Genomic DNA, 115,343 nt, shown 5'->3' with positions numbered 1-115,343 from the left:
AAACAAGGGCAACCGCGTTGCCCTCATTCGCTGTGATGATGTGTTCTTTGGGGCTGCTATGGTCATCGATGTAGGCGCACAGGTTGGCAAGCAGCGAGTCGGGTACACCCGCGAACAGGCCGATGCCTCCCTGCTTCAGGGCTTCGAAAAAATGATCAGGTGCCAGCATGGAGTCTCCTTAACGAGTGCCCGGAATCAGTTCAAGAATGTCCTTGATGGGCAGCATATCCGCATCGCATTCGGCAGAACGGTGGTGCTCCAGAATAGACTTGGCAGTTTTCATCATAGCGGGATAGGCACTTCGCAAGAGCTGATTGGCGTAGATAACCACGTTTACGCCGTGCTCCTGGAGCTCTTCCTCGGTTACGGTGTTATAGCTGGAGGGCACGGCCACCAAGGGTTTGCGATCATCCAGGGTGTTATAAAGCCGGCAGAATTCGAAGATTTCCGCCGGGTCCTTCTGGCGGCTATGGATCATGATGCCATCAGCGCCGGCCTCCAGGTAGGCTTTGGCGCGGGTGAAGGCGTCGTCGACCCCTTTCTCCAGGATGAGACTCTCGATTCTGGCAATGATCATGAAATCATCGGTGGTCTGGGCCTTCTTGCCCTCCCGAATCTTGTGGCAGAAGCCTTCAATGGTGTCCTGGGTCTGCGCCACATCGTTACCAAACAGCGAGTTCTTCTTGAGGCCGGTTTTGTCTTCAATGATGGCGGCAGAAACGCCATGCCTTTCCAGGGTCTTCACAGTGAACTTGAAGTGCTCGGTCTGCCCCCCGGTGTCGGCATCGTAGATAATGGGCTTGGTGGTGACTTCCAGTACTTCATTCAGTGTCGTCATGCGGGCGGAGACATCGACGGCTTCGATATCCGGTTTGCCCTTGGCGGTGGAGTCGGTCAGGCTGCTGCCCCACATACCATCGAACTCCCGCTTGCCGTCGGGGGTATCAATGGTGGTGTTCTCGATGATCAGTCCACTCAGGGCATTGTGAATATCGAGGAAACGCAGCAGTGGTTTGACTTTGAGCATCCTGCGCAGTGATTTGAGCCGCAGCTCCGGAGTGGTGCCGATTTCCTTCAGAGCCTTGTTCAGCTGGGTGGATGAAATGCCTTTGGTATAGGGCACCTCCACCAGTTCGCCACCCCACTGGGCGAGGGTATCGATGACGCGCTGGCGGGTTTGCCTCTGCACGCCGTTTTTCCAGTCATCGCCGTGTACCACATAGTCAGGCTTCATGGCTTCCAGGTTGGGCACGTAGTCCAGTGTGGTTTGAGGAATGACCTTTGAAACACCCTTGATGTTCTCGATCACCTGCTGGCGTTGCTCGAATTCCATAAACGGTACGCGCTTGTAGCTGGCAATCGCCTCGTCGGTAAGCAGACCTACTGTGACTTCTCCCAGTTCCTGGGCTTTCATGAGCACATTAAGATGGCCCGGGTGAACGAGATCTGCGCTCATGCCTACGTATACTGTTTTCATATCTGACCTTTTTGAATGCATGTGTCGGGGCTGACCTTTAATCCAGTTGTTTTCTGAGTTCAGCCATTCGCTGAATTTTTTCCCGATAGGGCGATAGCATAGATTGTATGTGACCGGTTTGTCCGATACCGACGTTCTTGCAAGATTGCTCTGGATGAAAATACGGTCCGGAGTCCGGGGTTTTCTGAAGGCCGGCAAATTCACACACACGATCTTCGGCCGACTGATGATCAGTGACGAAGGTTTCGAACGGCAGTGTCAGTATGTCGCTTGCCGGCAGGGAGTTTTTCAGTAAAACGAGGCTCTCCAGCTTGCGGGTAATGCCATCCAGTACAAATGCGACAGGGTCGGATCTGTCTCCTGAGAATGCCGGGTCGGACTTCGCTTTGCCCAGTTTGCCCTGACGTTCTACTTCCGCAAATTGGTCTTCCGGGTCCCGATGCACAACAATCAGTTTGCAGGGTTTGAAGATATCGAGAGCAATCTGCTCATGGCTGCCGACCCATAGGGGCTGATTCCACACTACAGCGTGCCTGTCCGGAGCATAGACATCGCCCATTTCCCTGATCCACTGGCACCAGGGGGTCGTGTCTGCATGATCACCACCGTTGCGGATATGGTTGCGGCAGCGCTGGAGTGCCTTCAGTTTGAGCTGGATGTGGCGCCACTGCTTCTTCAGTGGCAGGTCTTCCTGCTTTTTGCCTGCCAGCCGCTGAGCGAAAGCGGGTGGGAGTTTACCAATCACGGTTTCCAGCCACATCAGCCGAATAAAATGCCGGGCCCTGGCAGCAGACGTGGCGGTTACGGCGCTGATAACCCGTCCTTCACGCTTTATATCGGTAAATTCGCCACTGGGCGTGAAGCACTGGGGATGGCCTTTGAGGTAATCCACGACCGCCCCGGACCCCGACCAGTAAATGCCGACTACGAGAATATTGGTTTTGGGGGAGGGGGTGTTCACTCGCGGCTCTCCTTGTTTGCGGTTTTCAGAAAGGCATCAACCACGACCTCGTTTCTGAAAGGTTCCAGCCACTCCGGTTTCACAGTCACCGGTAAGCGCTTGACCACAGAGGCCAGAGCTTCAGCCAACCCATCTACCGTGCGAGGTGTCAGGAAGCCTTCCAGCTCTCCCCGGAACACATCCCGCACACCGCCGCGGCTGTCCACGGACAGAATCGGAGTATCACATGCCAGCGCTTCCGTCAGCACAATGCCGAGCCCTTCATACTCTGAAGCCAGAACAAACAGGTCTGCCTGTTTCATCCATGGGTAGGGGTTCTTGCGCTTGCCAGCAAAGAACACACGGTCGGCAATGCCTAGGGTTTTTGCTTTTTCTTCCAGCTTGTTCCTCAGCGGGCCTTCGCCAACGATCACGAGCTTATGGCCGACTCCGGATTTCCGGTAAGCCTCCAGAAGTAGTTCGTGCCCTTTCTGAGGAACCAGGCGGGCGACATTGAGGATGTAAGGTTCATCAGGTATTTCAGGGTCATACTTCTTAGCCAGGGCACTGATCTGTTCCACCGGGCATGGGTTGGTAATCACCCTCAGACTCTTCGGTTCAATCTCACCTTTGGTGAATGCTTCTTTCGCAGACTCCAGAACACCGGATGAGACGCAGGCCAGATGCCGGTTGTGAAACACCAGTTTCCATTCCAGCTTTTTTTGCCACAGCGGACGGTCGTAATGGATAACGTTTTCAAGAACGTACACATTGCGGTCATCCCGGAATGACCAGAAATACTTGAACGTGCCGAGCCCGCGAAACACGATGCGATCAAAATGGCCGTACTGCCGTTCCAGTTTCTGGATATGACGTTCAAGTAGCCAGCCACTGAGCCAGCCCACCCACATGAAGTGGGATTTGGGCAACAAAACGCCCAGCAACAGGCGGGAGAACAAGAATACGGGAATGCCTATAACCGACTTCATCAGCGCCTGAAACTGGTCGAAATGATGCAAGTGCACAGCCGGGTTGGCGGGGCTGAGGTCGTTGGGATGATTACGGCAGGCCAGCAGGTGGCTTTCATGGCCCTCATCGGCAAAGGCATCGGCCAGATTAACGGCAACACGCTCCATGCCACCCATCTTGAGGCTATGAATGACGACGAGGGTTCTCATGGGGCTGGATTCTTCTCAATGCCGTTCACTGCCCAGAACGTTCGGTCGTCCTTTACCGCCTTGCGGATAGCCCGGTTCTTCGCCCAGATTTCTGGCTTGGAGTAACCGCGGGCATGGTCGAGGTGCAGACACACGGTGCTGTAGCGGATCTGTTTTGACTTGTGGCCGTAGTTCCACAGGCGCTCACCCAGCTCCCTGTCCAGGCCACCGTACTGCATGTCCTCATTAAAGCCGTTGACTGCAATAAGGTCTTTGGTCCAGGTGGAACTGTTCATGCCATTCCAGCTGGAGGCAGCCGGGGTGATGGCGTTCAACAGTTTCTTTTTCAGCGACGAACGGGACAGTTTCCAGAGCTTGTGGTTCTTCGGCTGGCCCTTGCTGACCAACCACTGCGGATCGAAAATAACGCCGCTGCGGATATCCTCGTCTGAAATGGCCTCAGACACGGGCATGGTGAGCTTGATGTAGCCCCCTGACAGGAAGTGCCCCGGTTCGGCCAGCCGTTGATGGGTTTCGATAAAGGTCGGTTCCGGGATGCAGTCACCATCGGTAAAGATCAGGTAGTCGCAGTCGGTTTCGCTGATCGCCTTGTTGAGGATCTGGCATTTGCGAAAGCCGTCGTCTTCGTGCCAGACATGGTCGATCTGCAGGATGCCATGCTCGCGGAACCGGTCAATCAGGGCCCGGGTTTCGTCGGTGGAGCCATCGTCTGCGATGATAACCCGGAAGTCTTTCCGGGTCTGGTTTTCATAGCCCGTCAGCACCTTGCTCAGCCATAAGGGGGAATTGTAGGTGGTGATGACAACACCAATGCGTTCTGGGGACATGACTCCGGCTCGGCCTTTCTAAGGGAAAACAGACAGTCGTCAGACTGATTCGGTACGCGGATTATACAGTTTTAGGCCGCGGCGGGCACCGGCTGTAACCGCGGGATTTACTTACACACCCGGCCGGGTTTGTAAGGGTGGGGCATGCCCGTGGGACGATGGCGGAAACGTTTGTATTCCCACTGGTATTGTTCCGGCACCTCCCGCACTACCTTTTCGATGGATTTGTTCAGGGCGGCGGTGGCGATGATCGGATCGGGGTCGTCGATACCCGGTTCGCATTCGCGAATCACCAGGCGGAAACCCTGTCCATCTTTCAGTCGCTCAGAATAAGTCATCAGTGGCTTGGCGCCGGATTTTTGCAGGAGCTTCGATACCAGGGTCATGGTGCGCACGTCCATGCCGAAGAAAGGCGCGTAGGCGTTGCCTTTGCCCCGTGGACTCTGGTCCGGGAGTATGCCGGCAACCTCGCCTTCCCGCAGCAGAGTGATCAGCCTTGCCAGCCCGCGGCGGTCGCCCCGAACCAGCTCCGAGCCCATGCGGCCGCGAACGCGGATCATGTAATCTTCAAACTCCCTGATGTGCGGCGGGCTGTATAGGGCAGCCATGCGGTAACGGGATGAAAAATACAGGCCAGTGAGTTCCCAGTTGCCAAGGTGCGGCGCCAACAGCAGCAGGCCACGGCCGTCTTTCTTTGCCTCGGCGAGCAGTTCCTCACCCTCGATCTCCCGGATCAGTTCCAGACAGCGCTCTACCGGCCATTCCCACATCAGCGGGATCTCCATTATGGTCTGGCCGGTATGACGCAGGCTGGAGCGGATCATGCGATGATGCTGCTCTTCCGTCAGTTCCGGGAAGCAGATTTTCAGGTTGATGTCAGTGGTTTTGCGCGACTGGGTTTTGAACATCCAACTGATCATGCCCAGAAAGCGGCCAATAAGCTGTGCGCCTCTCAGAGGCAGTTTGCCGGCAAGCCGGAGAGCAGTGATCAGAAACGTTGCTTTGGAAAGGGCCATAATCCGTAGGACAATCAACAGGAAAAAGGATGAGCGGAAGCTATCACCATCCGGCGTGTGCGGCAAGGTTGGTGAATGCCTGGCAGTGCGATCATAGCTTCTGGGAGGCTTCCCAGCTGTCATTGCGGTCGCCGATTTCCCAGTTGATCCGCAGGTAAAACCGCCTGACCCGGCGCTCAATATAGCGCCGACGCCAGGCCGGCAGGACCGCCAGCGTGTCGGGTATGGCGGGTGCGCCAAGCCCGTCCACCAGGAACAGCTCCGGCTGCCCGTTCCTGACCGCAATCACCAGGTTATGGGGCAAAAGGTTGCGGGTGAGGATGCCGGTTTCGCTAAGCCAGTGGCCGAACCGATCCACGGCTTCCTGCATGGACTGGTCGAATCCCCGGCGTTGCAAATAGTGTTCGAGTGTTTCTGCCGGCAGGCCTTCGCTTCCGCTAATAAATTCGCTGACGTTCGCAGTACCCAGGGAGGTGTCAGCGCTGCCGTGGAATCGGGGCAGGTGTGCCCAGACCAACGAGCTCTGACCCTCAGCGAGCAGCTTCCTGATGGCCTGCTGCTGGTGTGCCCTGAGTTCCTGGCGGTTGTCATCGATGCGGGCCTTGCCGAGGACCTTTTTGGGCCAGGCCTGGCGCTGATAACGGGCCTCAATGTTTTCAGGGCGGAGGACTTTGAGACACAATGTGGGCTCATCCGGGTGCTGATAGCAGTGCCGGTTGTAGCCAGAGGCGAAGGGATCGAGGTCTGACAGGTCAATCATTGATGGGGCGCCACACATTATGAACGGTTGTATTGCCTACGGTGATTGCAATACCGAAGGGGTAAAAGGTTACCACGAACAGGTCTGGCCAGAGATGGTAGCAGAACATCTGGGCCTGGCTCTCACCAACTGCGGCCACACCATGAGCACAACCCGGGAGCTGTTGCACTACGCGGAAGCCTTTTCGCCTCGTGGCTACCAGCTGGCGTTTGTGCAGTATGGGCTGGTAGATTCCTGGCTCACCTTTCGCGGTGCACCCTATGTTCTGTATTACCCTGACAATCCTCGCAGGAAGCTGGCCAGGAAACTGGTGAAGAAGCTCAAGAAATGGGCGCGCCACTTTCAGCTTCAGGAACGCTGGGGGGCGGTGGAGCAGGTGTCGCTGGACGAATATCTGGGCAATATTGGAAAGGTGGTACGTTCTGCCCCTGACACGCTTTTTGTGCTGGTGGCCACCCCGCCAAATCTTGATGAGCCAAGAAACCCGCGCATCGAACGTTACAATCAAGGCTTACAACAATTGGCCGAGCAAAAGCCCAACGCAGTACTGGCGGATGCCTATGATCCGTTATGGCAGCATAGGGCGAATACGCTGATGGACGACGGCACACACCTTACCGCTGAAGGGCATCGGCTTGTGGCGGACGCGGTGCTCAGCGCCTTGCCGGCAGGCTGGCAAGCAGGTCCCGATAAAAAGCCTCAGTCTTCGACACCATTGTCTCAAGGCTGAGTTGCTCACGGGCCTGTTCGAAGCTTTTGCTTTGGATCTCCGTCAGCACACCAGGCTCAGCAAGGTTGGTGCTGATCAGTGTGGTGATATCCTCAAGGCTATCCGAGGCCGAGATGCAGCTTTGAGGCAGGAAGTCTCCCACGCCACTGACCGGTGTGGACAGAACCGGACATTGGGCCATCAGCGCCTCCACCATGATATAGGGAAAACCTTCCCGGCTGGAGCTGATGATGCAGGCCGTGGCCGCCTTCAACCAGGGCTGAATCCGGGTTTTATGGCCCGGAAGCAGGACGTTGTCTTCGGCGCCGAGTTCCCGGATTATTGTGTTGAGCCGCGCCCGTTGGCTGCCATCGCCCAGAATCACCAGCTTGCCGTCACAGTTGGCCTGAGCCCACGCCCGGATCAGCCTGTCGAATTGTTTGACCGGTTCCAGCCGACCTGCCGCCAGCAGCAGCGGGCGCTCACCGGGAACGGGCATCTCCGGCCCATAAAGGTCATCAGGATCGGTGTTCTCCACTGGCCGCAGGCCGTTGAAAATCAGCCGGGCATGGGGATGTGCGACGGAACACGTTATTTCACGGCTGACGCCGATAACGCCATCCAGCTTTTTGAAGGCTTTGTGAGAGCTTTTGGTACCGTGCAGCGTACCGACAGTCACCGGCCCATCATGACGAATAATACTGACGAGGCTGGCGGCCTTATTGCCCTGAGCGTGGACAATGTCCGGCTGGATGGAGCGAAGTGTTCGTCGCAGGCGGTGTCGTAGCCAAAGATTGCGTCGGCCGAGCTGGAAGGGCAGCGGGTGGAAAAGGACAGGCTTGGCAAAGCGTTCGCTATAGGCGGAATGGGCCAACACGTGAATGGCATGGCCCCGTGCTGCAAGGGCTCCCGCTAGGTCTGCTGTGTGTTTTTCCATCCCGCCCCACCCGGTGCCGGGTGTGGCAATCACCAACGCAATGGTTAGCGGACCCGGGGCATTCACTGTTGCGCCTGTTTCCTGGCCAGCAGGGTTTCGTAGACCTCAAGCGTTGATTCGGTCTGTGCCTCCAGCCGGAACCGCCAGGGGATTTCAATCTCAGGTCTGGCATTGTCGATCAGGGACAGAGTTGTTTGTGCAAATGCCTTAATGTCATCTGGTTTTACCAATCCCTCGGGGAAACAGGCGCGCAGAGTCTCGGCGGCACCACCGCGGTCGAAAGCGGCGACAGGTGTGCCGGAGGCCAGCGCTTCGGTAACAGTGCGCCCGAAAGGCTCTGGTTTGGTGGACATGTGGCATACCACATTCGCCAGCAGATACAGGGTGGTCATGTCATTGCGCTGGCCGAGGAAGCTCACCTTGTCGGTAAGGTTCAGGCGGGCGCGTTCCTTTTCCAGCTCTTCCAGGAATTGCTCCTTGCCGGGTTCGGCGCCGCCGACGATGATGCCGTGACAATCCGGCCGTTCTTGAACCAGCTGAGCCATCATGGCCAGGAAATCCAGCTGGCCTTTCCAGCGTGAAATGCGCCCGGGCATCATAATGATTTTCTGGTTGGCCAGTTGCGGGTACTGGCGGAACCAGCGGTCCAGCCATTGTGAGCTGAGCTCCCGCTGACGGAAGGCATCCACATCCACGCCACGCTGGATGACCGTCAGTTTTTCTTCCGGCACCCGGTAGTTGGTGAGGACATAATCCCTGACACACCCGGACACGGCGATTATATGATCGGCCCTGGTCATGATGGCGCTGTAGGGAGTGACGGAATACATACCGTGAAAGGTGGAGACAACGGCCGGCCGCTGATTTGCCGGCATGCTTTTCAGGGCCAGAAAAATGATCCAGGCGGGCATGCGGGAGCGGACATGCACGATGTCCGGTTTCAGCTCCAGCAGCAGTTTCCGCATTGGCAGAATCTGCCCGAAAGACGCTGGGGTCTTCCGGTGGATGGGCATGAAAATGTGTTCCGAGCCCTGCCCGCGAAGTTGCTCGGCCATGGGCCCGCCCTTTGATACCACAAAGGATTCGTGCCCGCGCTTGACCAGGTCGGCGGCGAATTCCACGGTGCCCCGCTCAACACCGCCGCTGTATAGTGCGGGTAACGCCTGGAGAATCCTCAACGCTCGCCTTCCTTCAGAAAATGGTTGATCAGCCACCGTGCGGCCCGGTCAGCCTCCCACAGGCTGGGTGATCCTGGCAGTTTGCCTGCCATCACCGAGGCATGGTCGCTCCAGCGCGCAACGTATCCTTTTTCCACCAGGCTGGCCATACCTCGGGCGACTCGGCTGTTGTGTCTGGGCGCCATTTCAAACAGGCCGGTTGGAACGCCGGAGGTAGCAGCTTCGCAGACCATGGACGTGCTGTCCGGTGTTACCCAGACCGCCCGTGAGGCAGACAGTTGATGGGGGACCCAGCCTGCGTGGGTTCGCTCATGATCCACAACCGTGACCTTGGGGCCTGCCAGTTCCTGCAGATTTTGCAGCAGGGGTTCCGGTGTACGACGGGAGCCACTGATGGTCCAGCGCCATTCGGGGTAGCGCCCCATAAGCTGTGACACTTGCCCCAGAACCACATCGTCGTCCCAGTCGAAATGGGGGGATGGGCCACCGATGAGGATCAGGCCTTCGGGTTTGTCAGTAATGCGCGCCAGCGGCGTGATGGCGTTGATCACGCCTTCGGTGATCAGGATGTTTCTGGCAGGGTCAATGTCGTCATGCTCGGGAATAATGGCCGCATCGACCCAGCCAATGGGAAACCCCGGTTTCATCAGGACCACGGTTTTTGCCTTTCGGCGCCGCCGCAGGGACAGCAGCAGGCGGTGGGTGCGGCTGCCGGCTGCGATAATCAGGTCCGGCGCGCGCAGGGTTTCATCCATAGCGGGAGCCATGCCCAGCAGAGCACGCCACAGGGGAACCGGAACCTCCGTAGCGTCAATCTCGGCCACACTGGCGCCGGACAGCACTCGTAAACGGTTGCCAAGTCCTTTCAACTGGTTTCGGTGGCCAGGTTTGTTGTCGGTGAGCAGCCAGACAACAGGTGCTGATAATCCCATTCAGTTCGCTTCCTTGCGGTAAAGGTCCGGGTTCTCCCGGGACGGGCGGGTCTTGAACCGCCGGTGCATCCAAAGGTATTGATCTGGATGTTTGCGGATCTCGTTTTCAATGGTTTTGTTTACCAGGGTTGCATCCGCCATGTCGTCTCCGGAGGGGAAATTATCCAGCGGAGGGTGGAAGTAAACGTCGTACCCTGGCTCGTGCTCGCGGCGGAAATGGCTGAACGGTACCACCGCACACCCGCTGCGATCCGCAATCCGCGAGGTGGCGGTGATGGAACCCGCCGGCACGCCGAAGAATGGCGCAAATACGATGCCCTTGCGCCCGTAATCCTGATCCGTCGCGTACCAGACAATGCGGTTGTTTTTAAGTTGTTTAAGCAGGCCTCTCAGGTTCCTGCTGTCCAGTACCGTGCCATAGCGGCGCTCTCTGGCACGGGTCATCACTGCGTTCATCAGCGGATTGTTGTGGTCACGCTGCATAACGTCGGCTTCAATGAATTCTGTTACCAGGCTGCCCCCCAGATCCAGGGTGCTGTAGTGGCCGCCCAATAGCAGAATGCCTTTGCCTTGGGCCAGGGCACTATCAACGTGCTCGAGCCCGTGCACTCTGGTGATGGGCATAAACGAGGTGGGGTTGCGAAACCAGGCCAGCCCGATTTCCATCACCCCGATACCATTGGCCTGGAAGGATTTTTTAACCAGGGCCTGTTGTTCCCGCTCGGACAGCTCGGGAAAGCACAGATGAATGTTCACTTCAGTAATATGGCGCCGACGGGCTGCAAAGCGATAGGCCAGATCCCCAATTCGCCTGCCCAGCCACCATTGGATCTTCAGGGGCAGCCGGGCTCCCAGCCACATCAAGCCGATGCCCATCCAGGTGGGCCACCAGCGAGGATGGAGGTAACTGGAGTAACGGGTATCGCGGGTTGTCTGTTTGCTTTTCTTCACTCGATTCACAGCCTGATGGGGTTCCGGTATCAAGAACCGGAGTTTAGCAGCACGGCTCTCATCTGCTAAAGCAGCAATCTCTGCAACTTGCGGAAAAGGATGACTTCTGTGCCGGAGACTCCGGCAACGGCTTTATGTAGAATGACCGCCGCACCGACCCGGCCCGGAGTTAGTATGCTTCACTTTTTTTACTCCCTGTTCTTTCGCATCGCGCTGCCATTTGTGCTGCTGCGCCTGTGGTGGATCGGGCGTACCAACCCGGATGCGTTTGTGCGCTGGCAGGAGCGCCTGGGTTACGTGGAGGCATCTGATGAGCCGGTAATCTGGGTTCACGCGGTGTCCGTTGGTGAAACGATTGCAGCTGCACCTCTTGTGAAGGCTCTGTTGCGTCGCAATCCGGACATTCCGGTGTTAATGACCGCTATGACGCCTACTGGCTCTGCCCGGGCAAAGGCGCTGTTTGGTGATCAGGTACGCTATGCCTTTTCACCCTATGATACACCGGGTGCGGTGCGTCGCTTTGTGGATCGGGTCCGCCCCCGCGCGTTGGTGATCATGGAAACGGAACTCTGGCCCAACATGATTGCTTTGAGCGAACAGCGCGATGTTCCCGTTTTTCTGATCAATGCACGGCTTTCAGCCCGGTCCGCCCGGGGTTATGAGCGGGTAGCGTCGCTGGTGAGGCCACTGCTTCGCAACATCAGCTGGATAGCCGCCCAGGCGGACGAGGATGCCGGGCGCTTCCTGCGCATTGGTGCGCGGCCGGAATCTGTCTCCGTTACCGGTAGCATCAAGTTCGACGTGGAGATATCGGACGAGATCCGCTCTGCATCATCCGGGTTGCGCCAGCAGCTCGGAGCAGGCCGCCCCGTCTGGATCGCGGCCAGTACCCACGAAGGCGAAGACCGCCAGATTCTGGAAGCCCACCAGCAAATAATGCTCAAGCACCCCGGCGCGTTACTGGTGATTGTGCCCCGGCATCCGGAGCGGTTTGATGATGTGGCAGAAATGGCCCGCTCAATGGGGCTGGTTGTGCAGCGTCGTTCAGTCCTCGCTGAGGACAGCGAAAGCCGTTGTCAGGTGTACCTCGGAGACACCATGGGTGAACTGCTGATGCTTTACGGGGCATGCGACATTGCGTTCGTTGGCGGTTCATTGATCGAGCGGGGTGGACACAACCCGCTGGAACCGGCGGCCTGGGGAATGCCGGTGCTCTCCGGCCCTCATATCTTCAACTTTGAAACCATCTATAGCCGGCTTGATGCGGGAGAGGGGCTTTACATAACCCCGTCCTCCGAAGCATTGGCCGCGTGCGTGACGCAGCTGATTGCGGACAAGGGTAGGGCTGAGATGGCCGGGCGCAATGCGTTGGCCGTGGTAAACGCCAACCGGGGTGCGCTTGAGAAGGTGGTCGACGGGATTGTTGAGCGGGTTTAGGGCAGGCCCGGGAGCCCGCCTATCTTGCCTGTCACTTATTGCATGGGGTCCTCAATGGTTACTTCCTCTTCCGCCAGGGCTTCAATGCCGAGAGCTGAGGCGCTAAGCCAATTGTTCAGAATTATCAGGTCCTGAGGGCTCAGGGTGCCAGCCGCCTGCTTCAGTCTCAGAGTGTTGATCACATAGTCGTAGCGGGCGTTGGCGAAGTCACGCAGGGCCACGTAGTAGTTACGTTCCGCATCCAGCACTTCCACGATATTGCGGGTGCCAACCTCATACCCGGCGCGCGTTGCGTCCAGGGCGCTGCGGCGGGAGATAATGGTTTGCTCCAGGGCAGAGGCGGATTCGATGTTGGTGTTTACCGTGCGGAACAGGCTGCGGGTATTCACCCTCACGTCGCGGCGAACGGTTTCCAGTGATTGCTCCGCTACCTCCACCAGTGACCGTCGTTGGCGAACGCCAGCCTGGGTGCCACCACCCAAGTAGAGCGGAACATTCAATCTGAGCCCAATCCGGCCTTCCGTTGTCGTGCCGTCGCGCTGGCTTTGTGCAAAAGACGGATCCTCCAGGCCCTCGATATCGGTTTTGCCGTAGGAGGCGTTCAAGTCCAGTGTCGGCAGATGCCCGGATTTGGCGCTTTTCAGATTGGCTTCACTGGTATTCAGATCGTAAATCGCAGACTGAATCTGCCAGTTCTGGTCCAGGGCTGTATTCTCCCAGGCTGACGGATCCATGGGTTCCGGACGGCCGAGTGGGAAGTTTCTGCGCAGGTTGTCGAGCTCTTCCGTGTATTCACCGGTCAGTCGCGCCAGTTGCTCGCGGGCGATGTCCAGCTCGCTTTCCGCGGCAATCCGCTGGCTCTTGCTGTCGTCGTAGCTGGCACGGGCCTCGTAGACCTCAGTGATGGCGATCAGCCCCACATCGAAGCGCTCCTGGGCCTGCTCATACTGTCGCTGGATAGCCGCTTCGGTTGCCCTGGCTGTGGTGAGGGTGTCGGCGGCACGCAAAACATTGAAGTAGGCCGTCGCGACATCAAGAATCAGCTGTTGCTGGGCGAGGTTGTATTCGGCCCGGGCAGATTCTGTCTGGAATTTGCTGGCGTCGTAGTTGAACCAGGCTTCGGCCCGGAACAGCGGTTGGGTCAGCTCCACACCGAAGGCGTAGGTTTCATACGCGCCATCCTGGTTGGGGCCATCAACATCGGTATGACTGACATCACCAAAGGCGCCAACCTGGGGCAGCAGGTTGCTGCGGGTGACGTCGCTGGCGGCCTGCTGTGCCTCGAAGCTGGCGCGGGCGGAAGCAATGCCGGAATCATAGGAGATTGCTTTCTCGTACGTCTCAACCAGATCCATGGAAAGTGCAGGCTGGGCAGCGAGCAGCCCGATCAGCCCGGAAAGCAGTCGTTTGTTCATGTTGTCTCCTGTAAATGAGTCACCCGGCGTGGTGGCATTATGGACAATAATCCGCCTGAGCTCTACACTTGCAATCGGCACACGTTTTAAGTGCCAATTACATTGAATTCGCGTCTTGACGGGGTGCTGGCGTCAGATCATCTGACCGCCGGCTGAGATTGCCATGCAGAACCCGCAACCTGATCCGGATAATACCGGCGTAGGGATTTAAGACAATATGCAGCAAAGACACAGGCACATTTCTGTAGTCACTGCTCCGTCATACGCGACCCGTTTACCTAATGAACCCGGGGACGCAAATGACAACATTACCTTCCTATCTCAGCGATTCAGCCAAAGTCGATTCCGCAGCCATCAAGCCGCTGCCCCAGTCCCGAAAAATTTACGTACAGGGTAGCCGACCCGATCTGCGGGTGCCCATGCGGGAAATTACGGTGGGAGACACACCAACGGACATGGGGGGCGAAAAAAACGCACCTGTTGCTGTCTATGACACCTCCGGCCCCTACAGTGATCCGGAAGCGACCATTGACCTCCGGAAGGGCCTCAAGCCTATTCGCCTGGCCTGGATCGAGGAGCGTGGAGACGTGGAGCAGCTGGCGGACTACACCTCCGAATTTACCCGCCGCCGCATGAAAGATCCGTTGCTGGACCCACTCCGATTTATGGACGAGCGTAAACCGCTGCGGGCCAAACCCGGCAAGAACGTCAGCCAGATGCACTACGCCCGCCAGGGCATCATTACTCCGGAGATGGAATTCATTGCCATCCGCGAGAACATGAAACTGCAGGAAGCGCGGGAGCAAGGACTTCTTAACGATCAGCATCCGGGACAGTCCTTTGGCGCCTCCCTTCCTCAGGAGATCACACCGGAATTTGTCAGGGACGAAGTCGCCCGTGGCCGCGCCATCATTCCGGCCAACATTAATCACCCGGAAACCGAACCGATGATCATCGGCCGCAACTTCCTGGTGAAGATCAACGGTAATATCGGTAACTCGGCGGTCAGCTCTTCGATCGAAGAAGAAGTGGAAAAGCTGACCTGGGGTACCCGCTGGGGCTCCGATACCATCATGGACCTGTCCACCGGCAAGAACATCCACGAAACCCGCGAATGGATCATCCGTAACTCACCGGTTCCTATTGGTACCGTCCCCATCTACCAGGCGTTGGAAAAAGTCGGCGGTGTGGCAGAGGACCTGACCTGGGAAATCTTCCGCGATACACTGATTGAGCAGGCAGAGCAGGGCGTGGATTACTTCACCATCCATGCCGGCGTGCGCCTGCACCATGTGCCCATGACGGCCAAACGCACCACCGGCATCGTGTCACGCGGTGGCTCCATCATGGCCAAGTGGTGTCTGGCCCACCACCAGGAAAGCTTCCTGTACGAGCACTTCGAAGACATCTGCGAAATCATGAAAGCCTACGACGTGTCCTTCAGCCTCGGCGACGGTCTGCGCCCGGGGTCCATTGCCGATGCCAACGACGAAGCCCAGTTCGGCGAGCTGGAAACCCTGGGTGAGCTCACCAAGATTGCCTGGAAGCATGATGTACAGGTGATGATCGAAGGCCCGGGCCACGTGCCGATGCAGCTGATCAAGGAAAATATGGACAAGCAGCTGGAATGCTGTGACGAAGCACCGTTCTACACTCTAGGGCCACTGACCACCGACATTGCCCCAGGCTATGACCACATCACTTCGGGAATCGGCGCGGCGATGATTGGCTGGTTTGGCTGTGCCATGCTCTGCTATGTCACCCCAAAGGAGCACTTGGGCCTGCCCAACAAGGACGATGTCAAAACCGGCATCATCACCTACAAAATTGCGGCACACGCTGCGGACCTGGCCAAGGGGCACCCGGGCGCCCAGATCCGCGACAATGCGCTGTCCAAGGCGCGCTTCGAGTTCCGCTGGGAAGACCAGTTCAACCTCGGCCTGGACCCGGACACCGCCCGTGCCTATCACGACGAAACCCTGCCGAAAGACTCGGCCAAAGTGGCACACTTCTGCTCCATGTGCGGCCCCAAGTTCTGTTCCATGCAGATTTCCCAGGAAGTACGGGAGTATGCAAAGGAACACGGTCTTGATGAGGTTTCTGCAGTCGATGTCGGCATGAAAGAGAAATCCCGGGAGTTTGTGGAGGCTGGGTCCAAGCTTTATGACAAGGTCTGAGCTGGGTTACTAGCCTGAGACGGCTGGAGTGTGAGCCAGGGTGGCGGCCCCGTTCAGAAAACGACTCGAGACGTCCCTGTGCGTCTCGGGCTCCGCCATCCCTGGCTCCGCACGTTTCTGAACGGGGCCACCACCCCGGCTCAATCAGGCTTTGGCACAATCGCTCGGTTCGGGCGTAGGTCGGATTAGGCGAAGCCGTAATCCGACAAATGGCATCGATCGCTCACACAGTGTCGGATTACGCTTTGCTAATCCGGCCTACCACGTTGCGGCCCGCATTTATTTTCGGGGCAGTCATTGGGACCTTCCTCCCAAAACTGTGCGGAGCCAGGATGGCGGAGCCCAAGCGCCCCATGGACGGGCTTGAGCGTGTTTTGGGAGGAAGGTCCCAGTGACTGTCCTGCACCAAGGCCCGATTGCCGAGAAGTAGAAACACAAGGCTTGCACCCAAACTGAAACACCGGCTATCGTTCAGAATCGTTCTCAAAAACGGATCTGAAATCTGATATGACTGAGCCGTTCCAGTTCAAAGACAGCGACGTAAAAGTCGAAAAACGCGAAACCGTCTTCCAGGGCTTCTTCCGTATGGACAAGCTCTGGCTGACCCACCCGCGCTTTGACGGCAGGGAAATGCCCACCTTCACCCGCGAACTCTTCATCCGCGGCGATGCCACCTGCGTATTACCCTACGACCCTGACCGGGACGAAGTCGTTCTTCTGGAACAATTCCGCCTTGGCGCCCTTGGCCGTGATCAGTCTCCCTGGTTGCTTGAGCTCGTCGCCGGTATGAACGAAGACGGCGAGTCGCCAGAAGAAGTGGCCCAGCGGGAAGGCCAGGAAGAGGCCGGACTGACGTTCAAACCGCTGGAGAAAATCTGCGACTACCTGGTCTCGCCCGGCGGAAGCACGGAACTGATTCATCTGTACTGTGGTCGTATCAGCACCGAATCCGCCGGTGGCCTGTTTGGCATGGAGCATGAACACGAAGATATCCGTGCCCACGTATTCAGCGCCGACGAAGCCATCGCAATGATTTATGATGGACGTATCAATAACGCCGCAGCGATTATCGCGCTGCAGTGGTTGCAGTTGAATCGCCCGCGATTGCGGGAAGGTTGGAGCTGATATGACAGAATGGGTGATGAAACCCCGGCGCTATGTACCGGATTTACGACGTTTCGGCGCGCTGTGTGATGGTAACTACATGCGGCTTCACCGATTGCGGAAGCTGGAGGCCAAAGGCCAGCCGGTTTGCGAATTCGAGCTTCACCGTGAGGACCAGTACCTGGGCCGGGTGCGCATCGAAGTGCTGCAAACTACAAAGTTTACCGAAACCCTGCTGCTGGAGCAGGTGCACAACTCCGGGCGCTGGCTGAACAATCCCCAGCTGACCGTGCGGGTTTATCACGATGCCAACATGGCAGAGGTGATCAGCTGTTACCGCGACCGGCACATCGCTCCGGTGAATGACTACCCCAACCGGTTTATGCACCACCCGGACGAGAAGGTGCAGGTCAACAGCTTCTTGGCCGACTGGCTGGACTACTGCCTGCGATTTGGTCACCTGCCCATGGAACACGCCGCCTGGTCCGCCGGGGAAGGCGTGGACTAAGGTTGTATGTCTGCCTCGCAGTTATTGGCATAGAGTGCGCCGTAGAGTGTGCGAGAGTTGTCAAAACAGGCAATTGTGTCCAAAAGCCTGAACAGAATGTGATGAATATTCCGGATGCAGTCGTAGAAACTGAATAGTCTGCCAATATGCCTGCATCACCAGTGAGTGTTGCGAAAACGCAAGAAACACGAGCGCCATGACAGAGAATGACAACCAGCGTGCCCTTCGGGTGCTACAACTGACCGACCCGCACCTGATGTCCGATCCGGGCGGCGAACTGCTGGGCGTCAATACCAGAGACAGTCTGGATGCTGTCATCGAGCAGGTGCTTCACGATCATGGCCAGCCGGATCTTATTCTTGCCACCGGAGACATCGCCCAGGACGCTACCGAAGAAGCCTACCGGCTTTTTGGTGACAAGCTGAAGGTGTTTCGTTGCCCCTCTGCCTGGATGGCAGGTAACCATGATGACTCTCCATTGCTGGCCCGGATTGCCTCCGAAAGTCAGGCGGACCGGCGCCATATTATTCAGGGCGGTTGGCAGTTTATCTTGCTGGATACCTCGGTTCCCGGAAAGGTGTTTGGCGAGCTGGCGGAATCGGAACTGGCCTTCCTCGAAGAGGCTCTCAGCCAGAACCCCGGCACCCCGGCGTTGGTTGCCCTTCATCATCATCCCATAGACATTGATACCGAATGGATGTCGCCGATCGGACTGCGCAATCGCGATGCCTTCTGGCAAGTTATTGACCGCTTTTCGCAAGTAAAAATCGTACTCTGGGGGCATATTCACCAGGAGCTGGAGCAAACCCGCAAAGGAGTTCATCTGCTGGCCACACCGTCCACCTGCATACAGTTCACGGCCGGTTCGGTGGAGTTTTCAGTGGAAGACAAAGCGCCGGGTTACCGCTGGTTTGAGTTGCTGCCTTCGGGCGAGTTTTCCACCGAAGTGAGCAGGGCGACGGATTTCGTATTCGATCTGGACAGCAACAGTACCGGCTATTAGCGGTTTTTTTGAAACCCTGATCAACCTGTTAATGCCGGCCATTTTGCGTATATAATTCCGGCTTCGCTCAGGATGAGCGGAAGTCATTCACATCTTCAGGGATCGAAGACATGCCCCAGGCAACCGGACTGCAGTTCACGGCCACCCTTGGCCAACTCCCCAAAGACCTGTTCGCGGTCGTCCGTTTTGAACTGACCGAAACCGTTTCGACGCTATGCCACTGCAAGCTGGAACTGGCCAGTACCTCGCCGACTATTGCACCCGAAGAAGTGCTGGAGCAGCCCGTGGAGCTGGTGGTCTGGCAGGATGGCGTGCCTCTGCGGCGCTTCCACGGTGTGGTCAACGAATTCGCCCGGGGCGACTCCGGCCACCGCCGTACCCGCTACGAAGTCATCGTCCAGCCTCCGCTGTGGCGCCTGGGCCTGATGCACAACAGCCGCATCTTCCAGACCCAGAGCACCGACGCCATCGTGCGCACCCTGCTCGAAGAGCGGGGCATCATCGATACCGTGTTTGACCTGAAACGCACCCCCGAAGAACGGGAATACTGCGTCCAGCACCAGGAAAGCGACCTGGCCTTTATCGAACGACTGTCTGCCGAAGAGGGCTGGCACTACCGGTATAACCATGGCGATGTAGAAGGCAATGACCAACCCGCCCTGATCATCGCAGACCACCACGGCGACGCCCCCAGGCTCGACCCGGTGGAATACAACGGCAAGGCCGGCGGCAGCAGCCGCCAGAGCGCCGTCTTCCAGTTCAGCTATCGGGAACGCATCAAAGCCGCCTCTGTGGCCATGAAGGACTACACCTTTAAGAACCCGGCTTACGCGTTAATGCACGAACAGCAGGCCGATAAGCTGGACGCCCAGCGCGAAGACTACCAGCACTACGACTACCCCGGCCGCTTCAAGGCCGACGCCAGTGGCCAGCCGTTCACCGAAAGCCGCCTGGACGCCCTGAGAAACGACGCCGCCACCGCCAACGGCCAGAGCAACCGCCCGGACTTCACCGTGGGCGCCAAAGTCGAGCTCACCGAACACGACAACCAGGCCCTGAACCGGGAATGGCTGTTCACCAGCATCACCCACACCGGCAACCAGCCCCAGGCTCTGGAAGAAGAAAGTGGCGGTAGTGGCACCACCTACCACAACGCCTTCAACGCCATTCCCGCGGACCGCACCTGGCGCCCTCAAGTGGAACACCGCCCATTGATGGACGGCCCCCAGATTGCCATCGTCACCGGCCCCGACGGGGAAGAGATTCACTGCGATGAACACGGCAGGGTAAAAGTAAGATTCCCCTGGGATCGCTACTCAAGGAATGATGAACATTCCAGCGCCTGGCTACGAGTCAGCCAGGGCTGGGCTGGCGGCCAGTACGGCTTCATGGCACTCCCGAGAATCGGCCACGAGGTCATCGTCTCCTTCCTCGATGGCGACCCGGACCAGCCGATTATTACTGGCCGCACCTACCACGCCACCAACACACCGCCCTATGCGCTGCCGGAACACAAGACACGCACCACGCTGAAAACCCAGACCCACAAGGGTGAGGGCAGCAACGAACTGAGGTTTGAAGACGAAGCGGGCCAAGAACAGATCTATATCCACGCCCAGAAAGACCTGGACCTGCTGACGGGAAACAACCGCACCGAGGTCATCAAAAATGACAGCCACCGAACGGTGGAGAGCAACCAGTTCAGTCACATCAAGGGTAATGACCACGCTACCGTGGCTGGTGAAAAGCGCGAATCCATCAACGGCGATGCCAGCCTCACCGTCAACGGCAGCCACCACAGCAAACAGGGCAAGAACCAACTCATTGAAGCCGGCAGCGAGATCCACCACAAGGCCGGCATGAAAATCGTCATCGAAGCGGGTGCCGAAGTGACGCTGAAGGCCGGCGGCAGTTTTGTGAAGGTTGATCCCAGTGGTGTGACTGTTTCAGGGCCGATGGTGAAGATGAATTCGGGTGGTGGGCCGGGGAGTGGGAGTGGGGTCTCGGCGCAGATGCCGGATTTGCCAGAAGTTGCGTTGGCGGATTCAAAGACGCCGTTTAGCCCCGCCACTCTTGCTAGGGACTCGAGGCGACCGGTCTCGGATTTTCGTCCGAGTCCGATTTCGAAGTTGGTCAGCGTGGCACGCAAAGATGCAACTTTAAGCAGACAATGTGGTCGCCAACCCGACGGTTCTTGTGCTGCCGCGAGGTGCGCATGCGAGGAGAGTGTCTGAAATGGAAGCTTCAGGTATTGAAATGCTTGATTCCGGGCAATCCTATTTGTTGTTGGATGGCGCGCTGCTGGATGCCCTGAAGATCGCCTACAGGTATGACGATAGCCCCTCAGTGGACATGCTTTACAGGGGCACTCGTCACCAATCGGCTCTAGAAGTAAGTCCTTGCTTGATAAAGCCGTCTGAATACACGCGGCTTTGGGATAACCAAGAGTTCTGGCGATCGAATGGAATCGTTGTGGAGGCTGATTGCGGGCCGGAAAAACTAGCCGATCATTTCCGAAGCCTTCTGAGCGTGCGCATACCTGATGGAACCGTCGCGTACCTTCGATTTTACGTGCCTGGTCAGATCCGGATGCTACTTTCAGTTTTTACCCCTCAAGAAATAGCCGCGTTTAGTGGGCCGGTTGGAAGCTGGCGCTACTTTGATCAGGAAAAAGGATGGATGTCAGCCAATCTATCTGAGGTGAGTGATGCAAAAGTGGCTGAGGACGAAGGATGGTTTCATTTACAGCAAAACCATCTGGATGCTTTGGGCCAGGAGAAGCACCGAGCGTTCCTGAGGCGTCTCGCAAGATCGCTTGGTCTTTCAGATAGTGAGGGGCAGTCTGAACAGCTCGCCGGCCTCGTTGAGAAAGCACAAGGCTTCGCTTTCGCGTCAGAAGCCAATATAGCAGGCTATGTAGAGCTCTTTGTGCGATTTAAAGATCGCATGGAGCTGCCGGTTGTCAAAGAAATTCTTGGTGATACCCATCGCTCTGCCACTGACCGATTGGCGGAGCTGGACAGAATGCTGACACAGGGAGGTGTCTGATGCCTGAGGCCTATGAAGTCCACTCCGGCGATACATTGAGCGCTATCGCCCAACGCCACCGCGCCAGCCTGGCGCGTGTGCTGAATTTGAACCCGGAAATTCAGGATCCGAATCGAATTTTTCCTGGCCAGACTATAAATGTGCCCGCCGCCAATGAATTGATTACTTCCAGCTGTGAACCTGCCCAAGTGGTGGAAGATGCTCCATGCGGCGACAAAATTGCAGAAGTTGTTCACGTCACTGGCAGCGATGAACTTATCCTTTTGACTGAGGACGAATTGACAGAACTGGAGGCCGAGGAAGAGTTTGTCTGCGGCCCGCTAAACGAGTATTACCGCGATCTGGACACTCTTGCTGAAGAAAATCAGGGTAGTAAGGAACGGCCTTCTGATGCGGAGGGAAAGGTGCTTTCCCCTGTCCAGGAGCGCAAGGATATCCTGGTTTGGGAGCTTGTCAGTCGAGAGGTCATTCCACAAGGGGTGCAGAGCACCCCACCGCTTACAGAAATCAAACGGCTTGCGGGAGGGAATCACTACACATACGTCAGGTCCGAAAAAATCGCGAATCACGTTCGACGCTACCCCATGGGAGCCCGCGACAGGAAGCGGAGTAAAGGTTGGCTGAGTCGTGAGGGCGTGGACCCAGAAAAACTCCGTGAGGCTATTGAGAGCGAACTGAACATCAAGTTCAACATGTCCTGGAGTCCGGATGCCGATAACCCAGTCGTTCTCGCTTTGAATCAATATTATGATGAGGTTAGCTGGTCGATTTGGGGTGATGAGCAGGCGCAGCAGGAAAACCGCGACCGTACCGGTTTCGATGCATCTGCTGAAGCCCAATTCATGCGCTTTGCCGCAGGCTCAAGCGCTTCGGGTGAATTTAACCCCCGTAGCGGCAAGGTCCATTTCCAGGGTAAAGCAGAAGCCCAGTTTAGCCTGCTGGAAGGCAAAGCCTCGATTGAACAGGCGTTCCCTACTAACAACTGCTCTGAAATTCGCATCTATTACAGAGTTGGTGGTTGGGACGGGGAGCGGACGTACACCTCCTTGGGCCATTTCCAGGCTCGAATGGCTATCAGTGCTACCGGATTCGCCGGTGCCTCTGCTTTACTCGCTGCGAATGTCCATGTTGACAGCACGCAGGGGCTTCCGACGCTAAAAGGGATTGCTGCCCGCGAGCACGGCCAGGGTGCAAACCTGGAAGCTAATGTATTTGCGGGAGTGAGAGGAGGTTGCGAGGTCGCTGGATCCTTATTGTGGGTTGATACCCTTGCTACTCATTCGGACTGGAAACCCTTGTGTCAGATCGGAAAAAAGGTAGAGGCTGCCGCAGGTGTCGGGGTTGAGGGCGAACTAAGGCTTGAATATAACCAAGCAACAGGGAAGTTTTACTTCAATCTCCACGCTGGCCTTGTACTTGGAGTTGGTCCGTCGGGCAATTTTTTGTTGGAAGTGGATGTCCAGAATACTCTGGAAATGATTCACTTTGTTTACAAAGCACTTGGAGATTCAGATTATAGATATCTTGAGCTTTTCGATCAGGACACTGACGCGTTTGGTTGGTACAAGAAAGTGTCAGTGTTTGCGTTGGCACAGGGCATAAGCCATGCAGTTGCTATTGGCCAGGCTGCGGAGACTGCATCTGTGGTTATTAATCATTTTTGGCAAGACTTCATCGACTCCGAAAACGGTTTTTTCGGGAATCAGGTAGAGGCTTTTCTGAAGGAGCGCCGAGGGCTGGCACTTGCAAAAAACGTTCTTGCGGACATGGAAAAACTAAGCGAAAGCGTGTTCTATCACTCTCCTCCTGAGGTGAAAGGCGCCATCCTGCATGCGCTGATGGCTGACTTCTGGTTGACGCCTCAGTTGGGCGACGGGACAAGAACGAAGGTCAGGGCGGTGGCAGAAATATTGGCCTCGTTTCAGGCCTGGCGGGACTTCGAAGAGACCATGAAGCGAATAAATGCGGAGGGGCGCGCAGAGCCACAAACTTTTGACCGCAATGTGGAAGGTGTTTTTCGATTTATCGGGTTCAATCAGCACCGGTATCAATTATATAAACGCGCACTGGAGTTCAAGACGGCAGATCTGGAGCAGGTTGTCAGGCATGATCCTCACGGTGCGTGCAGAATTTCGGGAATCGTCTGATGATTCGGGAGCTAGAGATGCCAGGTGGAAAGCGAGTGTTTTGCGGATTAGGGATAATTGCTTTGTTGATCAGTGGCTGTTCGTCTTCAGAGCTCCCGAAACCGACTTCTGAAGAACTGGAACAGGTTGTTCAGGCGGCTCAGAATAATCTGGTATATGTAAAGGGTGGTTCGTTCCTTTTGGGTGATGTTGGTAAGCCGGACGGGCGTTACTACACAGTACTAAAAGACGATAACAAGCCAGCCATCGAGGTGACACTCGACAGCTACTCGATTGGGCGCTACGAAACAACCTGGCATGAATTCCTTATCTACCTAAGGGACGTGGAACGCGCAGAGCAATATGTCCAGTTCCGAGAAGAGCCGAGTTCTTCAATACGGGACGTTCGTAGTGACGAAGACCCGTTGTCGCCAAATTACCGCCTCAAGCCAGCGAAAGCGCCAAATTATGGCGAAGCTGAAGGTTACTGTCAGTGGCTTGGGGAGAAGTTGGGGCTACCTATTTCACTCCCAACAGAGTCACAGTGGGAATATGCAGCTCGTAGCCGAGGGAAAAATGTTGCTTACGCAACCAATACGGGAGAGATAGAAAAAGACCCTTACCTTCGAAGGCCGATTGAATACATTGATCCATCTATCCCCCCGACAGGAAATGCCTTATCTCATTCGTCAAACAGGACGGAACGAAGACCGGTCGGCAGTTATCCTCCGAACCCTTTAGGTTTATATGATATGACCGGCAATGTCGCTGAATGGACCCGTGACTGGTATCAAGAGGATTTTTATCAGCATGCCTCCAAACACAATCCCGAAGGACCTTCGGCCCCTCCAGCTCCCGAGGATCCGCAAAAGGTGGTGCGCGATTGGGCCGGACATGGCGATCATACAGGAGGAACCGGTACCGTTTTTAATCGAGGTGGTGTTCCCCTTGATTCTTCAACGAACGGTTTCCGGTGTGTAGTCAATCACCCGGATCCAGTAAGCCGGGATTGAGCAGAAAGCAGTAAAGCTGCGCTGTATTAATTGCAGGGACTTTGGAAACGCCGAATACTGGGTGCGAGACTCTATACTGCCTGAGGACTATAAGTTGCTTTTTGGGGGGCTTTGATAGCACTGAGTCGGAATACCGGAAAGCCCTCACAGATGCCTGAGAGGGCCGAGATAAACTGGTAGGTTTGCACTACCCGGATAGATCCCTTGCGAACGTTAAGCCTCCCGCAATTCCCGCGCTGCCGCCACCATACCTCTCAGCGCCGGCATCACCTCATCCCACGAACGGGTTTTCAGCCCGCAGTCCGGGTTAATCCAGAGCCGTTCAGCGGGGATTCGTTCCGCAGCTTTGTTCATCAGCGAGATGATGTGGTCCGTGCCAGGCACATTCGGCGAGTGGATATCGTACACTCCCGGACCGATGTCGTTGGGGTACTGGAAGCCCTTGAACGCATCCAGCAGCTCCATGTCGGACCTGGAGGTTTCGATGGTGATGACATCCGCGTCCATGCGCGCGATGGCTTCGATGATGTCGTTGAATTCCGAATAGCACATGTGGGTGTGAATCTGGGTTTCGTCTTTCACGCCGTTGGCGGTGATTCGGAAGGCTTCAATGGCCCAGTCCAGATAGCTCTGCCAGTCGCTCTGGCGCAGGGGCAGGCCTTCCCGAAGTGCGGCTTCGTCGATCTGGATGATGTTCACCCCTGCCTGTTCCAGGTCCAGCACTTCCTCCCGGATGGCCAGTGCCAGTTGCAGGCAGGTGTCTTTCCTGGGCTGGTCGTCGCGGACGAAGGACCAGTTCAGGATAGTGACCGGGCCGGTGAGCATGCCTTTCAGGGGTTTGTTGGTCAGGGATTGGGCATAGCGGATCCATTCCACGGTCATGGCTTTTGGTCGGGAGATGTCGCCAAACAGGATGGGCGGTTTCACACAGCGTGAACCGTAGGACTGTACCCAGCCGAGGCGGCTGAATACGTAACCTTCCAGTTGCTCGCCGAAATACTCTACCATGTCGTTGCGTTCCGCTTCGCCGTGGACCAGCACGTCCAGGCCCAGCTTTTCCTGTTCCTGAATACAGTGACGGATTTCGTCGCGGACTCTTGCCTGGTATTCCTCCGGACCGAGTTCGCCTTTGCGGTATTTGAGCCGCGTCTGGCGGATATCCTTGGTCTGGGGAAAGGAGCCAATCGTGGTTGTGGGGTACTGCGGCAGCTTCAGGTGGCTCGCCTGGATCGCTGAGCGATGCTTATAGTCGCTTTTGCGCTGCCCCAGTTCTGGAGTGATCGCCGCAACCTCATTGCGAACCTGTGGGTCCGTTACACGTGTGGAGCGCCTACGGCTGAGAATTGCATCCGCATTGCTCTTCAGCCCATCGGCAACGGACTTCCGGCCCTCAGCAAGGGCCATCGCCAATACCTGCAATTCCTCCAGTTTCTGCCGTGCGAAGGCGAGCCAGGAGCGGATTTCAGGATCCATGGTGGTTTCGTTATCCAGGTCAACCGGCACATGCAGGAGTGAGCAGGACGGTGCCAGCCAGAGCCGCTCCCGCAGTTTCTGGTGCACCGGTTCAAGCCAGCCCAGGGTTGCCTGCAGGTCAGTTTTCCAGATATTGCGACCGTCAATCACACCCAGGGAGAGTACTTTGTGCCCGGGCAGCCAGTCGGTCACTCGGGCAACCTCGTCTCTTGCATTGATGGCATCCAGGTGCAGGCCGGCAACCGGCAGTTCGCAGGCCAGTTGCAGGTTTTCCCGTAGTTGTCCGAAATAGGTGGTCAATAACAGCTTCACGGGACTGGCCTTGAGGTTGTGGTAGGCCAGGTTCATGGCGTGCCGCCACTCGCCGCCCAGTTCGGTAACCAGTATTGGTTCGTCGATCTGTACCCACTCTGCACCACTGTCTGCAAGAAGCTGCAGCAGTTCGCCGTAAACCGGCAGCAGGTCATCCAGCAGGCTGAGCCTGTCGGTGTCGTCCTTGGATTTGCCGAGCCAGAGATAAGTGACGGGGCCGATGATAACCGGCTTGGCGTTGACGCCTTCAGCTTTCGCTTCAGCCAGTTGCTCCAGCAGACGCGTGGGTTCAAGCGCAAACCGTGTGTTGGCATCGAACTCCGGGACAATGTAATGATAATTGGTGTCGAACCATTTGGTCATTTCTCCGGCATGGACGCCGCAGCAATTGTCGTCAGCCGGGGAGCGGCCACGGGCAATGCGGAAGTAGCGGTCAAGGGCGTTCTCGCCGGCTTTGCCGGCACGATCTGGTAGGTTGCCAAGGGTGGCGCTCATGTCCAGTACCTGGTCATAGAGAGAAAAGTCTCCCACCGGTGCCAGCGTCAGTGGTTGCTGGTCCCGCCAGTTGCCGGCACGGAGCTTCGCTCCGGTTTCCCGCAGGGCGGCTTCGTCCAGTTCGCCTCTCCAGAAACCCTCAAGGGCAAATTTCAGTTCCCGGCGCTCGCCGATCCTCGGAAAACCCAGGTTGTGGGTGGTCACCATGGTGAATCTCCTGTTCGTTGCAATCTGTCAGGCACCAAGGTTAGCGATGATGAGTCATGAAAAATAATGGTAATATCTCATTGATCCATGAATTTAATTCAACTTAGAGCTACCTATGATTGAGCGTAACCATCTAGAAATCGTTCGGGAAGTGGATCGGTGTGGTTCCCTGACGACCGCAGCGAATGCCTTGTGCCTGACCCAGTCTGCGCTCAGCCACGCAATAAAAAAGCTGGAGCAGCAGCTTGGCACTGCGGTCTGGATCCGGGAAGGCCGGAAACTGCGGCCGACACAGTCCGGTCTATATCTGTTGTCGCTGGCGAACCGGCTGTTGCCGCAGTTTGAGCACGCCGAGGAGTTGGTGGGCCAGATCGCCCGGGGCCAGAGGGGTAGCTTGCGGATAGGGATGGAGTGCCATCCCTGTTACCAGTGGTTACTGAAGGTGGTGGGGCCTTACCTGGAGCAGTGGCCGGGTGTGGATGTGGATGTGAAACAGCGCTTCCAGTTCGGAGGTATCGGGGCACTGTTTGGCTATGATATCGACGTGCTGGTCACGCCGGATCCATTGCACAGGAAGGGCCTGGTGTTCGAGCCGGTTTTTGATTATGAACAGGTTCTGGTAGTGCCCGGCAGCCACCCGCTGGCCTCGAAACCCTGGGTGGAGCCGGCCGATCTGGAAAGCGAGACTCTGATTACCTATCCGGTGGATGCGGAGCGTCTGGATATCTATACCCGGTTCCTGGTGCCGGCCCACAGCAGCCCGGCGCGGCACAAGACCATCGAAACCACGGACATCATGCTGCAGATGGTGGCAGCCGGGCGCGGCGTGTCGGCGTTGCCCCGGTGGCTGGTGGAGGAGTATGCGCACCAGATGCCGATTACCCCGGTCAGGTTGGGGCAGGAGGGGATCGACAAGCAGATTTTTCTGGGGCTTCGCGAGCGGGATGCGGGTGTGGAGTACTTGCAGTCGTTTATGGCGATGGCCCGTGAGACCACCTGGGGGCTGGTTTGAAATCGGTATCTTGCGCCACATCGCCTGAGATGTTCGCCGGGGCCTCTTTCTTCGGTTAAAATGCGCGAAATTATTCATCGGGGAATCTGATCATGAGCGAAACACCCGCAGATCTGAAATACATTGAAACTCACCAGTGGGTGCGTGTGGCCGATGATGGCACCGCAACCGTTGGCATTACGGACTTTGCCCAGGATCAGCTTGGGGATATTGTTTTTATCGGTGTTCCAGATGTGGGGGCGACGGTTACGGGGGCTGAAGAGGCCGGGGTGGCTGAGTCTGTGAAGTCGGCGTCTGATGTGTTCAGTCCGGTTACTGGTGAGGTGATTGAGGTCAACGAGAGCCTTGAGGATGAGCCGGAGAAGGTGAATGAGGATCCTTATGGTGACGGCTGGTTGTTCCGGGTGCGGTTGGCAGATCCGGGCGAGCTGGATGGCTTGATGGACGCTACGGCTTATGCGGAGCATGTTGCTTCCGAAGAGTGACCTGATTTTTTGGGCATGGAATAAGCCGGGCGGGCCTTCCAGAAAACGCCTCGAGACGTCCTGTGCGGCTTGGGCTCCGCCATCCATGGCTCCGCACATTTCTGGAAGGCCCGCCCGGCTTATCCCCCTGGACCCGGTGGTGGCTTCGTCTATTCAAGCCTTTCCTTCATTGTTTCTTCAGGCGATTATCTATGAATTTCCCGGTTTTATACCTACGCAAAGGCGCCGAGCGCAGGCTCAGGGCTGGCCATCTATGGGTTTACAGTAATGAAGTGGATACCCGTCGATCGCCGCTGACGGAATTTGAGGCTGGCACGCAGGCGGAGTTGCGTGCTTCCAACGACAAGCCGATGGGGACGGTGTTTGTGAATCCCCATGCGCTGATCTGTGGTCGTCTGATCAGTCGGAATGCTGCCCATGGCATGACGCCTCAGCGTCTGACCGAGCGGGTGGAGACGGCGCTGGCATTGCGGGAGCGTTTATTTGACAAGCCGTTCTATCGCTGGGTATTTGGTGACAGCGACGGGTTGTCCGGGCTGGTGATTGACCGGTTTGATGATGTGGTGGTGGTCCAGATTTCCACCGCCGGCATGGAGCAGATGAAGGAGTCTATTGTCCGGGCGGTTCAGCGCCTGGCACATCCCCGGGCGATTATCCTCAAGAACGACGGCAAGATGCGTAAGGTGGAGGGGCTGGATGCCTACGTTGAGCAGGCCCATGGCCCGGAAATTGACCTCCTTGCGGTTGTAGAGAACGGGGTGCGCTTCGAGGTGCCCATGGAGGGTGGGCAGAAGACCGGTTGGTTCTATGATCACCGTATGAACCGTCAGCGTTTGCAGGCGTATGCACCGGGCAAGCGGGTGCTGGATGTGTTCAGTTATGTCGGCGGCTGGGGAATCCAGGCGGCTTGTGCAGGGGCAACTCAGGTGACCTGCGTGGACAGCTCCACCAGTGCTATTGATTCTGTTCACCACAACGCGAAGATCAATGGGCTCGATAACATTGAAACTATCGAGGGTGATGCCTTTGACGCCCTGAAGGCGCTGTGTGAGGAGAAGGAAAAGTTTGACATTGTCGTGCTGGACCCTCCGGCGCTGATTCCACGGCGGCGTGACCAGAAGGCCGGGGAAGAGGCTTATGCGCGGTTGAACCAGCTAGGGTTGCGGTTGCTGGATCGGGATGGGTTGCTGGTGTCTGCTTCCTGCTCCATGCATCTGTCCCAGGAGAAGCTGACAGACATTATCCGTAGCAGTGGTCGCAAGATTGACCGGTTTGTGCAGTTGTTGGAGCAGGGTCATCAGGCGCCGGATCATCCGGTGGTGCCAGGGATTCCGGAGACGGATTACATAAAAAGCTGTTTTGTTCGGTCTTTGACAGGGTTTCTTTGAACTTGGGTTGTCGGATTTCGCTGCGCTCTATCCGACCTACGGGGTAGGATTCAGAACTGGCGTGTTTGCACACAGATAGGGAAGGACGCAGGGAGGGGGTGCCCGGGATCGTCAAAAACATGGATGTTTTTGTCGAGCGTACATGGACGTATTCACAGCGTATCCCGGGCACCCCCTCCCTGGGGCCTTCCCGGGCAGAATGGCAAGCAGTTAGCCTCTAAGGCTCATGATTTTCCAGCCGTTTTCCTTCGCAATGCTTTCAAGTGTTGGATCCGGATCGACCGCTACAGGATTCTCTACTTTGCGAAGTAAGGGTGCATCGTTGTGTGAGTCGCTATAGAACCATGCACCGTCCAGGCTTTCTCCTGTTGATTCAAGCCAATCGTGCAAACGGGTCACCTTGCCATCCTGAAAGCTGGGAACACCTGCAACCTCTCCCGTATAACGCCCATTGACCAGTTCCGGCTCCGTTGCAATCAGATGTTCAATGCCAAGTAGTTCCGCCACTGGCTCGGTTACAAACCGGTTGGTGGCAGTGATAATAAGCAATGTGTGGCCCTGCGCCCGGTGGCTGTCCAGTAACTCTGTGGCGCTGGCCTGCATCATCGGCCTGATTTTCTTCTCGACGAATTCCTTCCGCCAGGTCAGTAACTGCTTCATTTCGTGGCGAGCCAGCGGCTGCAGGGCAAAGCTCAGGTAGTGCAGGATATCCAGCTCGCCGTTCAGGTATTCCTGATAGAACTTATCATTGGCTTTCTGATATTCGTCCGCGTCCACAATGGACTCTTCCACCAGGAATTCACCCCAGGCATGGTCGCTGTCCCCGGCGAGCAGGGTGTTATCAAGGTCAAAAATTGCAAGGGTCAACGTCAGCACCTCCGGCTGGAAGGGGGAATGTCACAGAGGCGACAGTCTACCATGACATGCCGCCGCCGACTCCGTTTGCCGAAGCCTTGGGATTCTGTAAGAATGAGAGCAACTTGGATAAATCCGGCCGGTGAATTTTTAATCCGGCCTACCGACTTTTAAAAGGACTGTGCCGTGATAGATTCAGACGGTTTCAGACCCAATGTCGGAATCATTCTGGCCAATCACAGGGGGGAAGTCCTCTGGGCAAGGCGAATAGGGCAGGACTCCTGGCAGTTCCCTCAAGGTGGCATCAAGCACAACGAATCACCGGAGGAGGCTCTCTACAGGGAGCTGGCAGAGGAAATTGGTCTCGGGACAGACGATGTGGAAGTCATCAGCTGCACCCGTGGCTGGCTGAGATACCGCCTCCCTCGCAGGATGGTGCGGCACAATTCGCACCCGATCTGCGTGGGACAAAAACAGAAATGGTTCCTGCTGAGGATGCTTTCGCCGGATGCGCAGGTACGCGTAGACGGCACGGACTCACCGGAATTCGACGGCTGGCAGTGGGTCAGTTACTGGTACCCACTGGGGCAGGTCGTCTCGTTCAAACGTGAAGTCTATCGACGTGCGCTGCGAGAACTCGCGCCGCGGCTGTTCTATAACATGGAGCAGTGGCACCGGAGCGAGCAGGCCCGGCGTACGAAGGATCAACAGAAATGACGGATTGAAGCCGCCATGCTGAGCATACTGCGAAGTCTTGTACAAGAGGTAAATAGCGCCCGCGATTTGCAGGAGGCGCTGGATATCATCGTTTCGCGGGTGCAGAAAGCCATGGACACCGAAGTATGTTCGGTTTACCTGCTTGATCCGGCCACTAACCGCTACATCCTGATGGCCACAGAAGGCTTGTACCAGCAAGCTGTCGGGCAGGTCAGTCTGGGCTATTCCGAGGGTCTGATCGGCCTCGTTGGCTCCCGCGAGGAGCCCATCAACCTCGAAGATGCCCCCTCGCATCCCCGCTACCGCTATTTCCCGGAGACTGGTGAAGAGCGTTTCCGTTCGTTCCTCGGTGTGCCCATCATTCACCATCGCCGTGTTCTCGGTGTTCTGGTCGTCCAGCAACGGGAAAGTTCACGCTGTTTTGATGAGGGCGAAGAGGCCTTCCTGGTAACCGTGTCGGCGCAGTTGGCCGGAGTGATCGCCCACAGCGAGGCAACAGGCGCTATCAGCGGCCTCTCCCTGACGGGTGAAGAGGCAACGGATGTCAGTTTCAGTGGTGTGCCGGGCGCGCCCGGTGTTGCCATCGGCAAGGGCGTAGTGGTCTATCCGGCGGCGGACCTGGACGTTGTACCGGAAAAGCCCACCGATGATGTCGAGCTGGAATTGTCGTTGTTCAATGGCGCGGTCACGGCGGTTCGCGAAGATATTGAGCGGGTTGCGGCCCGGCTGGCTTCGCAGCTGCGTCCCGAAGAGCAGGCCCTGTTTGACGTCTATCTTCGCATGCTTGGTGACGATGCCATGCCGGGCGAGGTGTCCAACCGTATCAAGGAAGGTTTCTGGGCCCAGGGCGCCCTGAAGCAGGTGGTGCAGCAATATGTGCGTCACTTTGAAATGATGGAGGACCACTACCTGCAGGAGCGGGCAGTGGATATCCGCGACCTGGGCCGCCGGTTGCTGTCTCACCTGCAGGAAGGGGAGCAGAAAGACACGGTCTACCCCGATAACACGGTACTGGTTAGCGAAGAGCTGACCCCGGCCATGCTTGGAGAGGTTCCCAAGGGGAAACTGGTCGGTCTGGTATCGGTGAAGGGTTCGAGCAACTCCCACGTCGCCATTCTTGCCCGCGCCATGGGTGTGCCAACGGTCATGGGGCTGGTGGATATTCCGGTGAATCAGCTGGATGGCAAGGACCTGATTGTCGATGGGTTTGAAGGGCAGATCTTTGCATCGCCCTCTGCGGATTTGCGGAATTTCTACCAGGAGATCTGTGAAGAGGAAGACGAGCTGGTCAAAGGGCTGGAGGCCCTGCGGGATCTGCCGTGCGAAACCACGGATAACCACCGCGTATCGTTGCTGGTAAACACCGGGCTGATGACCGATGTGGTGCGCTCGCTCAGCCACGGTGCCGAGGGTATAGGTCTGTACCGCACGGAAGTGCCTTTCATGATCAAGGATCGCTTCCCCTCCGAGCATGAGCAAAGGGAGTACTATCGCGAGCAACTGGAAGCGTTTGCTCCGAACCCGGTCACCATGCGCACGCTGGACATCGGCGGCGACAAGGCCCTGACCTATTTCCCGATTCAGGAAGAGAACCCCTTCCTGGGCTGGCGTGGTATCCGTGTAACCCTGGACCACCCGGAGATTTTCCTGGTCCAGGTGCGGGCCATGCTCAAGGCGAGCGAGGGGTTGAACAACCTTCAGATCATGCTGCCGATGATCAGCAATATTTCCGAAGTGGAAGAGTCGCTGCACCTGATCTACAGGGTGTACCACGAGGTCAGGGAAGAGGGCTTCAACATTCACATGCCCAAGGTCGGGGTGATGGTTGAAATACCGGCTGCGGTATACCAGATTCGGGAGCTGGCGGACCGTGTCGATTTCCTGTCCGTTGGGTCCAATGACCTGACCCAGTATCTGCTGGCGGTGGATCGCAATAACCCGCGTGTGGCCCAGCTTTATCATTCCTATCATCCAGCCGTGTTGCAGGCACTTGTCCGGGTTGCCCAGGATGCTCATGCGGTGGGCAAACCGGTGGGCATTTGTGGCGAACTGGCGGGGGACCCGGGTGGTGCCCTGCTGCTGATGGCCATGGGGTACGACTCGCTGTCCATGAATGCGGCCAGCCTGCCCAAGGTCAAGTCGGTCATCCGCAGTGTCAGCCGCGAATGGGCAGTCCAGTTACTTGAGGATGTGCTTTTGCTGGACTCACCCCATGTTATCAAGAGCTGTGTGGACCTGGCGCTTCGCAACGCAGGCTTTGGTCGCTATCTGCGCCCGGGAAAATCAAGCTCTGTAGCCCATGCCGAAAAGGCCCTTTCGTGATGGTTTGTGACCACCGGGGCCCATATAGGGTGTGCACTCTAAAATGGACTGTTACGGTGATCCGCACTAGCCAACAGTACCCGCAAGGGGATAGCGAATAATGGCAACAACCACAGCAATCAAGCCCCGCCCCCGCATCGGTCTCGCGCTGGGAGGCGGCGGTCCTCTGGGCGGTATCTACGAAATCGGGGCATTGCGTGCGCTTGATGAGGCACTGGACGGGCTCGATTTTAACGACATTGATGTGTATGTCGGCGTGAATGCCGGGTCTTTTGTGGCTGCCAACCTGGCCAATCAGATGACGACGGCCCAGTTGTGCCGTATTTTTGTGCGTAACGAGGCAGAAGTTCACCCGTTTCATCCGGAAGTATTCTACCGGCCGGCGTTCCGGGAATTGGGCGGCCGATTGCTGGCGGTGCCCGGTCTGGTCACCACTGCGGTTCGCCGGTTTATAAATAACCCCTATGACCAGAGCTTGCTGGAAGCGATGACGATCCTTGCGCAGGCTGCGCCAGCCGGGTTGTTCGACAACGAGGGCCTGCATGAATACCTGCAGCGGGCCTTTACCATGCTGGGCCGTACCAATGATTTCCGGCAGCTTCGTCGCAGCTTGTACATTGTGGCGGCGGACGTGGAAAGTACCGAGGCCGTCTGTTTCGGTGCCCCGGGCTTTGACCACGTGCCTATTTCCAGGGCGATCCAGGCCAGCATGTCTTCCCCTGGGATCTATGTTCCGGTCACCATCGACGGGCGTTACTATGTAGATGGCACCCTGAGAAAAGGCCTGCATGCCTCTGTCGCTTTCGAAGATGGAGCGGATCTGGTTTTTGCAGTGAATCCCCAGGTGCCGATCGATGCCAGTGCGGCGGTGCGTGCCGGCACCATGGCGCCAGGGGAGCTGACCCGCTCCGGCATGCCCCGCCTCTTGTCCCAAATGTTCCGCACCATGGTTTATTCCCGTATGCAGTCCGGTATTGCCCAGTATGCGCGGGATTATCCCGACAAGGATATCCTGCTGTTTGAACCCACCCGGGACGATGCCAAGCTGTTTTTCTCGAACGTCTTCAGTTTCCAGTCCCGTCGCATGGTGTGTGAGCACGCCTACCAGATGACCCGGCGTGATCTGTTGAATCGTGCGGATGAACTGGAACCCAAGCTGGCGAAGTATGGTATTCGGCTGCGCAGAGACCGACTGGAAGATGAACAGCGCACCATCAGCACCAGTCTGTATGGTGAGATGTTGCCGCTCTATGTGGCGAAGGGGCGCAAGAAGAAAGCCCAGAAAGGTCGTTTGGCGACCGGGCTGGATAACGTTACCGAGCTGTTCAACAAGGCACTTTGAAGGGTATTGAAGTATGAGAGCAGGGGCGGCCGGAAGGCGCGCCCCGCTTGAACGAAGCCTGGCTCAGAGAATATAGCGGCTGAGGTCTTCGTCTTCCGCCAGTTCGCCCAGTTTCTCATCCACAAACGCGGCGGTTACTTCGAAGGTTTCGGTAACCTGGTCACCGGCCTCAAACGACAGACTTTCCAGCAGCCGCTCCAGTACCGTATGCAGGCGTCGGGCACCGATATTCTCGGTGGTTTCGTTGACCTTGTAGGCAACTTCGGCGATACGGGCGATGGCGTCTTCCGTGAACGTCAGCGTGACGCCTTCAGTGGCCATCAATGCCTCGTATTGCTGCACCAGCGAAGCGTCCGGCTCGGTCAGGATGCGCTTGAAGTCGTCCGGGGTCAGTGCTTGCAGTTCAACGCGGATTGGCAGACGGCCCTGTAGCTCCGGGATCAGGTCAGACGGCTTGGACAGATGGAAGGCACCGGATGCGATGAACAGGATATGATCGGTGCGCACCGCGCCATACTTGGTGCTGACGGTACTGCCTTCAATCAGCGGCAGAAGGTCCCGTTGCACGCCTTCCCGGGAAACGTCTGATGAGGTGTTTTCTGAGCGCTTGGCTACCTTGTCGATTTCATCGAGAAAGACAATGCCGTTCTGTTCAACACTCAGTATGGCCTTTTGCTTGATCTCTTCTTCGTTAACCAGTTTTGCCGCTTCCTCGTCGCGAACCTGCTTCAAGGCATCCGCGACTTTCATCTTGCGGGTCTTGCGCTTTTCCGAGGACATGCTTGAGAACATGTTCTGCAACTGGCTGGTCATCTCCTCCATACCGGGAGGCGCCATGATTTCAACGCCGGCACCACTATTGCGCAGGTCAACTTCGATCTCCTTGTCGTCCAGTTCACCCTCACGCAGTTTCTTGCGGAACAACTGGCGGGTTGAGGAGTCGTCGGTTCTCTGGCTGTCTTGCTTGAGATCCCGGGGTGGTGGCAGCAGGGCATCCAGGATGCGTTCCTCGGCAGCGTCCATGGCGCGATGCTCGTGGCGCTTCATTTCCTTCTCGCGCAGCATCTTGATGGCCATATCCGCCAGGTCGCGGATGATGGATTCCACGTCCCGGCCAACATAGCCCACTTCAGTAAACTTGGTGGCTTCCACTTTCAGGAACGGGGCGTCCGCCAGTTTGGCAAGCCTGCGCGCTATCTCGGTTTTACCGACACCGGTGGGGCCGATCATCAGAATATTCTTCGGTGTGATTTCCTCGCGCAGCCCACTTTCCAGCTGCATCCGACGCCAGCGGTTGCGCAGGGCAATAGCGACGGAGCGCTTGGCCTCTTCCTGGCCCACGATGTGTTTGTTGAGCTCGTGAACAATTTCACGGGGGGTCATTGCAGACATGCTAGCTCCGGATCAGTCGTTGGCTGACAGCACTTCAAGGGTGCGATTGTGGTTGGTGTAGATGCAGATGTCGGCCGCAATATCCAGGCCCTTCTCCACAATCTCGCTGGCTTTCAGATCGGTGTTTTCCAGCAAGGCCCTCGCTGACGCCTGGGCAAACGGGCCACCGGAGCCAATGGCAATCAGCCCCTGCTCCGGTTCGATTACGTCACCGTTGCCAGTGATGATCAGAGATGCTGTCTTGTCGGCAACTGCCAGCAGGGCTTCCAGCCGGCGCAGGGCACGGTCCGTGCGCCAGTCCTTCGCCAGCTCCACTGCCGCACGGGTGAGGTTGCCCTGGTGTTTTTCCAGCTGGGCCTCGAAGCGTTCAAACAGTGTAAAGGCATCGGCTGTGCCGCCTGCGAATCCGGCCAGTACCTGGTCGTTATAGAGTCGGCGAACCTTGCGGGCATTGCCCTTCATTACGGTATTGCCGAGGGAGACCTGGCCGTCGCCACCCATGGCAACTTCGTCGTCACGCCTGACAGAAAGTATGGTAGTCATTCTGGCTCCACTTGCCTGATAGAAAACAGTATTCAGCAGTTATGGAGGCGGGAGTCCGGTTTTCAAGGGCTGGGAGCAACAGAGAGTCCGGAGGGCCGTTCAGCCCTCCTTGGGGATTTTCCGGACAAGTGGTTGGATGTTCAGCTTGACCAGCTTGTCGATGGCGGCGTTCATCTGGCTGCGGGAGCTGTACGGGCCCACATTGACTCGATACCAGGTGCTGCCGCTGTCAAGATCAATGCGTTTGACCTTGGCTCGCAAGCCCTGGAAGGCAATCTCTGCGCGCTGTCTTTCCGCATCTTCCTGTTTACGAAAGGAGCCGGTTTGCACGAGGTAATCAAACGTTTGCTGGTTGGGCCCCGGGGTATATTCTTCCACGTCTGGCGGAATAACTTCGGAGTCGGGCAGCATATCGTAGAAGCGAAACCCCGGTTTTTCATCACTGGCGGTAGTGTCCGGTGCCTGTTCCTCTGTCGCAGGTGGTTGAGCCGGCGTCCTTTTTGATGGTTGCTGGTCGGGTGTTGGCAGGGAATTCAGATAGGCAATAAAGCCGATAAATCCACCAACGGCTGCCAGTGACAGTATCCAGCGTAAGGACAGGCCGCCATGTTGGGCCTTCGCCGCTGCCGGACGTTTGGCCGGCGGTTTTTGCCTCCGCGCCGGTCTCGCAGCTTTTGTCGGTGTTGCCGACTTGCTGGCCGGTCTGGGTTTGCGGGCGTAATCTCGGGACATGCCGGGTGATTTCCTGTTGCTTGCCTGGGTGTTCAGATCTGTGGCACAGAGCCATAACCGCTACATTTCTTCCGGTGCACTCACCCCTAGCAGGTCAAGGCCATTGGCAATCACCTGCCTGATGGCAAGATACAGTGTTACCCGCGCATCCCGCACCGCCGTATCCTCGATCAACACCTTGTGGGCGTTGTAATAGGTGTGGAACTGCCCGGCAAGGTCCCGCAGGTAATGGGTAAGATGATGTGGCTCCCGCAGCTTCGCGGAGCTCTCGATCAGCTCAGGGTATTTTGCCAGCTGATTTGCCAGATCTTTCTCTTCATCAAGCGTCAGCAGGGACAGGTCTCCCACACACTCGTTCAATCCGCGCTCGACCCCTTCCTCTTTCAGCTTTCTCAGTACACTGCAGATCCGCGCATGGGCATACTGGATGTAATAGACCGGATTTTCATTGGTCTGGGAGCGCGCCAGGTCGATATCGAAGGTCAACTGGGAGTCCACCCGGCGTGCCGCCAGGAAAAAGCGGGTAGCGTCACGGCCCACCTCGTCGATCAGGTCTCGAACGGTGACGTAGCTGCCAGCCCGCTTGGAAATTTTCACTTCCTGGCCGGAACGGGTCACCATCACCATCTGGTGCAGTACGTAGTCTGGCCAGCCCTCAGGGATGCCGGCTTTCAGCGCCTGCAGGCCTGCCCGAACCCGGGTGACGGTGGAGTGGTGGTCTGCGCCCTGTTCATTAATGACGGTGGTAAACCCCCGCTGCCACTTGTCCAGATGATAGGCCACATCGGGCAGGAAGTAAGTGTAGCCACCGTCCTTCTTACGCATCACGCGGTCTTTATCGTCACCGAACTCGGTGGTTTTCAGCCACATGGCGCCTTCGTGTTCGTAGGTATAACCGTTTTCCTGTAGTCGCTCGACGGTCTGCTCCACCTTGCCATCCTCATAGAGGGATGACTCCAGGAAGTAGACGTCGAACTCCACCCCAAAGGCTTTCAGGTCCAGGTCCTGTTCACGGCGCAGGTAAGCAACGGCGAATTCCCGGATGGCTTGCTGATCGTCCGGGTCGGCCTTGCCGGTTACTTCCCGGTCGTCCGCGGTAACGGTTTCCCCGGCCATGTAAGCATTGGCCACGTCTGTGATATAAGCACCACGGTAGCCGTCGGCGGGCCAGTTATCGTCTTCTGGTGTCAGCCCTTTTACCCGCGACTGAACGGAAAGCGCCAGGTTGTTGATCTGGGCACCGGCGTCGTTGTAATAAAACTCACGGGTGACGTTGTAACCATTGGCTTCCAGCAGGCGGCTCAGGCAGTCGCCGATAGCGGCACCGCGGCCGTGACCCACATGCAGGGGGCCGGTGGGGTTGGCAGACACAAACTCCACCTGGACCTTTTCGTTCTTCCCACTGTTATTGCGGCCGTATTGTCCGGCCTGGTCAAGAATCGTGCTGACCACCTCAAAAGCGCTGGCAGTGCTCATGAAAAAATTGATGAACCCCGGACCGGCAATCTCCACTTTCTCCACCGCTGCACTATCCGGCAGTCTTTCCACCAGTGCCTCTGCCAGCTTTCGCGGCGGACAACCGGCCGCCTTTGACGCTATTAGGGCAATGTTGCAGGCGTAGTCACCATGGGATTTGTCCTTGGTGTTGCCTACCTGCGGTGTGAAAGTCTGGTCTGTCGGCAGGGTGCCTTCGGATTGAAGGGTCGCCAGTGCAGACTGGAGCAGTTCGGATACGGTCTCTTTCATGCTGTCGGATGACTCGGGTTACAGGAGAATTGGAGAACGGCGGCAAGCAGCCCGCCGGGGAATCGAAGGGCGCTATTATCGCGGAAAGGGGCGGGCGACTCAAATTATGCTTTGTCAGGCCTGCTTCCCTCCCTTTGCGGGAGCATTGGGAGGAAGCAATAGCAGGTTGCTGTGACCTCAATCTCCCTGGAACGGCAGAATGACTGTGCTATTTGCACTCATGAAACTGATCACAAAGTTGATGCTGTCGTATGAGCCCACACCGTTATATCGGCCATTGCGCTCCGATGGGGAGGAGGTGGAGGTTGCCCCACAGTTGCGGGCATCGAAGGTGATGTCGAATACGTTGATGTTTGAGGCCCGGATAGATATCTCGCCATCGAAAACGCAGCCCGTCGCGTCTGACCCTGATATACCTCCCTGACTGCCGATCGTGAAACTCGTTGTTTGATCGAATGACAGATAGGATCCTGAGAGGATGCTCAGAGAAATGGATTGGTTGCTCAGGTCGATCAGTCTCGCCAGAACCGCGTTCGCGTTAAAGTTTCCACTGATCGTGTAGCTGAGGCTCTGTGAATCTTCGATGATACCGTTCAGGGAGCCATCGACTCGATTCCATTGGTTGGTGTAGAACAGGTTTGCTGCGCTACCGCTGAACTGGCTGCCATCCGACGTCGCCTCTAATGTCCCGAAGATGGAATTAGTGCCATTAATTGCAGTCGCAAACCGACCAGAGCTACTGATCCATGTAATGGCTTCGTCGGAGCTGCCATTGTCAGATGCAATGTCGGTTAAATAGATGCCCGGTCTCAGCCCGGTGTCGCCGCCATCATTGGCACTTGCCAGGCTCTCGGATGAGCCGTTGGTACCGTCGACTAATGGAGTTGACCATGAACCGCCTTCAGCCAGGGCGGTGGGGCTGCTTCCATCGGCAAGTGGCTGGGAGTTTTCACTACCGCCGCAGGCAGAGATCAGAAGGCTCGACAAAATGATCGGCAAGCAATTACAACGTACCATCCCTGACATTTGAAACTCCAGGCTCTCAATTTTTTCGCGTAGTCGCTTTAGCGGTAGTCAGTGCTGAAGCTCGGCTCGGTATACGAGCTGAATATTAGCAGGCTTCCATCCGCAGGGGACGGTTTGAGTCATTTCAGGATGTAAAACATTGCAAAAAGACGCCCCTTATCACAGTTTTAGAGGGTCATCCGGTTTCCAGTGGGTCGACATCGATTGCCCACTTTGTGTCCTTTGGGAGCTTCATCAGGTCGAGCCCGTGACAAAGCGCCGCAAGTTGTCGGTTCAGCCGTGTTCGGCTCAGCGAAACCAATACCAGTTGGGCCCTGTGGCGGTCGGCCCGACGTGCAATGATGGCAGGCAGCGGCCCCCAGCATTCGATGTCCCTGTGGGATGCTTCCGATTTTATGTCATCGAGCAATCTGAGGCTTGCTTGCATGGTGTCGCCCTCAACACGGAAAATCGCCATTGCCCGGTAAGGGGGCAGGAGGTTTGCTTCCCGCTCGGCGAGCATCTGGTTTGCAATCGGTAAGTAATCTCCCTGGGCAAGTGTTCCCAGCAGCGGGTGGTCGCTGTGGCAGGTCTGTATCAGTACTTCACCGGATTTTTCGCCGCGGCCCGCTCGTCCACTGACCTGAAGCAATGTCTGGATCAGCTGTTCAGGCGCGCGAAAGTCCACACTGAATAATCCGCCATCGGCGTTGATCACAACCACCAGCGTGACATTCGGAAAGTCATGCCCCTTGGCCAGCATCTGTGTGCCTACCAGAATGCAGGGGCGCCCGCTGTTTACTTTTTTGAGAATGCCCTGAATGCTGCCTTTGCGCTGGGTACTGTCCCGGTCTACCCGAACCACGGGCGCATCAGGGAAGTGCGTGGTCAGAATATCTTCAGTGCGCTCGGTGCCCTGGCCCACCGGTTTGAAGGCGTCGCTGTTGCACTTCGGGCAGTGGTCCGTGGCTGCGGTCTGGAAATCACAATGGTGACAGCGCATGGCACGATCGCGGCGGTGATAGGTAAGCCGTGTGTCGCACCGGGGGCATTCAACCATATGGCCGCAGTCAAAACACATCATGATGGGGGCGAACCCCCTGCGGTTTACGAACACCAGTGCCTGCTGGCCATCCTGGAGGCATTTCTCGATAGCTTGCAGGGCAGGTCGGGACAGGCCACCTTCGAGTGGGCGGCTACGGATGTCCAGAAGCTTGATGTGTGGTGGTCGGGCATTGCCTGCCCGTTCTTCTAATGTGATCAGTGAGTACTTGCCGGTAAGGGCGTTATGGTATGACTCCATGGAAGGTGTGGCTGAGCCAAGAATGACGGGGCAGTTGTTGAGATGAGCACGATAGACGGCTGTATCTCGCCCAGAGTAACGAAACCCCTCTCCCTGCTTGTAGGAACTGTCGTGCTCTTCATCCACGATGATGGTTTTCAGGTTGGTAAAGGGCAGTAATACTGCGGAACGGGTCCCAATCATGATAACCGGTTCACCACTGCGGACCTTGAGCCAGGTGGTTAGACGCTCCCCATCATTCAGGGCCGAATGCCACACCACGATTCGCGACCCGAAGTAATGCTGAAAACGCGCGACGGTCTGGGGGGTCAGGTTGATTTCCGGCACTAGCACCAATGCCTGCCCCCTGTCGCCCAGGAAGTGCTTCAGATAATAGAGGTACAGCTCGGTTTTGCCGCTTCCGGTGATGCCGTATAACAGGGATGCAGCAAAGCCATTTTCCGGCACGGGAAGCTGGTCTGCAGCATCAAGCTGTGCTTGGGAAAGCCGGGGGATCCGGTTACGGATCTCTTCGGGCACGCCGACAGGCTCGGGCTGAGAGGCTTCAACTATAAGATCCTTGCCCTGAAGGCTCCTGATCTGCGACTGGGTGAAACCGGCCTGCACGATCTGTCTGGCGCTGACGCTTCCCGGCTGGCTTTGAAGCCAGGCCAGAAGTTCTCTTTGTCTTGTTGCATTGCCAGACAGAACAGCAGGATCACCGCAGGCTTTCCAGTAGGCCTCTTTTTTCTCAACTGCCGGCCGTCCGCGTCTAAGGGCCGGTGGTAGTGCGGTAAAAAGGCATTCACCCAGGGGGTGCTGGTAGTAGTCCGCCGCCCAGCTCAACAGCTTGAATGTTTCCTTCGGCAGTGCCGGCCATTCTTCACAGACCGACCTTACCGGTTTCAGGGTAATACCCTCGGGCGGTTGGGCATCCGTGTCGGCGACCAATCCGGTGGCAGACTGCCGTCCAAAGGGCACCATCACGCGCTGGCCCTTTTGCAGAACCATGTGGTCAGGCACCAGATAATCAAACAGCCGCCGAAGAGGGCGGTTCAGTGCTATGCGCGCGGTTCGGGGCACATGAGGCTCCATGGGGATGATAAGACGGTCCGGGACTTGCCTGATGCCGCAATTGCAAGTAAGATTCGCGGTCTGTTTCCGGCAGGGCATGATTGTGCCCCGTCTTGTCAATTGATTCAAACGTGCGGTGCCTGACACCCGGAGCGATGCGAGCTCCCGTGATCAGGTAGCGGCATGACCCGACAGAGGTTCGCCATGAAAGAAGGTATTCACCCCAAGTACGAAGACATCAACGTTACCTGCTCCTGCGGTAACGCCTTCAAGACCCGCTCTACCTACACTCAGGATCTGCAGCTGGATGTGTGTTCCCAGTGCCACCCATTCTACACTGGCAAGCAGAAAGTGATGGATACCGGCGGCCGCATCGATCGCTTCCAGAAGCGCTTCGGTGGTCGTATCGGCGGCAAGAAAGACTGATCCGGGTACTGATGTCGAAAAAAGCGCCTTTCGGGGCGCTTTTTTTGTATCTGTCGGTTGTCCCTACGGGCGCCATTTTATGGGCGTGTACGCAAAATGGCTTATTGACTGCTCACGAAATGGCCAGCTGGGCCTTGTCTGATACAGACCTTCGCGCCATAATGTCGCGCTCCGCTGGGCAAGGCCCGGTGGCTTTTACCTCTTAAACGTGACAAACGGAACAGTGGCAATGTCTCAAGATCTGAAAGAAGCAGCCCTTGAATATCACGCCAAGCCGCGGCCTGGTAAGCTGAGTGTTGAAATCACCAAGCCCACCAAGACCTCCCGCGACCTTTCCCTGGCGTACAGCCCCGGGGTTGCAGAGCCGGTCCGCGAGATCGCGAAGGACCCAGAGAACGCATACAAATATACTGCCAAGGGTAACCTGGTGGCCGTTATTTCTGACGGCTCCGCTATTCTTGGTCTGGGTAACCTCGGCCCCCTGGCGAGCAAGCCGGTAATGGAAGGCAAGGGCGTACTGTTCAAGCGCTTTGCCGGCATTGACGTCTTCGATATCGAAGTTAATTCCGAAAGTCCCCAGGCATTTATCGAAACGGTTGAGCGTATTGCTGACACCTTCGGTGGCATCAACCTGGAAGATATCAAGGCTCCCGAGTGTTTTGAAATTGAGCGGGCCTTGATTGAGAAGTGCAATGTGCCCGTCTTCCACGACGATCAGCACGGTACCGCCATCGTAACGGCGGCCGGCATGATTAACGCACTTGAGCTTCAGGGCAAGAAGATTGAAGAAGCCAAGGTCGTGTGTCTTGGTGCTGGTGCGGCAGCCATCGCCTGCATGAAGCTGCTGATTAGCTGCGGTGTGCGCTCCGAGAATATCTTCATGCTGGATCGTAAGGGTGTTATCCACTCTGGCCGTGAGGATCTGAACCAGTACAAGGCGATGTTCGCCAATGACACCGACAAGCGCACGCTAGATGATGCGATGGATGGTGCCGATGTCTTCCTTGGTCTTTCTGGCCCGGATCTGGTCACTGCTGAACAGCTCAAGCTGATGGCGCCGAATCCGATCGTGTTTGCCTGCTCTAATCCGGATCCCGAGATCAGCCCGGAAGTGGCTCTGGCCACCCGTGATGACCTGATCATGGCAACAGGTCGTTCCGATTATCCGAATCAGGTGAACAACGTGCTGGGCTTCCCGTTTATCTTCCGGGGTGCTCTGGACGTGCGGGCGACTGCGATCAATGAAGAAATGAAAGTGGCGGCGGTTCACGCGATTCGCGAACTGGCCAAGGAGCCGGTCCCTCAGGAAATCTGTGAAGCCTATGACGTTGCAAGCTTTGAGTTTGGTCGGGAATACATCATTCCCAAGCCGATGGATGTGCGCCTGCTGGAAGTTGTCCCAGCTGCGGTTGCGCGTGCAGCGGTTGACTCCGGCGTTGCTCGCAATGGCTATCCTGCCCATTACCCGCTGATGTCGATGGACGATATCATCTGATATAGCTATAGCGTCTCCGGGCTTCCCGGCAATAAAAAAACCGGCGGAGACAATTCCGCCGGTTTTTTTATTGTTCGAGATTATCTATCTTCGGAAAAATGGCCCTGCCAGACAGATCAGAAAATCTGTCTGGACAGGCCACCATCCTCGCCGTTATCACTGCCGCTGGATGACTCGTCCTGCGGATCGAGTGCAGGTGGTGCATCTTCTTCCTTGAACAGTTCAAACATTGCACCTTCCTGCCCGGGGCGTGCGCGCTTGCCGGTTTCCGGGTCGATGCGGATGTTCACGATCCCGTTGGGTCTGGACATCAGTGAAGGTGGTTCCCCCTCGAGAGCCACCTTCATATAATCGAGCCAGATTGGCAGAGCTGTACTGGCACCGAATTCACGGCGGCCGAGAGGTTGTGGCTGATCAAATCCGACCCACACCGTGGTTGCGATGTCGTGATTGAAGCCGCCAAACCAGGTGTCGCGCTGTTCGTTGGTGGTGCCGGTTTTGCCGCTGATGTCGTCCCTTCCCAGGGCCAAGGCCCGTCTGCCTGTTCCCAGCCTGATAACGTCCCGCATCATTGAGTGCAGGATGTAAACTGAGCGTTCATCGGCCAGTCTCCTGGATATGCGGGCTTTGGCATCCTCTTCCACGAAATCCTCTTTTTTCTGTGCACAGTTTTTATCGCAGAGTATGACTTCCGGCGCCTCAAAGATTTTTTCGTCATTGATATCTGAAATGCTACGGATGAAGTAGGGCTCCACGTCGTAGCCACCGTTGGCGATCACAGCAAAACCCCTGGCAAGGTCCATGGGTGTCAATAGGCCGCTACCCAGCGCAAGTGAAAGGTCCTTCTGCATGTCTTCGGTAGGGATTCCGAGCTGCTCCAGATAGTCGATTGTATTCTGTATACCCAGGTCCTGTAGCAAGCGGACAGATACCAGATTTCTGGAGCGATACAGAGCTTCCCTTAGCCGGGTAGGGCCGTAAAACTGCCCTGAAGAGTTTTGGGGGCGCCACGCAGTTTCCAGTTCAGAGTCGTCAAAGACAATAGGTGCATCGTTATAGATAGTTGCCGGAGTCATGCCCTGTTCAAGGGCGCTCAGGTAAAGGAACGGCTTGAATGTGGAGCCCGGTTGTCGTTGAGCAGAGGTTGCACGGTTGAATTTGTTCTGGCTGAAGCTGTACCCACCGGCAAGCGCTTCAATGGCTCCGGTTTTTGCGTCAAGTGATATCAGGGCGCCCTCTACCATGGGGATCTGGGAAAGTGCCACGCGCTTTACCTCCGGGATCTCTCCGGCGGGCTGGTCCGTGTCTTCCCTCGAATCCACCTCACCGTTTCCGGCTGGTTGCTCGGGTGTCACAATCACCATGGGCTTCACATAGACAATGTCACCCGAAGTCACGACGTCAGAGGGTTTCTCAGGCTCAGGCCCGGTGAGATCTTCGGTCTTGTATCGCTTGGCCCAGGTCATGGTGCTGAGTGTCATGACAGACTCGCCCAGTTGTCTGGCATAAACGTCAACCTCGTTGTCATCGTCTCTTACGTTAGTGACAACGGCGGGGACGAGATTTCCAACCATCGGGTAGCTCGCCATCAGGTTGCCAAGATTGTCTGGCTCCAGGGCGTCCTCGTCCACCTGACCGACCGGGCCGCGGAAGCCGTGACGTTGGTCGTACTCCTCAAGGCCTTTTCTGAGGGCTCTGGTTGCTGCCTGCTGAGGTTTGCTGTCAACCGTAAGTGTTACCTCGTATCCGTCGGTGTAGGCTGCATCGCCAAATCGTCTGACCATTTCGGCCCGTGCCATTTCTGCCAAATGGTCGGCATCGACCCCAGTTGATGGGGCGTTGTAACTCGCAGTCAGCGGGGCGGTGGAGGCCAGCTCGTAGGCGTCTGGCGTAATGTACTTCAGGTCCCGCATGCGGCCCAGGATCCAGTTTCTGCGAGCTTCAGCGCGACTTGGATTGGCAAGCGGGTTGTAAGCCGATGGTGCCTTGGGCAGTCCTGCCAGCATGGCCATCTCGGCCAATGAAAGTTCGGTCACGGACTTGTCGTAATAAACCTGGGCGGCGGCGGCAATCCCGTAGGCGCGATTGCCCAGGTAAATCTTGTTGAGATAGAGCTCGAGAATGCGGTTTTTATCCAGTTCACGCTCGATCTGAAGAGCCAGAAGTATCTCGTTGAACTTGCGAATAAACGTCCGGTCGCGTGACAAAAAGTAATTTTTTGCAACCTGCATTGTGATGGTACTGCCCCCTGACTGGATCTCTCCGGTGGAGACCAGTTCGATGGCAGCCCGCATCAGGCCTTTGAAGTCGACCCCGAAGTGCTCGTAAAAACGGGCGTCCTCAGCTGCCAGAAAGGCATGTAACTGAATTGTAGGGATCTGTTCGATTGTGATAGGTGCCCTTCTCTTTTCACCGAATTCTGCTATTAATCTCTCGTCTGCGCTGTATACCCGCAACGGGGTCTGCAGCCTGATGTCCAGGAGCTGATCGACAGGAGGCAGCCCCGGACGAAGATAAAGGTAGAATCCTGACGCCACGATTGTGGCGAGACTGAAACCAGTGAGAAAAAGCCATGCAAACAGGCGAGATGTACGTAACAAATGAGACATTTTTTTCTGACAACTGTTGGATATAGGTCTATCATTTGAGAAATTGCTTTAGGAAGGGCGAGCCACTTCCCGGGTGCAATGTTTCCCAATTTAAAGAAGAACGGGCATTGTAGACGGAAAACTGAAGAAATTCTCTTAAATAAAAAACACATATGAAAGAGCTCCGTCAGGAGTTTTCATAACCCGGTGCATGTAACCAGGTATAGGGTGAGCGCGTGTTCGGATTGTTCGGAAAAAAATCCAGTGCAGTACTCGGCGTGGATGTAAGTTCCAGCTCGGTCAAGTTACTGGAATTATCGAAGCAGGGTGACCGCTACAAGGTCGAGAGCTACGCAGTTGAGCCATTGCCGGCAAACGCTGTCGTAGAAAAAAACATCACGGATGTCGAGGCGGTGGGCGAAGTGCTCAAGCGCGTCGCGTCCAAATCCCGCACAGGCGTCAAGCAGGTAGCTGTGGCTGTCTCCGGTTCCGCCGTTATTACCAAGCTGATCCAGATGGACGGCGGTCTTAACGAGTTCGAGATGGAAGACCAGATCACACTGGAAGCTGACCAGTACATTCCGTATCCACTGGATGAAGTGGCTATCGACTTCGAGGTACAGGGGCCGTCGGAAACCAATCCCGATCAGGTTGACGTACTTCTTGCCGCGTGCAGGAAGGAAAACGTAGATATCCGCGAGGACGCGCTCGAGATTGCCTCGCTGACCACCAAGATAGTGGATGTTGAGGCCTACGCCCTTGAGCGCGCCTACTCACTTATTGAGCCCCAGCTTGATTCCCAGGGTGAAGAGCTTGTGGTTGCGATCGTGGATGTGGGTGCAACCATGACGACGCTCAGTGTGCTGGCTGAAGGCAAAACCGTATACACCCGCGAACAGATCTTCGGCGGCAAGCAGCTTACCGAAGAAATTCAGCGACGTTACGGGCTGTCTCTGGAAGAGGCGGGCCTTGCCAAGAAGCAGGGCGGCCTTCCGGACGACTATGAATCCGAAGTGTTGACTCCCTTCCGTGAGGCTGTTGTCCAGCAGGTTGCCAGGGCACTTCAATTCTTCTTCGGCGCTAGTCAGTACAATGCGGTTGACTACGTGGTCCTGGCAGGCGGTACGGCATCGATCCAGGGGCTGACAGAGATGGTTGAGGAAAAAACAGGCACGCCAACGCTGGTCGCAAATCCGTTTGCAGACATGGCGGTTGGCTCCAGGGTGAACGCATCCTCGCTGAGCAATGATGCGCCTTCACTCATGATTGCCTGCGGGCTGGCAATGAGGAGCTTTGACTGATGGCAAAGATTAACCTCAGACCCTGGCGCGAAGAACTCCGGGCAGAAAAACAGAAACAGTTCGTGGTCATGATTCTGGGCGCGGCCATTATTGCAGGCGGCCTGGTGTTCCTGTGGAAAACGGATATGGATAACCGTATCGCCTACCAGGAGTCCAGGAACGCCTACATCGAAACCGCGACCAAACAGCTCGACAAACAGATCAAGGAAATCGAGGATCTCAAGCGCAAGCGTGACGAGCTGCTTTCGCGCATGCAGGTGATCCAGGATCTCCAGGGCAAGCGGCCGGTCATTGTGCGGGTATTCGATGAGCTGGTTCGTACATTACCGGATGGTCTGTACTACACCAGCCTGAAGAAAACCGGCGAACGTGTGGACATTGTCGGTATGTCGGAGTCCAACAGCCGCATATCGGCCCTGATGAGGCGTTTTGAAGGGTCCGACTGGTTCAACGACCCGAACCTTTCGAATGTCGCCGCCGCCGATAGTGCCCGTGCCGGGTACAGCCAGTTCAACCTGTCGGTTCAACAACAAACACCAGAGCCCGAAGGGGAGGAGAAGTAATGAGCCTCGCGGACTCACTTAAAAGCCTCAATGAATTTGATATCAACGATCTGGATGTCAATAACGCTGGCATCTGGCCGGCACCCATCAAGGCAATCGTTGCGCTGATTATTTTCGGCCTGATTCTCGGTGGTGGCTACTGGTTCTTCATCAAGGACCAGTATGCCCAGCTCGAGCGGGTCGAGAATGCCGAGCAGGAGCTACGCAAGCGTTACGAAGACAAAGCCTATCAGGTCGCGAATCTTGAGGTCTTCAAGGCCCAGATGGAAGAAATGGAAGAAACGTTCGGCGCACTGGTAAGACAGCTACCCAGTGAAACCGAAGTGCCGGGGCTGCTTGAAGACATTACCAATACGGCATTGGGTAGCGGCCTTGATCTGCAAGAGGTCAAACTGCAGGGAGAGCAGCAGCGGGACTTCTACGCAGAGCTTCCGATCAATATCCGGGTAACAGGCACCTATCACGAGCTGGCAAGTTTCGTCAGCAGTGTGGCGAGCCTGCCTCGTATTGTGACGTTGCACGATCTAACCATAGCACCAACTGGCGGTGGCGGAGAGCAGCTGAATATGCAGGTTCTTGCACGTACCTACCGCTACCGGGCTGGAGAATGAGCATGGCGAGACAGCATGCGGCAAAGGCCTGGCTGGGTATTTGTCTGGTATCGTTCCTGACGGCGTGTTCCCAGGGTAATGGCTTTTCCGATCTGGACAAGTTTATGGCAGATACGCGGGCCAAGCCCCGTGGACACGTGGAGCCTTTGCCTGAGTTCAAGGCATACGAGGCCTTCAGTTATTCGGCCGCGGATCGGAGGGCACCCTTTGAGCCGCCGATTGATGTTCAGCTCACCATGGTTGATCAGAAGCCGGAGAGCGATATCGAGCCGGATCTGGATAGGCCTAGAGAGGTCCTCGAAAACTTCGATCTGAAGGCGCTCAGCATGGTGGGAACCCTGAGTGATACCTCCGGAAGTCTGTTTGCACTGATCAGGGATAACGAAGGTGGTATCCACAGGGTGCGTAGCGGCAACTACATGGGTCAGAACTATGGACGGATTATCGGTGTTAATGAAACCCGGGTTGAACTGATCGAGATCGTTCCCAACGGCCGGGGCGGATGGGTCGAGCGTCCACGCTCGCTGTCGCTGGATGAAAATGAAGGCTAAGGGAGCGGCAATATGACTATTGAAAAAAACATGCATGAACAAAAAGGTTTGGGGTCGAGGCTAGCGATGTTCAGAAAACTCAATGTATACGTCAGCGTGATTGCTTTTGGGTTGTTGTCCGGCCTGGCCAATGCGGTCACGCTGGAAGACGTGTCGTTTTCGTCGCTGTCCGGAGACCGGATTGAAGTGACGCTGAGATTTGATGGCCAGCCGCCGGAACCGAGCGGTTACACCATCGAGCGACCGGCAAGGATAGCTGTGGATCTTCGGGACACCAGCAGTGGGCTCGCCAGTCGCAATATCTCGCTTGGCTCTGGTAATGCCCAGAGCATGACGGTGGTCGAAACCAAGGATCGTACACGCCTGATTTTCAACCTTGCGGAACTGGTGCCTTATCAAACGGCCCGTAACCAGAACAGTCTGATTGTGACTATCGGTAGTGAAGGTGGTGCAATTGGCTCCACTGCAGCGGTCTCTTCACCATCGTCCGTGGGATCGGGTGCGTCGTCCTCTTCGTCCGGCAACGGGCTTGCGGGCGTGGATTTCCGCAGAGGCAAGGACGGCGAAGGCCAGGTGATTGTTGATCTGGGCAGCGCCAGTACGCCGGTTGACCTTTCCGAGCTGGGTGGTCGAATCCGTTTGACCATGGATGGCACCAATGTGCCTGACAATCTACGCCGCCGGCTTGATGTGACCGATTTTGCAACGCCGGTCACCCGTATCGACACCTTCACTGAAGATGGCAACGCAGTTGTAGAAATTCGCCCCGAGGGTAACTACGACTATATCGCTTACCAGTCCGGTTCCCGGTTTACGGTCAGCGTGGAAAAGCTGACCGAAGAAGAGGCCGAATCCCGCCGTGAAGAAAAATTCCCGTACACCGGCGATAAGCTCTCTTTGAACTTCCAGGATATCGAGGTGCGTTCGGTGCTGCAGCTGATTGCTGATTTTACCGGCCTGAATCTTGTGGCCAGTGATACGGTCAGTGGCAGCATTACCCTGCGCCTGCAGAATGTGCCCTGGGACCAGGCGCTGGATCTGATTCTGAAAACCAAGGGTCTGGACAAGCGCCAGATCGGCAATGTGCTTCTGGTGGCGCCCGCTGACGAGATTGCGGCCCGTGAAAAACTGGAGCTTGAAACGACCAAACAGATCGCTGAGCTGGCGCCGGTTCGTCTGGATATCATTCAGGTCAACTACGCCAAGGCCGCAGACGTTGTTTCCCTCATTGAAGCGGACGAGGAGTTGATCTCCTCCCGTGGCTTTGTTTCCTCGGATGCACGTACCAACACCATCAGCGTTCGCGAAACTTCGGAAAAGCTTGACGAAATCCGCCGTCTTGTTTCGACTTGGGATGTGCCGGTTCGTCAGGTTTCAATTGAAGCGCGAATTGTGCGGGCTCAGACGAATGTCGCTGAAAATTTGGGTGTTCGCTGGGGCGGCGCCGCCTATGATGTCAGAGGGGACGGTAGTGTGATTTCCGTGGGTGGCTCTCAGGGTGCAGTTGGTGAGGCCCGTGATGCTGCCAATGGTGGAAACAACACAATTACCTTCCCGGGTGCGCTGGCTGTGGACCTTGGTGTGAGTGGCCAAGGCGCATCCTCCTTTGCGCTTGGCTGGGGCAGTGACGACTTCCTTGTGGATCTGGAACTCTCTGCGCTGGAAAGTGATGGCCAGGCCGAAGTGGTTTCCCAGCCGCGCGTGGTAACCGCTGACCGCCAGACAGCCAAGATCAAGTCCGGTGAAGAAATCCCCTATCAGGAAGCCTCTTCCAGCGGTGCGACCTCGGTATCTTTCAAGGAAGCAGCGCTGTCCCTTGAAGTAACTCCGCAGATAACGCCGGATGACAAGATTATCATGGACCTGGTGGTCAATCAGGATTCTCGGGGTGAGGTGACAGGCGGTATTCCGTCAATAAACACCAACGAAGTGACTACTCAGGTTCTCGTAGGCAACGGCGAGACAGTGGTTCTGGGCGGTATCTTCCAGTCAGAGGTAGCCACCACTACCACGAAAACACCGTTCCTGGGTGATATTCCCTACCTGGGTCGCCTGTTCAAGCGCACCGAGCATATCGATGAGCGGAGCGAACTACTGATCTTCATCACACCGAAGATCATCAAGAGTGACCTGATTCAGTAATTCGGTCGCACCTGAGAAAAACCGCCGTCCACGTACGGCGGTTTTTTTTGCCTGTCCGTTTTTCGAATCTTATGGAAAGCGTTACCCTGTGCTATTCTCACCCGCCGGAATATAGATGAGCGGAAGTTATGTCCTTGCCAAAACGAGTAGTCCTTGTAGGCCCGATGGGGGCTGGCAAAAGCACGATTGGTCGCATGCTGGCCAAAGAGCTGGGCTATCGTTTTCTGGATTCCGATCGCATCATTGAGGAACGCTGCGGGGCGAATATTCCCTGGATTTTTGACGTAGAAGGCGAGGACGGTTTTCGCCAGCGTGAAACCGCGATGCTGTCGGAGTTGTCGGGGTATTCACAAACGGTTCTGGCGACCGGCGGTGGAGCCGTAATGCGCGAGGAAAACCATGCTCATTTGAAGCGTGACGCGGTTGTCGTTTACCTGAAAACCTCTATAGAACAGCAGGTTGAAAGAACGCGGCGGGACAGAAACCGTCCTCTGCTGCAGAACGATGACCCCGAAGCTGTTCTGAGGAGCCTGTTCACTATCCGGGATCCGATATATACGGAACTCGCCGATGTTGTCATGTTTACGGATCGGAAAAGTCCAAGGCTGGTGGTACGGCAATTGGTGAATCGCCTCAATCCTCGTACGCCGAGGCATAAAAGACAGATACGCAAGGAAGGCAGAAATCATGCGTGATTCAGTCCGGGAGCTGACAGTAGATCTGGGAGAGAGAGCCTATCCGATCATAATCGGGCAGGATCTGCTGGGTAACTATGACCTGACCCCGTTTGTTCAGGGAAGCCAGGTCATGATCGTGACCAATGAAACGGTTGCCCCCCTGTATCTTGAGTCTGCGCTCGCCTGTTTCCCCGGAAAACAGGTGGACACGGTGGTATTGCCGGATGGTGAAAAATTCAAGGACTGGCAAACCCTGAATCAGATATTTGATCGTTTGCTGGAAATGCGTCATTCACGAAAGACCACTCTGGTTGCACTTGGCGGTGGCGTAGTGGGAGATATGACCGGGTTCGCTGCTGCATCGTACCAGCGAGGTGTGCCGTTTATCCAGATACCGACCACACTGCTCTCACAGGTTGATTCTTCTGTTGGTGGTAAAACGGGGATCAATCACCCGCTGGGCAAAAACATGATCGGAGCTTTCCATCAGCCTGAGGTGGTGCTGATTGATACTGACAGTCTCAGAACACTTCCGCCCCGAGAGGTCTCGGCTGGACTGGCAGAGGTGATCAAGTATGGATTGATCCGGGATACCGATTTTCTCGGATGGCTTGAGCAGGAAATTGCAGCCCTCGTTAATCTCGATACCGCCGCGCTGGTCGAGGCTATCTATCGTTCCTGTGCCTGCAAGGCGGACGTCGTGGCCCTTGATGAGAGAGAAGGCGGGTTGCGGGCAATCCTGAATCTCGGGCACACCTTTGGTCATGCCATTGAGACATTTGCCGGATACGGTAACTGGCTGCATGGCGAGGCTGTAGGGACGGGCATGATGATGGCAGCGGATCTCTCCCTTCGCCAGGGCATGATCAGTGAGCAAGAGCGTGCCAGGGCAATACGTCTTATTGAGCGGGCGAAACTTCCGGATCTGGCGCCAGCCGGTATGACACCGGATGACTTCCATCGCCTCATGGCTGTCGATAAGAAAAATGTCGATGGTTCGCTGCGACTGGTTCTACTGCGGGCGCTGGGTGATGCGGTGGTGACGGATGAGGTGGATGCACTGGAGCTGGATGCGACGCTCCGGGCTTTCTGCGTGACGGCTGATGGTGTAACCACCTGAATCATGACTGATCAGCGGCTTTAATAGAGGCACTACAAGGAATGACAGTGACAGACCAGGGACTTAACAGTCTTGATGGAGGTGGCCTTTTCCCGCGGTTGCAAGAAAGGTACGGTTTGAGGGCGAACCCCCTGGATATGGAAACTCCTTTCTTTCCCGACGCATCCCGCCATCATGCCCTGGAAACACTCCGCCACCTGTGTGGATTTGGCGACCTTGCACTTTTGCTGACGGGCGACCCGGGTGCGGGTAAAAGCCGGTTATTGGCGGAATTGGTCCGGAGTGAGTCCTCCCGCCTCGATTTCCATCGTCTTCCCGCAGCCGCATTGACCAGCACCCAGGCGCTTGCCCGTGCTTTGCTTGGTGTGGCACACAAAGGGCTGAAGCCGGGTGAGGGCGCGCGGGATTCGGTATACGGATTCTTTCGCTGGTCCGAGAGCAGGGCGCGGAAAGGGCAGCGGATGGTTCTGTTGATTGATGATGCGGATCGCGCGCCTGCAGAGGTTGTCAGACTGTTGTTGGCGGCTTTCCTGGGTGCAGACCGCTCTGCCGCCGCCGTGCCGGTATTCAGTGGCAGCGGTCAGCTGATTGATACTTTACGGCTCTCGGGAGATGGTGATGGCGTGCACCAGATTCATCTTCGTCCCCTCACCAGGGAGGAGATTTCCTCGTATTTGGAGCCCAGAGTCCATCGCGCAGGTGGTGATGCAAAGGCATTGTTAACACCGGCCAGGCTCTCGCAAATCCACAGCCTGAGCCAGGGAAGCTTTTCCCGGCTGAAGCGCGTAACGCCGGCGGTGTGGCTGGATATGACGTCATCCGGAAGTGGGAATAGACCCAGGCGGTCATTCTCCGTGCCTCTCAATCTGCGCTGGCCAGCACTGGCGCTGGTGCTTCTGGCGGGTTCCTGGTGGCTGGTTTCGCAGCAGTATGATGACTCTGTGGCCCGGGAGCAGGTGGTGACCGAGCCGGAAACCGTGCGCAGAAGTATTACCATTGGCCCTGAGAATCCCGAGCCGGAACCTGTGGAGCCCGTCGTGGAGTCTTTAAAGGCTTCGTCCGAGTTGAGTGTGGAAGACCCTCCCGTGCAGCCTGTTCCAGAGCCTGTTCCAGAGCCAGAGCCAGAGCCAGAGCCAGAGCCAGAGCCAGAGCCAGAGCCAGAGCCAGAGCCAGAATTTTCACCGGCAAGTCCATCTCACTTCATGGCTCTTGGTGACGTGAGGGCCCGCCAGGGCTGGACGCTGCAGCTGATTGCCGGCAATCGCGAGCAAACTGTTCTTGGCCTGATTGATCAGTACAGCTCCCTTTCCGGTATTCTTTATACCCATACCGAAAGACAGGGACAGGACTGGTTTGTCGGCTTTTATGGAGATTTTGCATCCCGTGAAGAGGCCCGGGATGCAGTTGAGGGCCTTCCCCAGGCTCTTCGCGACCAGACTCCCTGGATCAGGCGCATGCGTAATTTCTGATCGTATTGAACCCCTCAATTTCATTTTAATTGTAACAAAAACAAATACCTGAGTTGGCTCCGTGGTGCCCGAGGTGTCGGTTGTAACACTCGCAACCGGCCGATTCGCGCCCTAAAATAAAACCTCTTTGGTTTGAGTACGTATTTCTACGCGTGTAAAATAGCCAGCCCCCATTTTCAGTGTCAAAGGGTGGGAACATCGTATCCTTTTCAATAACCCTTTGATTGAAAAGCATTTCTACGCGAGAGAACGCTTATGATGACAGGTTTGTATCATCCCGACGAATTCAGGGACAACTGCGGCTTCGGCCTGATCGCCCACATGAAGGGCGAGGCCAGCCACAAGTTGTTGCAAACTGCCATCGAGTCGCTGACCTGCATGACCCACCGCGGTGGTATCGCTGCAGACGGAAAGACCGGCGATGGTTGTGGCCTCCTGATCCAGAGTCCCGATGCTTTTTTGCGCAAGGCTGCGAAGGCAGAGTTCGGCAAAGAGCCTGAAGGTCAGTTTGCTGTGGGTCAGGTGTTCCTTAGCCCGGACGAGGGGAAGGCGGCGGCAGGACGTGCAGCTGTTGAGAAGCGCCTGACAGAGCAGGGTCTGGACATCATGGGCTGGCGTAAGGTGCCTACTGACGACAGCTGTCTCGGCCCCATGGCCCTGGACTGCATGCCCTGGATCGAACAGGTGTTCGTGGAGCCTGCCAATCAGACAGAGCAGGAATTTGCCATTGCGCTGTTTGTGGGCCGCCGCCACGCCGAGCGGGATATGGTCGAAGACTCCGAGTTCTATATCTGCAGCCTGTCCCATCGCACCCTGGCCTATAAGGGTCTGATGATGCCGGCGGACCTGGCGAACTTCTACAAGGACCTGGGTGATCCGGACCTGCAGACCGCCATCTGTGTCTTCCACCAGCGCTTCTCCACCAATACCATGCCGCGCTGGCCGCTGGCGCAGCCGTTCCGTTATCTTGCCCACAATGGCGAGATCAACACCGTTGACGGTAACCGTAACTGGGCCATAGCCCGCGCTGCCAAATTCAGCGCACCGCAGCTTCCCGACCTGCAGACCCTGCAGCCACTGGTGAATCTGACCGGTTCCGACTCTTCCAGCATGGACAACATGCTGGAAGTGCTGCTGGCTGGCGGTGTTGACCTGTTCCGCGCCGTGCGGATGATGATTCCGCCGGCCTGGCAGAATGTGGACACTATGGATTCCGAGTTGCGTGCATTCTACGAATACAACTCCATGCACATGGAACCCTGGGATGGCCCAGCTGGCCTGGTGCTTTCAGATGGCCGCTATGCCGTCTGTATGCTTGACCGCAATGGCCTGCGCCCGGCTCGCTGGGTAATCACGAAGGACGACTTCATCACCCTGGCATCCGAGATCGGCACCTACGGGTACAAGCCCGAGGACGTGGTCGCGAAGGGCCGTGTGGGGCCTGGCCAGATGCTGGCCATCGATACCGAATCCGGTGAGCTTCTGCATACCAAGGACGTGGATAGTCGCCTGAAGTCGGCCCAGCCCTACAAGCGCTGGTTGAGGGAAAACTCCCTGCGGGTTGAAACCACGCTGAACCAGGACACCCCTGATTTCAAGCTGATGCAGTCAGACGACCTCCACATACACCAGAAGATGTTCATGGTGTCCTACGAGGAGCGGGATCAGGTGCTGCGCCCGCTGGCTGAGAATGGCCAGGAGGCGGTGGGCTCTATGGGTGATGACACCCCCATGGCCGTACTCTCGAGCCGTGTTCGGCATGTGGCGGACTACTTCCGGCAGAAGTTTGCTCAGGTCACCAATCCGGCTATCGATCCGCTGCGGGAATCCATTGTGATGTCTCTGGAGACCTGCATTGGCGCTGAACGCAACGTATTTGAGGAAACCGCAGAGCACGCTAACCGTATTATCCTGACAACACCTGTGCTGTCGCCGGCCAAGTTCCTGAAGATCGCCAATAATGATCGGCCCGGTTTTGAAGTTGCCCGCATCAGCATGAGCTACAGCCCGGAAATGGGTCTTGAGCAGGCTGTCCGGAAAGTATGCGATGAAGCCGAGCACGCGGTACGCAATGGCAAGGTGATCCTGATCCTCACCGACAAGGATCTGAAAGAAGGAGAGCTGCCGGTCAATGCCATGATGGCAACCGGTGCAGTGCATCATCACCTGGTCAAGAAAGGCTTGCGTTGTGACTCCAACATCCTGGTAGAAACTGGCTGGGCCCGCGATCCACACCACTTTGCCGTGCTGTTCGGTTTTGGTGCCACCGCTGTGTACCCTTATCTGGCCTACCAGGTACTCAACGACCTGATTCGTACCGGCGAATTGATGATGGACCCCATTGATGCGAAGAACAATTATCGCAAGGGCATCAACAAAGGCCTGCTGAAGATCCTGTCGAAGATGGGTATATCTACCATCACCTCCTACCGCGGAGCCCAATTGTTCGAGGCGATCGGTCTGGCAGATGATGTCGTGGATCTGTGTTTCAAAGGCGTTCCCAGCCGTATCCAGGGTGCCGGATTCTTTGATTTCCAGCAGGATCAGGAGCAACTGGCGGCCGTTGCCTGGAAGCATCGCAAACCGATTTCCCAGGGTGGCCTGTTGAAGTATGTCCACGGCCAGGAATACCACGCCTTTAATCCGGATGTGATCGCCAAACTGCAGGAGGCCGTCACCAGCGGGGATTATGGGAACTATATGGAATACGCCGGGCTGGTTAACGAGCGCCCCGTCTCCACGCTGCGGGATCTGCTGGGCTTCCGGAAGGACATCAAGGCGATCGACCTGTCGGAAGTGGAGCCGGTGGAAAATATCTTCCCGCGCTTTGATTCTGCGGCCATGTCGCTGGGTGCATTGTCTCCGGAGGCCCATGAAGCCCTTGCAGTAGCTATGAATACCCTGGGTGGTCGGTCAAACTCTGGCGAGGGAGGGGAAGATCCGGCCCGCTATGGCACCGAGAAGCGCTCCAAGATCAAGCAGGTGGCGTCCGGTCGCTTCGGTGTGACGGCAGAATACCTGCGTAGCGCGGATGTCATGCAGATCAAGGTGGCCCAGGGAGCCAAGCCCGGTGAGGGCGGTCAGCTTCCTGGTGGCAAGGTCAACGACCTGATTGCCCGGCTGCGCTATTCGGTGCCCGGTGTGACGCTGATTTCGCCGCCACCGCACCACGATATCTACTCCATCGAGGATCTTGCACAGCTGATTTTCGATCTCAAGCAGGTCAACCCGAACGCCCTGGTGTCCGTGAAACTGGTTTCCGAGCCCGGAGTCGGTACCATCGCCGCCGGTGTGGCCAAGGCCTACGCCGACCTGATTACCGTTTCCGGTTATGACGGTGGCACCGCGGCCAGCCCGCTGACCTCCATCCGTTACGCTGGTTCCCCCTGGGAACTGGGCCTGAGCGAAACCCAGCAGGCGCTGCGGGCCAACGACCTGCGAGGCAAGATCCGCCTGCAAACCGATGGTGGCATCAAAACCGGCCTGGATGTGGTCAAGGGCGCCATTCTGGGCGCCGAAAGTTTTGGCTTCGGTACCACGCCGATGGTGGCTCTGGGCTGCAAATATTTGCGGATCTGTCACCTGAACAACTGTGCCACCGGTGTTGCCACCCAGAACGAGCACCTGCGGGAGGAGCACTTCAAGGGCACCGTGGAAATGGCGATGAATTTCTTCCGCTTTGTGGCGGAAGAAACCCGTGAATGGTTGGCGAAGCTGGGTGTGCGCAGCCTGGAGGAACTGGTGGGCCGTGTTGACCTGCTTGAGCGCCTTCCGGGAGATACCCCGCGCCAGAAGAAGCTAGACCTGACGCGCCTGCTATCCAACGACCATATTCCGGCGGACAAGCCCAACACCTGTCAGGTGGAGCGTAACTATCCGTTTGACGAGGGTAAGCTGGCTGAGCAAATGGTGAAAGATACAGCCGATGCGATAGCCGCCAAAGCCGGTGGTACCTGGTCTTACAGGGTCACCAACTGCGACCGCTCCATTGGTGCCCGCCTTTCGGGTGAGATTGCCCAGGCACACGGAAACCAGGGCATGGTCTCTGCTCCTGTCACTCTCGAACTGACTGGCACCGCTGGCCAGAGCTTCGGGGTCTGGAACGTGGGTGGTCTTAATCTGCTTCTCGAAGGAGATGCCAACGATTATGTAGGAAAAGGCATGACCGGCGGAAAGCTGGTGGTCCGGCCACCATCCGGCAGTGCCTTCAAATCCCAGGAAACCTCGATTGTAGGCAACACCTGCCTGTATGGTGCCACGGGCGGAAAGCTGTTTGCAGCCGGTACCGCCGGTGAGCGCTTCGGTGTGCGCAACTCCGGTGCCCATGCCGTTGTGGAAGGCACCGGTGATCACTGCTGTGAGTACATGACCGGTGGTCTGATAACCGTCCTGGGTAGCACCGGCCACAACTTCGGTGCTGGTATGACCGGTGGTTTTGCCTACGTGCTGGACCTGAACAATACGTTTGTGGACAAGTACAACCACGAACTGGTGGAAATCCAGAGGATCTCCAGCGAAGATATGGAATCCTACCGGAACCACCTGCGTGGCGTTGTCCGGGAGCATATTTCCGAAACCGCCAGTGAATGGGCAGAGCATATTCTTGACAATTTCGACGACTATATTGGCCGCTTCTGGTTGGTCAAACCCAAGGCTGCAAACCTTCGTAGCCTGTTGGCCAGCACCCGGGCACGCCCCGAGTAACGGCAGATGGAACAGGGTTAGGGCGTTACCAGTGTGGTAACGCCGGTGTCGAAATTGAGTCTGATGAGAGCTTCATAATGAAAGAACGACTGAGTAACGACTTCCAGTTTGTCGAGGTAGGGCGTGTTGACCCTAAAAAGGTACCGGCAAAGAAGCGCAAGAAAGAGTTTGGTGAGATCTACCACCCATTCACCCAGGATCAAGCTGCCTCGCAGTCGCATCGCTGCCTGGAATGCGGCAACCCGTACTGTGAGTGGAAGTGCCCGGTCCACAACTATATTCCCAACTGGCTGAAGCTGGTGTCCGAAGGCAATATCATGAAGGCCGTGGAGTTGTGTCATCAGACCAACTCATTGCCGGAAGTCTGCGGGCGTGTATGCCCCCAGGATCGACTGTGTGAGGGCGCTTGTACCCTCAACGATGGCTATGGTGCAGTAACGATCGGGTCTGTGGAAAAATACATTACCGACACCGCTTTCGCTTTAGGCTGGAAGCCTGACATGTCTGCCGTGAAGTGGACAGACAGGAAGGTTGCGGTAATTGGTGCCGGCCCGGCCGGGCTCGGCTGTGCCGACGTGCTTGTCCGCAACGGCGTCAAGCCGGTGGTTTTCGACATCTATCCGGAAATCGGCGGCCTGCTGACCTTTGGTATCCCTGAATTCAAGCTGGAAAAGTCGGTGATGAGCCGTCGCCGTAAGATATTCGAGGAAATGGGTGTGGAATTCCGCCTGTCCACGGAAGTGGGAAAGGATGTGGCGATGGCGGACATTCTGGAGGAATACGATGCCGTGTTTATGGGCATGGGCACCTACACTTACATGAAAGGTGGTTTTCCGGGTGAGGACCTGCCAGGCGTTCATGATGCCTTGCCGTTCCTGGTATCCAACGTAAACCGCCGCCTCGGATTCGAAAAAGACGCCGACGATTTCATCGACATGAAAGGCAAGCGTGTGGTGGTGCTCGGCGGTGGTGATACCGCCATGGACTGCAACCGCACGTCGATTCGCCAGCAAGCGGCGAGCGTTACCTGCGCTTACCGCCGGGACGAGCAGAACATGCCCGGGTCCCGCCGCGAAGTGTCGAACGCCAAGGAGGAAGGCGTCAAATTCATGTTCAACCGTCAACCTATCGCCATTATTGGCGAAGATCGGGTCGAGGGTGTGAAAGTGGTTCAGACCCGTCTTGGCGAGCCCGACGAGAACGGTCGTCGCCGTCCGGAAGTTGTTGCCGGCAGTGAGGAAGTTATTCCCGCAGATGCCGTGCTGGTGGCCTTCGGCTTCCGCCCGAGCCCTGCTGATTGGTTTGATGAACAAAAGGTGGATACCGATGACTCCGGTCGGGTCAGCGCGCCGGAGGAGACGGAATTCGCTTTCCAGACCAGCAATTCAAAGATTTTTGCAGGCGGCGACATGGTCCGCGGCTCGGATCTGGTCGTAACCGCTATCTGGGAAGGCCGCCAGGCGGCAGAAGGTATCATGGACTATCTGGATATCTGATCGCCTCCGGTTTTGACCCGGATCAGAAGGGTGGCTTGCTGATGGCAGGTCACCCTTTTTTATTGCCACAAACCGGGTATCATTGCCCTCCGAACCTTTTACCGACAGCAGACTGGGAATGTTATGACCGAGCTGAAAAATGACCGTTTCCTGCGCGCGCTGATGCGTCAGCCCGTTGATCGCACACCGGTGTGGATGATGCGTCAGGCCGGCCGATACCTGCCGGAATACCGTGCAACCCGTGCCAAAGCCGGTGATTTTCTCAGTCTCTGCAAGAACACCCCGCTGGCCTGCGAAGTTACGCTGCAGCCACTGGAGCGCTTCCCGCTGGATGCGGCGATTCTGTTTTCAGACATCCTTACCATCCCGGATGCCTTGGGGCTGGGCCTGTATTTCGAAACCGGGGAAGGCCCGAAATTCCGCAATACTATCCGGTCCGCTGCGGATGTGGCTGCGCTGCCGAAGATCAATGCCGAAGTGGATCTGGACTATGTGATGAATGCGGTGTCCACCATCCGTGGCGCGCTCAATGGCAGCGTTCCGCTGATCGGCTTCTCCGGTAGCCCCTGGACCCTGGCGACCTACATGATTGAGGGCAGCTCCTCCAAGGACTTTCGCGAAGCCAAGAAACTGATGTACGGACAGCCCGAGGTCATGCACCAACTGCTGGATCATCTGGCGGACTCGGTCATTGATTATCTCAACGGCCAGATCCGTGCCGGCGCCCAGGCGGTTCAGATATTTGATACCTGGGGCGGCGTGCTGAGCAGCTGGGCCTATCAGGAATTTTCCCTCGATTACATGAAGAAAATCGTCGCTGGCCTGATTCGCGAGAACGACGGCCGCCACGTTCCGGTAATCCTGTTCACCAAGAACGGCGGTCAGTGGCTGGAGTCCATTGCGGATTCCGGTGCAGACGCCGTAGGGCTGGACTGGACAACAGACATTGGCAACGCACGTGCCCGTATTGGCGATAAGGTTGCCTTGCAGGGCAATATGGACCCGGCCATGCTGTACGCGCCGCCAGAGCGCATTCGCCAGGAAGTGGCGGATATCCTGTCCCGTTACGGTTCCGGTCCGGGTCACATTTTCAACCTTGGTCATGGGATCACCCCGGATGTAGATCCGGAGCATGCCGGGGCGTTTATTCGCGCTGTGACTGAGCTTAGTCCCCCATATCACAATCAAGATTGATAGTTGGGAGTTATCGGGTGGTTGCCGGGCCGTTCCAAAACACGCCCGTGAATACGTCCCTGTAGGGCTCGGTCGCGCCATCCCTGGCGCTCCACGGTTTTGGAACGACCCGACAACCATCCTTTGTCGCACTTTCGCGTTAACGCCCCGAAGTTAGCCCTGCTGAGTGCGTGCGGTAGATAGATGTCCCTGTGCGGTCTATAGTCATACCAGACAAGACCGGTAAACAGGAGCAACCCTTGCCAGCCAAAACCCCCGAAAAACGTCGTTTCCACAGAATCTCCTTCGATGCTGATTGTGAGCTGCATTGCCAGGATGAAGTGTGGCCAACCGAGGTGTTGGATATTTCGCTGAAGGGCGTTCTGGTTAAACGGCCTGAGGGTTGGAACGTACCGCTGAAACAGCCGTGCGAGGTGATTATCCACCTGGACGATAACGAAACCGCGATCGTGATGGCGGTGGAGTTACGGCATGTTGAAGAGCATAGGCTGGGGTTCAAGTGTCAGTATATTGATCTTGAGAGTGCGACTCATCTGAAGAGGTTGGTGGAGTTGAATCTGGGGGATCAGGCGTTGTTGGAGAGGGAGTTTGCGCATTTGATTGAGTAACCCGATAGTTTTTTGTCGGATTACGGCCTGTCGGCCTAATCCGACCTACGGTTTGACGAGATAACTGCATATTATGGGGGAGGGGTTGGTAACACCTTTCCAAAAATGTGCGGAGCCATGGATGGCGGAGCCCAAGCGCACATGGATGTGCTTGTAGCGTTTTTTGGAAAGGTGTTACCAACTCCCCCCATCACCTAACCAAGCAGGCTAGGTTCCAGAGCCTAAAGCTCCTCCAAAGCCGACAGTGCATCACTAAGCTTGGTCACGGGAATAACCTTCATACCCTCAATAACCTTGCGAGGTGCGTTGGACTTGGGCACCAGGGCACGGGTAAAGCCGTGCTTGGCGGCTTCGTAGATGCGCTCCTGGCCACTGGGAACCGGGCGGATTTCGCCGGAGAGGCCGACCTCGCCGAAGATCACCAGATCCTGGGGCAGGGCGCGGTCGCGGAAGGACGACACGATGGCCGCAAGTAGCGCCAGGTCCGCGCTGGTTTCATTGACTTTCACGCCACCGACCACATTCACAAACACATCCTGATCCGACACATGCATGCCCCCGTGGCGATGCAGCACCGCCAGAAGCATCGCCAGCCGGTTCTGATCCAGCCCCACCGCCACCCGCCGTGGGTAGCCTCCCTGGGCCATATCCACCAACGCCTGGATCTCCACCAGCATCGGCCGCGTGCCCTCCCAGACGACCATGACCACACTGCCAGGGGCCGCTTCTTCGCCCCGGTTCAGGAAGATCGCACTGGGGTTTTTTACTTCCTTCAGACCCTGCTCCAGCATTGCAAATACGCCCAGCTCATTGACCGCGCCAAAACGGTTCTTGATGCCCCGCAGAGTGCGGTAACGGCTGTCACTGGAGCCTTCCAGCAGGATGGAACAGTCAATCATATGCTCCAGCACCTTCGGCCCCGCCAGGCTGCCGTCCTTGGTGACGTGGCCTACAAGGAACAGAATGGTACCGGTCTGCTTGGCAAAGCGGGTCAGGTAGGCGGCGCTTTCGCGGACCTGGGAGACACTGCCCGGCGCGGATTCCGTTTCGGCCACGTGCATCACCTGGATACTGTCCACCACCAGGATGCGGGGTTTTTCGATTTCCGCTACCTGCATGACCCGCTCAACACTGGTTTCCGACAGCATCTTCAGGTCTTTGGTGGGCAGCCCGAGGCGCTTGGCTCGCATGGCCACCTGTTGCAGGGATTCCTCGCCAGTGACGTAGAGTGCGGGAACACTGGACGCCAGGTGGCAAACCGCCTGCAGTAGCAGGGTGCTCTTGCCGGCGCCAGGATGACCGCCCATGAGGACGGCAGAACCTTCCACGAGGCCGCCGCCAAGCACCCGGTCAAATTCCTGCATGCCGGAGCTGATGCGAGGCTGCTCGGCAAGGCTGACGTCGTCCAGGCTCTTTACTTCCGACAGGCTGCCTGCGAAGCCCTCAAAGCGTGCTCCGCGGGCACCCCTGGCATTGCCGCCACTGACGCCACGAACCTCGCTGATGGTGTTCCAGGCCTGGCAGGCAGTGCATTGGCCCTGCCACTTGGAGTAGTCAGCGCCGCACTCGGTGCAGACGTAGGCGGTTTTGGCTTTTGCCATGGCGGTGGTGCTACCTAAATGTTGGTTTGTCGGATTACGGCTTCGCCTAATCCGACCTACGATCCCGCAGGCTGATGACTCCCGCGTAGGTCGGATTAGGCGAAGCCGTAATCCGACAACCTGCGTCAGGCCAACTTCTTGTACTTCATCCGCTGAGGCACCATCGCCGAATCGCCTTTGCGTTTCTTGTGGTCCTCGTCGTACTCACTGAAGTTACCCTCGAAGTAAACCACTTCACCATCGTCCTCAAACGCCAGGATATGGGTAGCTACGCGGTCGAGGAACCAGCGGTCGTGCGAGATCACCAGCGCGGAGCCGGGGAAGTTCAGCAGGGCTTCTTCCAGGGCGCGAAGGGTTTCCACGTCCAGGTCGTTGGTGGGTTCGTCCAGCAGCAGTACGTTACCGCCTTCCTTGAGCAGCTTCGCCAGATGTAGCCGGTTGCGCTCACCACCGGACAGGTCGGCCACCCGCTTCTGCTGGTCAGCGCCCTTGAAGTTGAAACGGCCCACGTAGGCCCGTGACGGGGTCTCGTAGTTGCCAATCTTGATAATGTCATTGCCGTCGCTGAGCTCTTCCCACACGGTGTTGTCGCCGTTGAGATCCCGCATCTGGTCCACATAGGCCAGCTTTACGGTTTCGCCCACGGTAATGGTGCCGGAATCCGGCTTGTCTTGCCCGGCGATCATCCGGAACAGGGTGGATTTACCCGCGCCATTACCGCCGATAATGCCTACGATGGCGCCAGGAGGCACACTGAACGATACGTTCTCATACAGCAGGTGGTCGCCGAAGGACTTGCTGATGCCGTCCACCTCGATCACCTTACTCCCGAGGCGAGGGCCGGGTGGAATGTACAGCTCGTTGGTTTCGTTGCGCTTCTGGAACTCCTGGGAGCTCATTTCCTCGAAGCGGGCCAGGCGGGCCTTGCTCTTGGACTGGCGGCCCTTGGCATTGCTGCGCACCCACTCCAGCTCCTGTTTGATGGTCTTCTGACGGGAATCTTCCTGTTTGGCTTCAATCTCGAGGCGTTTTTCCTTGTTTTCCAGCCACTGACTGTAGTTACCCTCAAAAGGAATGCCCTGGCCACGGTCCAGCTCGAGGATCCAGCCGGCCACGTTATCGAGGAAGTAACGATCGTGGGTAATAGCAACCACGGTGCCGGTGTAGTCGTGGAGGAAGCGCTCCAGCCAGGCCACGGATTCCGCATCCAGGTGGTTGGTAGGCTCGTCCAGCAGCAGCATGTCGGGGCTTGAGAGCAGCAGCCGGCACAGAGCCACACGCCGGCGCTCACCGCCGGAGAGGTTCTTTACCATCGCGTCCCAGGCGGGTAGCCGGAGGGCGTCGGCGGCCACTTCCATCTTCCGCTCGATATCGTGTCCGTCGCTGGCCTGGATAAAGGCCTCTAGCTCACCCTGCTTCTTGGCAAGAGCGTCAAAATCAGCATCTGGTTCGGCATAATCAGCATAAACCTGATCCAGCTCGGCCAGGGCATTGTGAATGCCGGAGACCGATTCTTCGACAATTTCCTTGACGGTTTTGCTATCGTCCAGCTCCGGCTCCTGGGGCAGGTAGCCCACATTGATGCCCGGCTGGGGGCGAGCCTCACCAATGTAATCCTGATCTATCCCCGCCATAATACGTAGCAACGTAGACTTACCGGAACCGTTGAGGCCCAGTACGCCGATTTTGGCGCCAGGGAAAAAGCTCAGGGAAATGTCTTTAAGGATTTCGCGCTTGGGCGGAACCACTTTGCCCACGCGGTTCATGGTGTAGACGTATTGGGCCATGTTGTCAGAATCCTTCTTGCGAAGTGTGTTTCGGAAATACTGAAGGTGTCTGGCTGAGGCCATCGGGTAGGGCGTTTCGGGATCGTCAAAATCAGGGATGATTTTGTCGAGCGTACAGAGATGTATTTACAGCGTATCCCGGATCGCCCTACCCGATGGCCGGTACTCCACAGTAGCCGCAACCAATGAATATTGACCGAGTAAGGTATCGAAACCGATCAGGGATAGCAATTGAGCAAAAACTGTCTTTGGCCGCGTGTCGGTATCTGCGGACAGTATAAAGGGTGATTTTTCACCCGTTTCTACGATAGAATAGCGGCCCATTTTTTAGGGTAGCTACGCACACAGGGGCAGCGCATCAATGTTTAATCGTGATATGAAAATCGCCGGCTTTGACGACGAGCTCTGGAACGCCATGCAGGCGGAAGAGAAGCGCCAGGAAGCTCACATTGAGCTGATCGCGTCTGAAAACTATACCAGCCCGCGGGTGATGGAAGCCCAGGGTAGCGTACTGACCAACAAGTACGCCGAAGGCTACCCCGGCAAGCGTTATTACGGTGGCTGCGAATTTGTCGACATCGCCGAGGACCTGGCTATCAGCCGTGCTAAAGAGCTTTTCGGTGCGGCCTATGCCAATGTGCAGCCCCACTCCGGTTCCCAGGCCAACTCCGCCGTATTCATGGCACTTCTGAAGCCCGGCGATACGGTTCTTGGCATGAGTCTGGCCCACGGCGGTCACCTGACCCATGGTGCCAGCGTGAATTTCTCCGGCAAGATCTACAATGCCGTGCAGTACGGCCTGAATCCGGAAACCGGCCTGATCGATTACGATGAAGTGGAAAGCCTTGCCCTTGAGCACAAGCCGAAGATGATCATCGCGGGTTTCTCGGCCTACTCCCAGGAGCTGGACTTTGCCCGCTTCCGTGAGATTGCCGACAAGATCGGCGCCTGGCTGTTTGTGGACATGGCGCATGTGGCAGGCCTGGTAGCGGCCGGCGTTTACCCGGACCCGATTCCTCACGCCCATGTCGTTGCGACCACCACCCACAAGACCCTGCGCGGCCCCCGTGGCGGCCTGATCCTGGCTTGTGACGACGCCGACCTGCAGAAGAAACTGAACTCCGCAGTGTTCCCCGGTGGCCAGGGCGGCCCGCTGATGCATGTTATCGCCGCCAAGGCAGTCTGCTTCAAGGAAGCCATGAGCGATGAGTTCAAGGATTACCAGAAGCAGGTCATCAAGAATGCCAAGGCGATGGCGGAAGTGTTCGTTTCCCGCGGCTTTGACGTGATTTCCGGAGGTACCGAGAACCACCTGTTCCTGGTCAGCCTGATCAAGCAGGATATTACCGGAAAGGACGCGGATGCCGCCCTCGGCCGAGCCCACATCACTGTAAACAAGAATGCGGTTCCGAATGACCCGCGCTCACCGTTCGTGACCTCTGGCCTGCGCATCGGTACCCCGGCGGTCACTACCCGCGGTTTTGGTGAGTCCGAGTGCCGCGATCTGGCGGGCTGGATGTGTGACATTCTGGACAACCTGGAAGACGAAGCGGTCAATGACCGGGTTCGTGAGCAGGTCGCAGGCCTGTGTGATCGTTTCCCGGTCTACGCCGGCTAATCAGCCCTAACGCACCGTCAGGCGCCCTGCAGCGCAGCGTCTGACGGATTGCAGGAGCTTCAGTTTATGCATTGTCCTTTCTGTGGTGAAGCGGATACCAAGGTAATCGACTCCCGGCTGGTGGCCGAGGGTGATCAGGTGCGTCGCCGCAGGGAGTGTCTGTCCTGTCGTGAGCGTTTCACCACCTTTGAGTCAGCCGAACTGGTGATGCCCCGTGTCGTCAAACAGGATGGCACCCGCCAGCCGTTTGATGAGGAAAAGCTGAGGGCAGGGCTGATGAAAGCCCTGGAAAAACGCCCCGTCAGCATTGAGGAGATCGAGGCGGCACTCAATCGCATCAGGTTCCGCTTGCGGGCCACCGGCGAGCGGGAAGTGAAATCCATGCAGCTCGGTGAAGAAGTGATGACGGAACTGCGGCAGCTGGACAAGGTCGCCTACGTTCGGTTTGCCTCAGTTTATCGCAGTTTTCAGGATGTTAACGAGTTCAAGGAAGAGATTGAACGGCTTTCGGCGACCTCGGGCGACGACCCTGTGGATGTGGCCAAGGTTCTGGCAGATAACCATTCCTCCAAAGGAAAGGCATGATCGACGCCCAGGACACGGCATTCATGGCCAGGGCGGTGCAGCTCGCCTGGCGTGGCCGCTATTCCACCCATCCCAATCCACGTGTGGGTTGCGTCATTGCCAGTGGCAGCAGGATTCTTGGGGAGGGCTGGCACGAGCGAGCCGGTGAGGCCCATGCCGAGATTCGCGCACTGAGTCAGGCCGGACCGGATGCGCGCGGCGCAACGGCCTATGTCACACTGGAGCCTTGCAGTCATTTCGGGCGCACCCCGCCTTGTGCCAAGGCCCTGGTTGAAGCCGGCATTGCTCATGTGTTTGCCGCCACCAAGGACCCTAACCCGTCGGTTTCAGGTCGTGGCCTGGATATGCTCCGGGAAGCAGGCGTTCGGGTGACAGAGGGGTTATTGGCTGAAGAAGCGGTGCGGCTCAATCCCGGGTTCATGAAGCGGATGAACGTAGGCCGGCCTTACGTTCGGCTTAAAATGGCCGCCAGTCTGGATGGCAGAACCGCCATGGCATCGGGGGAGAGCCAGTGGATTACCGGCGCAGAGGCTCGCCGTGACGTACAGCGGCTCAGGGCCATCAGTGACGCCATCCTGACTGGTGTTGGAACCGTGTTGGCCGATAACCCCTCTCTGACGGTGCGCCGGGGCGAGTTGGGTGATATTGGAGATGCCACGGAACCCTCACGCCAGCCCTTACGCGTAATAGCGGATCGGGATGCACGCACGCCTCCCGGTGCCACCATACTCCAGGGGGGTAACGTCCAGGTCTATTGCGCCTCTCCGACATTGGCAACCGCGCAGGCTCAGGATCTTGCCGCGCTGGGAGTCGGGCTTACTGGCGTCGCCTGGAAAGACAACGGAATTGATGTCCGCGAACTCTTGGACTCGCTGGGGGAGCTGGGCATCAACGAACTCCTGGTGGAAGCCGGCCCGACACTGGCCGGAACCTTTATCAATGAGCGCCTGGTGGATGAGCTCTGGCTCTATCAGGCACCGGTGTTCCTGGGCAGTACCGGCCGGCCAACGGCCAATCTGCCACTGGAATCCATGGCGGACAAGGTACAATGGAAAGTGCTCGATCGCCGTCAACTGGGTGAGGATCAACGACTGATCCTGGCACCAGCCTGACGGATATTAAATTCATGGTGGGCCGGTGCCGATTACAGGGCGGTCAGACCAAAAGGGTGCAAAAACGGTATGGCACTGAACAGCATTGAAGACATTATTGCAGACATTCGTCAGGGCAAAATGGTCATCCTGATGGACGATGAAGACCGGGAAAACGAAGGCGACCTGGTGATGGCTGCTGAACACTGCACGCCAGAGGCCATCAACTTCATGGCACGGTTCGGCCGTGGCCTGATCTGTATGCCTATGACCCGCCAACGGTGCGAGCAGCTTGGCCTGCCATTAATGGTACAGCAGAATGCCTCTGGCTTTGGCACCAAGTTCACGCTGTCTATTGAGGCAACCGAAGGGGTAACCACCGGCATATCCGCCGCCGACCGTGCCCGCACTGTTCAGGCAGCGGTCGCCCGCAATGCCAAAGCATCGGATCTGGTCCAGCCGGGGCATATTTTCCCGCTGATGTCCGACCCGGGTGGTGTTCTCAGCCGTGCTGGCCATACCGAGGCGTCTTGTGACCTGGCGGCCCTTGCCGGGTGTGAGCCTGCCGGTGTGATCTGTGAAATCATGAATGACGATGGTTCCATGGCCCGGCGTGAGGATCTCGAGAAATTCGCTGAGACCCACGACCTGAAGATAGGCACCATTGCAGACCTGATCCACTATCGCACGTTGAACGAACGCACAATCGAGTGCGTGGAACAGTACGATCTGGACACCGAATACGGCGTATTCAATCTTCGCACCTATCGCGACAACATCCAGGGCTCCACCCATCTGGCGATGGTGATGGGGGAGATATCCGCGGATGATCCGGTGCTGGTTCGTGTGCACATCACCGATACCCTGCGAGACCTGCTCGGTGCCCGCCGTGTGGATTCCCGCAGCTGGCCGCTCCACCACGCCCTGGAAAAGGTTGCCAGTGAAGGTCGTGGCGTGGTGGTTCTGCTCAACAGCGCGGAAGACAGCTACAATCTTGAAGACCGCATCCACGAATTTTTCGAGCAGGACAAGAAGTCTGCGGGCAAGGGCAGTTCTGGTGTCTATTTTACCGTCGGCACCGGTTCACAGATCCTGCGGGACCTCGGCGTTGGCAAAATGCGGCTGCTGAGCCCGCCCATCAAATTTTCCGCGATTTCCGGGTTTGAGCTGGAAGTGGTGGAATACGTGCCCTATACCCCTGAATGATGAACCCCGGCAGCGCCGCACCGAAAGGGCGGGGTTGCCACTGAAGGAGCCATGCATGGCCGATATCAAAGTAATTGAAGGTGACTTTACCCACTGCAGCGGTAAATACGCGCTGGTCGTTGGTCGTTTTAACGGATTCGTGGTGGAAAGCCTGGTGGACGGTGCCGTAGATACTCTGCGTCGACACGGCATTGCTGACGCTGACATAACCATCGTGCGAGTGCCGGGTGCCTATGAAATGCCGCTGGCCGTCAAGCGCGTGGCCGAGACTGGCAACCATGATGCTATTATCGCACTCGGTGCCGTTATTCGCGGCGGTACGCCCCATTTCGAATACGTTGCCGGCGAAGCCTCCAGCGGTTTGGGCGCTGTAAGCCTTGAGACCGACGTGCCGGTGACTTTTGGCGTGCTGACCGTTGATTCCATAGAGCAGGCCATTGAGCGTGCTGGTACCAAGGCTGGTAACAAAGGCGCCGAAGCGGCGATAACGGCCCTGGAAATGGTCAGCCTATTCAAGAAGCTGGGTGAATGATGACCACACCGGAAGACAGTACTGTGCAACCGGCCCCGTCGGGTCAGCCCAAGGCTGGCGACAGGCGAAGGGCCCGGGCCCTGGCCATGCAGGGCCTGTATCAGCGCCACTTCAGCAAGAGCTCGATTACCGACATCGAGTCAGAGTTTATCGTCGACAATGATATGTCGAAGGTAGACACCGCCTATTTCCGCGATCTGCTTCGGGGCGTTCACCGGGAGCAGGCAGAGCTGGACCGTTTGCTTGAGCCCTTTCTGGACCGACCGATTCATGAAGTGGATGCCATTGAGCTGGCCATCGTGCGGCTTGGCACTTATGAACTGAAATACCGGCTGGACGTTCCCTACAAGGTAGTGATCAATGAAGGGATCGAGATGGCCAAGAAGTTTGGTGGCACCGAAGGCCACAAGTTCGTTAACAGCCTGCTGGACAAACTGAGTCATCGTCTGCGCCTGGCCGAGACCCGTCCGCGCTGAGTGATGGGCGAATTCGAGCTGATCCGCCGTTATTTCTTCCCTATCGCCGAGGCGGGGAACACCTCTGCGGTTCTGCTCGGGCCCGGTGATGACTGCGCGATTCAGCGGGTCGAACCGGGCAGGGATCTGGTTTTCTCTGTAGACACGCTGGTTGAAGGCGTCCACTTTCCCCGTGATTACGATCCTGAAAAACTGGGTTGGCGAAGCCTGGCGGTTGCGGCGAGCGACCTCGCGGCCATGGGCGCCGATCCGGTTTGCTTCACACTGGCCCTGACCCTCCCCGATGCTGATCCTGACTGGCTGCATGCCTATGCAGCTGGCCTGGCAAGTGCAGCCGCGCAGTTTGGCCTGTCACTTGCCGGCGGAGACACCACCCGCGGACCACTGACCTTGAGCCTGCAGGTTCATGGTACGGTGCCCCAGGGTCAGGCGCTCCAGCGCTCCGGCGCACGGGCGGGGGATTATGTCTGTGTTTCCGGCACCCTGGGTGAGGCTGGAGCCGCGCTGAAATTCCTGGGCAGTCAAAACCCCGGGCCCGATGAGCAGTCGGTTCTGGACAGGTACCATTACCCGGCGTCACGGCTGAGCCTCGGAGCCGCACTGCGTGGATGTGCTTCCGCTACCGTAGATATATCCGATGGCCTGGTGGCAGATCTGGGCCATATTCTTGAGGCATCCGGGGTGGCCGCGAGCATTGATATTGCGAAGCTTCCGTTATCGGCGACACTGAATCGTCTTGTCGGCGAGGAGGCGGTCAACCTGGCAATGAACGCCGGTGATGATTATGAGTTGTGCATCACTATCAGCCCGAAAGCCTGGGAAGGTCTCCCGGAGGAGATTCGCAGCCAGTTGACCATCATTGGTGAGGTAACATCGGGCGAAGGCCTTGCCATCACACACGAAGGTCAGTCATTGGCCCCTGCAGCTGGCGGCTATGATCATTTCAGAACCTGAGCCATGCCCGGCGACTATGACGTTCAGAAGCAGGTGAACGCCTGATTGACGCGGGTTGGGAGCGACCTCAGTGTATCTGTTGTTCTTCCGGCAGAAGGCGCACAACGTGCAAGAAACGTCTCAAACCGGTTTCTGCGCGTTGTCTTGAAGCGAAGGGGCCACTGTCAAAACCCTCCCGGGTGGTGAAATACCACTTGCTTCCGACGCAGAAAAATCGACTGCTTCGGAACGGTGCGGGACCGTTTTCTCCGGACCGACGTTGGGTATCCATGTTTTCTCCTGAGCCCTTTATGGTTTTTATCGTGCCGGGCAGTGGGATGTTTTGTTAGCCGATTGTCTAAAATTAAATCAATTCCAGCCGAATTCAACATTTTTTTACATTTATCAGTCCGGCATGGGCGTGTCGACGTAACCGAAGTGTCATCAGGTTACTGTAAACAGGCGGTATGTCTTGCTCTTGGCCCTGCCGCTCTTCAAAATGCCATTTAATGACAAGTGATCACCTACCGGGCATCACCGGTGTACAGCACAAGGATATAGCATGAGTATCTGTCACGTTTCGGTCTTTTTCAAGAATACAGGCTGCCTGATTGCCGCACTGTCTTTGTTGGTCGTTCTTTCCGGGTGCAGTTCTGCCATGAGCAATGTCAAAACCTGGGAAGGTGATGCTGACGACTCCCGGACTGCTGTGCTCAAGGCTCCCACCGAGATCAAGGTGAAGCAGGTTAATGGCCGCAGGCTGACCAATTTCCTGATGGACGACCTGGCGCTGGACTTCGAACTGCTTCCGGGCGAAAACCAGGTGGTATTCACCTACAAAACCATCTGGGCGAAAAGCGGGGTTGTCCGAAATGGCGAGTCCAAGGTGCATGTTGTTGAAACGGCCCCGCAGGCCGTAACCATCGATGCCAGGCCTGGTGAAACCTATCGTTTCGATTTTGAGCCTCCGGCAAACCGGCGCGACGCAGAGGCGTTTGCCAGTGATTTTTCCGCTGATATCGTGAACGCCTCCAGTGAGGTCGTTGCCAGCGCGAGCGCCTGGGATGGGCGCTCTGCAAAACAAACCACAGCCGCCCGGGCGCCTGTAGGTTCCGGCGTTGACGATTCCGGTGGTGTTGGCAGTGAAATTACTGAGGGTGAAGGTACCCTGGAAGAGCTGAAAGCGCTCTGGGGTGAAGCTAGTGAAGAAGAGCGGCGCACCTTCCTGCGCTGGGCTTTCGAGTAATCCACCTCGGGGGTGGTCCTGACGCCACCCCTGTTTCTCCCGCCGGCCGTTATCGCCGAAAGCTTTTGAACACCTTTCTCAAAGCGCCTTCCATCAGGGTGAGCGCCTCGTCGGTCAAGGTTTTATGATGGTACTGGTGGTAGTCGGGCTCTTCGCTCTCTGGCGGGACGGTTGCTGCTGCAGATTCTATTGCGAGCAGGCTCTCCTCGAGCAAGCCTGTCAGTGAATCGCCGTCAGCTACCACATCCGGGCAAAGGGTGAAATTCACCGTGAGGCTGCCCTGGTAGCTGACCGCCACGATAACCAGCCCAAGACTGTCAAACAGCGGCGCCGAGTTGAACTGCCGGACCAGTCGGGCGCCCTGAAGATAAAGTGGAACCTGCGGCCCCGGCACGTTGGTGATCGGCAGATTGAATACCGGCTGGTATCTCTGGGCAATCTGAAGCTCTGAATAAAGCCGGGCCGAGAGTGCCAGCATGGTGGAGGGCAGCAATTCCGTCAGGCGGTCTGCCGCAATAGCTTCCCGGTAGGGTTCGGATTCCACCGCATTCCAGTGGATTCGGTGAATTCGCTTCGCGGGATCCGGCTCGTTGGTGGCCAGGTCCAGGAGCATGGCAGACATCTGGTTTCCGGTTGCCTTGCGTAGGCTGCTGGAACGAACCGAGATAGGTGTCATGGCGACCAGGGAGCGATCCGTTTCCACATCATGGTTAGCCAGATAACGGCGCAGGGTCTCCGCACAAAGGCCGAGAACCACATCGTTCAATGTGACATTTCCCAGCGTGGCCTTGATGGCCTTGAGTCGCGACAGGTCCAGACTGGTGGAAACAATCTGGCGGTTCGCTGTGATCTGGCGGTTAAACGGGCTGTGGGGGGCGGAAAACAACGGAAAGGGTAATGGCAGTTTCCGCATCTGTTTCTGGATCAGCCCGCGGGCTGTCGCCTCGGCCGCATTGACAGCCAGAGAGGTCACCTGCAAGGGCTTGCGCAGCAGGTTGGCGCCGGCCTGGAGCACAACCCGCTCTTCCGATGGTTCCGGCCGTGGGCTCCATGGCCGGGGTGCTTCTATGGAGCGGGCTTTCGGAGTGTACTCCAGCAATTTGCCAATGATCTCCTCGCCGCTGAATGCATCAATGGCGGCATGGTGCAGTTTGACAATCAGCGCGAAACTCCTGCTGTCGGGGTCGTTTTCATCGAGCTGGAAGCCGTCGACGAAGGTGATGTGCCAGAGTGGGCGATCTCTTTTTAGCGGTTCTTCAAGAATTCGGGAAGCAAGCCCCATAAGGCTTCCCAGTTGGCCATGATCACCAAGGTTTACATAGGCAAGGTGCCGTTCAATGCTGAAATCCGGATCATCAATCCAGTAGGGGCGCCCAAGCCTCAGGGGGATTTCCTTGAGGCGCTGACGGAACAGGGGCACCACATGGAGACGGCTGCGCAGGTAAGCGACGAAGGTGCTGAAGGCTAGTGGTTTGTTGCATTCACGGGCATCAAAAAGGTAGATACCGCCAATATGCATGGGGGCGGTTTCTGATTCCAGGTAGAGGAATGAGGCATCCAGCTCCGACAATTGCCGCATGGTTTGAGCTCCGTTCACAGGTTCTTGCGTCGGGGCAGTATAAACGAATGAGCCGCCTTTCCGTTGGCTCTTTTGCCTGAAAACGGTCAGTTCCGGGGCCAGAGGGGAAATGAGCCCGGGTTCAGGCATCCAGCCAGGCGGAAATGGCTTTTGACTGGCCCAACTGTTCCCAGAACCACATCAGTGCCTTGCCTTGATCCTCAGAGTGCCTGGCAAGGTGGAGCATAATGGGTTGCCGAGGCTCCTGGACATCCAGCGCAAGCAGAGTGCCTTTAGCCAGTTGGTCGCGTACGCGAGCCTCTGGCAGCCAGCCGACAGCCATCCCGGCCTGTTGGATAGCGATTTTCTGATCGATGTTGGCGACCGTGAGGGTTCTCTGGCGCCGGAATATGCCGGCATGGCCTGGCGGCAGTGAGCGCGAGGTGTCGGCAGCCACGGCGGCGGGGAAGGGGGCAATATCTTCTTCGGTCAGCGGTTGCGTTGCTGTCGCCAGGGGATGATTCGGCGCTATGGCATAGACAAACCGCATTTCGCCGAGCGGAGTGGTGGTGAATGAACCGGCGGGTTTGCTGATCTGGTCGGCGCCGACAATCAGGTCCACCCGTCGACTTTGCAGGGCATCCCAGGAGCCGGCAAAGACTTCTTCCACCAGTTGCACTTCCACCGGCACGCCGAGCTCGTAGAACTCTCTTACTGCTGGAAACAGGCACTCGGCCGGCAACAGGGAGTTAAATCCGATTCGCAGGCGGGTTTCCCAGCCCTGGGCTACCTGGCGGGTGGTGTGAGCCAGGTTTTCGGCGGCTTCGAGCAGAGTTCGGCCCTCTTGCAGCAGGTAGCGGCCGGCGGGTGTGAGGGCAGCGCGATGTCCGGTGCGGTCGAAGATGGCAACGTTGAGGTCTTCTTCGAGTTTCTGGACGGTGTAGCTGATGGCGGACGGTACGCGGAAGAGTTCATTGGCGGCGCCAGCGAAGCTGCCTTTGCGGTCGATGGCATCGAGGACTTTGAGGGCGTCTATGGTGATGGCTGTGTGCATGTTCGAATTATCTGATTGTGTTGGCCAGAATTGATTGTTTGAGAGCGTAGCAGGATGGCCGGTATTCTTCCTTTAATTTCTTGTGATCCGGGCTTTGGGGCTCGGATACCGGGGCAGGCCTCCGCAAACACGCCGTGAACCCATCCATGGGGGCTCGGCATTGCCATCCCTGGCAATGCACGGTTTGCGAAGGCCTGCCCCGGTATCCTTGATCAGCATAGTGCCTGCCGCCAAGGATCACCTTACAGTATCTAATTGGAGGCTATATGGGACTTCTTGTCGACGGCAAATGGCACGACCAGTGGTACGACACCTCGAAAACCGGTGGCAAGTTTGAGCGCGAAGCCGCCCGGTTTCGGAACTGGGTGACAGCTGATGGTTCCCCGGGGCCGGACGGGGAGGGTGGCTTTCCGGCAAAGTCGGGGCGGTATCATCTTTATGTGTCCATGGCCTGTCCCTGGGCGCATAGGACGTTGATTTTTCGGGCCCTGAAGGGGCTGGAGAAGCATATTTCGGTGTCGGTCGTGCATCCGGATATGGTGGAGAACGGTTGGGAGTTTCGGCCGGATGACGCCGCGCATCGGGATGACGCTAATGGCATGCGGTATATGTACGAGGTCTATCTCAAGGCAGCGCCGGATTATTCCGGACGTGTGACCGTGCCGACCTTGTGGGACAAGGAGAAACAGACGATTGTCAGCAATGAGTCTGCAGATATTATCCGGATGTTCAACTCGGCGTTTAATGGGCTTGAAGGTGTTCGGAGTGATCTTGATTTTTATCCGGAAGAGTTACATGGCGAGATTGCCGAGGTGAATGAGCGGGTTTATCACACGGTTAATAACGGTGTGTACAAGGCGGGGTTCGCGACAGCCCAGGATAAGTATGAAGAGGCGTATGAGGCCTTGTTTGATTCCCTGGATTGGCTGGAGGAGCGGCTTTCAGGGCAGCGTTATCTGGTGGGTAACCGGTTGACGGAGGCGGACTGGCGGTTGTTTACCACGCTGATTCGTTTCGATGCGGTGTATTACAGCCATTTCAAGTGCAATCGCCAGAGGATTGCTGATTTTCCGGCGCTTTCCGGGTATGTGCGGGATCTTTATCAGGTGCCGGGCGTGGCAGAGACGGTGGATATCGGGCAGATCAAGCGTCACTACTATGTGAGTCAGCGCACCATTAATCCGACGCAGATTGTGCCGGTGGGACCGGAGCTGGTATTTGATGCACCCCATGGCAGGGAAGCCCTGGGTTGAGGCTTGTCGGATTACGGCTTCGCCTTTTATGCCCTTTACGGGTAAATCCGACCTACGGTTTGCACGGAACTCTGTGATAGCTCCCGCGTAGGTCGGATTAGCGAAGCGTAATCCGACAATCAAGAAGCACCCACCTAACTAACCCGCGCAACCGCAATTTCGGTCAGCAACAGCAGCGCTTCTTTGTGGTCTGACCCGGGAAGGGTGTTGAGGCAGGCAGCCGCCAGTGCGGCCTGTTCCCTGGCTTTCGCCATGGTGTATTCCAGGGCCCCGGAGTGGTTGACGATTTCGAGAATCCGGGGCAGGTCATCCAGTCCACCTTTACGTATCGCCTGGCGAATCAGTTGTTTCTCGTCATCAGTGCCTTCGGCCATGGCGTAAATCAGTGGCAGCGTGGTTTTGCCTTCGGCCAGGTCGTCGCCCACGTTTTTGCCCATGGTTTCAGCGTCGCCGCTGTAATCCAGGACGTCATCCACAAGCTGGAAGGCCAGACCCAGGTGTTTGCCGTAGGCACTCATTGCCAGCTCCTGCTCTTCGTTAGCTCCGGCCAGCAGTGCGCCAGTATGGGAGGCCGCTTCGAACAGCATGGCGGTTTTGTTGTGGATGACCTCCATGTACTTGTCTTCACTGACATCCGGGTTCTTCACGTTCATCAGTTGCAGAACTTCGCCCTCGGCAATGACGGCTGTGGCGTGGGAAAGTACGTCCATGATGCGGAGGTTCTGAAGTTCCACCATCATCTCGAAGGCGCGGGCGTAGAGGAAATCACCTACCAGTACGCTTGGGGCATTGCCCCAGCGGGCGTTGGCGGTGCTGCGGCCCCGGCGCATGTCTGAAGTGTCCACCACATCGTCGTGGAGGAGGGTGGCGGTATGCAGGAACTCGATCACCGCAGCCAGTTTCAGGTGGTCATCCTCGCCATAGCCCAGAGCACGGCTTGAGAGTAAAACCAGTAATGGTCTCAGGCGCTTACCGCCGCTTTCAATGATGTATTGGGCGATTTTTTCCACCAGGGGAACGTCTGAGGAGAGCCGCTTGATGATCAGATCGTTGACGCGGCTGAAGTCGTCCGCGACGGTGTCGTAAATGCTCTGGGCTGTCATGCGGCTGGTCCGGTCCCTTGTCTGGTGTTTTCGTTGGAAAAATAGGTGGGTCGGGCAATGCTAGGTATTGCGGTGATCAGTGTCAACTTGGCTTGTAAAGCGCTGGCGGTTTTCGTACAATCACGCGCCCAACTCATCCCAACCTGCGCTCCCTGCTATAGGGTTGCCGAAGCGCTTCCCTTAGAACCAGGTGGATAAGAGCAGGGATGGGTCAATCGCGGAGAACGTTAATGTACGCAGTTATTGTTAGCGGTGGTAAACAGCACCGAGTAAAAGAAGGCGAAACTCTGAAGCTGGAAAAGCTGGAAGTGGAAACCGGCGGCAACGTCGATTTTGACCGCGTTCTGCTGATCGCCGATGGTGACAAGGTTCAGGTTGGTGCGCCGGTTGTTGATGGTGCCAAAGTGACAGCAGAAGTGGTTAGCCACGGCCGTCATGATAAGATCCAGATCATCAAGTTCCGTCGTCGGAAGCATTCCATGAAGCGTCAGGGCCACCGTCAGTGGTTTACTGAAGTCAAGATCACGGGTATCCAGGGCTAAGACCCTCGAGTAACCCCTTAGATAAGGAGGCTGGTAATGGCTCATAAAAAGGCAGCAGGTAGTACCCGTAACGGTCGCGATTCCGAGTCGAAACGACTTGGTGTGAAGCGCTTCGGCGGCGAGACTGTATCTGCAGGCAGCATCATTGTTCGTCAGCGCGGCACCCGTTTCCACCCGGGCAATAACGTTGGCCTCGGCAAGGACCACACCCTGTTTGCAACCGCAAACGGTCAGGTCAAGTTCGAAGTGAAAGGTCCTGAGAACCGCAAGTTCGTGAGCATCGTTCCGGCTGCGTAAGCAGCGGCGATCTCGGGTTCTGTTGAACCTTGGGCGGCCCTGATATGATTTGATATCAGAGTCCCCTGGAGCCCCGCATAGCTTCCATGAGGCTGCGGGGCTTTTTAGTTTATGCGCAGTGCGCAAAGGGTTGATTGATGAAGTTCGTAGACGAAGCCACCATCATTGTTGAGGCGGGCAAGGGCGGCCACGGTTGCCTGAGTTTCCGTCGTGAAAAATACGTGCCCAAAGGTGGCCCCGATGGTGGTGACGGCGGCGACGGTGGGTCTGTGTACCTGGAAGCCGACAGCGCGCTCAATACGCTGATCGATTACCGGTTCCAGCGCAAACACAAGGCGGAGAACGGCCAGCCGGGCTCCGGCCGTAACTGTACTGGCATCAAAGGCGAAGACCTGGTGTTGCCGGTACCGGTAGGAACGACTGTTGTGGATATGGACACCCACGAAGTTTTGGGCGATCTGACCCGCGCCGGTGAGCGACTGAAAGTGGCTCAGGCAGGCTTCCACGGCCTGGGCAATACCCGCTTCAAGTCCTCGGTGAACCGGGCTCCGCGCCAGACCACCAAAGGCTCCGAAGGCGAGCTTCGCAACCTGCGACTGGAACTGAAAGTACTGGCGGATGTCGGTTTGCTGGGAATGCCCAACGCGGGCAAGTCCACCTTTATCCGTTCGGTATCGGCGGCCCGGCCAAAAGTGGCGGACTACCCGTTCACTACCCTGGTGCCCAATCTTGGTGTTGTCAGCGTGCAGGCCCACCAGAGCTTCGTAATTGCCGACATCCCCGGCCTCATCGAAGGCGCGGCGGAAGGCGCAGGGTTGGGCATCCGCTTCCTGAAACATCTGGTTCGCACCCGTTTGCTGCTGCACCTGGTGGACGTGGCACCCTATGACGGTTCCTCGCCTGTTGAAAGCGTTCGCGCCATTGAGCACGAACTGGAGAAGTTCAGCGAAACCCTCGCCAGCCGCGAGCGTTGGCTGGTACTGAACAAGGTGGACATGGTTTCTGAAGAAGACCGCGAGGCCCACTGCCAGGCCATCGTTGACGAACTCGACTGGAAAGGCCCGGTGTTCAGCATCTCCGCCCTCAGTGGCGAAGGCACAAAACCATTGACGCAGGCGGTTATGCGCTGGATTGAAGATCAGGCTCAGGAAGAAGCAGAAAACCCCGAGTTTGCCGAGCGTGAAGCTAAGCGTCGCCGCCAGATGGATGAAGAGGCGCGGGCTAGAATCGAAGCAGAGCGCCAGATTCGCCGCGAAGCCCGTCAGGGTGACGATGATGACGACGACTTCGATGACGACGATTACGATGTCGAGGTAGTTTACGCTCCTGAATAGTGGAGTAGCGCCGGCGGGCAGGACGTTGCGGGACACGCTGTGAATACATCCATGTACGCTCGACAAAAACATCCCTGTTTTTGACGGTCCCGCAACGTCCTGCCCGCCAGCTTATCCATGGATTGAGTTAGCATGAGCAAAAGAATACAGCTACGCCAGGCTCGCCGCCTGGTCGTGAAAATCGGAAGCGCGCTGCTGACCAACGATGGCCGTGGTCTGGATGTGGCCGCCCTGGGGTTATGGGTGGACCAGATTGCCGAATTGGTCACGGCGGGCGTTGAGGTAGTTATTGTGTCTTCAGGCTCTGTGGCTGAGGGCATGAGCCGCCTGGGCTGGACGGTTCGCCCGGAACAACTGCACGAACTTCAAGCCGCAGCCGCCGTCGGCCAGATGGGGCTGGTACAGACCTGGGAAGCCCAGTTCAAGCGCCATGACATACATACCGCTCAGATTCTGCTCACCCACGACGACCTGTCTGATCGCAAGCGCTATCTCAACGCCCGCAGCACCCTGAGGGCGTTGCTGGACTTTGGCGTGGTGCCCATCGTCAACGAAAACGACACCGTGGTCACCGACGAAATTCGCTTCGGCGACAACGACACCCTGGGGGCTTTGGTTGCCAACCTGATCGAGGCCGACGGCCTGATCATACTCACCGACCAGCTCGGCCTGTTTGACAAGGACCCCCGCAAAAACCCGGACGCCAAAATGGTTGACGAACGCCGCGCCAGCGACTCCGAACTCGACGCCATGGCTGCTGGCGGAGCCGGCACCCTTGGCCGCGGCGGCATGCAAACCAAAGTCCGCGCCGCTCGCCTGGCCGCCCGCTCCGGAGCGTTCACCGTTATAGTCGGTGGCCGGATCGAAAAAGCCATTGCCCGCCTTCGCGACGGCGAAAGTATTGGCACCCTCCTGCTCCCCGAGCAAGGCCGAATCGCCGCCCGCAAACAATGGCTGGCCAGCCACCTCCAGACCCGCGGCAAACTCACCCTCGACCAGGGCGCCGTTAACGTCCTCTGCCGGGGCGGCCGCAGCCTGTTGCCGGTTGGAGTAAAAAGCGTATCCGGCCAGTTCCGCCGCGGCGAAATGGTCTCCTGTGTCGACGAAACCGGCAAAGAAATCGCCCGCGGCCTGGTCAACTACGACGCCGACGAAGCCAGAGCCATCGCCGGCCGCTCTAGTGATCGCATCACAGAAGTACTGGGCTACATCTCCGATGAAGAAATGGTCCACAGAGACAACATGGTGATTGTCTAGAAGTTCTCTCCCAACTCTGGAGGCAGGGCTGATCACCTACTCCGAAAACCGTGCATTGCCATGGATGGCAATGCCGAGCCCCCATGGATGGGTTCACGGCGTGTTTTCGGAGTAGGTGATCAGCCCTGACTGTGCTCGAGGTCAGGCAAGCAAGAAATAGAAAGGCACAAAAAAAACCGGCCAATCTGGCCGGTTTCTTCATTAAAGTTCTGAAAGAGCGTTTTACGCGCTCTTCAGAGCCTTGATGCGGGCACTCAGACGGCTCTTCTGACGAGCAATCTTGTTCTTGGCGAACACGCCCTTGTTAACCATGCTGTCCATAATCGGCTGAGCCTGCAGGAAAGCCGCTTGTGCTTCCTCAGGCTTGTTAGCTTCAATGTTGGCCTGGACTTTCTTGATATAAGTACGCGCCATGGAACGCAGGCTGGCATTGTGCTTGCGGTTCTTCTCGTTCTGACGTGCGCGCTTCTTGGCTTGCGGGGAATTTGCCACCGTATAACTCCTGAGATCTGTGAAATCCGAAATTCGTGTGAAACGATTCGTAAAAATCGCGGGCGCGCCAAAACCAGCGCGTCGAAATAAATGACGCGGAACTATGCCGCCAACTCCCCAAAATGTCAAGACTCAACGGGATTTCATCCCGGTATCCACAAGGCCTGTGGTAAACTCGCCGCTCGTTACCGGAGAGCCTCTGACGACCTTAAGTAAATACCGAAATCAGGGTCATTACGCGCCGGAAAGCTCCAGACTCTATCAAACCATTGTCCAGGCCACGAATGTCGTCCGAACCTGAGCAGACAGAAGAACAGAAGGCACTGCCCAAGCCGCCGGGACTGCTGAGGTCATCCGGCGTGGTCGGCATAATGACCATGATTTCACGAGTCCTCGGCCTGGTTCGGGACATGGTGATTGCCCGCTATTTCGGAGCTGGCGCCAGCGCCGATGCTTTCTTTGTAGCCTTCAAAATCCCTAATTTCCTGCGCCGCCTGTTCGCCGAAGGCGCCTTTTCCCAGGCCTTTGTGCCGGTGCTTTCCTCCTATCGGCAGCAGGAATCGGTGACCGAAGTCCGGCGACTGGTGAATGCTGTCGCAGGTTCTCTGGGTTTGGTGCTGCTGGGCGTGACCGTTGTTGCCATGCTGGGCTCGCCGCTGCTGACGGCCATTTTCGCCCCGGGCTTCCTGGATGATGAGGTCAAGTTCGACCTGGCCAGCGACATGTTGCGCATTACCTTCCCGTACCTGTTGTTGATTTCGTTGACGGCTTTTGCTGGCGGCATCCTCAACAGCTACGACCGCTTTGCCATACCCGCGTTTACGCCGGTATTGCTGAACCTGGCGATGATCGGGGCTGCCATCTTCCTGTCGCCGTTGATGGAAACCCCCATCATTGCCCTGGCCTGGGGCGTGTTCATTGCCGGGGCGTTGCAGTTGTTCTTCCAGATTCCCTTCCTGATGCAGTTAGGGCTGATGCCGCGGCCCAAAGTGGACTACAAGCACGAAGGCGTCAGCCGGATTCTGAAGTTGATGGTGCCAGCGCTGTTCGGTGTGTCCGTGAGCCAGATCAATCTGCTGCTGGATACCGTACTGGCTTCGTTTCTGCAGACTGGCAGCGTTTCCTGGCTCTATTACTCAGACAGGCTGGCTGAGCTGCCCTTGGGTGTATTCGGTATAGCCATCGCCACCGTGATCCTTCCGAGTCTGTCCCGCAAGCACGCGGCCTTGTCGGCGGACCAGTTCGCGGCGACACTGGACTGGGCTGTGAGGGCTGTTTTGTTGATTGGTCTGCCGGCCGCACTGGCCCTGGCCCTGCTGGCGGAACCATTGATCGCAACTCTGTTCCACTATGGGGAAGTCACCGACCGGGATGTCGCCATGGCGGCCCAAAGCCTGCGAGCCTATTCCGCAGGCCTGCTCGCTTTCATGCTGATCAAGGTGCTGGCACCCGGGTATTTTGCCCGCGAAGACACCAAGACCCCGGTCAAGATCGGTATCATTGCGATGGTGGCCAATATGGTGTTCAACCTGGCGCTGATTTTCCCGTTGGCGCATGCAGGGCTGGCGCTGGCCACCTCTCTGTCTGCTTGGCTGAATACCGGCCTGTTGTGGCGGGGTTTAATTAAGGAAGGTGCCTGGAAGTGGCAGCCAGGCTGGCCCCGGTTCCTGATTCAGATCGGGCTTGCCAACGCAGCCCTGGCCGCAGCGATCCTGTGGCTGCAGCCACCGGTTGATCGCTGGCTGGAGGCGGGAGGCCTTCAGCGTGCCACGGATATGGGTATTCTCGTAGTCTCCGGCGTTGCCGTGTATTTTATCGTGTTGGCACTGGCCGGGGTTCGGGTAAGACATTTCCGCCACAGGTAGGTTATAATCGCGCGTTTTCTCACCAGTGAAACCATACACCGCTGGCAAACAAGGGTTCGTTTTACATGCGTCTGATCCGGGGCCTGACCAACCTGAAACACTTTGCGCAGCAGGCCGATGGGCCGCTGGCCAACGGGTGTGTCGCCACCATCGGGAACTTCGACGGTGTTCACCTGGGGCATCAGACCATTATCGACCAGGTGCATGAGAAAGCCCTGGAGCTGAGAGTGCCCTCCATTGTGATGGTATTCGAGCCCCAGCCCCGAGAGTTTTTCCAGGGCCGGGAAGCACCACCACGGCTGATGGCATTCCGGCAGAAATTCGAGTCGCTACTGGCATCCGGCATTGATATTGTCCTCTGCCTGCGTTTTAACGAGCGGTTCCGCAGTTACTCCGGCATGGGCTTTATTGAGGACGTGCTGATCGACGGCCTCGGTGTTCGACACCTGGTGGTGGGGGATGATTTCCGCTTCGGCTGCGACCGCGCCGGTGACTTTGCGTTGCTCCGGGAAGTGGGCGACGAACGGGGGTTCACGGTTGAGAACACTCGCACAGTGACTGTCAACGGTGAGCGGGTCAGCAGCTCCCGGATCCGCAATGTGTTGGCCGAGAACCGGATCGAGGAAGCTGAAGCTCTGCTTGGCCACCCTTACCGTATCCGCGGGAGAGTGGTATACGGACGTCAGCTCGGGCGCCAGATTGGCGCGCCGACAGCCAACTTGTTGCTGCCCCACATGCCGGCGCTGGAAGGTGTCTATGTGGTAAGCGCCACTCTGAAGGGTGGAAGGGTACTGGACGGTGTTGCCAACATCGGGCTACGCCCCACCGTGGATGGCAAACAGCCCTCGCTGGAAGTGCACCTGTTTGACTTTGCTGGCACACTTTACGGCCAGCGACTTGATGTGGTTTTCCGCCATGCACTGCGGGACGAAGTGAAATTCGACTCGGTGGATGCCCTGAAACAGCAGATTGCCCGTGATTTGGACCACGCCCGGGCATGGATTGCAGATCATGGCTCCTCAGCCACCGGACACTGACCGACATTTAACAACCTGAGCTACGCACTTTTACCATGAGCGACTACAAGCACACTCTGAATCTGCCTGAAACCGCCTTCCCTATGCGCGGTAACCTCGCCAAGCGTGAGCCAGACATGCTCAAACGCTGGCAGGACCTGGACGTTTACGGCACCCTGCGTAAGCAGCGCGAAGGCCGGGAAAAGTTCATCCTTCACGATGGGCCTCCCTACGCCAACGGCAGCATTCATATCGGTCATGCGGTCAACAAGATCCTCAAGGACATGATCGTCAAGTCCCGTAGCTTTATGGGCTACGACGCACCGTATGTGCCGGGCTGGGACTGCCATGGTCTGCCTATCGAGCACAAGGTGGAGCAGGAAATCGGCAAGGCCGGAGTAAAGGTGGACTACAAGACCTTTCGCCAGGCCTGTCGCGACTATGCCACCAAGCAGATTGCCGGTCAGAAAGACGACTTTATCCGCCTGGGTGTCATGGGTGAGTGGGAAAAGCCCTACCTGACCATGGACCCGAAAGTAGAGGCGGGCATTGTGCGCGCCCTGGGTAAAATTGTCGCCAAGGGGCATCTGGTTCGCGGTTTCAAGCCGGTTTACTGGAGCGTGGTTGGCCAGTCTGCGCTGGCCGAGGCGGAAGTGGAGTATCAGGACAAAGTTTCGGTGCAGATTGATGTGCGCTTTACCGCCGTTGATCAGAAAAAGGTGCTTGACCTGTTCAGCACGAATAACGGGCGGGGCGATGTCTCGGTAGTGATCTGGACCACCACCCCCTGGACCATTCCTGCCAACCAGGCGGTGTCTATCCATCCAGAGCTGGAATATGCGCTGGTTCAGACGGACACCGGTAACGGTCCGGAGCGCCTGATTGTGGCTGCAGAAATGGTTGACGGCATCATGGCCCGCTGGGGCGTTGAACAATATGAAGTGCTGGCGACAGTGATGGGCGAAAAGCTGGACAAGCTGGCCCTGCAGCACCCGGTTTTCGATAAGCAGGTTCCGCTTATTCTGGGCGATCATGTGTCTACCGACGCCGGTACCGGTGTGGTGCACACCGCTCCTGATCATGGCGTGGAAGACTTTGAAGTGGGTAAGGCGTACGGCATTGGCACCATCAGCCTGGTCAAGGCCGATGGCACCTATACCCAGGCGGCCGGTGAGTTTGCCGGAGTGCACGTCTACAAGGCCGACGACCCGGTATGTTCTGCCCTGGAGCGCGAAGGCAAGCTGGTACGGGCCGAGAAGTTCAGCCACAGCTATCCCCATTGCTGGCGCACCAAGACACCGCTGATCTACCGCGCTACGCCCCAGTGGTTCATCAGCATGGAAAAGGAAAACCTTCGTAACGACGCCCTGGAAGCCATCAAGGGTGTGCGCTGGGTACCTGGCTGGGGGCAGAACCGTATCGAGGCCATGTTCAAGCAGTCCCCGGACTGGTGCATTTCACGCCAGCGCACCTGGGGCGTGCCGATCACCCTGTTTATCCACAAGGAAACCCAGGAGCTGCATCCGGACACCCAGAACCTGATCGAAGCGGTAGCGAAGGAAATCGAGAAGGGCGGCATCGACGCCTGGTACGACATCGACACTACAGATTTCCTGGGCAGCGACGCGGACCAGTACGAAAAGGTCATGGACACCCTGGACGTGTGGTTTGATTCGGGGGTTACCCACGAGTCCGTGCTGCGTCCCCGCGCGGAGCTGGGCCAGTTCCCGGCGGATCTTTATCTGGAAGGCTCTGATCAGCACCGGGGCTGGTTCCAGTCGTCACTGAAAACCTCCATCGCGATGAACGGCGTGGCACCTTTCAAGCAAGTGCTGACCCACGGATTTACCGTTGATGGCAAGGGCCGCAAGATGTCCAAGTCCCTGGGTAACGTGATCGCGCCCCAGGAAGTGATGAATGAGCTGGGCGCCGATATTCTGCGCCTGTGGGTGTCCGCCACCGACTACAGCGGCGAGATGACGGTGTCCAAGGACATCCTCAAGCAGACAGCGGACGGCTACCGCCGCATCCGTAACACGGCCCGCTTCCTGCTCAGCAATCTCACCGGTTTCGATCCGGAGCAGCACGCTGTCGTACCGGAAGACATGATAGCCCTGGACCGCTGGATGGTGGACAAGGCCCTGCGGCTTCAGGAAGAACTGCAGGAGGACTACGAGAACTACGCTTTCCTGCGTATTTACCAGAAGGTGTATAACTTCTGCGAGGCCACCCTGGGCGGTTTCTATCTGGACATCATCAAGGACCGCCAGTACACCACCCAGGCCGATAGCCGCGAGCGCCGCTCCTGCCAGACGGCCCTGTATCATGTGGCGGAAGCTCTGGTGCGCTGGATCGCACCTATCCTGAGTTTCACCGCAGATGAAATCTGGCAGCACCTGCCTGGCAAGCGTGGCGATACCGTGTTTTATGAAACCTGGTATGAAGGCCTGACAGCGCTGCCGGATAACGTAGAGCTTGGCCGCGAATACTGGAGCCGGATCTACAGCGTAAAGGAGGCGGTGAACAAATGCCTCGAAGAGTCTCGTGGTCGTGGTGAAATCAAAGGTTCCCTGAGCGCGGAAGTGACGCTTTACTGCGAAGGCGACCTGGCACAGGACCTGAACTATCTGGGTGAAGAGCTTCGCTTTGTGCTCATCACTTCTGAGGCTACGGTGAAGCCGGTGTCCGAGGCTGGTGATGCCGAACAGACTTCCCATGAAGGGTTGTTGGTGGAAGTGGTCCCTGCCAGCCATGCCAAGTGCGAGCGTTGCTGGCACCATCGCGCGGACGTTGGCCAGAGCGAGCAATACAGCGATCTCTGTGGTCGCTGCGTCACCAACGTGGAAGGGCAGGGTGAGTCCCGGTCCTTTGCCTGATGGAAGCCAGACTGTGGAAAGCGTAATGAGCGACACGGAAATAACCGGTTCCAAGCTACGCTGGCTCTGGCTGGCCGTGTTGGTCATCGTGCTGGACCTTGGCACCAAGGCCATGGCAACCGCGATGCTGACCTATGGCCATCCGGTGCCGGTTATGCCGATGTTCAACCTGACGCTGCTGCACAATACCGGCGCGGCGTTCAGCTTCCTGGCCGGCGCCGCTGGCTGGCAGCGCTGGTTCTTTGTCACCCTGGCAATGGTGGTGAGCGTGGTACTGGTGGTCTGGCTCAAGTCGCTGCGTCGCCATGAAACCTGGTCTGCCATTGCCATCGTATTAATCCTTGGCGGTGCCCTGGGCAACGTGTATGACCGGGTTGTCCATGGTTATGTGGTGGATTTTCTGCATTTTTACTGGAATGACTACCATTTCCCCGCCTTTAATATTGCCGACACCGCCATCACCATTGGTGCCGGCATGATGATTCTCGACATTTTCCGCAAACCCCGGGAATCCGATGGCGACCCGGAGTGAAGGAAGACAGGAGCGATAGCTGCCAATGAAAGAACTTCCCATAGACCAGGGCACCCGAGTCACTCTTCATTTTGCGCTGAAATTCAGTGACGGTGAAATCATCGACTCTACCTTCGAGAAAGAGCCGGCGACCCTGGAAATCGGTGACGACAACCTGCCGGAGAATTTCGAGGCCTATCTGATGGGCATGAAGGCGGGAGAACGGAACAGCTATGAAGTTCCGCCAGAGAAGGCCTTCGGGCAGCATAACCCCAACAACGTGCAGACCTTCAAGCGCAGCGAATTCAGTGCCGATATGGTACTGGAGAAAGGCGTGATGATTTCCTTCGCGGATGCGCGCCAGAGCGAGCTTCCGGGTGTGGTAAGTCGCGTGGAGGGAGATCAGGTTGAGGTGGACTTTAATCACCCTCTGGCGGGGCGTACACTGACGTTTGAAGTGGAAATTATTGATGTGGAGCCTGTTGGTCAGGCCCATTAATCGTATCTTGGCCTGGCAGCTTGAGTGCTTGTCAGCCTGCGGGAAGAGCCGTCCCGGGATACGCTGTGAATACGTCCTTGTACGCTCGACAAAAACATCCATGTTTTTGACGATCCCGGGACGGCTCTTCCCGCAGGCTTTCGCAAACTTGTTTGATATTTCAGGGCAATTCTATGCAAATCCGACTCGCTAACCCTCGTGGCTTTTGTGCTGGCGTAGACCGCGCAATTGAAATTGTGAACCGTGCCCTGGATGTGTTTGGTGCGCCAATCTACGTGCGTCATGAGGTTGTGCATAACAAGTTTGTGGTGGATAACCTGCGTAATCGTGGCGCTGTTTTTGTGGACGAGCTGGAAGAGGTGCCGGACGATAAACTGGTGATATTCAGCGCTCACGGCGTGTCCCAGGCGGTGCAGAAGGAAGCGGCACGCCGTGGTCTGAAGGTATTCGATGCCACCTGTCCGCTGGTCACCAAGGTGCACCTTGAGGTGATGAAGTACAGCCGTGACGGGCGTGAATGTATTTTGATCGGACACCATGGACACCCCGAAGTGGAAGGAACCATGGGGCAGTATGATCATGGCAACGGCGGTGAAATCTATCTCGTGGAAGATGAGAAGGATGTTGCCGGACTGGTAGTAAAGGACCCATCGAAGCTGTCGTACGTTACCCAGACCACGCTTTCCATGGATGACACTGCCCGGGTTATTGATGCCCTCAGAGAGAAGTTCCCTGAAATCCAGGGCCCCCGCAAGGACGACATCTGCTACGCCACCCAGAACCGCCAGGACGCGGTGAAACAGCTTGCAGGCGACTGCGACCTGATGCTGGTGGTGGGCTCCCCGAACAGCTCCAACTCCAACCGTTTGCGGGAACTGGCCGAGCGCATGGGCACTCCGGCTTACCTGATCGACGAAGCCTCGCAGATTGACCCGCAATGGCTGGCGGGTAAAACCTCTGTCGGTGTGACCGCTGGCGCCTCAGCGCCGGAAGTGCTGGTGAATGATGTGATTGCCAGGCTGCGGGATCTCGGAGGTGATATGCCGGAGGAAGTGTCTGGCCGTGAGGAGAATATTGTGTTCTCAATGCCCCGGGAGTTGCGGATTGATGTGGTAGAGGTGTCGTGACGGGCACTCGTTGCGCACCGCAGCTTCCTCTACTTCAACCTGCTTCATTGTGATTAACCTCTCATAATCCCATCGTTTTCTACCGTTTATCTTTTCGTTAAAGCCGCTTATCGAAATGCTGTGGATGTCAACATGACACTACAGTAATGTCAGCGTGTACAAAAACAGGAAGATTTTATGACATTGGCGCGAAGTAACCGGGGTTTTACGCTGGTTGAATTATTGCTGACAGTAGTCATTCTGGCCGTAGTGATAGGGTTTGCGATTCCGTCCTTTCAGACAATGGTTATGAATAACCGGATCATCTCTCAGGTTAACGAAGCAACGAGCCTGATCAGCTATGCCCGCAGTGAAGCCTCGAAATTACCGGATGCAACCATCACGGTTTGTCCCTCCACCGACGGCAGCTCCTGTGCTAATTCCGCAGCCTGGGAGGATGGCTGGTTAGTCATGCGCGATGCTGACGGCGATAGAACACTGGATGCCGGTGACGGTGATGAAATCCTGCGAGTCTTTCAGGGGCTGGCTGGAGGCAACACCCTCAGGGTTTCAGGCCTGTCCAGTTCTGGTGGCACTTACATCCAGTTTGCGGGCAATGGCTACCCAGTGCCGGAAAGCCTGGGTGCCTCGCCGGTGGGCACCATCAGTATTTGTGATTCCAGAGGGGCAGAGGAAGCAAAAGCCATCGTTGTAAGCGTATCAGGCCAAACTCGTCTCGCCCGCGATAGTGATAATGACGGCGTGCTAAATGACCATGGCGGCACCAATATTTCTTGCCCGTGAGTCCAGTTCGGTTACCTGTCAGTTATGCTTGGGAATAAAAGATGAAAACAAACCGCATTCCAGATTCAACCAAATCCGCGACGAGCCCGGGCAGTCGCTCAGGGGGCTTCACGCTCATCGAGATTCTCGTAACGCTTTTCATTCTTGCGGTAGGGCTTTTGGGCCTCGCCGGACTGATGGTCGATGGCATGCGAAACAATCAGGGTGCCTACCTTCGCACCCAGGCCAGTATCCTTGCCTATGACATGGCGGACAGGATGCGCGCAAACCGTGAAGAGGCCGAAGATGGGGGGGAGTACGACGGATTCTCCACCGCTAACGCATCCACAACGATACCAGCCTGCGCTTCAACTGCTAATGGCTGCACGCCAGAGCAGCAGGCAACGGTTGATAAGGTGCAGTGGACTCGCCAAATTCAGGGAGCGGGTTCGGGAATGACTTTGTTGCCTGGTGGCGTGGGAACCATAACCCACGACGCCACCGACGATATATTTACCATTCGCATCTCCTGGGATGAAAACAGGCGCGACGGTGATGCGGGCGAGAGTGTTACGGACGACAATGTCTTTGAACTGAGCTTTTCGCTATGAGGGACATTATGAGCTTTGAGACAGATTCCTTTAATTCTCGGGATATGGCAGTTCAGAAAGGCTTGTCGCTGGTTGAGCTTCTAGTTGCGTTGGCGCTCAGCGCAATCCTGATCCTGGGCATTTTTACGGTGTACATGGATTCCAGTCAGACCTCTCGCCTGAGTACGTCTCTGGCAAGAATCCAGGAGTCGGCCCGTATTGGCGTGGATATCCTGGCAAGGGACCTTCGTATGGTTGGCTTTCAGGGCTGTGCTGATCCGGACGATGTGACCATGAATGTGATCGCGGATAATCCACCTACGAATGATTTTTTTTCCACTACCCTTCGTGTCTGGGAAGTGACGGGGGCAAATTGGGCCGACGGAACGGAGTTTGATGGCCTTTCTATTGAAGCCAATGCCCGTGTTGGCAGTGATGTGATCGCGATACAGCGGGGCGAAATGGCGAATGTTGATATTACCGGGAACATGGATAATACCAATGCCAATATTCAGGTCGGTGGAGCGGAAGTCAATCAGTTTTCACAGAACGACATGGTTCTGATTTCCGACTGCGAGAGCGCGGATCTGTTCCGTATTTCCAGTAAACCGAGTAGTGATACCTGGGCCCATGCCAGCAATGTTAACTCAGGCAACAATCTCAGTCAGGCCTACAATGAGAACGCTCGGGTGATGAGGTTTTCGTCAACAATCTACTACGTCGCCGACACGGGACGCGACGACAGTCTCGGGAACGATATTTATGCCCTCTATCGAGCCAGGGATAACCTGCTTAACTCTGCCACACCCGACTTCCAGATCGATGAATTGGTGGAAGGTGTAGAGAGCCTCCAGGCAGAGCTAGGCGAAAAGCTCCCCAGCAACAGTTTCCGCTATGCAACTGCAGATGACGCAAGCCTTGATTTGACCCGAGTAGTGGCTGCCCGTATCGGCTTACTGGTCAGCGATACCGAAAGGGTCAGAAATGACAACGATCAGGCCAGTTACGACTTGCCGGGAGAGCTGATTACAGCTGCATCCGGCGCCGGCGCAGTGAAACATCCCGAAGATCGCCGATTGCGTAGAAGTTTTATCGCGACCGTGACCTTGAGAAACCGGGACTAACCACAGGCTTATATCCAGTAAAGAGCGGGTTATTGTTATGAAAGACTTCAAAATCAAGAAGCGACAAGAGGGGGCCGTACTGGTCATCAGCCTTGTGCTTTTGCTGGTGCTCACTCTTATGGGCGTGGCAGGAATGAACACTTCTACCATGCAGGAAAGAATGGCAGCAAACGCGCAGAATTCGAACCGGGCGTTCCAGGGCGCCGAGAGTAGCGTCTGGGCACTACTTGAACAACTTTATAGTAATGACCTCTCCTTGCTAAGGGATTCAATGAAGGCCGCGGATGAGAAAAGTGGTGTCGTGAGTTACACGCTTGATTCCGCAAATGGCATTACCGGCACACACCAGGCCAGGTACCTTGGCGAGGTGATTATTACCAGCGGAAGCTCTATGGATGCCAATGAGAGTTCCCCGATGCTCAAGGGTTATCGTTACGAACTGAAGGGCACTGCCACAATGGCAGGTTCCGGTGCAGGAACAACGATCTATAAAGGCATTGAATACTACTGAGTTCAGCGAGCTCGAAGGGGGCGGATATGAAACGGTTCAAAATGATTCAGAGTACATGGTTGGTGGTTATCACGACCATGATTGCAGTTGCGAGCGCCTCAGCGCAGAGCGAATCTGAAAGTACTATTCAGGGATATGAGGCAAGCGAAGTTCATCTTACCCTCGACTCGGGCAACAGCCTTTTGGGGGTGCGAGTTGAAGGATGCGAACTCTGTACGCAACAGTCTTATCTGCCAGCGAGGGATATCGTTATTAGTGAGGGCCGCAGGAGTTTGTCAGCAGACGACTACCAGAGGGTAAGTGGTCGTTCGGGCACCATTATGTTTGATGATAAAAACAAAATGGTATTTGAGGTTAACTTCTGGGCGCCACGTGGTGAGGGAGAAGTGAGATGAAATACTCCAGTAAAATCCTGACGGCGGTGTTGTCGACTGCTTACTTTACAATGGCTGGTACTGCGGCTGTTGCGGATGATACCGAGATCTTTTTCACCGACGCAGACGGTGTGGTAAAGCCCAATATCATGTTCATCCTCGATGTGTCGGGGAGTATGGGGACAGCCGATGTTGACGGCAAGACCCGCCTGCGAGTAATGAAAGACGTTACCAAAGATCTTTTCGCTGATATGGAAGACGTCAATGTTGGTTTGATGGTTTTTGGCGGTAATGAAGGGGGATATTTCAAGTCTGCCGTCAGCCCTATTGAAGACAAACGGGCCGCATTGATTGAGAGTATTGAGGCTCTCAGCGACGGAGGCAATACGCCTCTTTCTGAGACGCTGTTCCAGAGCATGCGTTATTTTCAGGGTGAAGATAATTTCATCAGGTATTGGGATCAACCGTATCAGGATGATGATGGGAATTGGGTTGCTGACGTGCCACCTGGCGTTTATGAAGATGAAAAATACAAGAGCCCTATCGAATACGAGTGCCAGCCAAACAGCGTTGTTCTGTTAACCGATGGTGAGCCCACTCAGGATACCAACCATGAGGACGATTTTGAGGCAGTCCTGGGAGCAGGCGCCTGTGTCGACAACTGCTTGGATGAAATAGCTGGATACATGTGGCAGAACGATATGATTCCGTCAGCAAACGACCCTGATGAGAATTTCCGGGGTAATCAGCGAATTTCAACTTACACGGTAGGCTTCAAAACTGATCAAACATTGCTTGACGATGCGGCAACAAAGGGCAACGGAACCTACTTTCAGGCTGAGAACGCGGCAAGCTTGAAGTCGGCTTTTGACGACCTGTTTACTGATGTGTTGGCTCGCTCCACAACCTTCGCAGCGCCTGGTATCGCTGTTAACACGTTCGACCGCCTGAACCACCTGGATTCGCTATATTTCGCAGTATTTCAGCCTGATACGGTGCCCCTGTGGGACGGTAACCTGAAAAGGTATCGCCTTGGTGTGGTGACCGATGATGTGACGGGGGAGAAAGAGGCCGTTATTCTGGATGTCGACGGAAATGAAGCCGTGGATTCCGCAACAGGCTTCTTCTCCGACGTTGCCCGCAGTTGGTGGAGCCCGGAGGCAGATGGCAAGGAAGTCGCCGCGGGTGGCGCAGCTTCACAACACGAAGATCCTAATAGCGATCGCAAAGTTTATACATATATTGCTTCTTCAAACAAAACCAGTCTCACCGCCGTCCAAAACGGTGTTGTGTCGACCAATAATGGAATCACGGCGGCTATGCTGGGTGATGACACGATGTCCAATGCCGACCGTTCTGTGTTAATAAACTGGATTCGCGGAATGGATCTGGATGACTCGGACGGCGATGGCAGCATGGTGGACTCTCGCAAGTTTATTTCCGACCCGCTTCATTCCGTGCCCCACCTGATTGTATATGGGGGAACGGCCGATAGCCCTACGACAGCCGTCTTCTTTGGTGATAACCAGGGATTTATTCACGGCATCAGTGGAGAGTCAGGTAATACCCATTTCTCATTTATCCCCGAAGAGCTGTTCCCGAATCAGGCTATGTTGAAAGCCAACAGGGAGGGTGAGGATCGTACCTATGGGATGGATGGCACGATCGTCAGTTGGGTATATGATGATGACTTTGATGGTCAGATTGATGATGGTGACGATCATGCCTACATCTACTCAGGCATGCGGCGTGGTGGATCAAGTTACTACGGCCTGGATGTTACCAATCCCGATTCCCCAAATTTCCTCTGGCAGATTGAAGGGGGTGTGACCGGGGATTTCGAAGAGCTGGGCCAGACCTGGTCGACTCCGGTCAAAACCAAAGTAAAAATTGCAAATACGGAGTATGAGGTTTTGATTTTTGGCGGCGGTTATGACACTGACCAGGACAACGTCGATGTCCGGACGCCAGACGATATTGGTCGCGCTATCTATATCGTGGACGCCGAGACTGGCGATCGTCTCTGGTGGGCTGGTCCGGCAGGCAGTGGAGCGGACGTCGAACTGGCGAACCTCGAGTACAGTATCCCGTCTGCGCCGAAGGTAATTGACGTAACAGGCGACGGCCGTGCTAACCAGATCTACGTTGGCGATATGGGCGGACAGATTTTCCGCTTCGATATTACCAATGGTAACAGGGCGGATGCCCTGGTGACTGGCGGCAGAATAGCGGATCTGGCCGGTGCAGGTGCATCTGATGCCCGCCGGTTCTATCACGCGCCAGATATCTTTGGCATCAAGGTTGGCGGCGCCAGGTATCTGGGGCTGGCCATTGGTTCCGGGTACCAGGCTCACCCTCTCAACGAGGCCATCGATGACCGTTTCTACATGCTAAGACTGCCGGATGTTACTGCGCCCCCCGTTGATGCAGATGGCGTGGTTGCGTACACCGCTTTGACGGAAGCCTCGCTGTATAACGCGACTGCCAATGTTATTCAGGATGGCGCAACTGAAGCAGATCGTGCGGCAGCAGCTGAAGCACTGGGCGATGCTGCGGGATGGTACATCAGTCTCGAGAATAGCGGCGAGAAGGTACTGTCTACAGGCCAGACCATCAATAACGAAATTTTCTTTACAACGTACGAACCTACTCCGAGCACCAACCCCTGTGTCCCAGCGGCCGGCACCTCCAGGCTCTACCACGTATCGGCACTGGACAGTCGCGCCGTTGTGAATTATGACGAGTCCGACGGTAATGGTGGTACTGATGATGAGCTTGATGCGGCGGACCGTTTTATAGAATTGAATACTATCGGTCTGCCCCCCAATCCTCAAAGGATGCGTGTCGACGATACGGATATTGTTTGTGTTGGTGCCGAGTGTCGGACGGTGGATTCAGTCACCGGTGTTGTCGAAACCTACTGGTTTGAGGAGTAAATCTTGTTTGCCATGAAGACTAACAAAGGTTTCACACTGATCGAGTTGATGATCGTGGTGGCAATCGTCGGGATATTGGCGGCGGTTGCCTACCCCAGCTATCTTCAGCACGTTGAGAGTACTCGGCGCTCGGATGCTCAGGGCGCACTTTCCGGTTTGGCCAATGCCATGGAACGGCATTACACCACGAACAGCAGCTACAAGAACGCAGCTGAAAGTGGTGACACCGGCAGTCCCGGAATTTACCCCAATGAAGCGCCATTGGATGGGTCGACCAAATTCTACGATTTGACGATTCAGTCCGCTGATGATTCGTCCTATGTGTTGCGAGCAACACCAAAGAACGGTCAGGCAGGTGATGGCATCATGGAGCTGACGTCGACAGGTGTGAAGCGTTGGGATAAGGACAACAACACCACGTTCAGCACTGCCGAGAATACCTGGAGTAAATAACGTGCCTGGTGAGTAGCGGGTCGGGAAGGCCCGTTACTTTCAACTACCAGGTCAGCACTCCAGCTCTGTGCCCCACGGTAGCGTGATAAGACTGTCCTGGTCGTCGTCGTGCTGTATTCTTAAGCGTCCGCCCTTGTTGAGGGCAAGGTAGCTCATCAGGCTCTTCCGGTTATGAATGGAGCAGACCACAAGGCTCCCAGTCATCCCATGAGTTGTCCCGTTCGGTGAAAAGCGCAAATAGCCCTTGCCACCGGTTCGTGATGTGACCCTGAAGCCTTCCGGCTCGGAGATAACACGTAGCACGTCACCACCGTCCGGTTTGCCATCCCTGTCAACGTCATGAAAGACAGACACTTTGCGGTTCCAGTCATCGGTACAGGTGCTTGCAGCAGACAAAGGGCAGATTGTAACGATTTTCCCACTGGTGACAGCTTCCCACCGGGCGTAAGCGAAGTGGTCCTGATAAGAAAGGATCAGGTTTCGATGTCTGGAGGTGTCGACCCAGCCACTCCAGCTACCGAGGGTGTAGCTCCCTGCGATGGCAATGAAGACAAGTACGAGCAGAAGCTCTAAGAGGGTAAAGCCTGAGGCAGAACGAGAGGGGTTCATCCTTGATTCTCCGTTTTTGTTCCTTCCTGGAACAGTATTGACTAGGTTTCCTTTGGCCCCGGAAACCTACCGGCGTCAGAATTCTACAATAAGTGCTACTCCATCCCCAACTTCTTCAACCGATACCTCAACGCCCGGAAACTGATCCCCAGCCGCTTTGCCGCCGCCGTCTTGTTCCAGCGGGTCGCCTCAAGGGCTTTCTCGATGGCCTGGCGTTCAATGGATTCCAGGTAGTTCTCCAGATCAATTTCGCCTTCGGGTAAGGTCAGTGCTCCCGGGTCTCTAGAGGGCATTCCTGTGCTGCCTGCACCCGAGAGCCCTGCTGGCGCCGGGCCGTTGCCGATGTGAAGATCCTCCGGGCCGATCAGGTCGGCATCGCACAGGGTAAAGGCGCGCTCCAGAATGTTCTCCAGTTCCCTGACATTGCCCGGGAAATCATAGTCTTTGAGGCGATCGACGGCGGCCGGGGTCAGCGACGCGGGCTCGCACTCGTACTCGCGGGCGATGCGTTCGAGTATGTGGTTCGCCAGCAAGCTGATGTCATCGGGCCTTTCCCTCAGGGCCGGTACCGGAAGCTCAATCACGTTGATGCGGTAAAACAGGTCCTGGCGAAAATTGCCTTCCTGAACGAGCCCTGGCAAATCCTTGTGGGTGGCGCTGAGCAGGCGAATATCCACGGGTACTTCTTTAGTATCGCCCACCGGCCGTACGGCTTTTTCCTGGATGGCTCGCAGCAGTTTTACCTGCATAGCCAGTGGCAGGTCGGCGACTTCGTCCAGAAACAGGGTGCCACCATCGGCTGACCGGAACAGGCCGTCCTTGTTGTCCACAGCTCCGGTAAAGCTGCCTTTCTTATGGCCGAAGAATTCACTCTCCATCAGCTCTGAGGGGATGGCACCGCAGTTTACCGCGATAAAAGGGTGATCGCGCCGTGGCCCCTGCAGGTGAATCATGCGGGCCACCAGTTCCTTACCGCTGCCGGACTCGCCGCTGATAAACACCGGTGCCTGGCTGCGGGCCAGCTTGCGAACCTGGTTTCTCAGGCGCTTTATTTCGGCGGAGTTACCCAGCAGTAAGCCCGGTTCATCGGGGGAGGTATCGGCATTAGGTTCCTGTTCGGAAAGTTTCAGGGCGCTATTAACGAGTTCACGCAGGCGCGGCAGCTCGACGGGCTTGGAGACGAAATCGAAAGCGCCAGCCTTGAGAGATTCGATGGCCGTGTCCATGTTGCCGTAGGCGGTGATTACAGCCACCGGGGTGTAGGGCGAGTGCTGCTGGATCCACTGCACCAGTTCGATGCCATTGCCGTCAGGCAGGTTCATGTCGGTCAGGCAGAGTTGCGGCCGGTGCTCGCCCAGAAGCTTCTTTGCGCTGGTGATATCCGGCGCGGTCAGCGTGTGAATGCCCATTCGGGTGAGTGTGATTTCCAGAAGATCCCGAATGTCGGGTTCGTCGTCTACGATCAGCGCTGTGTGAGTGGTCATTGGATTGTTGTCGGGTCCATGTCGTTGTTCAGACCACCGGGTTACCGGGTTGGTCATATCATTCGCCCGTGATGGGCAAATGTAATGCGGAAACAACAGCCGGGCTGTTTGTCATCCACCAGGGACAGGTGAGCCTGATTAGCCTCGCACAGTTCTCGTGCCAGATAAAGGCCAAGGCCCGTCCCGCTTTTGTCAGTTGTGAAAAAGGGCTCAAAAACAGAAACCCGATGCTCCGGGGCAATGCCGGGGCCGAAGTCACGAACATCCACATAGGTTCTCTCGCCGTCAGCTGTGGCCCCGGCATAGAGTTCAATCCTGCGTTCGCCGGTGGCCTGCTCGCTGTAGCGTAGCCCGTTATCGCACAGGTTCACCATAACCTGCTCGATCTGGCTCACATCAAAGCGGGCCTGGGGCAGATCGGCTTCTGCCCGCAGCTCGATATGAGCAGATTTCTGGTGGTCATTGTCCTGGGTCTGGAGGTAATCGTCACGAAATGCTGAAAGCCAGTGGCTCACATCGATCAGATCGGAATTGGCAGCGCGGCGCCGGGACAGGTCCAGGACATTTTCAATGATGCCGTTGACCCGGCGGGAGTGGCGCTCAATGATATCCAGCATTTTTCGATCGCCATCATCAAGGTTGGGGGATTCCCCCATGAGCTGGGATGCGTGGCTGATGGCGCCGAGGGGATTGCGGATTTCGTGGGCGATGCCGGCTGTCAGCCGTCCCAGTGAGGCCAGTTTCATCTGCTGGGCCTGCTGAGTCACCTTACTCATGTCATCAATGAAGACCAGAATCTGGTCGCCCCGCTGCTGGTCAAGCTGGGTAAAATTCACTTGTACCATTGGCGAGGTTGGTGTCGACTGAAACGGGTCGGTTCTGCGGGTTGGGTCTTTCAGCCAGGCTTCAAGGCCCAGGCGTAGCGGGTGGGGCAGGCTGCGCCCCTGACTGGGTTGCTGGCCGGGTTCTTCACTGGGTATACCAAAAAGCAGTTCTTCGGCTGCCGCGTTAGCAAGTCGGATATGCCCAAAGCGGTCCAGAACAAGAATCCCCGTGCGCATGCGCTGGATGATCTGGCGATTGATCTGTTGCAGCTCGGCAATACTCTGTGCCCGAGAGCTGGCCAACGCCTCGCTCCGTAGCATGCGCCGGGAAACGTACTGCAGGATAAAGGCCGCCGCAAAGTAGAGGATGCCGAGTGAACCAGCACGGACGATCTCATCGGCCGAGTTGCCAAAGGCCATGACTGACCAGGTTGAAATGCCAAGGGAACAGATCGCGCCTAGAGCCGCGTAGAAAGTGCCAATCCTGGTGGGTGTCAGGATATTTCCGGCCGCCACTGAGACAATAACCAGGTTAGCCATGCCATTGGTGATGCCGGTACTCGTGAGCAAGAGCGCATGGAGAATCAGGATGTCCATCAGGATCGAGATGGTGATGTGGCGGTTTCGCGGCTGAAAGCCGGCCAGCATTATCAGCGCGATGAAACTGTTGATGGCCAGATAGCTGACGACGCCAGCCTGGTAATAATCCATGGACCGGAAGCGGGTATCGAAATTGATCGGATCAACGAACAGCAGTGCCACCAGGATAATGCTGACAACCACCCTGTAATGATTGTAAATACGGAACAGCCTGCCCATCTGGCTGGCGGGTGGGGCATCTGTGTGGGGTTGAAGCTCAGTAATCGATGTTTTTGCCATAATCCGATGGGTATCCCGGGAGAATTCTTTTGCCCTGCGGGGTTATAATAGCCTTTTAATGGCAATGAGTTACAGGAGCTGCGTTATGTCCGTGCAAAAGGATCAGTCACCCGGCGGCCAGGGCCCCGGAAAGCTGAGGGTGGTTATGGCCCAGCTTGATTTTTTGGTGGGTGATATTCCCGGCAACACTGGCAAGGTGATTGAAGCTACCCGGCGCGCTGAGGAGGAGCATCAGGCAGATCTGGTTGTGTTTCCGGAACTGTGCCTGACCGGTTATCCTCCGGAAGATCTCCTACTGCGTTCGAGTATGGAAGTGCGCATTGCGGAGGCTCTGGAATTCCTGTGTGAAAGACAGCTCGGTCCCGCGATTATTGTGGGGGCCCCCATCAGGGAAGGCGCCCTGTTATACAACGCCGCAGTGATCATTGAAGGCGGCGAAATAACCGGCCGTTACTTCAAGCAGTTTCCCCCCAACTACCAGGTCTTCGACGAGAAGCGCTACTTCGCTGATGGAACAGACACTCTGGTGGTCGACATTCACGGAGTACCTGTCGGTGTGACCGTGTGCGAGGACATCTGGAGCGATGGTCCGGTGGAGGATGCAGCCGCAGCAGGTGCAAAACTGATTATCAACCTGAATGCGTCCCCCTACGATATTGACAAGCAGGCCCGCCGCAAGGCGTTGATCGAGCGTAAGGCTTTTGAAAATCGGGTCAGTATTGCCTATGTGAACCTGGTGGGTGGGCAGGATGAACTCGTTTTTGACGGTGGCTCAATGGTCTACGATCATTCCGGGGTGCTTGCGGTTGAAGCGCCCCAGTTCAGTGAAGGGCTTTACCCCGTGGATTTCATATTCGAGCACCACTGCCAGCCAGTTACACAGCCGGCCATCACCGAGCCCTCCCTGGAGGAGAATGTCTACAAGGCATTGGTTCTGGGGGTGAGGGACTACGTCAACAAGAATGGCTTCAGATCGGTTGTCCTGGGTCTGTCCGGGGGGATTGATTCCGCCGTGACCCTGGCGGTAGCCGTTGATGCCCTGGGTGCCGACCGTGTGCGCGCAGTGATGATGCCTTTCCGTTATACAGCCAGCATGAGCCTTGAGGATGCGGAGGCGGAAGCAGCCACCCTGGGCGTGCAGTACGACGTGTTCTCCATCGAGCCCATGTACGATGCGTTCATGGAAACCCTGGCCGCCCCGTTTGAGGGGACACAACCGGACACCACCGAGGAGAATTTGCAGGCGAGATTGCGGGGCGTGCTGCTGATGTCCCTGTCCAACAAATTTGGCTCACTGGTTCTGACAACCGGCAATAAAAGCGAGATGGCGGTGGGCTACTCGACCTTGTACGGCGATATGGCCGGAGGTTTTGATGTGCTCAAGGATGTTCCCAAGACCCTGGTATTCCGCCTTGCCTGGTATCGCAACAGCGTTTCGCAGGTCATTCCCGAGCGAGTGATTACCCGCCCACCATCGGCGGAACTGGCGCCGGATCAGAAAGACGAGGACAGCCTGCCGGGCTACGACGTGCTCGACCAGATACTCAATCTGTATGTAGAGCGTGATCTGAGCGCGGATGCTATCGTTGCCCAGGGGTTTGACCGGGCAGACGTGGACAGGGTTGTGCGCCTGGTGGACATCAACGAGTACAAGCGCAGGCAGGCGCCCATTGGTGTGCGGATTACCGAGCGAGGGTTTGGCAAGGACCGCCGCTACCCCATCACCAACGGATGGAAGAGCGGCAACTGATTATTCGTCGCCCATCAGGCCGAAGGTGACGACGCTGGACAATGAGCGGTCCTTGCGCTTGAGGGCATCGACCTGAAACTCCCCGTCCTCATTGAAAGCGGTGCTGTCCGGGAAGTTTTCTTCGAGCATGGCGACCGCATCCGCTGAGGCCTTTTTGAGATCCATGAAGCGGAAGGTCTCAGCCATAATGATCAGCGCCTCTTCTACAAAGGGTGTGGTGGAGTAGTTTTCCACAATAAAACGCGCGCGGTTATTGGCGGCAATATAGGCTTCGCGGCTGATGTAGTAGCGGGCTGCAAAGAGCTCGAGCTCGGCCAGACGGTTGCGGATGGCAATCATGCGCTGGCGGGCATCAGGGGCGTATTCGCTGGATGGGTAACGGTTCAGCAGCTCGGAAAAGTCACGGAAGGCCTGGCGCTGTTCGCCGGGATCCCTTGCCGCAACATCCACGGGAAAGTATCGTGCCGCAAGGCCAATATCCAGATTATAGGACGCCAGGCCGCGCATATAGAGCGCGTAATCGGCGTGGTCACTTTGCGGATTCAGGCGCAGGAATCGGTCAGCTGCTGCACGGGCCCCTTCCAGATCAAGATTCTGGTAGCGGGCATAAATCAGATCCAGCTGGGCCTGTTCCGCATAGCGGCCGAACGGATAGTAGGTTTCCAGATAATCGAGGTTCAGTTCCGCTTCGTTGAAGTTGCCCGAGTTCATTGCGTCCCGGGCGTTCTCGTAATAGGTTTCTTCCGGCAATACTTCTTCCTGCTCGTTTGAGGCGCACGCACTGATCATTAGCGCTGCGGTAGTCACTAGCAGTAATCGAACAACTGATCTCATGCCGGAATCCCGTATAATGGCGAAAATTCGAATGGTGGGCCATTGTAACGGGGATCTGCTCCCTTGTGCAGTGGCACTCGCTGTCGATTGGAAAATTCTGACTCAAACGTAACACTTATCACCGGCCCCGGGGGCTCAATGTCATCTGAAAACCGTATTATCGCCAGCTTCTCTGTTCCGCCGGAACACAGCGACCGCCGTCTCGACCAGGCCGCGGCGGAGCTGATGCCAGAGCATTCCCGCTCACGATTGCAGGGCTGGATCAAGAGCGGGGCACTGACGGTGAACGGGAAAGCCTGCAAGCCCCGTGACAAGGTCATGCTTGGAGACAAGCTGGAACTGGACGCCGAGCCAGAGGCGCAAGTCAGCTGGCAGGCGGAATCGATTTCCCTGGATATTGTCTATGAAGACGAACACCTGCTGGTGATCAACAAGCCGGCAGGTCTGGTTGTTCATCCCGCTGCAGGCCACGCTGATGGCACCCTGGTTAACGCGTTGCTCAACCATGCCCCGGAAGTGGAAAACCTGCCGAGGGCGGGCATTGTTCATCGTCTCGACAAGGACACTTCCGGAATCATGGTGGTGGCGCGCAGCCTGATCGCCCACACATCACTGGTTGACCAGCTGCAAACCCGTACCATGGGGCGGGAGTACGAGGCCATCGTGGTGGGCACTCTGACCGGAGGCGCCACGGTGGACGCGCCGATTGGTCGCCACCCTCGCGAGCGCAAGAAAATGGCGGTGGTGCCTACCGGCAAGCCCGCGGTTACCCATTATCGCCTGATCGAGCGCTTCGCCGCCCATACCCATGTACGTTGCAAGCTTGAAAGTGGTCGCACACACCAGATTCGGGTCCACATGGCGCACGTCAAACACCCGCTGATTGGCGACCCGCAGTACGGTGGCCGGCTTCGCCTCCCCAAAGGAACAACGGATGAACTGCGGGACGTGCTGGCGGGCTTTCAGCGTCAAGCGCTCCATGCCCGGCAGTTGACGCTGCAGCATCCCCAAACGGGGGAAGTGATGACCTGGGAGGTACCTTTGCCCGAAGATATGGAAACGCTGCTCGCAGCGCTTCGCAAGCACGTTAAGGATCTGGAGAACAATGACCTTTGAGTTGCCACTTATTGTCCCGGACTGGCCGGCACCGTCCTGGGTAAATGCTGCATCCACCACAAGGGTTGGCGGGGTTAGCAAGTCACCCTGGGATTCCCTGAACCTTGGCACGCATGTGGGTGATGACCTCGAGGATGTGACGAAGAATCGTGCCCTGCTTGGACAATGGGCCGAACCTGGCGCCCAGTCTTTCGGTTGGCTGAACCAGGTCCATGGCACCCATGTGGCAGAGCTGCCGCAGCCAGGCCAGGTCACTGCTGATGCCTGTGTCACCTCGCAGCCCGGAGCCGTTTGTGCCGTATTGACGGCGGACTGTCTGCCGGTATTGTTCTGTGATCCCTCCAGTGGCCGGGTGGCTGCCGCTCACGCTGGCTGGCGTGGGTTGTGTGACGGTGTTCTGGAGCGGACCCTGGAGCACCTGGGTAATCCCGCCAGTGTCCTTGCCTGGCTGGGTCCGGCCATTGGCCCCGAGCAGTTCGAGGTTGGCGCCGAGGTGCGGGACGCCTTTCTCCTGAGTGATCCGCAGGCGGGCAGGGCTTTTGCGCCCAGTCCCCGGCATCCCGGGCGCTACCTGGCTGACATCTACGAACTGGCCCGACAACGACTGGCTGCTGCCGGAGTGCTCCAGGTCTACGGCGGCGGGTTCTGTACGGTAACCGACAGTGATCGCTTCTTCTCCTACCGCCGTGACGGACAAACAGGGAGGATGGCGAGCCTGATCTTCATTTCATGATTCCCGTCAATTTTCTGACACTTCTTGCCCGTGTACGCTTGAAGTCCCGCCGTTCGCCCCTACATTAACTGTCAAAGCAGAGAAATTGCTGCCGGCGGGAACGTCCTCCCGGCCGCACGACAGATATTGGGGAACACCAGACTATGAGAATCGACAAACTGACCAGCAAACTGCAGACAGCACTGGCGGATGCCCAGTCTCTTGCGGTAGGCAAGGACCATAACTTCATCGAACCCGTGCACCTGATGCAGGCACTGATGGATCAGCAAGGCGGCTCCATCAAGCCGTTGCTGAAACAGGCGGGTGCCGAGCCGGGCCGTATCCGTCAGGCTGTCGCCCAGGAAATCGAGAACCTGCCGGAAGTGAAGGGCTCGGCCGGGGACGTGTCCATGTCCAATGATATGGGGCGTCTGTTCAATATCGCTGACAAACTGGCCCAGAAGCGTGGGGACCAGTTCATATCCAGCGAATTGATGCTGCTGGCAGCCCTTGAAGACCGTGGCACCCTCGGACGGGTTCTGCGTGAGCAGGGTGTCGACAAGTCCTCACTGGAAAGCGCTATCGATGAAGTTCGCGGTGGTGAGTCGGTTGATGACCCCGCTGCGGAAGAAAACCGTCAGGCCTTGTCCAAGTACACCATTGACCTTACCGAGCGAGCCGAGGCCGGTAAACTGGACCCGGTGATCGGCCGTGATGATGAAATCCGCCGGACCATCCAGGTGCTTCAGCGTCGCCGAAAGAACAACCCGGTCCTTATTGGCGAGCCCGGTGTGGGCAAGACCGCCATTGTCGAGGGGCTTGCCCAGCGCATCGTGAACGGCGAAGTGCCGGAAGGTCTCAAAAACAAGCGTGTGCTATCGCTGGATATGGGCTCGTTGATCGCAGGCGCCAAGTTCCGGGGTGATTTCGAGGAGCGACTGAAGGCTGTTCTCAATGAGCTGGCCAAGCAGGAAGGGCAGATCATCCTGTTTATCGACGAGATTCACACCGTGGTAGGTGCTGGTAAGGCCGAAGGGTCCATGGACGCCGGCAATATGCTCAAACCCGCATTGGCCCGGGGTGAACTGCATTGTGTGGGTGCGACGACCCTGGACGAATACCGCGAGAATATAGAAAAAGACGCTGCTCTGGAGCGCCGTTTCCAGAAAGTACTGGTTTCCGAGCCCAATGAAGAAGATACCATCGCCATCCTTCGCGGCCTCAAGGAGCGTTACGAAGTTCACCACGGTGTGGAAGTGACCGACGGCGCCATTATCGCGGCAGCCAAGCTGTCTCATCGATACATCGCGGACCGCCAGTTGCCGGACAAGGCGATTGACCTGGTGGACGAAGCGGCCAGCCAGATCCGCATGGAAATGGACTCCAAGCCGGAGGCGCTGGATCGCCTTGAGCGGCGGCTGATCCAGCTGAAGATTGAGCGGGAGGCGCTAAAAAAGGAAACGGATGCGGCGTCCAAAAAGCGGCTTTCAGAGCTTTCGGATGTAATCACCGGGGTTGAGCGCGAATACGCGGATCTGGAAGAGGTCTGGAATACCGAAAAGGCCGCTTTGCACGGCTCCCAGAAGATCAAGAGCCAGCTGGAGCAGGCCCGGATTGACCTGGAAAATGCCCGCCGTGCCGGTGACCTTGGCCGCATGTCCGAGTTGCAGTATGGCCAGATTCCGGAGCTGGAGCGCCAGCTGGATATGGCGAGCCAGGCTGAAATGATGGAGATGACGCTGCTCCGCAACCGCGTGACGGATGAGGAAATCGCCGAAGTGGTGTCCAAATGGACCGGGATTCCAGTATCAAAGATGCTGGAAGGCGAACGCGACAAACTCATGCGCATGGAAGACGCGCTGCATGACCGCGTTATTGGTCAGGACGAGGCTCTGGAAGCTGTTTCCAACGCGGTAAGGCGTTCACGTGCCGGTCTCTCGGATCCTCATCGTCCGAACGGCTCCTTCCTGTTCCTCGGGCCGACGGGCGTGGGCAAGACAGAACTCTGTAAGGCGCTGGCTGCCTTCCTGTTTGATACCGAAGAAGCCATGGTGCGTATCGATATGTCCGAGTTCATGGAGAAACACTCCGTGGCCCGGCTGATTGGTGCACCTCCCGGCTACGTGGGGTATGAAGAGGGTGGCTATCTGACTGAAGCAGTGCGTCGCCGGCCCTACTCGGTGTTGTTGCTGGATGAGGTTGAGAAGGCGCATCCGGACGTGTTCAACATACTGCTACAGGTACTTGAAGATGGGCGCCTGACGGATGGTCAGGGCAGGACCGTGGATTTCCGCAACACCGTCATTGTGATGACTTCCAACCTGGGTTCGGACATCATCCAGCAGAAAGCCGGGGAGGAGAACTACGAGGCGATGAAGTCAGCGGTTATGGAGGAAGTGGGTACTCACTTCCGGCCCGAGTTCATTAACCGGGTGGATGAAGTGGTTGTGTTCCATCCGCTGGCTAAAGGCCAGATTCAGGGCATTGCCAAGGTCCAGATCGAGATCCTCAACAAGCGCCTGAAAGAACAGGACATGAAGCTGGAGCTGGACGACGGAGCCATGGAATTGCTGGCGGAAGTGGGCTATGACCCGGTCTACGGCGCCCGCCCGCTGAAGCGTGCGATCCAGCGGATGATCGAAAACCCGCTGTCGCAGCGGCTGCTTCAGGGCGACTTCCTGTCCGGGGATACCATTCGCGGGACGGTGAAGGATCATGCCCTGGAGTTTTCCAGAGCTTGATGTGTTGAGCAAAAAGGCGGAGCAGATTGCTCCGCCTTTTTTATGGGGCTGACTTGCCCTGAATACGGTTTACGCTTCGGAAGGCGCGCCGCAGTTCTCTTCTGCTATTTCCTCAAACTTCGTGCGCTGCTCTGCAATTTCTTCCTCCGATAGGTAACGCTGCTCGCCATCCTCTTCCACCCGTATCCGGCTGTTACGCTGCAGGATGCTCAGGTTGCTGCGTGCGGTTTCGCAATTGGCTTCCCGTTGCTTGCGTCGGGCCTCTTCTACAGCGCTCTCTTCTTGCCGCTCAGCTTGTTCGGCTTCCTGTTCTTGCAGAGCTTTAACCTGTTCCTGTGGGCTCTGGCGGTTGCTCGCTGAGGGTTTCCCGGTGCGTATGCTGACAGACTCCGACTGTTGCCCGGTCGGTTGCCGGTCGCCGAAGTGTGTTACCCCGTTCTCATCGGTCCATTTGTAGACGGAGGCAGCCGAAGTCATTGTCGGCGCTGCAACCAGAAGTACTGCCAGGGTAAGAATTTTTCTGTTCATGCCTCTACTCATTCCGCGTTAGCCTTTTCGGAGTACTGCCTTAAACAGCACCATCTCTGTCTAGCCTATGTTTATCATGCCATTTGTAAAGGTAACTTTCTTGCGTCTGGTTCAAATACTTGCACAAAGTATGGCAGACCTTTGTCGGGTAAGAACAGAGAATACTGCCGCCGCTATTGACAGGGAGTTCATCGCTGTCAAAATTGCAGATTGCCTGAAGACTGGGGTCAATACGGCAGGCAATCCCGTGCGAGTATCCCCCGTTTAATTACCACACTGAATGCCCCGCGCGAGTCGCGGACTGGTTGTTGCTTACGTGCAACCCGTTGATTGGCCGTTCTCCGCAACCCTCAGGAGGGCGGCTGGCCAGGAGACAACCTCTTACAGCTGGTGTGGCGGAATATCCGGTTAAGCTTTCACAAGAAGCTTGATGCCCGGACATCCAGGCAACCGGGACGCGTCCCGGCTCATTCACTCGTAGAAGAGGGTAGAACATCGTGGAGTTATTGTCTGGCGCCGATATGCTGATCCGGTCCCTGCAAGATGAGGGGATCGAATACATATATGGCTATCCGGGTGGTGCAGCGCTGCATATCTATGATGCGTTGTTCAGGCAGGACAAGGTCAAGCACATTCTGGTGCGTCACGAGCAGGCGGCGGTCCACATGGCCGACGGCTACGCCCGTGCCACCGGATTACCGGGCACCGTACTGGTAACCTCGGGTCCTGGAGCCACCAACACCATTACCGGTATTGCCACCGCATTTATGGATTCCATTCCCCTGGTGGTTCTGTGTGGCCAGGTCGCGTCAACACTGATTGGTGAAGATGCGTTCCAGGAGACCGATATGATCGGCGTCTCCCGTCCTGTTGTGAAGCACAACCTGAGCGTGCGTCATCCGGAGGAAATCCCGGAAATTATTCGCAAGGCCTATTACATCGCCGCAACCGGTCGGCCTGGCCCGGTGGTCGTTGACATCCCCAAGGATATGACCACGCCGAACGAGCGTTACGAGTACGTGTTCCCGAAGAAGGTGAAGCTGCGCTCGTACAACCCGGCCATTCGCGGCCACGCTGGTCAGATCAAGAAAGCCGTGGATATGTTGATGGCGGCCAAGCGCCCGATCATCTATGCCGGTGGTGGCGTCATTCTGGGCAAGGCAACGGACCAGCTGACCGAGCTGGTCAGGATGCTGGGTTACCCCATTACGAACACGCTGATGGGCATTGGTTGCTATCCGGCTTCCGACAAACAGCACCTTGGCTGGCTGGGGATGCATGGTACCTATGAGTCAAACATGGCCATGCACCACTCGGATCTGATTCTGTGTGTAGGTGCACGATTTGACGATCGGGTGACCAACGCAACCGAGAAGTTCTGTCCCGGTGCCCGCATTGTTCATATTGATATTGATCCGGCCTCCATTTCCAAAACCATTGATGCGGACGTTCCCATCGTTGGTCCCGTCGACGCAGTGCTCAAGGAAATGCTCACCCTTGTCAGGGAGAGTAAGGAAAAACCGGACGCTGAGGCCATCGCTGCCTGGTGGAAGCAGATTGAAGAATGGCGTGCGTTCCACGGCATGCGCTATGAAACCAGCCCGGATGTAATCAAGCCGCAGGAAGTGGTGGAAATGCTCTGCAGGCTCACCAATGGCGAGGCTTATGTGACTTCGGACGTGGGGCAGCACCAGATGTTCGCGGCCCAGTACTACAAGTTCGATAAGCCCAATCGCTGGATCAATTCCGGTGGCCTCGGCACCATGGGCTTTGGCCTGCCGGCTGCAATGGGCGTCAAACTGACGCACCCGGATGATGAGGTGCTCTGCATTACCGGTGAGGGCAGTATCCAGATGAATATCCAGGAGCTGTCTACCTGTAAGCAGTACAACCTGCCGGTGAAGATCATCAACCTGAACAACCAGGCGCTTGGCATGGTCAAGCAGTGGCAGGACATGAACTATGAGTCCCGCCATTCCGAGTCTTACATGGGGTCCCTGCCGGACTTCGTCAAGCTTGCGGAAGCCTATGGCCATGTTGGTGTCCGCATTGACCGTAAGGAAGATCTGGAATCGAAGCTGAAAGAAGTGCTGGCGATGAAAGACCAGCTGGTATTCGTTGATGTCTACGTCGACCGGTTTGAGCACGTCTACCCGATGCAGGTGGCGCGCGGCTCAATGAAGGACATGTGGCTCAGCAAGACGGAGAGGGTCTGATCATGCGTCGAATCATTTCTGTTTTGCTTGAGAACGAACCAGGAGCGTTGTCCCGTGTGGTGGGACTGTTTTCGCAGCGCAATTACAACATCGAGACCCTGACGGTGGCGCCGACCGAGGACGAGACTCTGTCGCGCCTGACGGTAACCACCACCGGGTCCGACAAGGTCATCGAACAGATTACCAAGCAGCTCAACAAGTTGATCGAGGTGGTCAAGCTGGTGGATCTTACCGAGGGGGCGCACATCGAGCGCGAGCTGATGCTGGTCAAGCTCAAGGCCACAGGCTCCCAGCGGGCCGAGATCAAACGCACTGTCGATATTTTCCGTGGCCAGATCGTGGATGTCACCAGTTCCGTCTATACCGTCCAACTGGCCGGGAACAGCGAAAAGCTGGACGGCTTTATTCAGGCGGTAGGAACGTCCGGCGTACTAGAGGTCGTTCGCAGCGGTGTTTCCGGCATTGCCCGTGGCGAGAAGGTATTAAGCCTGTAACAGGCGCTGACATCATTCTGTACAATGACGGCCACTAAAAGGCCAATTAACAATATATAGAGGTTATACATGCAGGTTTACTACGATAAGGATTGCGATCTTTCCATCATCCAGGGCAAGAAAGTTGCCATCATCGGTTTTGGTTCACAGGGCCACGCGCATGCGTGCAACCTGAACGAGTCCGGTGTTGATGTGACTGTTGGTCTGCGCCCGGGCTCTTCTTCCATTGCCAAGGCAGAAGCCTACGGCCTGAAAACCAGCGATGTCCCGTCTGCCGTTGCCGCTGCCGATGTGGTTATGGTTCTGACCCCGGACGAGTTCCAGGCGCAGCTGTACAATGCAGAGATCGAGCCGAACCTGAAGCAGGGCGCTACACTGGCCTTTGCCCACGGCTTTTCGATTCACTACAACCAGATCGTACCGCGTAAGGATCTGGATGTGATCATGATCGCCCCGAAAGCTCCGGGCCACACCGTACGCACCGAATTTACCCGTGGCGGCGGCATCCCTGACCTGATTGCCATCTTCCAGGATGCGTCCGGCAACGCCAAGAATCTGGCCCTTTCCTATGCCAGCGGCATTGGCGGCGGCCGTACCGGCATCATCGAAACCACCTTCAAGGACGAGACCGAAACCGATCTGTTCGGTGAGCAGGCTGTTCTGTGTGGTGGCACTGTTGAACTGGTCAAGGCGGCTTTCGAAACGCTGGTAGACGGCGGATACGAGCCCGAAATGGCGTATTTCGAATGCCTGCACGAGCTCAAGCTGATTGTTGACCTGATGTACGAGGGCGGCATCGCCAACATGAACTACTCCATTTCCAATAATGCGGAGTATGGTGAGTATGTGACTGGCCCCGAGATTATCAATGAGCAGTCCCGTGAAGCCATGCGCAATGCACTGAAGCGCATCCAGACTGGTGAGTATGCCAAGATGTTCATTCAGGAAGGCAGCAGCAACTATCCGTCCATGACAGCTCGTCGCCGCATCAATGCCGAGCATCAGATCGAGACCGTTGGTGAAAAACTGCGTTCCATGATGCCCTGGATTTCTGCGAACAAGATCGTGGATAAAGAGAAGAACTGAGCCGGTACCCCGGTCTGGTTTGAAAAACGCGGCCCGGGTGGCCGCGTTTTTCGTATATACTCCGCCTAAATGCTTTCCGGAGTGAGTGAAATGACTGACGAGAAAAAGCAGACCAAAAAGAACGACCCTCAGGAGACGAATGAATTCAAGGGGCACGAATACGATATCGAAGCTGGTGAAGTCGTCGAGGAAGAACTGGTTGAGGGTGCTCCGGTTCGTCGCAAAGGGATTTATCTTCTGCCCAATGCGCTGACTACGGCATCACTGTTCTCCGGTTTCTATGCCATCGTCTCTGCCGCTAACGGGATGTTTGATAACGCCGCCATCGCAATCTTTGTCTCCATGATCCTGGACGGTCTTGATGGTCGGGTCGCCAGGCTCACCAATACCCAGAGCAAGTTTGGTGAGGAGTACGACAGCCTTGCCGATATGGTGGCCTTTGGCGTGGCGCCCGGACTGGTGGCTTTTTTCTGGTCGCTGAATAATCTTGGTCAGGTTGGTTGGGCCATTACCTTTATCTACGTGGCTGGCGCGGCTTTACGTCTCGCACGCTTCAATACCCAGATTGGTTCGGTGGACAAGAACTACTTTGTCGGGCTGGCCAGTCCTGCCGCCGCTGCCTGTGTCGCCGGGTTGGTATGGTGCTTCCATCTTGTGGAGCCGGCCAGTTGGCTGACACTGATGACGATTATTGTTGTGGGTGGCTGTGGCGTGCTGATGGTCAGCAACATCCTCTATAAAAGCTTCAAGGATCTGGATATGCGGGGGCGGGTGCCTTTTGCGGCAATTCTCCTGGTGGTTCTTATCTTTGTGGTGGTTGCGCTGGACCCGGCAACGGTTCTGTTTACCGTCTTTCTTGCTTATGCGTTGTCGGGCCCGGTTTTGGCTTTGTTCAGAAAATCGCGTCGCTCTGGTGATCAGTCTGCGTGAGTTCAGTGTGAAAATTGAGCGTCTTGCCTAGGGTTTGAGCAGTGTCATACGTGCTAACCGAAACAGGGCAAAAATAGTTGGTTAACCTCGTTGACACATTCTCAGGGCTCTGTAGAATGCGCATCTCTTTCGAGGGACACGCCACTGAGGCGGGTCAGAAATTGAAAGACAACCGTTTGATTTAGTTGGCAGTTTTTCGGTCGCAGGCCGGAGCCAAAATAAACGGTTGACAAGGCAGCGATTCGATGTAGAATACGCCACCTTGATCGGGCAAGCCCCGAACGCTCTTTAAAAAGTTGACCAAGTAATTCGTGTGGGCGCTGGCCGAGGTATTTCGGATGCGAAATATCAGGACAGTGACTCGTCGAAAATTGAGTTTTGTCTTGAGCAAGAATAGAGAATCTTCGGATTCTTGTATGATTTAAACTGAAGAGTTTGATCATGGCTCAGATTGAACGCTGGCGGCAG

At 56.8% G+C, this 115,343-nt stretch carries 97 protein-coding genes and 1 riboswitch (1 of these 98 running past the window's edge); of the genes, 64 read left to right on the top strand and 33 right to left on the bottom strand.

Annotated elements, in window-relative coordinates; translation table 11 throughout:
- The 7 genes from aepY to FDP08_RS19720 form a co-directional block, all read right to left on the bottom strand.
- A protein-coding gene (aepY, locus tag FDP08_RS19750; protein WP_137438023.1) for a phosphonopyruvate decarboxylase crosses the window boundary here: on the bottom strand, positions 1–169 show its 5' portion. It extends 950 nt beyond the left edge of the window; 169 of the gene's 1,119 nt are visible here — the first part of the coding sequence; it begins with the start codon at positions 167–169; the stop codon falls past the left edge of the window.
- Positions 170–178: 9 nt separating this feature from the next.
- The gene (aepX, locus tag FDP08_RS19745; protein WP_137438022.1) at positions 179–1,477 is read right to left on the bottom strand and encodes a phosphoenolpyruvate mutase; all 1,299 of its coding nucleotides are present in this window, start codon (positions 1,475–1,477) and stop codon (positions 179–181) included.
- A 37-nt stretch (positions 1,478–1,514) separates the two neighbouring features.
- Positions 1,515–2,438, bottom strand: a complete 924-nt coding sequence (locus FDP08_RS19740) for a sulfotransferase (RefSeq protein ID WP_137438021.1) — start codon at positions 2,436–2,438, stop codon at positions 1,515–1,517.
- A complete protein-coding gene (locus FDP08_RS19735) occupies positions 2,435–3,595 on the bottom strand; it encodes a glycosyltransferase (protein WP_137438020.1) in 1,161 nt (386 codons plus the stop codon). Before FDP08_RS19735 ends, FDP08_RS19740 begins: the two co-directional genes overlap by 4 nt.
- Positions 3,592–4,422, bottom strand: a complete 831-nt coding sequence (locus FDP08_RS19730; RefSeq protein WP_137438019.1) for a glycosyltransferase family 2 protein — start codon at positions 4,420–4,422, stop codon at positions 3,592–3,594. Before FDP08_RS19730 ends, FDP08_RS19735 begins: the two co-directional genes overlap by 4 nt.
- Before the next feature lie 107 nt (positions 4,423–4,529).
- A complete protein-coding gene (locus FDP08_RS19725; RefSeq protein ID WP_137438090.1) occupies positions 4,530–5,438 on the bottom strand; it encodes a lysophospholipid acyltransferase family protein in 909 nt (302 codons plus the stop codon).
- 91 nt (positions 5,439–5,529) lie between these two features.
- Positions 5,530–6,198, bottom strand: coding sequence for a YrbL family protein (locus FDP08_RS19720; RefSeq protein ID WP_137438018.1), 669 nt, complete (start codon positions 6,196–6,198; stop codon positions 5,530–5,532).
- A gap of 19 nt (positions 6,199–6,217) precedes the next feature.
- On the opposite strand from FDP08_RS19720, the gene FDP08_RS19715 reads away from it, so the two are divergent.
- Positions 6,218–6,928: an SGNH/GDSL hydrolase family protein gene (locus FDP08_RS19715; protein ID WP_137438017.1), complete on the top strand. Its 711-nt coding sequence runs from the start codon at positions 6,218–6,220 to the stop codon at positions 6,926–6,928.
- On the opposite strand, the gene FDP08_RS19710 is transcribed toward FDP08_RS19715, so the two are convergent.
- The 4 genes from FDP08_RS19710 to lpxL are packed head-to-tail and all read right to left on the bottom strand — an operon-like array spanning position 6,852 to position 10,905.
- A complete protein-coding gene (locus FDP08_RS19710) occupies positions 6,852–7,910 on the bottom strand; it encodes a glycosyltransferase (protein ID WP_137438016.1) in 1,059 nt (352 codons plus the stop codon). The genes FDP08_RS19715 and FDP08_RS19710 overlap by 77 nt on opposite strands.
- Positions 7,907–9,022, bottom strand: a complete 1,116-nt coding sequence (locus tag FDP08_RS19705) for a glycosyltransferase family 4 protein (RefSeq protein WP_137438015.1) — start codon at positions 9,020–9,022, stop codon at positions 7,907–7,909. The genes FDP08_RS19710 and FDP08_RS19705 overlap by 4 nt, the downstream gene beginning before the upstream one ends.
- Positions 9,019–9,954, bottom strand: a complete 936-nt coding sequence (locus tag FDP08_RS19700; protein ID WP_137438014.1) for a mitochondrial fission ELM1 family protein — start codon at positions 9,952–9,954, stop codon at positions 9,019–9,021. Before FDP08_RS19700 ends, FDP08_RS19705 begins: the two co-directional genes overlap by 4 nt.
- Complete coding sequence (gene lpxL, locus FDP08_RS19695) at positions 9,955–10,905, bottom strand: LpxL/LpxP family Kdo(2)-lipid IV(A) lauroyl/palmitoleoyl acyltransferase (protein ID WP_137438013.1); 951 nt, start codon at positions 10,903–10,905, stop codon at positions 9,955–9,957.
- A gap of 174 nt (positions 10,906–11,079) precedes the next feature.
- Between lpxL and waaA the strand changes: the two genes are divergently transcribed.
- The gene (gene waaA / locus FDP08_RS19690; protein WP_137438012.1) at positions 11,080–12,342 is read left to right on the top strand and encodes a lipid IV(A) 3-deoxy-D-manno-octulosonic acid transferase; all 1,263 of its coding nucleotides are present in this window, start codon (positions 11,080–11,082) and stop codon (positions 12,340–12,342) included.
- A gap of 35 nt (positions 12,343–12,377) precedes the next feature.
- Here the strand turns inward: waaA and FDP08_RS19685 are convergent, their stop codons facing one another.
- A complete protein-coding gene (locus FDP08_RS19685; RefSeq protein ID WP_137438011.1) occupies positions 12,378–13,757 on the bottom strand; it encodes a TolC family outer membrane protein in 1,380 nt (459 codons plus the stop codon).
- A gap of 109 nt (positions 13,758–13,866) precedes the next feature.
- Positions 13,867–13,981, top strand: a riboswitch (TPP riboswitch).
- Positions 13,982–14,056: 75 nt separating this feature from the next.
- Between FDP08_RS19685 and thiC the strand changes: the two genes are divergently transcribed.
- From thiC to FDP08_RS19645, 8 genes are all read left to right on the top strand, one after another.
- On the top strand, positions 14,057–15,934 hold the full coding sequence (gene thiC, locus FDP08_RS19680) for a phosphomethylpyrimidine synthase ThiC (protein ID WP_137438010.1): 1,878 nt from the start codon (positions 14,057–14,059) through the stop codon (positions 15,932–15,934).
- Positions 15,935–16,441: 507 nt separating this feature from the next.
- Positions 16,442–17,059, top strand: a complete 618-nt coding sequence (locus tag FDP08_RS19675) for an NUDIX domain-containing protein (protein WP_137438009.1) — start codon at positions 16,442–16,444, stop codon at positions 17,057–17,059.
- A 1-nt stretch (position 17,060) separates the two neighbouring features.
- Positions 17,061–17,546 carry a DUF1249 domain-containing protein gene (locus tag FDP08_RS19670; RefSeq protein ID WP_135956464.1) on the top strand — a complete coding sequence of 162 codons (486 nt, stop codon included), beginning with the start codon at positions 17,061–17,063 and terminating at the stop codon, positions 17,544–17,546.
- 196 nt (positions 17,547–17,742) lie between these two features.
- Entirely contained in the window at positions 17,743–18,549 is an 807-nt protein-coding gene (gene cpdA / locus FDP08_RS19665) for a 3',5'-cyclic-AMP phosphodiesterase (RefSeq protein WP_137438008.1), read from the top strand.
- 110 nt (positions 18,550–18,659) lie between these two features.
- Positions 18,660–20,783 carry a type VI secretion system Vgr family protein gene (locus tag FDP08_RS19660; protein WP_137438007.1) on the top strand — a complete coding sequence of 708 codons (2,124 nt, stop codon included), beginning with the start codon at positions 18,660–18,662 and terminating at the stop codon, positions 20,781–20,783.
- 1 nt (position 20,784) lies between these two features.
- Positions 20,785–21,597 (top strand): DUF4123 domain-containing protein, encoded by an 813-nt coding sequence (locus tag FDP08_RS19655; RefSeq protein WP_137438006.1) that lies wholly within the window; start codon positions 20,785–20,787, stop codon positions 21,595–21,597.
- Positions 21,597–23,744: a LysM peptidoglycan-binding domain-containing protein gene (locus FDP08_RS19650; protein ID WP_137438005.1), complete on the top strand. Its 2,148-nt coding sequence runs from the start codon at positions 21,597–21,599 to the stop codon at positions 23,742–23,744. Before FDP08_RS19655 ends, FDP08_RS19650 begins: the two co-directional genes overlap by 1 nt.
- Positions 23,744–24,736 (top strand): formylglycine-generating enzyme family protein, encoded by a 993-nt coding sequence (locus FDP08_RS19645; RefSeq protein WP_228263402.1) that lies wholly within the window; start codon positions 23,744–23,746, stop codon positions 24,734–24,736. Before FDP08_RS19650 ends, FDP08_RS19645 begins: the two co-directional genes overlap by 1 nt.
- A 213-nt stretch (positions 24,737–24,949) precedes the next feature.
- Here FDP08_RS19645 and metE read toward each other — a convergent pair whose 3' ends face one another.
- Complete coding sequence (gene metE, locus FDP08_RS19640) at positions 24,950–27,223, bottom strand: 5-methyltetrahydropteroyltriglutamate--homocysteine S-methyltransferase (RefSeq protein WP_137438004.1); 2,274 nt, start codon at positions 27,221–27,223, stop codon at positions 24,950–24,952.
- Between the two features lie 115 nt (positions 27,224–27,338).
- Here metE and FDP08_RS19635 point away from each other — a divergent pair, with 115 nt between their 5' ends.
- The 3 genes from FDP08_RS19635 to FDP08_RS19625 all read left to right on the top strand — a co-directional run bounded on the left by FDP08_RS19635 (position 27,339) and on the right by FDP08_RS19625 (position 30,108).
- Complete coding sequence (locus FDP08_RS19635) at positions 27,339–28,235, top strand: LysR family transcriptional regulator (RefSeq protein ID WP_137438003.1); 897 nt, start codon at positions 27,339–27,341, stop codon at positions 28,233–28,235.
- Between the two features lie 92 nt (positions 28,236–28,327).
- Positions 28,328–28,720: a glycine cleavage system protein GcvH gene (gene gcvH / locus FDP08_RS19630; protein ID WP_137438002.1), complete on the top strand. Its 393-nt coding sequence runs from the start codon at positions 28,328–28,330 to the stop codon at positions 28,718–28,720.
- A 191-nt stretch (positions 28,721–28,911) separates the two neighbouring features.
- Positions 28,912–30,108, top strand: a complete 1,197-nt coding sequence (locus FDP08_RS19625) for a class I SAM-dependent rRNA methyltransferase (protein ID WP_137438001.1) — start codon at positions 28,912–28,914, stop codon at positions 30,106–30,108.
- Positions 30,109–30,318: 210 nt separating this feature from the next.
- Here FDP08_RS19625 and FDP08_RS19620 read toward each other — a convergent pair whose 3' ends face one another.
- Positions 30,319–30,975, bottom strand: a complete 657-nt coding sequence (locus FDP08_RS19620; protein WP_137438000.1) for a histidinol-phosphatase — start codon at positions 30,973–30,975, stop codon at positions 30,319–30,321.
- Positions 30,976–31,149: 174 nt separating this feature from the next.
- Here FDP08_RS19620 and FDP08_RS19615 point away from each other — a divergent pair, with 174 nt between their 5' ends.
- From FDP08_RS19615 to FDP08_RS19605, 3 genes are all read left to right on the top strand, one after another.
- Positions 31,150–31,680, top strand: coding sequence for an RNA pyrophosphohydrolase (locus tag FDP08_RS19615; RefSeq protein ID WP_137437999.1), 531 nt, complete (start codon positions 31,150–31,152; stop codon positions 31,678–31,680).
- Between the two features lie 15 nt (positions 31,681–31,695).
- Positions 31,696–34,002, top strand: a complete 2,307-nt coding sequence (ptsP, locus tag FDP08_RS19610) for a phosphoenolpyruvate--protein phosphotransferase (RefSeq protein WP_137437998.1) — start codon at positions 31,696–31,698, stop codon at positions 34,000–34,002.
- 100 nt (positions 34,003–34,102) lie between these two features.
- Positions 34,103–35,344, top strand: a complete 1,242-nt coding sequence (locus FDP08_RS19605) for a patatin-like phospholipase family protein (protein WP_137437997.1) — start codon at positions 34,103–34,105, stop codon at positions 35,342–35,344.
- Between the two features lie 63 nt (positions 35,345–35,407).
- On the opposite strand, the gene hslU is transcribed toward FDP08_RS19605, so the two are convergent.
- The 6 genes from hslU to FDP08_RS19575 all read right to left on the bottom strand — a co-directional run bounded on the left by hslU (position 35,408) and on the right by FDP08_RS19575 (position 43,139).
- The gene (hslU, locus tag FDP08_RS19600; protein ID WP_137437996.1) at positions 35,408–36,736 is read right to left on the bottom strand and encodes an ATP-dependent protease ATPase subunit HslU; all 1,329 of its coding nucleotides are present in this window, start codon (positions 36,734–36,736) and stop codon (positions 35,408–35,410) included.
- A 12-nt stretch (positions 36,737–36,748) separates the two neighbouring features.
- Entirely contained in the window at positions 36,749–37,279 is a 531-nt protein-coding gene (hslV, locus tag FDP08_RS19595; protein ID WP_137437995.1) for an ATP-dependent protease subunit HslV, read from the bottom strand.
- 99 nt (positions 37,280–37,378) lie between these two features.
- Positions 37,379–38,011, bottom strand: coding sequence for an SPOR domain-containing protein (locus tag FDP08_RS19590; protein ID WP_137437994.1), 633 nt, complete (start codon positions 38,009–38,011; stop codon positions 37,379–37,381).
- 60 nt (positions 38,012–38,071) lie between these two features.
- Complete coding sequence (gene argS, locus FDP08_RS19585; protein WP_137437993.1) at positions 38,072–39,757, bottom strand: arginine--tRNA ligase; 1,686 nt, start codon at positions 39,755–39,757, stop codon at positions 38,072–38,074.
- Between the two features lie 177 nt (positions 39,758–39,934).
- Entirely contained in the window at positions 39,935–40,783 is an 849-nt protein-coding gene (locus tag FDP08_RS19580; RefSeq protein ID WP_137437992.1) for a hypothetical protein, read from the bottom strand.
- Positions 40,784–40,958: 175 nt separating this feature from the next.
- A complete protein-coding gene (locus tag FDP08_RS19575) occupies positions 40,959–43,139 on the bottom strand; it encodes a primosomal protein N' (RefSeq protein WP_137437991.1) in 2,181 nt (726 codons plus the stop codon).
- A 183-nt stretch (positions 43,140–43,322) separates the two neighbouring features.
- On the opposite strand from FDP08_RS19575, the gene rpmE reads away from it, so the two are divergent.
- Both rpmE and FDP08_RS19565 read left to right on the top strand, forming a co-directional pair.
- Positions 43,323–43,544 (top strand): 50S ribosomal protein L31, encoded by a 222-nt coding sequence (gene rpmE, locus FDP08_RS19570; RefSeq protein WP_137438088.1) that lies wholly within the window; start codon positions 43,323–43,325, stop codon positions 43,542–43,544.
- A gap of 229 nt (positions 43,545–43,773) precedes the next feature.
- Positions 43,774–45,039 (top strand): malic enzyme-like NAD(P)-binding protein, encoded by a 1,266-nt coding sequence (locus FDP08_RS19565; RefSeq protein ID WP_137437990.1) that lies wholly within the window; start codon positions 43,774–43,776, stop codon positions 45,037–45,039.
- A gap of 116 nt (positions 45,040–45,155) precedes the next feature.
- On the opposite strand, the gene FDP08_RS19560 is transcribed toward FDP08_RS19565, so the two are convergent.
- Positions 45,156–47,648 (bottom strand): penicillin-binding protein 1A, encoded by a 2,493-nt coding sequence (locus FDP08_RS19560; protein ID WP_137437989.1) that lies wholly within the window; start codon positions 47,646–47,648, stop codon positions 45,156–45,158.
- 215 nt (positions 47,649–47,863) lie between these two features.
- Between FDP08_RS19560 and FDP08_RS19555 the strand changes: the two genes are divergently transcribed.
- The 12 genes from FDP08_RS19555 (at position 47,864) to FDP08_RS19500 (ending at position 64,063) form a co-directional block, all read left to right on the top strand.
- Positions 47,864–48,928, top strand: a complete 1,065-nt coding sequence (locus FDP08_RS19555) for a pilus assembly protein PilM (protein ID WP_137437988.1) — start codon at positions 47,864–47,866, stop codon at positions 48,926–48,928.
- On the top strand, positions 48,928–49,491 hold the full coding sequence (locus FDP08_RS19550) for a PilN domain-containing protein (RefSeq protein ID WP_137437987.1): 564 nt from the start codon (positions 48,928–48,930) through the stop codon (positions 49,489–49,491). The genes FDP08_RS19555 and FDP08_RS19550 overlap by 1 nt, the downstream gene beginning before the upstream one ends.
- Complete coding sequence (locus FDP08_RS19545) at positions 49,491–50,102, top strand: type IV pilus inner membrane component PilO (RefSeq protein ID WP_137437986.1); 612 nt, start codon at positions 49,491–49,493, stop codon at positions 50,100–50,102. The genes FDP08_RS19550 and FDP08_RS19545 overlap by 1 nt, the downstream gene beginning before the upstream one ends.
- A gap of 2 nt (positions 50,103–50,104) precedes the next feature.
- Positions 50,105–50,653 carry a pilus assembly protein PilP gene (locus FDP08_RS19540; protein WP_137437985.1) on the top strand — a complete coding sequence of 183 codons (549 nt, stop codon included), beginning with the start codon at positions 50,105–50,107 and terminating at the stop codon, positions 50,651–50,653.
- A 66-nt stretch (positions 50,654–50,719) separates the two neighbouring features.
- Positions 50,720–52,795 (top strand): type IV pilus secretin PilQ, encoded by a 2,076-nt coding sequence (locus tag FDP08_RS19535; RefSeq protein ID WP_170979114.1) that lies wholly within the window; start codon positions 50,720–50,722, stop codon positions 52,793–52,795.
- 128 nt (positions 52,796–52,923) lie between these two features.
- The gene (gene aroK, locus FDP08_RS19530; RefSeq protein ID WP_137437983.1) at positions 52,924–53,490 is read left to right on the top strand and encodes a shikimate kinase AroK; all 567 of its coding nucleotides are present in this window, start codon (positions 52,924–52,926) and stop codon (positions 53,488–53,490) included.
- Positions 53,483–54,592 (top strand): 3-dehydroquinate synthase, encoded by a 1,110-nt coding sequence (gene aroB / locus FDP08_RS19525; RefSeq protein WP_137437982.1) that lies wholly within the window; start codon positions 53,483–53,485, stop codon positions 54,590–54,592. The genes aroK and aroB overlap by 8 nt, the downstream gene beginning before the upstream one ends.
- Before the next feature lie 137 nt (positions 54,593–54,729).
- On the top strand, positions 54,730–56,061 hold the full coding sequence (locus FDP08_RS19520) for an AAA family ATPase (protein ID WP_137437981.1): 1,332 nt from the start codon (positions 54,730–54,732) through the stop codon (positions 56,059–56,061).
- Between the two features lie 255 nt (positions 56,062–56,316).
- A complete protein-coding gene (gene gltB, locus FDP08_RS19515; protein WP_137437980.1) occupies positions 56,317–60,765 on the top strand; it encodes a glutamate synthase large subunit in 4,449 nt (1,482 codons plus the stop codon).
- 77 nt (positions 60,766–60,842) lie between these two features.
- Positions 60,843–62,261: an FAD-dependent oxidoreductase gene (locus FDP08_RS19510; RefSeq protein ID WP_137437979.1), complete on the top strand. Its 1,419-nt coding sequence runs from the start codon at positions 60,843–60,845 to the stop codon at positions 62,259–62,261.
- A 123-nt stretch (positions 62,262–62,384) separates the two neighbouring features.
- Positions 62,385–63,455 (top strand): uroporphyrinogen decarboxylase, encoded by a 1,071-nt coding sequence (gene hemE / locus FDP08_RS19505; protein ID WP_137437978.1) that lies wholly within the window; start codon positions 62,385–62,387, stop codon positions 63,453–63,455.
- A 239-nt stretch (positions 63,456–63,694) separates the two neighbouring features.
- Positions 63,695–64,063, top strand: a complete 369-nt coding sequence (locus FDP08_RS19500; protein ID WP_137437977.1) for a PilZ domain-containing protein — start codon at positions 63,695–63,697, stop codon at positions 64,061–64,063.
- 221 nt (positions 64,064–64,284) lie between these two features.
- Here FDP08_RS19500 and radA read toward each other — a convergent pair whose 3' ends face one another.
- The gene (radA, locus tag FDP08_RS19495) at positions 64,285–65,664 is read right to left on the bottom strand and encodes a DNA repair protein RadA (RefSeq protein WP_137437976.1); all 1,380 of its coding nucleotides are present in this window, start codon (positions 65,662–65,664) and stop codon (positions 64,285–64,287) included.
- 125 nt (positions 65,665–65,789) lie between these two features.
- A complete protein-coding gene (ettA, locus tag FDP08_RS19490; protein WP_137437975.1) occupies positions 65,790–67,451 on the bottom strand; it encodes an energy-dependent translational throttle protein EttA in 1,662 nt (553 codons plus the stop codon).
- 361 nt (positions 67,452–67,812) lie between these two features.
- Here ettA and glyA point away from each other — a divergent pair, with 361 nt between their 5' ends.
- The 7 genes from glyA to thiL all read left to right on the top strand — a co-directional run bounded on the left by glyA (position 67,813) and on the right by thiL (position 73,913).
- Positions 67,813–69,069 carry a serine hydroxymethyltransferase gene (gene glyA, locus FDP08_RS19485; RefSeq protein WP_137437974.1) on the top strand — a complete coding sequence of 419 codons (1,257 nt, stop codon included), beginning with the start codon at positions 67,813–67,815 and terminating at the stop codon, positions 69,067–69,069.
- Positions 69,070–69,135: 66 nt separating this feature from the next.
- Complete coding sequence (gene nrdR / locus FDP08_RS19480) at positions 69,136–69,654, top strand: transcriptional regulator NrdR (protein WP_137437973.1); 519 nt, start codon at positions 69,136–69,138, stop codon at positions 69,652–69,654.
- A complete protein-coding gene (gene ribD / locus FDP08_RS19475) occupies positions 69,651–70,766 on the top strand; it encodes a bifunctional diaminohydroxyphosphoribosylaminopyrimidine deaminase/5-amino-6-(5-phosphoribosylamino)uracil reductase RibD (protein ID WP_137437972.1) in 1,116 nt (371 codons plus the stop codon). Before nrdR ends, ribD begins: the two co-directional genes overlap by 4 nt.
- 69 nt (positions 70,767–70,835) lie before the next feature.
- Complete coding sequence (gene ribBA, locus FDP08_RS19470) at positions 70,836–71,951, top strand: bifunctional 3,4-dihydroxy-2-butanone-4-phosphate synthase/GTP cyclohydrolase II (RefSeq protein WP_137437971.1); 1,116 nt, start codon at positions 70,836–70,838, stop codon at positions 71,949–71,951.
- Between the two features lie 55 nt (positions 71,952–72,006).
- Positions 72,007–72,483, top strand: a complete 477-nt coding sequence (ribH, locus tag FDP08_RS19465) for a 6,7-dimethyl-8-ribityllumazine synthase (RefSeq protein WP_137437970.1) — start codon at positions 72,007–72,009, stop codon at positions 72,481–72,483.
- The gene (nusB, locus tag FDP08_RS19460; protein ID WP_137438087.1) at positions 72,483–72,959 is read left to right on the top strand and encodes a transcription antitermination factor NusB; all 477 of its coding nucleotides are present in this window, start codon (positions 72,483–72,485) and stop codon (positions 72,957–72,959) included. The genes ribH and nusB overlap by 1 nt, the downstream gene beginning before the upstream one ends.
- 3 nt (positions 72,960–72,962) lie before the next feature.
- Positions 72,963–73,913 carry a thiamine-phosphate kinase gene (gene thiL / locus FDP08_RS19455; RefSeq protein ID WP_137437969.1) on the top strand — a complete coding sequence of 317 codons (951 nt, stop codon included), beginning with the start codon at positions 72,963–72,965 and terminating at the stop codon, positions 73,911–73,913.
- A 67-nt stretch (positions 73,914–73,980) separates the two neighbouring features.
- On the opposite strand, the gene FDP08_RS20555 is transcribed toward thiL, so the two are convergent.
- A complete protein-coding gene (locus FDP08_RS20555) occupies positions 73,981–74,184 on the bottom strand; it encodes a DUF6316 family protein (RefSeq protein WP_137437968.1) in 204 nt (67 codons plus the stop codon).
- Between the two features lie 270 nt (positions 74,185–74,454).
- Between FDP08_RS20555 and FDP08_RS19445 the strand changes: the two genes are divergently transcribed.
- A complete protein-coding gene (locus FDP08_RS19445) occupies positions 74,455–75,138 on the top strand; it encodes a DUF2057 family protein (protein ID WP_137437967.1) in 684 nt (227 codons plus the stop codon).
- A gap of 49 nt (positions 75,139–75,187) precedes the next feature.
- Here FDP08_RS19445 and FDP08_RS19440 read toward each other — a convergent pair whose 3' ends face one another.
- Both FDP08_RS19440 and FDP08_RS19435 read right to left on the bottom strand, forming a co-directional pair.
- Complete coding sequence (locus FDP08_RS19440) at positions 75,188–76,717, bottom strand: WS/DGAT/MGAT family O-acyltransferase (RefSeq protein ID WP_137437966.1); 1,530 nt, start codon at positions 76,715–76,717, stop codon at positions 75,188–75,190.
- A gap of 121 nt (positions 76,718–76,838) precedes the next feature.
- Entirely contained in the window at positions 76,839–77,750 is a 912-nt protein-coding gene (locus FDP08_RS19435) for a LysR substrate-binding domain-containing protein (RefSeq protein WP_137437965.1), read from the bottom strand.
- 266 nt (positions 77,751–78,016) lie between these two features.
- Between FDP08_RS19435 and FDP08_RS19430 the strand changes: the two genes are divergently transcribed.
- The gene (locus FDP08_RS19430; protein WP_137437964.1) at positions 78,017–79,003 is read left to right on the top strand and encodes a glutathione S-transferase family protein; all 987 of its coding nucleotides are present in this window, start codon (positions 78,017–78,019) and stop codon (positions 79,001–79,003) included.
- A gap of 134 nt (positions 79,004–79,137) precedes the next feature.
- Here the strand turns inward: FDP08_RS19430 and ispB are convergent, their stop codons facing one another.
- Positions 79,138–80,106: an octaprenyl diphosphate synthase gene (ispB, locus tag FDP08_RS19425; RefSeq protein WP_137437963.1), complete on the bottom strand. Its 969-nt coding sequence runs from the start codon at positions 80,104–80,106 to the stop codon at positions 79,138–79,140.
- A 230-nt stretch (positions 80,107–80,336) separates the two neighbouring features.
- On the opposite strand from ispB, the gene rplU reads away from it, so the two are divergent.
- The 4 genes from rplU to proB all read left to right on the top strand — a co-directional run bounded on the left by rplU (position 80,337) and on the right by proB (position 83,536).
- Positions 80,337–80,648, top strand: a complete 312-nt coding sequence (gene rplU, locus FDP08_RS19420) for a 50S ribosomal protein L21 (protein WP_137437962.1) — start codon at positions 80,337–80,339, stop codon at positions 80,646–80,648.
- A gap of 36 nt (positions 80,649–80,684) precedes the next feature.
- Complete coding sequence (rpmA, locus tag FDP08_RS19415; RefSeq protein WP_137437961.1) at positions 80,685–80,945, top strand: 50S ribosomal protein L27; 261 nt, start codon at positions 80,685–80,687, stop codon at positions 80,943–80,945.
- Between the two features lie 137 nt (positions 80,946–81,082).
- On the top strand, positions 81,083–82,279 hold the full coding sequence (gene cgtA / locus FDP08_RS19410; RefSeq protein ID WP_137437960.1) for an Obg family GTPase CgtA: 1,197 nt from the start codon (positions 81,083–81,085) through the stop codon (positions 82,277–82,279).
- A gap of 132 nt (positions 82,280–82,411) precedes the next feature.
- On the top strand, positions 82,412–83,536 hold the full coding sequence (proB, locus tag FDP08_RS19405) for a glutamate 5-kinase (protein WP_137437959.1): 1,125 nt from the start codon (positions 82,412–82,414) through the stop codon (positions 83,534–83,536).
- 222 nt (positions 83,537–83,758) lie between these two features.
- Here proB and rpsT read toward each other — a convergent pair whose 3' ends face one another.
- On the bottom strand, positions 83,759–84,028 hold the full coding sequence (rpsT, locus tag FDP08_RS19400; RefSeq protein ID WP_137437958.1) for a 30S ribosomal protein S20: 270 nt from the start codon (positions 84,026–84,028) through the stop codon (positions 83,759–83,761).
- A gap of 284 nt (positions 84,029–84,312) precedes the next feature.
- Here rpsT and murJ point away from each other — a divergent pair, with 284 nt between their 5' ends.
- From murJ to FDP08_RS19335, 13 genes are all read left to right on the top strand, one after another.
- Positions 84,313–85,893, top strand: a complete 1,581-nt coding sequence (gene murJ / locus FDP08_RS19395) for a murein biosynthesis integral membrane protein MurJ (protein WP_137437957.1) — start codon at positions 84,313–84,315, stop codon at positions 85,891–85,893.
- Between the two features lie 65 nt (positions 85,894–85,958).
- The gene (ribF, locus tag FDP08_RS19390) at positions 85,959–86,930 is read left to right on the top strand and encodes a bifunctional riboflavin kinase/FAD synthetase (RefSeq protein WP_137437956.1); all 972 of its coding nucleotides are present in this window, start codon (positions 85,959–85,961) and stop codon (positions 86,928–86,930) included.
- A 35-nt stretch (positions 86,931–86,965) separates the two neighbouring features.
- Positions 86,966–89,785 (top strand): isoleucine--tRNA ligase, encoded by a 2,820-nt coding sequence (ileS, locus tag FDP08_RS19385; RefSeq protein WP_137437955.1) that lies wholly within the window; start codon positions 86,966–86,968, stop codon positions 89,783–89,785.
- A 25-nt stretch (positions 89,786–89,810) separates the two neighbouring features.
- Positions 89,811–90,317, top strand: coding sequence for a signal peptidase II (lspA, locus tag FDP08_RS19380; protein ID WP_137437954.1), 507 nt, complete (start codon positions 89,811–89,813; stop codon positions 90,315–90,317).
- A gap of 25 nt (positions 90,318–90,342) precedes the next feature.
- Complete coding sequence (fkpB, locus tag FDP08_RS19375; RefSeq protein WP_137437953.1) at positions 90,343–90,795, top strand: FKBP-type peptidyl-prolyl cis-trans isomerase; 453 nt, start codon at positions 90,343–90,345, stop codon at positions 90,793–90,795.
- A gap of 173 nt (positions 90,796–90,968) precedes the next feature.
- Positions 90,969–91,922 carry a 4-hydroxy-3-methylbut-2-enyl diphosphate reductase gene (ispH, locus tag FDP08_RS19370; RefSeq protein ID WP_137437952.1) on the top strand — a complete coding sequence of 318 codons (954 nt, stop codon included), beginning with the start codon at positions 90,969–90,971 and terminating at the stop codon, positions 91,920–91,922.
- 177 nt (positions 91,923–92,099) lie between these two features.
- Entirely contained in the window at positions 92,100–92,705 is a 606-nt protein-coding gene (locus tag FDP08_RS19365) for a GspH/FimT family pseudopilin (RefSeq protein WP_137437951.1), read from the top strand.
- A gap of 41 nt (positions 92,706–92,746) precedes the next feature.
- Positions 92,747–93,295: a type IV pilus modification protein PilV gene (gene pilV / locus FDP08_RS19360; protein WP_137437950.1), complete on the top strand. Its 549-nt coding sequence runs from the start codon at positions 92,747–92,749 to the stop codon at positions 93,293–93,295.
- Between the two features lie 8 nt (positions 93,296–93,303).
- Positions 93,304–94,398, top strand: coding sequence for a PilW family protein (locus tag FDP08_RS19355; protein ID WP_137437949.1), 1,095 nt, complete (start codon positions 93,304–93,306; stop codon positions 94,396–94,398).
- A gap of 37 nt (positions 94,399–94,435) precedes the next feature.
- Positions 94,436–94,909, top strand: a complete 474-nt coding sequence (locus FDP08_RS19350) for a pilus assembly PilX family protein (protein WP_137437948.1) — start codon at positions 94,436–94,438, stop codon at positions 94,907–94,909.
- Positions 94,910–94,935: 26 nt separating this feature from the next.
- Entirely contained in the window at positions 94,936–95,304 is a 369-nt protein-coding gene (locus FDP08_RS19345) for a hypothetical protein (protein WP_137437947.1), read from the top strand.
- A complete protein-coding gene (locus FDP08_RS19340) occupies positions 95,301–98,219 on the top strand; it encodes a PilC/PilY family type IV pilus protein (protein WP_137437946.1) in 2,919 nt (972 codons plus the stop codon). Before FDP08_RS19345 ends, FDP08_RS19340 begins: the two co-directional genes overlap by 4 nt.
- A 12-nt stretch (positions 98,220–98,231) precedes the next feature.
- Complete coding sequence (locus FDP08_RS19335) at positions 98,232–98,672, top strand: type IV pilin protein (protein ID WP_170979113.1); 441 nt, start codon at positions 98,232–98,234, stop codon at positions 98,670–98,672.
- 51 nt (positions 98,673–98,723) lie between these two features.
- Here FDP08_RS19335 and FDP08_RS19330 read toward each other — a convergent pair whose 3' ends face one another.
- The 3 genes from FDP08_RS19330 to FDP08_RS19320 all read right to left on the bottom strand — a co-directional run bounded on the left by FDP08_RS19330 (position 98,724) and on the right by FDP08_RS19320 (position 102,468).
- Positions 98,724–99,281 (bottom strand): GspH/FimT family protein, encoded by a 558-nt coding sequence (locus FDP08_RS19330; protein ID WP_137438086.1) that lies wholly within the window; start codon positions 99,279–99,281, stop codon positions 98,724–98,726.
- Positions 99,282–99,376: 95 nt separating this feature from the next.
- Entirely contained in the window at positions 99,377–100,765 is a 1,389-nt protein-coding gene (locus tag FDP08_RS19325) for a sigma-54-dependent transcriptional regulator (protein WP_137437944.1), read from the bottom strand.
- 53 nt (positions 100,766–100,818) lie between these two features.
- On the bottom strand, positions 100,819–102,468 hold the full coding sequence (locus FDP08_RS19320; protein WP_137437943.1) for a sensor histidine kinase: 1,650 nt from the start codon (positions 102,466–102,468) through the stop codon (positions 100,819–100,821).
- An 85-nt stretch (positions 102,469–102,553) separates the two neighbouring features.
- On the opposite strand from FDP08_RS19320, the gene FDP08_RS19315 reads away from it, so the two are divergent.
- On the top strand, positions 102,554–104,218 hold the full coding sequence (locus tag FDP08_RS19315) for an NAD+ synthase (protein WP_137437942.1): 1,665 nt from the start codon (positions 102,554–102,556) through the stop codon (positions 104,216–104,218).
- Here the strand turns inward: FDP08_RS19315 and FDP08_RS19310 are convergent, their stop codons facing one another.
- Positions 104,219–105,052 carry an outer membrane protein assembly factor BamD gene (locus tag FDP08_RS19310; RefSeq protein ID WP_137437941.1) on the bottom strand — a complete coding sequence of 278 codons (834 nt, stop codon included), beginning with the start codon at positions 105,050–105,052 and terminating at the stop codon, positions 104,219–104,221.
- Between the two features lie 138 nt (positions 105,053–105,190).
- Between FDP08_RS19310 and rluD the strand changes: the two genes are divergently transcribed.
- From rluD to clpB, 3 genes are all read left to right on the top strand, one after another.
- On the top strand, positions 105,191–106,168 hold the full coding sequence (gene rluD / locus FDP08_RS19305; protein WP_137437940.1) for a 23S rRNA pseudouridine(1911/1915/1917) synthase RluD: 978 nt from the start codon (positions 105,191–105,193) through the stop codon (positions 106,166–106,168).
- Positions 106,158–106,901, top strand: a complete 744-nt coding sequence (pgeF, locus tag FDP08_RS19300) for a peptidoglycan editing factor PgeF (RefSeq protein ID WP_137437939.1) — start codon at positions 106,158–106,160, stop codon at positions 106,899–106,901. Before rluD ends, pgeF begins: the two co-directional genes overlap by 11 nt.
- Before the next feature lie 143 nt (positions 106,902–107,044).
- Positions 107,045–109,621 (top strand): ATP-dependent chaperone ClpB, encoded by a 2,577-nt coding sequence (clpB, locus tag FDP08_RS19295; protein ID WP_137437938.1) that lies wholly within the window; start codon positions 107,045–107,047, stop codon positions 109,619–109,621.
- A gap of 69 nt (positions 109,622–109,690) precedes the next feature.
- Here the strand turns inward: clpB and FDP08_RS19290 are convergent, their stop codons facing one another.
- Positions 109,691–110,149, bottom strand: coding sequence for a DUF4124 domain-containing protein (locus FDP08_RS19290; protein ID WP_137437937.1), 459 nt, complete (start codon positions 110,147–110,149; stop codon positions 109,691–109,693).
- Between the two features lie 497 nt (positions 110,150–110,646).
- Between FDP08_RS19290 and FDP08_RS19285 the strand changes: the two genes are divergently transcribed.
- The 4 genes from FDP08_RS19285 to pssA all read left to right on the top strand — a co-directional run bounded on the left by FDP08_RS19285 (position 110,647) and on the right by pssA (position 114,875).
- On the top strand, positions 110,647–112,365 hold the full coding sequence (locus FDP08_RS19285; protein ID WP_137437936.1) for an acetolactate synthase 3 large subunit: 1,719 nt from the start codon (positions 110,647–110,649) through the stop codon (positions 112,363–112,365).
- Positions 112,366–112,367: 2 nt separating this feature from the next.
- A complete protein-coding gene (gene ilvN, locus FDP08_RS19280) occupies positions 112,368–112,859 on the top strand; it encodes an acetolactate synthase small subunit (RefSeq protein ID WP_137437935.1) in 492 nt (163 codons plus the stop codon).
- 69 nt (positions 112,860–112,928) lie between these two features.
- Positions 112,929–113,945 carry a ketol-acid reductoisomerase gene (gene ilvC / locus FDP08_RS19275; protein ID WP_137437934.1) on the top strand — a complete coding sequence of 339 codons (1,017 nt, stop codon included), beginning with the start codon at positions 112,929–112,931 and terminating at the stop codon, positions 113,943–113,945.
- Positions 113,946–114,035: 90 nt separating this feature from the next.
- Positions 114,036–114,875: a CDP-diacylglycerol--serine O-phosphatidyltransferase gene (gene pssA, locus FDP08_RS19270; protein ID WP_137437933.1), complete on the top strand. Its 840-nt coding sequence runs from the start codon at positions 114,036–114,038 to the stop codon at positions 114,873–114,875.
- Positions 114,876–115,343 lie beyond the last annotated feature (468 nt).

The organism is Marinobacter panjinensis, from assembly GCF_005298175.1.
Taxonomy (GTDB): Bacteria; Pseudomonadota; Gammaproteobacteria; order Pseudomonadales; family Oleiphilaceae; genus Marinobacter; species Marinobacter panjinensis.
This window is presented reverse-complemented; position numbering and strand designations above follow the sequence as displayed.

Coding starts and splice junctions, on each gene's coding strand:
- thiL (WP_137437969.1), top strand. CDS start 72,963: ATGGGCGAATTCGAGCTGATCCGCCGTTATTTCTTCCCTATCGCCGAG.
- FDP08_RS19580 (WP_137437992.1), bottom strand. CDS start 40,783: ATGTCAGGGATGGTACGTTGTAATTGCTTGCCGATCATTTTGTCGAGC.
- FDP08_RS19445 (WP_137437967.1), top strand. CDS start 74,455: ATGAGTATCTGTCACGTTTCGGTCTTTTTCAAGAATACAGGCTGCCTG.
- cgtA (WP_137437960.1), top strand. CDS start 81,083: ATGAAGTTCGTAGACGAAGCCACCATCATTGTTGAGGCGGGCAAGGGC.
- FDP08_RS19290 (WP_137437937.1), bottom strand. CDS start 110,149: ATGAACAGAAAAATTCTTACCCTGGCAGTACTTCTGGTTGCAGCGCCG.
- ribF (WP_137437956.1), top strand. CDS start 85,959: ATGCGTCTGATCCGGGGCCTGACCAACCTGAAACACTTTGCGCAGCAG.
- waaA (WP_137438012.1), top strand. CDS start 11,080: ATGCTTCACTTTTTTTACTCCCTGTTCTTTCGCATCGCGCTGCCATTT.
- glyA (WP_137437974.1), top strand. CDS start 67,813: ATGTTTAATCGTGATATGAAAATCGCCGGCTTTGACGACGAGCTCTGG.
- ribBA (WP_137437971.1), top strand. CDS start 70,836: ATGGCACTGAACAGCATTGAAGACATTATTGCAGACATTCGTCAGGGC.
- FDP08_RS19355 (WP_137437949.1), top strand. CDS start 93,304: ATGAGCTTTGAGACAGATTCCTTTAATTCTCGGGATATGGCAGTTCAG.
- FDP08_RS19655 (WP_137438006.1), top strand. CDS start 20,785: ATGGAAGCTTCAGGTATTGAAATGCTTGATTCCGGGCAATCCTATTTG.
- FDP08_RS19510 (WP_137437979.1), top strand. CDS start 60,843: ATGAAAGAACGACTGAGTAACGACTTCCAGTTTGTCGAGGTAGGGCGT.
- hemE (WP_137437978.1), top strand. CDS start 62,385: ATGACCGAGCTGAAAAATGACCGTTTCCTGCGCGCGCTGATGCGTCAG.
- rluD (WP_137437940.1), top strand. CDS start 105,191: ATGTCATCTGAAAACCGTATTATCGCCAGCTTCTCTGTTCCGCCGGAA.
- fkpB (WP_137437953.1), top strand. CDS start 90,343: ATGAAAGAACTTCCCATAGACCAGGGCACCCGAGTCACTCTTCATTTT.
- ileS (WP_137437955.1), top strand. CDS start 86,966: ATGAGCGACTACAAGCACACTCTGAATCTGCCTGAAACCGCCTTCCCT.
- FDP08_RS19675 (WP_137438009.1), top strand. CDS start 16,442: ATGACTGAGCCGTTCCAGTTCAAAGACAGCGACGTAAAAGTCGAAAAA.
- gltB (WP_137437980.1), top strand. CDS start 56,317: ATGATGACAGGTTTGTATCATCCCGACGAATTCAGGGACAACTGCGGC.
- FDP08_RS19645 (WP_228263402.1), top strand. CDS start 23,744: ATGATTCGGGAGCTAGAGATGCCAGGTGGAAAGCGAGTGTTTTGCGGA.
- FDP08_RS19720 (WP_137438018.1), bottom strand. CDS start 6,198: ATGATTGACCTGTCAGACCTCGATCCCTTCGCCTCTGGCTACAACCGG.
- FDP08_RS20555 (WP_137437968.1), bottom strand. CDS start 74,184: ATGGATACCCAACGTCGGTCCGGAGAAAACGGTCCCGCACCGTTCCGA.
- FDP08_RS19660 (WP_137438007.1), top strand. CDS start 18,660: ATGCCCCAGGCAACCGGACTGCAGTTCACGGCCACCCTTGGCCAACTC.
- ptsP (WP_137437998.1), top strand. CDS start 31,696: ATGCTGAGCATACTGCGAAGTCTTGTACAAGAGGTAAATAGCGCCCGC.
- FDP08_RS19635 (WP_137438003.1), top strand. CDS start 27,339: ATGATTGAGCGTAACCATCTAGAAATCGTTCGGGAAGTGGATCGGTGT.
- FDP08_RS19345 (WP_137437947.1), top strand. CDS start 94,936: ATGAAACGGTTCAAAATGATTCAGAGTACATGGTTGGTGGTTATCACG.
- nrdR (WP_137437973.1), top strand. CDS start 69,136: ATGCATTGTCCTTTCTGTGGTGAAGCGGATACCAAGGTAATCGACTCC.
- FDP08_RS19605 (WP_137437997.1), top strand. CDS start 34,103: ATGGCAACAACCACAGCAATCAAGCCCCGCCCCCGCATCGGTCTCGCG.
- metE (WP_137438004.1), bottom strand. CDS start 27,223: ATGGTGACCACCCACAACCTGGGTTTTCCGAGGATCGGCGAGCGCCGG.
- nusB (WP_137438087.1), top strand. CDS start 72,483: ATGACCACACCGGAAGACAGTACTGTGCAACCGGCCCCGTCGGGTCAG.
- ribH (WP_137437970.1), top strand. CDS start 72,007: ATGGCCGATATCAAAGTAATTGAAGGTGACTTTACCCACTGCAGCGGT.
- ispH (WP_137437952.1), top strand. CDS start 90,969: ATGCAAATCCGACTCGCTAACCCTCGTGGCTTTTGTGCTGGCGTAGAC.
- argS (WP_137437993.1), bottom strand. CDS start 39,757: ATGAAAGAGACCGTATCCGAACTGCTCCAGTCTGCACTGGCGACCCTT.
- FDP08_RS19700 (WP_137438014.1), bottom strand. CDS start 9,954: ATGGGATTATCAGCACCTGTTGTCTGGCTGCTCACCGACAACAAACCT.
- FDP08_RS19545 (WP_137437986.1), top strand. CDS start 49,491: ATGAGCCTCGCGGACTCACTTAAAAGCCTCAATGAATTTGATATCAAC.
- FDP08_RS19350 (WP_137437948.1), top strand. CDS start 94,436: ATGAAAGACTTCAAAATCAAGAAGCGACAAGAGGGGGCCGTACTGGTC.
- FDP08_RS19685 (WP_137438011.1), bottom strand. CDS start 13,757: ATGAACAAACGACTGCTTTCCGGGCTGATCGGGCTGCTCGCTGCCCAG.
- ribD (WP_137437972.1), top strand. CDS start 69,651: ATGATCGACGCCCAGGACACGGCATTCATGGCCAGGGCGGTGCAGCTC.
- FDP08_RS19365 (WP_137437951.1), top strand. CDS start 92,100: ATGACATTGGCGCGAAGTAACCGGGGTTTTACGCTGGTTGAATTATTG.
- FDP08_RS19725 (WP_137438090.1), bottom strand. CDS start 5,438: ATGGCCCTTTCCAAAGCAACGTTTCTGATCACTGCTCTCCGGCTTGCC.
- ispB (WP_137437963.1), bottom strand. CDS start 80,106: ATGACAGCCCAGAGCATTTACGACACCGTCGCGGACGACTTCAGCCGC.
- rpmA (WP_137437961.1), top strand. CDS start 80,685: ATGGCTCATAAAAAGGCAGCAGGTAGTACCCGTAACGGTCGCGATTCC.
- FDP08_RS19310 (WP_137437941.1), bottom strand. CDS start 105,052: ATGAGATCAGTTGTTCGATTACTGCTAGTGACTACCGCAGCGCTAATG.
- FDP08_RS19550 (WP_137437987.1), top strand. CDS start 48,928: ATGGCAAAGATTAACCTCAGACCCTGGCGCGAAGAACTCCGGGCAGAA.
- FDP08_RS19625 (WP_137438001.1), top strand. CDS start 28,912: ATGAATTTCCCGGTTTTATACCTACGCAAAGGCGCCGAGCGCAGGCTC.
- ilvC (WP_137437934.1), top strand. CDS start 112,929: ATGCAGGTTTACTACGATAAGGATTGCGATCTTTCCATCATCCAGGGC.
- rpmE (WP_137438088.1), top strand. CDS start 43,323: ATGAAAGAAGGTATTCACCCCAAGTACGAAGACATCAACGTTACCTGC.
- ettA (WP_137437975.1), bottom strand. CDS start 67,451: ATGGCCCAATACGTCTACACCATGAACCGCGTGGGCAAAGTGGTTCCG.
- FDP08_RS19325 (WP_137437944.1), bottom strand. CDS start 100,765: ATGACCACTCACACAGCGCTGATCGTAGACGACGAACCCGACATTCGG.
- FDP08_RS19340 (WP_137437946.1), top strand. CDS start 95,301: ATGAAATACTCCAGTAAAATCCTGACGGCGGTGTTGTCGACTGCTTAC.
- FDP08_RS19540 (WP_137437985.1), top strand. CDS start 50,105: ATGGCGAGACAGCATGCGGCAAAGGCCTGGCTGGGTATTTGTCTGGTA.
- FDP08_RS19335 (WP_170979113.1), top strand. CDS start 98,232: ATGAAGACTAACAAAGGTTTCACACTGATCGAGTTGATGATCGTGGTG.
- FDP08_RS19330 (WP_137438086.1), bottom strand. CDS start 99,281: ATGAACCCCTCTCGTTCTGCCTCAGGCTTTACCCTCTTAGAGCTTCTG.
- hslU (WP_137437996.1), bottom strand. CDS start 36,736: ATGTCTGCAATGACCCCCCGTGAAATTGTTCACGAGCTCAACAAACAC.
- aroB (WP_137437982.1), top strand. CDS start 53,483: ATGCGTGATTCAGTCCGGGAGCTGACAGTAGATCTGGGAGAGAGAGCC.
- cpdA (WP_137438008.1), top strand. CDS start 17,743: ATGACAGAGAATGACAACCAGCGTGCCCTTCGGGTGCTACAACTGACC.
- FDP08_RS19565 (WP_137437990.1), top strand. CDS start 43,774: ATGTCTCAAGATCTGAAAGAAGCAGCCCTTGAATATCACGCCAAGCCG.
- ilvN (WP_137437935.1), top strand. CDS start 112,368: ATGCGTCGAATCATTTCTGTTTTGCTTGAGAACGAACCAGGAGCGTTG.
- FDP08_RS19430 (WP_137437964.1), top strand. CDS start 78,017: ATGGGACTTCTTGTCGACGGCAAATGGCACGACCAGTGGTACGACACC.
- rplU (WP_137437962.1), top strand. CDS start 80,337: ATGTACGCAGTTATTGTTAGCGGTGGTAAACAGCACCGAGTAAAAGAA.
- pssA (WP_137437933.1), top strand. CDS start 114,036: ATGACTGACGAGAAAAAGCAGACCAAAAAGAACGACCCTCAGGAGACG.
- FDP08_RS19435 (WP_137437965.1), bottom strand. CDS start 77,750: ATGCACACAGCCATCACCATAGACGCCCTCAAAGTCCTCGATGCCATC.
- pgeF (WP_137437939.1), top strand. CDS start 106,158: ATGACCTTTGAGTTGCCACTTATTGTCCCGGACTGGCCGGCACCGTCC.
- FDP08_RS19575 (WP_137437991.1), bottom strand. CDS start 43,139: ATGGAGCCTCATGTGCCCCGAACCGCGCGCATAGCACTGAACCGCCCT.
- aepX (WP_137438022.1), bottom strand. CDS start 1,477: ATGAAAACAGTATACGTAGGCATGAGCGCAGATCTCGTTCACCCGGGC.
- radA (WP_137437976.1), bottom strand. CDS start 65,664: ATGGCAAAAGCCAAAACCGCCTACGTCTGCACCGAGTGCGGCGCTGAC.
- hslV (WP_137437995.1), bottom strand. CDS start 37,279: ATGACTACCATACTTTCTGTCAGGCGTGACGACGAAGTTGCCATGGGT.
- FDP08_RS19320 (WP_137437943.1), bottom strand. CDS start 102,468: ATGGCAAAAACATCGATTACTGAGCTTCAACCCCACACAGATGCCCCA.
- FDP08_RS19735 (WP_137438020.1), bottom strand. CDS start 3,595: ATGAGAACCCTCGTCGTCATTCATAGCCTCAAGATGGGTGGCATGGAG.
- FDP08_RS19650 (WP_137438005.1), top strand. CDS start 21,597: ATGCCTGAGGCCTATGAAGTCCACTCCGGCGATACATTGAGCGCTATC.
- FDP08_RS19560 (WP_137437989.1), bottom strand. CDS start 47,648: ATGTCTCATTTGTTACGTACATCTCGCCTGTTTGCATGGCTTTTTCTC.
- FDP08_RS19670 (WP_135956464.1), top strand. CDS start 17,061: ATGACAGAATGGGTGATGAAACCCCGGCGCTATGTACCGGATTTACGA.
- FDP08_RS19535 (WP_170979114.1), top strand. CDS start 50,720: ATGTTCAGAAAACTCAATGTATACGTCAGCGTGATTGCTTTTGGGTTG.
- FDP08_RS19520 (WP_137437981.1), top strand. CDS start 54,730: ATGGAAACTCCTTTCTTTCCCGACGCATCCCGCCATCATGCCCTGGAA.
- gcvH (WP_137438002.1), top strand. CDS start 28,328: ATGAGCGAAACACCCGCAGATCTGAAATACATTGAAACTCACCAGTGG.
- FDP08_RS19715 (WP_137438017.1), top strand. CDS start 6,218: ATGAACGGTTGTATTGCCTACGGTGATTGCAATACCGAAGGGGTAAAA.
- pilV (WP_137437950.1), top strand. CDS start 92,747: ATGAAAACAAACCGCATTCCAGATTCAACCAAATCCGCGACGAGCCCG.
- clpB (WP_137437938.1), top strand. CDS start 107,045: ATGAGAATCGACAAACTGACCAGCAAACTGCAGACAGCACTGGCGGAT.
- FDP08_RS19590 (WP_137437994.1), bottom strand. CDS start 38,011: ATGTCCCGAGATTACGCCCGCAAACCCAGACCGGCCAGCAAGTCGGCA.
- proB (WP_137437959.1), top strand. CDS start 82,412: ATGAGCAAAAGAATACAGCTACGCCAGGCTCGCCGCCTGGTCGTGAAA.
- FDP08_RS19315 (WP_137437942.1), top strand. CDS start 102,554: ATGTCCGTGCAAAAGGATCAGTCACCCGGCGGCCAGGGCCCCGGAAAG.
- aroK (WP_137437983.1), top strand. CDS start 52,924: ATGTCCTTGCCAAAACGAGTAGTCCTTGTAGGCCCGATGGGGGCTGGC.
- FDP08_RS19440 (WP_137437966.1), bottom strand. CDS start 76,717: ATGCGGCAATTGTCGGAGCTGGATGCCTCATTCCTCTACCTGGAATCA.
- thiC (WP_137438010.1), top strand. CDS start 14,057: ATGACAACATTACCTTCCTATCTCAGCGATTCAGCCAAAGTCGATTCC.
- murJ (WP_137437957.1), top strand. CDS start 84,313: ATGTCGTCCGAACCTGAGCAGACAGAAGAACAGAAGGCACTGCCCAAG.
- lspA (WP_137437954.1), top strand. CDS start 89,811: ATGAGCGACACGGAAATAACCGGTTCCAAGCTACGCTGGCTCTGGCTG.
- FDP08_RS19730 (WP_137438019.1), bottom strand. CDS start 4,422: ATGTCCCCAGAACGCATTGGTGTTGTCATCACCACCTACAATTCCCCC.